This is a genomic window from Natronococcus roseus (genome assembly GCF_043677095.1).
GTDB classification, from domain to species: Archaea; Halobacteriota; Halobacteria; order Halobacteriales; family Natrialbaceae; genus Natronococcus; species Natronococcus roseus.
This window is the reverse complement of the sequence record NZ_JBHLJR010000007.1, coordinates 110,922-226,264: the sequence shown is the minus strand read 5'-3', so window position 1 is coordinate 226,264 and position 115,343 is coordinate 110,922. Positions and strand designations below refer to the sequence as shown.

92 protein-coding genes and 4 pseudogenes (2 of these 96 cut by a window edge) are annotated in these 115,343 nt (G+C 57.6%); 44 read left to right on the top strand and 52 right to left on the bottom strand.

The features are described 5' to 3' along the window. Positions 1-4,628, top strand: the 3' portion of a protein-coding gene (locus ACFEMD_RS19455) for an AAA domain-containing protein (protein ID WP_394742941.1). It extends 127 nt beyond the left edge of the window; the window shows 4,628 of its 4,755 coding nt (coding positions 128-4,755); its start codon lies beyond the left edge, outside the window; its stop codon occupies positions 4,626-4,628. Between the two features lie 91 nt (positions 4,629-4,719). Here ACFEMD_RS19455 and ACFEMD_RS19450 read toward each other — a convergent pair whose 3' ends face one another. After that, a complete protein-coding gene (locus ACFEMD_RS19450; RefSeq protein WP_394742940.1) occupies positions 4,720-5,649 on the bottom strand; it encodes a homing endonuclease associated repeat-containing protein in 930 nt (309 codons plus the stop codon). A 243-nt stretch (positions 5,650-5,892) separates the two neighbouring features. Here ACFEMD_RS19450 and ACFEMD_RS19445 point away from each other — a divergent pair, with 243 nt between their 5' ends. The 3 genes from ACFEMD_RS19445 (at position 5,893) to ACFEMD_RS19435 (ending at position 9,945) form a co-directional block, all read left to right on the top strand. Further along, complete coding sequence (locus ACFEMD_RS19445; protein WP_394742939.1) at positions 5,893-7,488, top strand: type I restriction enzyme HsdR N-terminal domain-containing protein; 1,596 nt, start codon at positions 5,893-5,895, stop codon at positions 7,486-7,488. A gap of 721 nt (positions 7,489-8,209) precedes the next feature. Continuing rightward, entirely contained in the window at positions 8,210-9,028 is an 819-nt protein-coding gene (locus ACFEMD_RS19440; RefSeq protein WP_394742938.1) for an ion transporter, read from the top strand. A gap of 302 nt (positions 9,029-9,330) precedes the next feature. After that, the gene (locus ACFEMD_RS19435; RefSeq protein ID WP_394742937.1) at positions 9,331-9,945 is read left to right on the top strand and encodes a hypothetical protein; all 615 of its coding nucleotides are present in this window, start codon (positions 9,331-9,333) and stop codon (positions 9,943-9,945) included. A 188-nt stretch (positions 9,946-10,133) separates the two neighbouring features. Here the strand turns inward: ACFEMD_RS19435 and ACFEMD_RS19430 are convergent, their stop codons facing one another. Next, on the bottom strand, positions 10,134-10,520 hold the full coding sequence (locus ACFEMD_RS19430; RefSeq protein ID WP_394742936.1) for a hypothetical protein: 387 nt from the start codon (positions 10,518-10,520) through the stop codon (positions 10,134-10,136). 925 nt (positions 10,521-11,445) lie between these two features. On the opposite strand from ACFEMD_RS19430, the gene ACFEMD_RS19425 reads away from it, so the two are divergent. Then, positions 11,446-12,546 carry a lamin tail domain-containing protein gene (locus tag ACFEMD_RS19425; protein ID WP_394742935.1) on the top strand — a complete coding sequence of 367 codons (1,101 nt, stop codon included), beginning with the start codon at positions 11,446-11,448 and terminating at the stop codon, positions 12,544-12,546. A gap of 113 nt (positions 12,547-12,659) precedes the next feature. Here the strand turns inward: ACFEMD_RS19425 and ACFEMD_RS19420 are convergent, their stop codons facing one another. Further along, the gene (locus ACFEMD_RS19420; RefSeq protein ID WP_394742934.1) at positions 12,660-13,262 is read right to left on the bottom strand and encodes a transcriptional regulator; all 603 of its coding nucleotides are present in this window, start codon (positions 13,260-13,262) and stop codon (positions 12,660-12,662) included. A 79-nt stretch (positions 13,263-13,341) separates the two neighbouring features. After that, a complete protein-coding gene (locus ACFEMD_RS19415; RefSeq protein ID WP_394742933.1) occupies positions 13,342-13,725 on the bottom strand; it encodes an HIT family protein in 384 nt (127 codons plus the stop codon). Between the two features lie 291 nt (positions 13,726-14,016). Here ACFEMD_RS19415 and ACFEMD_RS19410 point away from each other — a divergent pair, with 291 nt between their 5' ends. From ACFEMD_RS19410 to ACFEMD_RS19400, 3 genes are all read left to right on the top strand, one after another. Continuing rightward, positions 14,017-14,709, top strand: a complete 693-nt coding sequence (locus ACFEMD_RS19410; RefSeq protein ID WP_394742932.1) for a DUF6997 domain-containing protein — start codon at positions 14,017-14,019, stop codon at positions 14,707-14,709. Positions 14,710-14,849: 140 nt separating this feature from the next. After that, positions 14,850-18,380, top strand: coding sequence for an MrcB family domain-containing protein (locus ACFEMD_RS19405; protein WP_394742931.1), 3,531 nt, complete (start codon positions 14,850-14,852; stop codon positions 18,378-18,380). Then, positions 18,373-19,716 carry a hypothetical protein gene (locus tag ACFEMD_RS19400; protein WP_394742930.1) on the top strand — a complete coding sequence of 448 codons (1,344 nt, stop codon included), beginning with the start codon at positions 18,373-18,375 and terminating at the stop codon, positions 19,714-19,716. The genes ACFEMD_RS19405 and ACFEMD_RS19400 overlap by 8 nt, the downstream gene beginning before the upstream one ends. 331 nt (positions 19,717-20,047) lie before the next feature. Here ACFEMD_RS19400 and ACFEMD_RS19395 read toward each other — a convergent pair whose 3' ends face one another. Further along, positions 20,048-20,887, bottom strand: coding sequence for a hypothetical protein (locus ACFEMD_RS19395; RefSeq protein ID WP_394742929.1), 840 nt, complete (start codon positions 20,885-20,887; stop codon positions 20,048-20,050). Between the two features lie 115 nt (positions 20,888-21,002). Here ACFEMD_RS19395 and ACFEMD_RS19390 point away from each other — a divergent pair, with 115 nt between their 5' ends. Next, positions 21,003-21,641: a hypothetical protein gene (locus ACFEMD_RS19390; RefSeq protein ID WP_394742928.1), complete on the top strand. Its 639-nt coding sequence runs from the start codon at positions 21,003-21,005 to the stop codon at positions 21,639-21,641. 349 nt (positions 21,642-21,990) lie between these two features. Here the strand turns inward: ACFEMD_RS19390 and ACFEMD_RS19385 are convergent, their stop codons facing one another. Continuing rightward, positions 21,991-25,629, bottom strand: coding sequence for a UvrD-helicase domain-containing protein (locus ACFEMD_RS19385; RefSeq protein ID WP_394742927.1), 3,639 nt, complete (start codon positions 25,627-25,629; stop codon positions 21,991-21,993). After that, positions 25,622-28,795 carry a PD-(D/E)XK nuclease family protein gene (locus ACFEMD_RS19380; protein ID WP_394742926.1) on the bottom strand — a complete coding sequence of 1,058 codons (3,174 nt, stop codon included), beginning with the start codon at positions 28,793-28,795 and terminating at the stop codon, positions 25,622-25,624. Before ACFEMD_RS19380 ends, ACFEMD_RS19385 begins: the two co-directional genes overlap by 8 nt. A 180-nt stretch (positions 28,796-28,975) precedes the next feature. On the opposite strand from ACFEMD_RS19380, the gene ACFEMD_RS19375 reads away from it, so the two are divergent. Next, entirely contained in the window at positions 28,976-32,890 is a 3,915-nt protein-coding gene (locus ACFEMD_RS19375) for a UvrD-helicase domain-containing protein (RefSeq protein ID WP_394742925.1), read from the top strand. Positions 32,891-33,684: 794 nt separating this feature from the next. Further along, complete coding sequence (locus tag ACFEMD_RS19370) at positions 33,685-34,095, top strand: TRAM domain-containing protein (RefSeq protein ID WP_394742924.1); 411 nt, start codon at positions 33,685-33,687, stop codon at positions 34,093-34,095. A 380-nt stretch (positions 34,096-34,475) separates the two neighbouring features. Here the strand turns inward: ACFEMD_RS19370 and ACFEMD_RS19365 are convergent, their stop codons facing one another. Next, complete coding sequence (locus ACFEMD_RS19365) at positions 34,476-35,585, bottom strand: hypothetical protein (RefSeq protein WP_394742923.1); 1,110 nt, start codon at positions 35,583-35,585, stop codon at positions 34,476-34,478. A gap of 587 nt (positions 35,586-36,172) precedes the next feature. Continuing rightward, positions 36,173-36,685, bottom strand: a complete 513-nt coding sequence (locus ACFEMD_RS19360; protein WP_394742922.1) for a zinc ribbon domain-containing protein — start codon at positions 36,683-36,685, stop codon at positions 36,173-36,175. 255 nt (positions 36,686-36,940) lie between these two features. On the opposite strand from ACFEMD_RS19360, the gene ACFEMD_RS19355 reads away from it, so the two are divergent. Beyond that, complete coding sequence (locus tag ACFEMD_RS19355) at positions 36,941-38,077, top strand: outer membrane protein assembly factor BamB family protein (RefSeq protein WP_394742921.1); 1,137 nt, start codon at positions 36,941-36,943, stop codon at positions 38,075-38,077. A 313-nt stretch (positions 38,078-38,390) separates the two neighbouring features. Here ACFEMD_RS19355 and ACFEMD_RS19350 read toward each other — a convergent pair whose 3' ends face one another. Next, positions 38,391-38,969, bottom strand: a complete 579-nt coding sequence (locus ACFEMD_RS19350; protein WP_394742920.1) for a hypothetical protein — start codon at positions 38,967-38,969, stop codon at positions 38,391-38,393. 469 nt (positions 38,970-39,438) lie between these two features. On the opposite strand from ACFEMD_RS19350, the gene ACFEMD_RS22095 reads away from it, so the two are divergent. Beyond that, the gene (locus ACFEMD_RS22095) at positions 39,439-39,591 is read left to right on the top strand and encodes a DUF7837 family putative zinc-binding protein (protein ID WP_449560130.1); all 153 of its coding nucleotides are present in this window, start codon (positions 39,439-39,441) and stop codon (positions 39,589-39,591) included. Between the two features lie 166 nt (positions 39,592-39,757). Further along, a complete protein-coding gene (locus tag ACFEMD_RS19345) occupies positions 39,758-39,985 on the top strand; it encodes a hypothetical protein (RefSeq protein WP_394742919.1) in 228 nt (75 codons plus the stop codon). Positions 39,986-40,080: 95 nt separating this feature from the next. Here ACFEMD_RS19345 and ACFEMD_RS19340 read toward each other — a convergent pair whose 3' ends face one another. Both ACFEMD_RS19340 and ACFEMD_RS19335 read right to left on the bottom strand, forming a co-directional pair. Next, a complete protein-coding gene (locus ACFEMD_RS19340) occupies positions 40,081-41,937 on the bottom strand; it encodes a pentapeptide repeat-containing protein (RefSeq protein ID WP_394742918.1) in 1,857 nt (618 codons plus the stop codon). A 262-nt stretch (positions 41,938-42,199) separates the two neighbouring features. Next, positions 42,200-42,904 (bottom strand): hypothetical protein, encoded by a 705-nt coding sequence (locus tag ACFEMD_RS19335; RefSeq protein ID WP_394742917.1) that lies wholly within the window; start codon positions 42,902-42,904, stop codon positions 42,200-42,202. A 211-nt stretch (positions 42,905-43,115) separates the two neighbouring features. Between ACFEMD_RS19335 and ACFEMD_RS22090 the strand changes: the two genes are divergently transcribed. Next, the gene (locus ACFEMD_RS22090; RefSeq protein WP_449560129.1) at positions 43,116-43,481 is read left to right on the top strand and encodes a hypothetical protein; all 366 of its coding nucleotides are present in this window, start codon (positions 43,116-43,118) and stop codon (positions 43,479-43,481) included. 193 nt (positions 43,482-43,674) lie between these two features. On the opposite strand, the gene lrp is transcribed toward ACFEMD_RS22090, so the two are convergent. After that, positions 43,675-44,139: an HTH-type transcriptional regulator Lrp gene (gene lrp, locus ACFEMD_RS19325; protein ID WP_394742915.1), complete on the bottom strand. Its 465-nt coding sequence runs from the start codon at positions 44,137-44,139 to the stop codon at positions 43,675-43,677. A 432-nt stretch (positions 44,140-44,571) separates the two neighbouring features. On the opposite strand from lrp, the gene ACFEMD_RS19320 reads away from it, so the two are divergent. Continuing rightward, complete coding sequence (locus tag ACFEMD_RS19320; protein WP_394742914.1) at positions 44,572-45,564, top strand: bile acid:sodium symporter family protein; 993 nt, start codon at positions 44,572-44,574, stop codon at positions 45,562-45,564. 160 nt (positions 45,565-45,724) lie between these two features. After that, entirely contained in the window at positions 45,725-47,140 is a 1,416-nt protein-coding gene (locus tag ACFEMD_RS19315) for an FAD-binding oxidoreductase (protein WP_394742913.1), read from the top strand. A 1,115-nt stretch (positions 47,141-48,255) separates the two neighbouring features. Here ACFEMD_RS19315 and ACFEMD_RS19310 read toward each other — a convergent pair. The 8 genes and pseudogenes from ACFEMD_RS19310 to ACFEMD_RS19275 form a co-directional block, all read right to left on the bottom strand. Next, positions 48,256-48,776: pseudogene (locus ACFEMD_RS19310) on the bottom strand (DDE-type integrase/transposase/recombinase); the annotation flags it as partial. Positions 48,777-48,786: 10 nt separating this feature from the next. Beyond that, positions 48,787-49,422: pseudogene (locus ACFEMD_RS19305) on the bottom strand (IS6 family transposase). Positions 49,423-49,573: 151 nt separating this feature from the next. Continuing rightward, positions 49,574-50,878 carry an MFS transporter gene (locus ACFEMD_RS19300; protein ID WP_394742912.1) on the bottom strand — a complete coding sequence of 435 codons (1,305 nt, stop codon included), beginning with the start codon at positions 50,876-50,878 and terminating at the stop codon, positions 49,574-49,576. 482 nt (positions 50,879-51,360) lie between these two features. Continuing rightward, positions 51,361-52,872, bottom strand: a complete 1,512-nt coding sequence (locus ACFEMD_RS19295; protein WP_394742911.1) for a tripartite tricarboxylate transporter permease — start codon at positions 52,870-52,872, stop codon at positions 51,361-51,363. Positions 52,873-52,956: 84 nt separating this feature from the next. After that, positions 52,957-53,478 (bottom strand): tripartite tricarboxylate transporter TctB family protein, encoded by a 522-nt coding sequence (locus ACFEMD_RS19290; protein ID WP_394742910.1) that lies wholly within the window; start codon positions 53,476-53,478, stop codon positions 52,957-52,959. Positions 53,479-53,573: 95 nt separating this feature from the next. Then, positions 53,574-54,578, bottom strand: coding sequence for a Bug family tripartite tricarboxylate transporter substrate binding protein (locus tag ACFEMD_RS19285; RefSeq protein ID WP_394742909.1), 1,005 nt, complete (start codon positions 54,576-54,578; stop codon positions 53,574-53,576). 246 nt (positions 54,579-54,824) lie between these two features. Further along, positions 54,825-55,952, bottom strand: a complete 1,128-nt coding sequence (locus ACFEMD_RS19280; RefSeq protein WP_394742908.1) for a mandelate racemase/muconate lactonizing enzyme family protein — start codon at positions 55,950-55,952, stop codon at positions 54,825-54,827. Positions 55,953-56,004: 52 nt separating this feature from the next. Then, the gene (locus ACFEMD_RS19275) at positions 56,005-56,820 is read right to left on the bottom strand and encodes an SDR family oxidoreductase (protein ID WP_394742907.1); all 816 of its coding nucleotides are present in this window, start codon (positions 56,818-56,820) and stop codon (positions 56,005-56,007) included. Between the two features lie 129 nt (positions 56,821-56,949). On the opposite strand from ACFEMD_RS19275, the gene ACFEMD_RS19270 reads away from it, so the two are divergent. From ACFEMD_RS19270 to ACFEMD_RS19235, 8 genes are all read left to right on the top strand, one after another. Further along, positions 56,950-58,155, top strand: a complete 1,206-nt coding sequence (locus ACFEMD_RS19270) for an MFS transporter (RefSeq protein ID WP_394742906.1) — start codon at positions 56,950-56,952, stop codon at positions 58,153-58,155. Between the two features lie 134 nt (positions 58,156-58,289). Then, positions 58,290-59,054 carry an IclR family transcriptional regulator gene (locus ACFEMD_RS19265; protein ID WP_394742905.1) on the top strand — a complete coding sequence of 255 codons (765 nt, stop codon included), beginning with the start codon at positions 58,290-58,292 and terminating at the stop codon, positions 59,052-59,054. 42 nt (positions 59,055-59,096) lie between these two features. Beyond that, complete coding sequence (locus tag ACFEMD_RS19260) at positions 59,097-59,516, top strand: universal stress protein (RefSeq protein WP_394742904.1); 420 nt, start codon at positions 59,097-59,099, stop codon at positions 59,514-59,516. A gap of 391 nt (positions 59,517-59,907) precedes the next feature. After that, the gene (locus tag ACFEMD_RS19255) at positions 59,908-61,254 is read left to right on the top strand and encodes an MmgE/PrpD family protein (RefSeq protein ID WP_394742903.1); all 1,347 of its coding nucleotides are present in this window, start codon (positions 59,908-59,910) and stop codon (positions 61,252-61,254) included. Between the two features lie 85 nt (positions 61,255-61,339). Further along, complete coding sequence (locus tag ACFEMD_RS19250; protein ID WP_394742902.1) at positions 61,340-62,299, top strand: NAD(P)-dependent oxidoreductase; 960 nt, start codon at positions 61,340-61,342, stop codon at positions 62,297-62,299. Positions 62,300-62,304: 5 nt separating this feature from the next. Beyond that, positions 62,305-63,264 (top strand): succinylglutamate desuccinylase/aspartoacylase family protein, encoded by a 960-nt coding sequence (locus ACFEMD_RS19245; protein ID WP_394742969.1) that lies wholly within the window; start codon positions 62,305-62,307, stop codon positions 63,262-63,264. A gap of 125 nt (positions 63,265-63,389) precedes the next feature. Continuing rightward, positions 63,390-64,220: a DinB family protein gene (locus ACFEMD_RS19240; protein WP_394742901.1), complete on the top strand. Its 831-nt coding sequence runs from the start codon at positions 63,390-63,392 to the stop codon at positions 64,218-64,220. A 167-nt stretch (positions 64,221-64,387) separates the two neighbouring features. Beyond that, positions 64,388-65,488: a zinc-dependent alcohol dehydrogenase gene (locus tag ACFEMD_RS19235; RefSeq protein ID WP_394742900.1), complete on the top strand. Its 1,101-nt coding sequence runs from the start codon at positions 64,388-64,390 to the stop codon at positions 65,486-65,488. 52 nt (positions 65,489-65,540) lie between these two features. Here the strand turns inward: ACFEMD_RS19235 and ACFEMD_RS19230 are convergent, their stop codons facing one another. The 3 genes from ACFEMD_RS19230 to ACFEMD_RS19220 all read right to left on the bottom strand — a co-directional run bounded on the left by ACFEMD_RS19230 (position 65,541) and on the right by ACFEMD_RS19220 (position 69,894). Continuing rightward, positions 65,541-66,767, bottom strand: coding sequence for a tyrosine-type recombinase/integrase (locus ACFEMD_RS19230; RefSeq protein ID WP_394742899.1), 1,227 nt, complete (start codon positions 66,765-66,767; stop codon positions 65,541-65,543). Positions 66,768-68,264: 1,497 nt separating this feature from the next. Further along, on the bottom strand, positions 68,265-68,486 hold the full coding sequence (locus tag ACFEMD_RS19225; RefSeq protein WP_394742898.1) for a DUF7130 family rubredoxin-like protein: 222 nt from the start codon (positions 68,484-68,486) through the stop codon (positions 68,265-68,267). 70 nt (positions 68,487-68,556) lie between these two features. Then, on the bottom strand, positions 68,557-69,894 hold the full coding sequence (locus tag ACFEMD_RS19220) for a polysaccharide deacetylase family protein (protein WP_394742897.1): 1,338 nt from the start codon (positions 69,892-69,894) through the stop codon (positions 68,557-68,559). 191 nt (positions 69,895-70,085) lie between these two features. Between ACFEMD_RS19220 and ACFEMD_RS19215 the strand changes: the two genes are divergently transcribed. Beyond that, positions 70,086-70,958, top strand: coding sequence for an EamA family transporter (locus ACFEMD_RS19215; RefSeq protein ID WP_394742896.1), 873 nt, complete (start codon positions 70,086-70,088; stop codon positions 70,956-70,958). A 265-nt stretch (positions 70,959-71,223) separates the two neighbouring features. Here ACFEMD_RS19215 and ACFEMD_RS19210 read toward each other — a convergent pair whose 3' ends face one another. Continuing rightward, positions 71,224-72,189: a transcription initiation factor IIB gene (locus ACFEMD_RS19210; RefSeq protein ID WP_005557253.1), complete on the bottom strand. Its 966-nt coding sequence runs from the start codon at positions 72,187-72,189 to the stop codon at positions 71,224-71,226. 138 nt (positions 72,190-72,327) lie between these two features. Between ACFEMD_RS19210 and ACFEMD_RS19205 the strand changes: the two genes are divergently transcribed. From ACFEMD_RS19205 to ACFEMD_RS19195, 3 genes are all read left to right on the top strand, one after another. Beyond that, positions 72,328-73,812 carry an FGGY family carbohydrate kinase gene (locus ACFEMD_RS19205; RefSeq protein WP_394742895.1) on the top strand — a complete coding sequence of 495 codons (1,485 nt, stop codon included), beginning with the start codon at positions 72,328-72,330 and terminating at the stop codon, positions 73,810-73,812. Between the two features lie 168 nt (positions 73,813-73,980). Continuing rightward, on the top strand, positions 73,981-74,307 hold the full coding sequence (locus ACFEMD_RS19200) for a TRAM domain-containing protein (RefSeq protein ID WP_049891944.1): 327 nt from the start codon (positions 73,981-73,983) through the stop codon (positions 74,305-74,307). Between the two features lie 569 nt (positions 74,308-74,876). Beyond that, positions 74,877-76,091, top strand: a complete 1,215-nt coding sequence (locus tag ACFEMD_RS19195; RefSeq protein WP_394742894.1) for a Cdc6/Cdc18 family protein — start codon at positions 74,877-74,879, stop codon at positions 76,089-76,091. 564 nt (positions 76,092-76,655) lie between these two features. On the opposite strand, the gene ACFEMD_RS19190 is transcribed toward ACFEMD_RS19195, so the two are convergent. The 7 genes from ACFEMD_RS19190 to ACFEMD_RS19160 all read right to left on the bottom strand — a co-directional run bounded on the left by ACFEMD_RS19190 (position 76,656) and on the right by ACFEMD_RS19160 (position 82,431). Further along, a complete protein-coding gene (locus tag ACFEMD_RS19190) occupies positions 76,656-77,102 on the bottom strand; it encodes a hypothetical protein (protein WP_394742893.1) in 447 nt (148 codons plus the stop codon). Then, on the bottom strand, positions 77,099-77,974 hold the full coding sequence (locus ACFEMD_RS19185) for a ParA family protein (protein WP_394742892.1): 876 nt from the start codon (positions 77,972-77,974) through the stop codon (positions 77,099-77,101). Before ACFEMD_RS19185 ends, ACFEMD_RS19190 begins: the two co-directional genes overlap by 4 nt. A 425-nt stretch (positions 77,975-78,399) precedes the next feature. Next, the gene (locus ACFEMD_RS19180) at positions 78,400-79,023 is read right to left on the bottom strand and encodes a class I SAM-dependent methyltransferase (RefSeq protein ID WP_394742891.1); all 624 of its coding nucleotides are present in this window, start codon (positions 79,021-79,023) and stop codon (positions 78,400-78,402) included. Positions 79,024-79,128: 105 nt separating this feature from the next. Next, a complete protein-coding gene (locus ACFEMD_RS19175; RefSeq protein WP_394742890.1) occupies positions 79,129-79,557 on the bottom strand; it encodes a VOC family protein in 429 nt (142 codons plus the stop codon). Positions 79,558-79,559: 2 nt separating this feature from the next. Continuing rightward, a complete protein-coding gene (locus ACFEMD_RS19170) occupies positions 79,560-80,525 on the bottom strand; it encodes an ABC transporter substrate-binding protein (RefSeq protein ID WP_394742889.1) in 966 nt (321 codons plus the stop codon). Between the two features lie 2 nt (positions 80,526-80,527). Then, positions 80,528-81,529: an ABC transporter substrate-binding protein gene (locus tag ACFEMD_RS19165; RefSeq protein ID WP_394742888.1), complete on the bottom strand. Its 1,002-nt coding sequence runs from the start codon at positions 81,527-81,529 to the stop codon at positions 80,528-80,530. Positions 81,530-81,534: 5 nt separating this feature from the next. Then, positions 81,535-82,431, bottom strand: a complete 897-nt coding sequence (locus tag ACFEMD_RS19160) for an ABC transporter substrate-binding protein (protein ID WP_394742887.1) — start codon at positions 82,429-82,431, stop codon at positions 81,535-81,537. 90 nt (positions 82,432-82,521) lie between these two features. Here ACFEMD_RS19160 and ACFEMD_RS19155 point away from each other — a divergent pair, with 90 nt between their 5' ends. Beyond that, positions 82,522-82,863: a cupin domain-containing protein gene (locus ACFEMD_RS19155; RefSeq protein WP_394742886.1), complete on the top strand. Its 342-nt coding sequence runs from the start codon at positions 82,522-82,524 to the stop codon at positions 82,861-82,863. 82 nt (positions 82,864-82,945) lie between these two features. Here the strand turns inward: ACFEMD_RS19155 and ACFEMD_RS19150 are convergent, their stop codons facing one another. The 6 genes from ACFEMD_RS19150 to ACFEMD_RS19125 all read right to left on the bottom strand — a co-directional run bounded on the left by ACFEMD_RS19150 (position 82,946) and on the right by ACFEMD_RS19125 (position 88,477). Next, positions 82,946-83,092 (bottom strand): FmdB family zinc ribbon protein, encoded by a 147-nt coding sequence (locus ACFEMD_RS19150; RefSeq protein WP_005557277.1) that lies wholly within the window; start codon positions 83,090-83,092, stop codon positions 82,946-82,948. Positions 83,093-83,101: 9 nt separating this feature from the next. Further along, positions 83,102-85,567, bottom strand: coding sequence for a CARDB domain-containing protein (locus tag ACFEMD_RS19145; protein ID WP_394742885.1), 2,466 nt, complete (start codon positions 85,565-85,567; stop codon positions 83,102-83,104). Between the two features lie 352 nt (positions 85,568-85,919). Beyond that, complete coding sequence (locus tag ACFEMD_RS19140; protein ID WP_394742884.1) at positions 85,920-86,708, bottom strand: helix-turn-helix transcriptional regulator; 789 nt, start codon at positions 86,706-86,708, stop codon at positions 85,920-85,922. A 166-nt stretch (positions 86,709-86,874) separates the two neighbouring features. Further along, the gene (locus ACFEMD_RS19135) at positions 86,875-87,297 is read right to left on the bottom strand and encodes a hypothetical protein (RefSeq protein ID WP_394742883.1); all 423 of its coding nucleotides are present in this window, start codon (positions 87,295-87,297) and stop codon (positions 86,875-86,877) included. Positions 87,298-87,511: 214 nt separating this feature from the next. After that, positions 87,512-87,730, bottom strand: a complete 219-nt coding sequence (locus tag ACFEMD_RS19130; protein WP_394742882.1) for a hypothetical protein — start codon at positions 87,728-87,730, stop codon at positions 87,512-87,514. A gap of 75 nt (positions 87,731-87,805) precedes the next feature. Continuing rightward, positions 87,806-88,477, bottom strand: coding sequence for a helix-turn-helix domain-containing protein (locus ACFEMD_RS19125; RefSeq protein WP_394742881.1), 672 nt, complete (start codon positions 88,475-88,477; stop codon positions 87,806-87,808). A gap of 179 nt (positions 88,478-88,656) precedes the next feature. Here ACFEMD_RS19125 and ACFEMD_RS19120 point away from each other — a divergent pair. Beyond that, positions 88,657-89,247 (top strand): annotated as a pseudogene (locus tag ACFEMD_RS19120) (MFS transporter); the annotation flags it as partial. An 80-nt stretch (positions 89,248-89,327) separates the two neighbouring features. On the opposite strand, the gene ACFEMD_RS19115 reads toward ACFEMD_RS19120, so the two are convergent. The 7 genes from ACFEMD_RS19115 to ACFEMD_RS19085 all read right to left on the bottom strand — a co-directional run bounded on the left by ACFEMD_RS19115 (position 89,328) and on the right by ACFEMD_RS19085 (position 96,298). Then, positions 89,328-89,879: a nitrous oxide reductase accessory protein NosL gene (locus ACFEMD_RS19115; protein WP_394742880.1), complete on the bottom strand. Its 552-nt coding sequence runs from the start codon at positions 89,877-89,879 to the stop codon at positions 89,328-89,330. Then, the gene (locus tag ACFEMD_RS19110; RefSeq protein WP_394742879.1) at positions 89,876-90,787 is read right to left on the bottom strand and encodes an ABC transporter permease; all 912 of its coding nucleotides are present in this window, start codon (positions 90,785-90,787) and stop codon (positions 89,876-89,878) included. Before ACFEMD_RS19110 ends, ACFEMD_RS19115 begins: the two co-directional genes overlap by 4 nt. Continuing rightward, a complete protein-coding gene (locus ACFEMD_RS19105; RefSeq protein WP_394742878.1) occupies positions 90,784-91,755 on the bottom strand; it encodes an ABC transporter ATP-binding protein in 972 nt (323 codons plus the stop codon). The genes ACFEMD_RS19110 and ACFEMD_RS19105 overlap by 4 nt, the downstream gene beginning before the upstream one ends. Beyond that, complete coding sequence (gene nosD, locus ACFEMD_RS19100) at positions 91,736-93,136, bottom strand: nitrous oxide reductase family maturation protein NosD (RefSeq protein WP_394742877.1); 1,401 nt, start codon at positions 93,134-93,136, stop codon at positions 91,736-91,738. The genes ACFEMD_RS19105 and nosD overlap by 20 nt, the downstream gene beginning before the upstream one ends. Further along, positions 93,129-93,896, bottom strand: coding sequence for a hypothetical protein (locus ACFEMD_RS19095; RefSeq protein ID WP_394742876.1), 768 nt, complete (start codon positions 93,894-93,896; stop codon positions 93,129-93,131). Before ACFEMD_RS19095 ends, nosD begins: the two co-directional genes overlap by 8 nt. Before the next feature lie 36 nt (positions 93,897-93,932). Continuing rightward, a complete protein-coding gene (gene nosZ / locus ACFEMD_RS19090; RefSeq protein WP_394742875.1) occupies positions 93,933-95,789 on the bottom strand; it encodes a TAT-dependent nitrous-oxide reductase in 1,857 nt (618 codons plus the stop codon). A 278-nt stretch (positions 95,790-96,067) separates the two neighbouring features. Beyond that, the gene (locus tag ACFEMD_RS19085) at positions 96,068-96,298 is read right to left on the bottom strand and encodes a hypothetical protein (RefSeq protein ID WP_394742874.1); all 231 of its coding nucleotides are present in this window, start codon (positions 96,296-96,298) and stop codon (positions 96,068-96,070) included. 367 nt (positions 96,299-96,665) lie between these two features. On the opposite strand from ACFEMD_RS19085, the gene ACFEMD_RS19080 reads away from it, so the two are divergent. From ACFEMD_RS19080 to ACFEMD_RS19070, 3 genes are all read left to right on the top strand, one after another. After that, complete coding sequence (locus ACFEMD_RS19080) at positions 96,666-96,857, top strand: hypothetical protein (protein WP_394742873.1); 192 nt, start codon at positions 96,666-96,668, stop codon at positions 96,855-96,857. Between the two features lie 612 nt (positions 96,858-97,469). Next, positions 97,470-98,456 carry a TackOD1 domain-containing metal-binding protein gene (locus ACFEMD_RS19075; RefSeq protein WP_394742872.1) on the top strand — a complete coding sequence of 329 codons (987 nt, stop codon included), beginning with the start codon at positions 97,470-97,472 and terminating at the stop codon, positions 98,454-98,456. Positions 98,457-98,947: 491 nt separating this feature from the next. After that, on the top strand, positions 98,948-99,349 hold the full coding sequence (locus ACFEMD_RS19070; RefSeq protein WP_394742871.1) for a hypothetical protein: 402 nt from the start codon (positions 98,948-98,950) through the stop codon (positions 99,347-99,349). A gap of 156 nt (positions 99,350-99,505) precedes the next feature. Here ACFEMD_RS19070 and ACFEMD_RS19065 read toward each other — a convergent pair whose 3' ends face one another. Then, positions 99,506-100,834, bottom strand: a complete 1,329-nt coding sequence (locus ACFEMD_RS19065; protein ID WP_394742870.1) for an ATP-grasp domain-containing protein — start codon at positions 100,832-100,834, stop codon at positions 99,506-99,508. A 174-nt stretch (positions 100,835-101,008) separates the two neighbouring features. Here ACFEMD_RS19065 and ACFEMD_RS19060 point away from each other — a divergent pair, with 174 nt between their 5' ends. Beyond that, positions 101,009-101,458 carry a pyridoxamine 5'-phosphate oxidase family protein gene (locus ACFEMD_RS19060; protein ID WP_394742869.1) on the top strand — a complete coding sequence of 150 codons (450 nt, stop codon included), beginning with the start codon at positions 101,009-101,011 and terminating at the stop codon, positions 101,456-101,458. A gap of 84 nt (positions 101,459-101,542) precedes the next feature. Here ACFEMD_RS19060 and ACFEMD_RS19055 read toward each other — a convergent pair whose 3' ends face one another. Beyond that, positions 101,543-102,286, bottom strand: a complete 744-nt coding sequence (locus ACFEMD_RS19055; protein WP_394742868.1) for a Dph6-related ATP pyrophosphatase — start codon at positions 102,284-102,286, stop codon at positions 101,543-101,545. A 91-nt stretch (positions 102,287-102,377) separates the two neighbouring features. Here ACFEMD_RS19055 and ACFEMD_RS19050 point away from each other — a divergent pair, with 91 nt between their 5' ends. Continuing rightward, positions 102,378-102,770, top strand: a complete 393-nt coding sequence (locus ACFEMD_RS19050; protein WP_394742867.1) for a secondary thiamine-phosphate synthase enzyme YjbQ — start codon at positions 102,378-102,380, stop codon at positions 102,768-102,770. A 68-nt stretch (positions 102,771-102,838) separates the two neighbouring features. Beyond that, positions 102,839-103,318: an HAD family hydrolase gene (locus tag ACFEMD_RS19045; protein ID WP_394742866.1), complete on the top strand. Its 480-nt coding sequence runs from the start codon at positions 102,839-102,841 to the stop codon at positions 103,316-103,318. Between the two features lie 23 nt (positions 103,319-103,341). On the opposite strand, the gene ACFEMD_RS19040 is transcribed toward ACFEMD_RS19045, so the two are convergent. Continuing rightward, positions 103,342-103,806 carry a CPBP family intramembrane glutamic endopeptidase gene (locus tag ACFEMD_RS19040; protein WP_394742968.1) on the bottom strand — a complete coding sequence of 155 codons (465 nt, stop codon included), beginning with the start codon at positions 103,804-103,806 and terminating at the stop codon, positions 103,342-103,344. Positions 103,807-103,976: 170 nt separating this feature from the next. Between ACFEMD_RS19040 and ACFEMD_RS19035 the strand changes: the two genes are divergently transcribed. From ACFEMD_RS19035 to ACFEMD_RS19020, 4 genes and pseudogenes are all read left to right on the top strand, one after another. Next, positions 103,977-104,558, top strand: coding sequence for a hypothetical protein (locus ACFEMD_RS19035; RefSeq protein ID WP_394742865.1), 582 nt, complete (start codon positions 103,977-103,979; stop codon positions 104,556-104,558). 313 nt (positions 104,559-104,871) lie between these two features. Continuing rightward, positions 104,872-105,213 (top strand): ArsR/SmtB family transcription factor, encoded by a 342-nt coding sequence (locus ACFEMD_RS19030; RefSeq protein ID WP_394742864.1) that lies wholly within the window; start codon positions 104,872-104,874, stop codon positions 105,211-105,213. A gap of 105 nt (positions 105,214-105,318) precedes the next feature. Next, entirely contained in the window at positions 105,319-105,795 is a 477-nt protein-coding gene (locus ACFEMD_RS19025; RefSeq protein ID WP_394742863.1) for a pyridoxamine 5'-phosphate oxidase family protein, read from the top strand. Positions 105,796-105,960: 165 nt separating this feature from the next. Beyond that, positions 105,961-106,137 (top strand): annotated as a pseudogene (locus tag ACFEMD_RS19020) (universal stress protein); the annotation flags it as partial. Positions 106,138-106,211: 74 nt separating this feature from the next. Here ACFEMD_RS19020 and ACFEMD_RS19015 read toward each other — a convergent pair. The 3 genes from ACFEMD_RS19015 to ric all read right to left on the bottom strand — a co-directional run bounded on the left by ACFEMD_RS19015 (position 106,212) and on the right by ric (position 113,565). Next, positions 106,212-109,022, bottom strand: a complete 2,811-nt coding sequence (locus ACFEMD_RS19015) for a cation-translocating P-type ATPase (protein ID WP_394742862.1) — start codon at positions 109,020-109,022, stop codon at positions 106,212-106,214. A gap of 379 nt (positions 109,023-109,401) precedes the next feature. Beyond that, entirely contained in the window at positions 109,402-112,671 is a 3,270-nt protein-coding gene (locus ACFEMD_RS19010) for a nitric-oxide reductase large subunit (protein WP_394742861.1), read from the bottom strand. Between the two features lie 183 nt (positions 112,672-112,854). After that, positions 112,855-113,565, bottom strand: coding sequence for an iron-sulfur cluster repair di-iron protein (ric, locus tag ACFEMD_RS19005; RefSeq protein ID WP_394742860.1), 711 nt, complete (start codon positions 113,563-113,565; stop codon positions 112,855-112,857). Positions 113,566-113,771: 206 nt separating this feature from the next. On the opposite strand from ric, the gene ACFEMD_RS19000 reads away from it, so the two are divergent. Continuing rightward, positions 113,772-114,197, top strand: a complete 426-nt coding sequence (locus ACFEMD_RS19000) for a universal stress protein (RefSeq protein WP_394742859.1) — start codon at positions 113,772-113,774, stop codon at positions 114,195-114,197. A 54-nt stretch (positions 114,198-114,251) separates the two neighbouring features. Here the strand turns inward: ACFEMD_RS19000 and ACFEMD_RS18995 are convergent, their stop codons facing one another. After that, on the bottom strand, positions 114,252-114,401 hold the full coding sequence (locus ACFEMD_RS18995) for a hypothetical protein (protein WP_005557342.1): 150 nt from the start codon (positions 114,399-114,401) through the stop codon (positions 114,252-114,254). A gap of 291 nt (positions 114,402-114,692) precedes the next feature. On the opposite strand from ACFEMD_RS18995, the gene ACFEMD_RS18990 reads away from it, so the two are divergent. Both ACFEMD_RS18990 and ACFEMD_RS18985 read left to right on the top strand, forming a co-directional pair. Further along, complete coding sequence (locus tag ACFEMD_RS18990) at positions 114,693-115,112, top strand: VOC family protein (RefSeq protein ID WP_394742858.1); 420 nt, start codon at positions 114,693-114,695, stop codon at positions 115,110-115,112. Between the two features lie 38 nt (positions 115,113-115,150). Further along, a protein-coding gene (locus tag ACFEMD_RS18985) for a nucleoside deaminase (protein WP_394742857.1) crosses the window boundary here: on the top strand, positions 115,151-115,343 show its 5' portion. The gene runs 278 nt beyond the window's last position; the window shows 193 of its 471 coding nt (coding positions 1-193); the start codon lies at positions 115,151-115,153; its stop codon lies off the right edge, out of view.

Genomic DNA, 115,343 nt, shown 5'->3' with positions numbered 1-115,343 from the left:
ACCACGGATCCGAGGAGTTCCGGGAAGGGTTTGATCCGCTGAATATTCTGCTGTCGTCAGCTGGGAAAGAATTTGAATCGGAGGTGTACAGGCGAATTGATGCTCACACCCGAGAGACATTCAACTGCGGCCAAGGTGATGACGAGGAAAAGAGGCTCGAGAACGACCACGAGGCAGTACTGCAGCAGCTGCGAGCAGCGACCTCTGCTAAGTCTGATTGGGAGGGGAGCCCGGTACTCCTGTATCAAGTGACCTTAACCGGTGAAATTGATGGACAGGGAATCCACGGTGATGCTGACCTCATATTTATTTGGGCCACCTCTTCGGGCGCTGAAGTCCGCGTGATTGACGTCAAACGGACAAGCGAGGAGAAAGTCTATCACCAGATTCAGGCAGCGGCATATGCGGCGGTCCTTCAGCAGCTCATCAAGCAGACTGATGATCTCTCAATTAATCACATTACGATTTCAGGTGGTGTCATTACGCAGGAAACATCGGTGACACCGGTTACCCGTGAGACCCTCCCATTATTCGATATCGACCCCAGAATTGCTGATATTCATCGGCTGCTTGATTCGGAGTCGCCACTGATGACTGCGCTGCGAACTGATCAGGAGAGTGTTGAGTTTCAACTCGACGGCAAGTGCGGTACGTGCCCATACAATGAGGGATGTGTTACGGAATCGTTCGAGTACGGCGATATTCGGCTTCTTGGACTGACTGTTTCACAGCAGCAGACGCTGCGTAAGCACGGGGTGCGGACAATTGCGGATGTTGCTGCGCTGTGCAAGACCCCGAGTGAGAAGGACTGGACACCGATATCGTACAAGAGGGGGTCGTTTCAAACTGACACGTATAAGACCTTGTCTCGGACGCCCGGTGTCGGTGAATTGTTCCCGCAACTCGTGTATCGGGCAGAGGCGATGCTTGATGCACTGCAAGCGAAACCGGATGGAATCAGTGATCGTCCTCAGAACTGGTTACCGGGGAGTGGCTGTTGTTCACTGCCGGACGACGAACCCAACGACGAGGCTCCAGGTAACCACGAGTGGCAGAACGGGTCGATGGTTCGAGTCTATCTGAATGTACAATATGATCACCTTCGGGATCGTCTAATCCAGTTGAGTGCGCGTGTTGCAGCCACAGCAAGCGATAGCGCACCGCAACGTCTCTCAGTCGTTTCTAAGGATGCACCGGACAAGACTACCGCTGCAGACGAGTATGAGCAATTGCTGCTCAAACAGTTCTGTTCGGAGCTTTTTGAGGCGATTCGGACGATCTCAGATGGACTTTCGTTGGAAGGGGCGGCACAAAGCGATCCACCACTGCATTTCTACGTATACACACAAGAAGAGTACAATGCGCTTTTTGAGGCCTTTGACCGGCATCCGGATCTTGAGGAGAGTGGAGCGCTCCGGTCAGCAGTGGAAGGAACCGGGCAACTGGATGATTCGATGGTATCAACGCTTCGGTCAGAAATAGAGTCTCATATTATTTTAGAGACACCGTCACCCGGATTACTGCACGCCTATCAAGAACTCTATCCGTCAATCGATGGGGCTTACAGCAAGCCGCGAGACCGTGATTCGTGGTCGTATTCGCCACCAAATACACAAGACACGTATGATATCCGGCACGTGTTTTCGCGTCGCTTGTTCGACATCGGCGCGGCCGCTGAGTATCCCGACATCAGCGTAGATGATCTTGTACGAGAGGCAAAACGTAGTCTCCGCAAGAATGACCTCGAGGGCGAGAGTAACGACGGAATCGGGATCAAGATCAACCCAGAAGAGGCAGATCGGTTTGATGGGATCAACACACGGATGCGGCACGACGCATCAATTCCATTGGCATATCTTTGGGCAGCTGTCGGACGGATCGACGACAACTGGGAGGAAAAAGAGAGCATCGATGAGTCTGCTCTGGCAGAGTTCGAGTTGAATCAGTATCGGTACCGTGATGGCGACCCCACGGCTGAAATTGGCCCGACAGATGTCCAAACATTAGGGCGACATCTGTGCGATCTGCTGGAACACGTCGAACGCTCGCTCAGCTACAAAGATTCATTGTTGAGCAAAGAACCGTTTCCGATCGCAGAGTTGGATATTGACACGTTCGATCCACCAAAACTCGCTGACGGTGCTAAGGAATATCTCCACGAGGAATACCGTGCGAACCGGGAGGAGAAACATCAACTGTATCGGCAGTTTCCACTGCAGCGGGTACTCGCAGGTGAATCGATCCCTGTTTACGTGACTGAGGTTGTTGAGCAGAACCGGAATACACTCCATGTTACTGGGCGGCTCCGCTACGGACACGATCTACTGTTCGATAATGAGGGGGAACAGGTCAAACGTGCTTGCCGGCAGAAAGGAGCACAAGGTACGTCAAGTGGGTCTTGGATGGTCGCCAATCCGTATGACCCAGGAATGGTTGGAGCAGAAGTGACACGACCCTATGAGATCGAACGGGGCGTTAATGCGACTATCCAGCAGTTAGATACCGACAAGGATCAAATCCAATTCTCACTCCGGAATTTCTGGAATGATGGTGGTGACTTTGGACAACCGCACGCAAACTGGACGACTAATTCCAACCATGCTGATGACGACTACACAGTTCACATTGAACCAGGCAAGTGGCTCATCCTTGATCCACAGACAGATGATATTACAGCTGAACGCGCCCAACAAGCATTAGATCACGCAGATACGAACGCACTTCATCAGCGTCTTGAAGCAGTCAGGCATGGACATGTACACCAGCCCGAAACGCCTCTGTTCGTATCGGGTAATTCCTCAGAAGGTGGAGGTCCGGATGGAGTTGATGCCGTTTCAACCTGGTTGCGTCAGAACGTTGGCGAAGATACGTACCCCAGCCGGAAACAACGAGAGTTCATCACCGAGGACCGCCGGCAATTCGTCGCGCTGCAAGGACCGCCTGGGACAGGCAAAACCGCGGCAACAATGGCACCAGCGTTACTTGCACGGTTGTACGCAGGTGCCCATAACGGTGTGAGTGTAAACGGGCTAGTGACTGCGCCATCAAACACAGCAATTGACGAACTGCTCTCGGACGTCGCTGATCTTTTGGACGAAGCAATGGATGAGGGACCGTTAGCAGCTACCAATCTCGATATTGAATTGGTCCGGATCGGAGAAGAGCCAGCCGAACCGATTGGTGGCGTAACATACGCGAACTATAACAATGAGGACCATGCTCAACGAATCCGTCGGATCACTCAGCGCCTTCGATCGGAAGGAACACTACATTTGCAGGATGAAACCGGGACCGGGAAATCGGTATCCACTGATTCAGCTGAGCCCACAGTCGGAGGGGAAGGGCAATCTGAGCTATTTTCGTTTACAACGTCTGATCAGGAGAATTCGGTAGCCAACGATACAGAGAGAACGACAGCTCAGCCGCTGACGTTGGTGTTCGCGACAACGACGCGGTCGTGGCGGTTTCTCAAGGAAGTAGCTCCTGGCTCGAATCCAGACGAACGGGCCCGCGCTGAACAGCAGTTGTGGCACCTGCTGGCCGTGGATGAAGCCTCAATGCTAGAGCTGCCGAACTTTCTTTTGGCTGGGAGCGGCTTCCACGAACACGGCCAAGTCCTCGTCGGAGGAGACCATCGACAGTTGCCACCTGTTCAAAAACACGACTGGGACGAGATAAGCCGCCGAGATATCCAATCGACAGCGGCATACCTCTCGACACTAGATTATCTCCGACTCCTTCGAGGAGATAACGTACTGGAATCGGAGCAACAGTCACAGGTTATGTGTCCACGTGATCCAGATGCTGTGGAAATCGCGCTGATTCAGTTGGAGACGACGTATCGGTTCGGAGAATGGACGGCTGAATTCGTGCAGCAGTCTGTATACGAGCAAGACAGGATTCAGTACTCGTCTGGTCGAGACGGGATTGAACCTGTACAAACGGTTATGGAGGAACTCAAAGACCCCCTTATTCCTTTGTTTGATGACGGAACGACAGTTGCACTGCTTACCTACACGGGGCAGAAGCAGTACCAGCAATCGAACCCTATTGAGAGTGCACTGACGGAAGCGCTTGTTATAGCAACCGATCCTGCCACTGACGTGGGTGTTGTGACGCCACACAATGCGCAACGCGGCCGTGTTCAGTCGAAGCTGCAAGGACACGGCTATACAGTCGCTGGAGACGACTCATCAGCGGACGAGATGGAAGGAGAAGCAGTTCAGGTCGAGACAGTCAATCGATTCCAGGGCGGGGAACGCGATTTGATGGTGGTAAACGCAACTGTCTCTGACCCAAATTATATCGCTGCTGAAGATGAATTCTTGCTGACTGAAAACCGCATCAACGTCTCATTCACCCGCCATAGAGATCTACTGATCGTGCTCGCACCAGAGAGTCTCATTGGATACCTTCCCGAAGCACCGGATCTGTATGAGCAAGCATCGCTGTGGAAATCACTAGCGATAGCGTTAGGGGAAGCATCGATCGTAGACACAGATCCTGATTGGCAGGGGGAACTCGGATACGTCTTGACGGCTGCAGGGCTTGAAAGCGTCCCGAAGGCAGTTCGACGGGAACTTCGAACAACGGTCTCCGTCTACACGAATAACGGAAACGGAGGCTAGCTGCTCCCTTGGTTTAGCACAACTCTGCCAACATCTACGATCTCTTATAGAACCCCTGTGTTTGATTTGCTTTCTATACTTGTAGTTGAATCTATGGCCGGTTATCTGGACGAAGAGGAATCCCCTCCCACTTCTGGTGACAGCCATCACAACAAAGAGTGATGAGATTGTCTGGATCGTTTCTCTCTTCTGGATTGTTGATTTGATCTGCTGGAGTGATATGATGAACAGGCTGCTTCATGCCAAACTCCTCAATATGTTCCTCTTCAGTCCTACCGCAGCCAGGATTTTGACATATCCGATCGTCTCGTTCTCGAACTTGTTCCTTCTTTTCTTCGTTCCAACCACTACCGTAATCCAACGGAGTATACGTCACCTCACCCCGTGCCAGATTTGGTTTGAATCCAGCACTCTTTATCGCCTTGTTCCAACTTCCAAACCTGTTTGAATATACCTGAGAGGAGTACTTTCCATCCGAAAGCATATCTCGCTTTGTTGGGACTCGATCAATCTCTTCGTGTAGTCGCTGAACCTCAGAAAGAAGATCTGGTTTGGTCGGCTCATGAGGTGGACTTAGCCCCAGAACAGCTAGTGCATTGCTCCATTCGCCGAACGCTTTCCAATAGGTAGTAGAAGAGTATCGTCCATGGTTGTCCATCTCTTCTGTAGTTGGTACACGTCCGATTTTCTTTCGTACGATTTCTATCTCACTAAGCAAATCCTCTCTCGTGGGGTTCCGTGCCAAGTTGAGCTCAAAGCCAGCCTTTTGTAGGGCCTCATTCCAGGATTCGAAACGGTTATAACACATTCCAACATTAAATTGCTCTACATGTTCTTCAACTTCTGTTTGAGTTGGTGTACGCTCTAATTCTTCGGCTGTATCTCGAATCCACTCGAGGATATCTTCGTTCGAAATAACATTCTCTCCGTGAACTTGCTTATGATGAGACCTCATTCCCCAGTTTGATGAAAACTGATCGCCACATGTTGGACACTGGTGATCCTTATCTTTCCTAACCATATCAGTTATCGACTTCTACTGATGGTCTGTTAACAATTAATTCCTTTCGATTATTACGAATGTAGTATCGATGATCTATATGCGGGTGACAAATCCAATAATGGCGGAACTGTGATCCCCTTGGTGTATACAGACCGTCCTTAATTAACTGACATTCCGTGTAAGATAATTTTGTGTTAGCCGATCCTATCGATACAATCCTCGGATTCACCATTGGATTATATGATACATGCGATCAAAGACATGACCAAGAACATGAGTGAAGACTTAGCCAATTATATTGAGCGTTCACAAGCGACCATAGACACATTCCCCGAGATGACTGAAAGTGATGTTGAGATGAAATTCATTCAACCTCTTATTGATTTACTGGGGTGGGATCGATTCAGCGACGTCCGGACACAATACTCGGTCCGGGCCGGAACAACCCAAATCAAGGTAGACTATGCTCTTTTCATTGGTGAACAACCAGAGGTAATTATTGAAGCTAAAGCCGGTGGGCATGATTTAATAGAAGATGACCGTGAGCAGTTGCGAAGCTATATGCGGCAGACAGAAACAGATTGGGGTCTGTTGACGAACGGAAAGAAATTCCAGGTTTTGAGTCTCACCAGTTCAGCTAATACCGTGAAAGGGGCACTGTTTGAAACTACAATCAGCGAATTAGATTCTGAATGGGAGAATATGAGAATTCTATCAAAGGACATGATAGAGTCTGCCGAATCTTATGAACTTGAGAAACAACTGAATACGAGAAAGAAGGGAATCAAGAAACTCAAAGACAACAAGGATAGTGTCAAGAGGGCCATGATAGATTTATTAGTTGATAAGACAAACGATTCCTTGGCTCCGGATATTGAGCGTGAAGTAAATTCGTTCATAGACGGGTTAGCTCAAGATCTACGTAGTGATCCTACAGATGATGACTTACCAAGAAGTTCAGAAGATATTCTTGGGATACTGGGGACACATCTTCCAGGGAGGACTGAGGAGGTACGTGAAGAACGTGCAGAACATGTTCTCCAGGCATACAACTTTCTTCGAACTGAGGAGAAAGCAAAAGGCGAAAACATTAGGAACTATCTGTTGGAAGTATCATCTAATAGCCTTTCACCAGACGAAATTGATCGTTCTTGGACGAACTATCTACGTGATAATCTGTCTAGGCTCCCGCGGATTCAGGAACCAGGAGGTGGGACCAGAGGTCTTTGGAGATATGTGTCTCCTGAATTAGAACAGAAAGTGCTAGTAACTGAAGTTGATGACTGGATCAAGAATTTAGATGAGGATCCTGTGGGGAGCGGAAAAGCAGTAGAAATGCAGCAGGCTATGATTCAGCATACGTACAACTACATACAGGAACGTGGGACGGCAACAAAGGAGGAAATAGTAGAGTCACTACCTAACTATACTGCCCACTATACTAATTTCGACGGATTGTGGATGTACTGTATTCGAGATGCGTTGAACTCCTGTGATGAAATTGAATCTGGGAACAGGAAGTGGCGATATATTGGTGATGAGGAACTCCCCCCGGAATTGGATCTTGAGATCGAGAACTGGGTGGAAAATGCAGATATTTCTGGTGGAAAAATGACTAAAAGAGAACGAAAAGCAATCCTTCAATATGCATATAATTATCTACAAGAGGTCGAAGAAGCGCAGCGAGGGGATTTCAGAGAATATTTCGAAGCGAATATACCGGAGAGAACGGGCAGATACAGTAAATTCAATAATTTGTGGGCATATCTACTATCAGAGGAATTGGAATCCGCCCCTGGTGTACAAACACATACAACTGGAGACGTTAACCCAATAACATATTCCTATTCAGATTGATTATTGATGACTGTGTTTCAATATAGACTCCATATTCTTCTCAAAATTTAGCTGTTTTTGTACAACCAATCTAACTATTATTCGAAGAGTGGCAATAGCAGTATTTGAATTAAGATTTTCGAATTTTTATATCGATTCAGTAGCAGCGATAGCCTGCGCTACTAAATTAAGAAACACTCAAGAACAACTTCCCGTCATAGCTCTACCTTGTGGCCAGAACCACTTAAAGAATAAAGCGATCGTAGTCTGCCCTCGATCGTTTTCCGTCCCTGTGACCCACTCTACTGGTGGCCCCGTATAGGATATCTCAAGCGCTGGCCATAGCAACCACGTCTCGTCCAGAGACACGGCACTGTCGTATAGAGAGCACATTTGAGGCATCAGAGGAAAGCGAACTGCACCGTAGCTTAGCCGTCATGGAAGTGGGGAGTGGGGGAGAGGGGTGGAAACATCGCCACAGACGCGATCTTGGGGTAAAACGTTCTGTAGCGACATATCGATGATGGGGTGATAACCACCTAATCATGCTGCAGTCGTTTGCAGCGTCGCAGTGAACATCTTGTTGGGCCAAAGTTAACCAGCTCACCGCCGCCGCAGAATCGAATCTAGCACAGTATCACTGCAAGGCCGAACACTCACTCGAGACCTCTCACCCGACCTCGAGTCATCACACAGAATGTATGTCGATAAGTCTATCACAAATCTATTGCCAGTGATTTCTATGGGGTACCACGAAACCCGCAGTTGGGTGCATGGACTATTCAAAGTAGGTGCTGGTGGCCGAACAGGAGGCCACATTGACCACCTCATCATGGGGCTTATCGTCCTGAACGTCATTGCGGTCATGCTCGAGACCGTCGACTCACTCTACGCTTCATACGCTACCGAGTTCCTCTGGTTCGAAGCGATCTCGGTCGCGATCTTCTCAATCGAATACATCAGCCGACTCTGGGCGGCGACAGAACATCCGGACTATCAACATCCGATATGGGGTCGACTGCGATACGCAGTTTCGCCGTACATGATCATCGACCTTTTAGCCATTCTGCCGTTCTTCTTCGGAGCAATTCTTGACCTCCGATTCCTCCGAGCACTGCGCTTGCTTCGATTCCTACGGCTGTTCAAACTGGCACGCTACTCGGAGTCCATTCAGCTCTTCGTCAGAGTGCTCCAACTCAAACGGGAAGAATTGGTCATCACCTCGGTTGTAGGAACGATTATTCTGTTGATGTCCTCGAGTCTGATGTACTTCGCTGAACGCGGTGCGCAGCCAGAGGAATTCTCATCGATCCCTGCGTCACTCTGGTGGGGCGTGATCACGCTGACAACGGTCGGATACGGTGACGTCACACCAGTCACTCCAATAGGTCAGGTACTCGGAGCAGTAATCGCTGTTACCGGGATTGGACTCTTCGCACTGCCGGCATCGATTCTTGCCTCTGGGTTTATCGAGGCTGCTCGAGGGAAGATCGATCAGTGCCCGCATTGCGGCCAAGAAATCTTAGAAGAGGACCTCGAAAGTATTCTCGAGTCCGACTAAACGTCTACTCTTCTCCTCGAGGTTACAGACGGCCCGGATAGGCCGTCCAGCCCGTGCGACATAGCTGCTCTGTGGCGGACGATTTCAGTAGCAGAATTGATCCACCAGCTGCGATAGTCTACGCTACCGGATTGAGAAATATAAGAGAGTTCGCCATATTCTCTCTTTGTAACTAGAGCTACTTAGAGGCTAAATAGTACGCTCGCTGGTTAACATCAACTTCGGTGGAATATTCTTAGTGAGTGTGGGTGCCCATCGGTAATATCCGAAACCACTATAACAATTCTTTTGAAGAAATAGATATGTCTCTCCCCGAGAGGGTCCCGGGAATGGTACCCGGATCGACGATACGAAATTTGTTAGTGGGGTATGGGTACTTTTTAGGTGCACTTGCTTCGGTTGTTCTCTTCCCAGTGATACTCGGAGTTGCTGTCGGCAATAATTACTGGGGGACGGCCGAGAAACTCGCAAAGATTCCTGGAATTGATCCAAACGGAGGTGTGAAATCTGGAGGCATAGCTTTGGTATTCGGGCTCGTAATTTGGTCGGTTGTATTCGGTGCCGCCGGCGAGGACGATGACATAGACTCGCTAGATGATCTTGAATCCGAATTGGAACAAAACGATATCCATGTCTCGTATTTAGATGGTGAGGATCATGTGTTTCTTGATTACTATTCACCAACCTCTACGGAGCAGATAGATCAAGAGGAAGTTCGAATTATCGCTCTTTCATATGCTACTCTTGTTGACTCCGGGTATGAATCTGAGTACCTTCATGTGATCTTCATGGATAGCCAAGGAAACGATCTTGGTGGATATACTGTATTTCCAGACTGGGCTCAGGACTACAATAACGGAGACATTTCCGAAGAAGAGTATCTGGAGTTGGTTTTGGACATGGTCTCGTACGACTAATATGTGATACCGGTACCCAGTGGACCATTTTGGATTTCTATAGGTTCTCTGGACGGCCCACGAAGACCAATACGTTGATAAGACTGCCTTCATGTGGCAACAGCTCTCTCTCAGATGATGGAAATCCTCGAGCAAAACACCAACTCCTTCACCCAGACCTTAGGGCACCTACAGTAAGCCAGTAGGAGTCATGGGTCGCTAATATCAATCTCTACGTCGACGATAACGTCCTCGTTCATCGGATTCTCGTGACGTTCAGGGATAGTCTGAATCGAGTGTTGCCCGCTTTCTTTGACCTCGTATTCGTCTGTTCCGTCCTCATAGATGTGTTCGCGATGAACGAATCCAGTTCCATCTCCAACTGTGAACAGGACCCGATCTCCATCGCCGAGACCAGATATCGCTGCGGTAACTGTCTGACCTTCTGTGAGATCAACTGATTCCTCACGAGTTGCTTCAATGCCGTCCTCCTCTAGAACAACACCGCTATCGACATCTTCTTCGCTTTCTGCTGCACACCCTGCACAGACTGCTATTCCCCCAGCGCACAGTAACGCGCGACGTGTCGGACGCATATCATAGAACTCAAACTATAGGTACTTGACCTTTCCTACAAACCTGTTCTTAGATTCGAGATCGTCCTCAAAGAATCGGTCGGCTGCCAACTGCTAGGTGTGCTCAGTGAGTTCCGGATCCACTTGCTTGTAATCGACCAGGAATCAGGTCAGTGCAACGGCAATCAGTAGGTCGCTTCGTCGTCCTTCAAAGGTATTGTGGTACTGCTGGCGCTCACTCCTTATATCCACGAGCACCCGGATAAAGGGAACTTGAGACTCGTCATAGAGGCGCCGGTCGTATAGCGACCAACTGACCGAGCCCGGGTCCTCAAAGTCTCGCGTCTTAACCAACAAAATTCTCATTACCATCCCCGAATGTTGGTTAATAGAACCTCGAGAAAATGCTCGAGTCCGAATAGATACTTACGATTTCTTACTAAAACCATAGAGATCTTTGACTCCAATGGCTCCGTTGAAATCCTTCAGAGATGACATCGAGAAGAGCTACTCTTTCCACCGGGTTTCGCGGATCCGACTGAAAACTAGCTCCTTAGCGAATCGCAAGACCTGAAGAGGGTTTCAACAGAACCACTCCAATGTGTTTTGAGCCCGATATCGAATCATGGATTCTACGATATCAAATAGTGTTACTACATTCGGTGTATAGTGAGAGCCATCCATTGAGTTGGATACAGACGGTAGTTTTGATCTGATATTGAACTCACTGAATACCGATCTACCGATATAATTGTTGGACCATCAATAGCATCTAGCCACCCTTCGTATAAACTGAGTTCGTGCCACGTACGGTCGACAGAACTCATTCATACTTTCTATCTTATACGCATCTATATATGAGATGGTAGCTCTTATAGGAAAGTGTGGGTTGCTGAATAATGTTCATAGAATACAGATCAAACTGGAGACTGGGGTGGTGACACGAATGAGTAAAATAAAAAGTACTCTACAGTGGGTTGTTGGGATCTTTTTCTGTATCCTGGCGCTATCGATGCTGGTAAGTGGTGAGGGAATCCTCGGGTTCTTCCGCGGATTGATTGCTGCAATAATATTTGCTGGTGTTGCGATACTTGCTATTCCGACCACTCGCCAGCGAATCAGTAGAGAGAGCGGTATCGCCCTCTCAACGTGGATGATCGTCGGACTGGTGTTCGTCGGAATGATGACCGGAATGATAGTCGCTCCAGATGTCGATACTGATGAGACCGACAATATAACCGACGAGACAGCCCCTGATGTTGACGACGACGTAGCTAATGGTGGAGACGATACAGAGGCAGATGACGATGGAGATGAGGCAGAAGCAGAAACCGACGTGGAGGAAGGTAGTTCAGACTCACCACCGAGTGAAGACGATAGTTCTGACGAGGAAGTAGAGGAGAGTGACTCTAATGATCTCGGTGTGGAGGAAGATAGTGCCTATGAGTCAGAGAGCGATGAGGACACTACAGACGATGCCGCGGAGAGCGCAGAGGAAGACGATGAGGATGAAGCGGCCTTAGAGACAGCCGAAGAAGACACTACTGCGGAGGAAAACGATGCAGAGGAAGACGAGTCGGATGAGGATACCGTAACAACGGAAAATACCGAGGACGAATCCACTAGCGATGACGGAGAGACTGGGGACGAGGCAGATGAGTCACCTGTCAGTGCTGCAGCTGAGGTTCAGGGTGATATCGAAGTCACAGCTATGAACGTCCAGGGGAGCGATCCTGAGAACGAATGGATCGAGCTGACAAATGTCGGCGACAACACTGTTGATATGTCTAGCTGGACTGTGCGTGATCGATATGACCACGGTGTCGTCGATGGACGGAACTTTAGTCCAGTCACGTTCCCAGCTGGGTTCACGCTAGAACCAGATGAGAGTGTTAGGATCGTCACGGCACCTGGATCGGATACTGACGATACGATCCACTGGGGATACAATCAACAAAATTGGAACCAAGATGGTGACGTGATCATTGTCCTCGACGGTAGCGGCGATACCGTACTCGAGTATACGTACGGCAATCCATCGGATTAACAGGAATAGTTTTCATTTTCCGTAAACCGCCGTAGATCTGGATTGAAACAGATGATATCTCCAGTAAATCAGGAATCGGTGGTCAGTTATTCATATAACTTCGAAAATCCTGATCACGATATGATTTCCCACGTAATGACCGCTCCCTGCTGATGCACTGGATGGCGTAATCCATCGAAATAAGCGATGTTACTCGTCTCCACGTCAAAACCATACCAATAGCCTACATCAAGACAGAATTTCTCAGCAATCGCTTCAGGCGTCATTTCCTCATAAAACTCATCTACTGGTTCATAATAGAGACCGAGTAATCCACCGCTTTCGGTGAAGGCGCTGTTCCAGAGCTTCTGAGCATCCGTGAGTAGCGTGGAGGTAGATTGCTCAGGAAAGGGGCTAAACACCTTCGCGAAACTGTTCGGGTCGATATTTCCGTTATCGTAGCGAAATCGAAGAAGTTTCGCTTCGATCGGAACCTGGACCTCGTCAGTCTCAAGGAAGAGATCTACTCGTTGTCCTCCCTCGAGATAGGATACCTCTGTCCTAATCGAGTAGTCTGTCTCCTCCTCGAGTACTTCTCGAAGCATCTCAATCTGGTTGTCTTCCTCGAATGGACCAATACCTGGCTTCCATCGATTGTGGTTTGCCTGGGCGTCAATAGCAGGAATGGTTGTAGCGAAATCGTCTGCCAGTTGTTCCAATAGGAGTGATGAACTCATGTCTAAAACTATCTCTGCTGATTATTAAAACCGATTGAGAGCTCGATTAGATTGTTCTGACTGGCCGGATTCTCCTACTCTAATACTTTTGCTTGTCAGGAATCACCCCACGCACCCCTCCTTCCGGGTTGTCCATATCGCCCGTATATCTCGGGATGATGTGCCAGTGGAGGTGGGGAATCGTTTGGCCTGCTGCGACACCATTATTGAGGCCGATATTCGTTGCATCGGGCTCGTATTCCGCAGAGACCACCTCATGCGCCCGCTCAAGGAACTCGTAAATATGAGGGTCATCCAACTCTTCAAAACGTTCTACGTGGGTCTTCGGGATGACGAGCGAGTGGCCCTCAGCCACTGGATACTTGTCAAGGAAGCAGATATAGTCCTCACTCTCTAACAGAACGGTAGCTTCAGCATCTCCATCCACGATCTGACAAAATGGACACTCTGTAGTGTTCGCCATTGAACCCCTATCGATCACTTTACACCCACGATCCTATATCTTCTGTAGAAATACCCGTCTCCGTAGCAAACTATATTCTCGACCAGACTAATTGACTTAGTCGTGGCTGCGAATCATTGGGAACCTGCGCTACAAGAGCTCGAGGGGAACGGGGACGGTCTCTTCGGACCGAAGTCATTTCGAGACTATCTAGAGGATATCGAAGAGGATCCCAGGGACTATCGAACAGCAGCGGAGATCTCTATCGATACACTCCGCCAACTATCCTCCGAATTACGGGAGCGAGAGACGATGGTGTTTCGGCTGGGTCATGCCCCCGATGGTATTGGGACAGCCTTTGCACTAGTCCAGGTGGAAGACCAATTGGAGGATTTCTTTATCCAGGAACAGCAGTATCCCACCTCAGAGAGAGTGCGTTTGGATTTTACACAAAGAGGACAGGACGTTGGTTTGCTCAACCAACAGGCTCGAGATATGCTTGATGCATACCGGCTTCTTCCCAACTTCTCTGAGTCTTCATATGTGAATTTGGCCCTATCGACGGGACTCTTAGGGCGCTCACTTGGTTTGGATGGCAATGTTATTGGAACGGCACCAACTACGGTCGCATCTTCATTCTCCTTCGGATTCAGACCCCACTCAACTCTCACTCATGAATTCTATCACAATAATGGCCAAGTAGAGGTTGATGCCATCATCATCACTCGCAAGCAGGGAAGACGCACGATGTTAGTGATCGAGGCCAAAACAGGAAAGGCGAGAACACTCGCCAAGCACAAGCTATTCTATCCATATCTGGCGGTCAAAAACCTCGCTTCAGAGGATATTGACGAAATAATTCCGATCTATATGAGGGCGAATACGGAAGATGACAAGCTCACCTATGATATCTATGAAGGGGCGGTGAATCCAGCCAAAGGACAGCAACCTGCTATTGATGAGTTGACGGTTACGGATGACCATCACTTCTCAATACAAATCTAATAGTGAAAGAGAATTCAGGCCTTTTCGAGATAATACAGTAGTTGCTCTACCGAAGAGACCAGCACCCCACTCTCTGTCAGAAGGTCGTGTTATTTCCGAGATGTGAATTATTTTGATGGTTGAAAGACGTGGACATGAGTATGTCACTCTCTTCGGAACTAGATCTTGGCGAGACCCTTAGACAGATTCTCATTCAGTATCCTTCGCCAAGACAGATCGGGAAAGACCGCGAGTACTACAAAATCAATGACGATCGGGACCTCCACGACCTAATCAGACAAAAGAGCAAACAAGCGGTCCAGGACGTTCTCGAGCCCACTAACCGCGAGTACAACGTCAATCCGACACTCGGTCAAGGCACAATGGGCGATATCCCCTACATCCCGATCGAACGCCCTGATGAAACCACAACAACGCAAAAGGGTATCTACATCGTCTATCTGTTCGACACTGACGCTAATCGACTCTATCTAACGCTGAACCAGGGGGCAACAGAGGCTCAGCGATGCTCATACCGAGTTGGCCGAAAACCCTTCTCAAACACGATTCTCGAGCGTCATGCTGCTCGATATCGCGAACTCATTTCCCCACCCGAAGGATTCCAGCCAACGAAAGCAACGATCACGTCGACCCTCGAGTACGAGGGTACCGAAGAAGACGTCAACCGCGCTGATGCGTACAACAGCGGCGCCATTCTCACGAAAAGCTACTCACCGGAAGATCTCACCGACGAAAAGCAAGTCAAAGCGGACCTCCTCGCGCTTATCGACACCTACGAAGACCTCTTAGACCAACTGTATAGCAGCCCACAGTACGACCTCGAGGAGCGAAACGTCTGGCGTGTCTCGCCAGTGACTGACCGACACTGGGAGTTCTGGCATCGAGAGAACGTCGCCTCAATCGCAAACTCCCAATCCGGCGGTAGTCCCCCTGAACTCGAGAGCGGAGACATCATCGTTGCAGGAACGACGATCACGAAAATCGATGTCCCGTTCGGTATTGGGCGTGTCACGTCACCACGAATCTCCGTCGATGAACTCGAATCACCAGAGGATACACCAGAAACACTCGCTGATGAGCAGCTAATCGGTGTTGACTGGTATCCGTTCGGCAACAAGGGAATCGCAATGAACTGCCTCTCGAGCGAGACCAATCTCTTCGAAGATCGACCAGAAGATGGCCAAGCACAGCCAGCAATCACCCACTTGCTAGCAGAACTCGGTCACTTCCTTGGTGCGACTGTTCGTCGTCTCGTAACCACCGAGCTTGCGACCGATTTCGAGTCGGGACTTGCGCAGATCGAATCCCATCTGCAGTTCACAGATACCGCGACAACAGACACTGGTGAGTCAGTCGAAACCGAACAGAAATCACTTACAGCGACTACCGAAAACGAGGCAAGTACCGAGCAATCCACGACCCCAACCGTCTACCAAGTCCCGGTCAAGACCGGCCAAAATCCGATCCGGACAAACTTCCAACGCACTGTCCTGAACGACGTGCCTCGAGAACCGCTCGAGGAAATCACCGAGATTCCAATCGACCACGAGGAACTCCGTGTTTGGGGAAATCGAGAGGACGACCCAGCGGACGTTGGCGACTACCTCCTCTTTGCCGACAGAGATGGCCGACGAAGCGGCCAGTACACAATCCTCGCTCGAGTGGCTCATTCAACAATCCTCGAGCCAGAGGCAGCGATGGCATTCACAGACGCCATCGGCTGGGGTGAAGCGATCGACGCGACGTTCCACCACATCCTGTTTCTTGAGCCAGTCTACGAAGCCAACCTCGACCGAGAAGAGTTTTGGAAGGCACTTGGGTTCAAGGGGTGGCCAAATGACACCTACAGCGCGATCAATTTCGACCGGAATGGCTCGAATTTCCACTCTGAGTACGAGTCGATTCCAGAGTTCCTCGACCAAATCAAGGGCGACCAATTGTACCCCGAATCGACGACTGCAGCTGAGAGTAATCGCGTGACACAAAACAACGATCCCACTCCCATAACCCAAGCCGACCTCGAGAACCCCGACCATCCACTCATCGAACGAGCACGCGCCAACGATACGACAGTCTACAAATTCACCGCACCACCCGACTACTGGCTGACCGTCTTCGAGTACACGGCCCTCTCGTTCCAACCAGCGGACAAAGACCGCTGGGAACAACCCAACCCCGGCGATATCGTGCTCTTCCACTCGAGACAGGATCCAAGCTGGGACGCCCTCTCCAATTACGATAGCGCTCTCATCGGAGCCGGAATCATTCAGGACCAAACCACCAAACCCGAGAACGAAGCGTGGTGGTACGACGAACACGAAGGCGGCCCAAAGGGCAACTCCTTCCCGTACCTGCTCACCTTCAGCAGACTGTTCGCAACGGGGGACCTCGAGAAGACTGATACACACCAACAAATCACCGACAAAGACCCTGAAACGGTCGATGCCGAACTCGAGGCCCTCCTCACAAATGCACTCCCGTTCGAGCGAGCAGACACCATCTGCCGCCAGATCAGTGACACCGGCTTCCCCCGCCACCGTCTCCTCGAGTCACTGCCCACAGACAAAGGAACGGCCCTCCTCGATGCACTCACCACCACACTCGAAGAAGTCCCGGCCATCGCCCTCGACAAGAACCTCACCAGCCCCATCGACTCCAACAAAATCCTCGAGGACCTCCACTTCCAGGACGACCTAGCCAACCAAATCCTCGAGCAGATCTCCACAGCCCTCCGCTCGAACAAACACATCCTGCTTACCGGCCCACCCGGCACCGGAAAAACAGAAATAGCCGAACGCGTCTGCGACTATCTCACCGACACCCACCCCTACCTCTACACCGATTTCGAGATGACCACGGCCACCGCTGACTGGTCGACGTTCGACACCGTCGGCGGCTACATGCCCAACGAATCCAGCGACAACGACCAGAACCTCTCGTTCACGCCGGGGATCGTTCTCAACCGCCTCAAGGACCGTCAAAACAACACACAATCCAACGACCTGCTCGTGGTCGACGAACTCAACCGCGCAGACATCGACAAAGCGTTCGGCCAACTCTTCACACTCCTCTCGGGACAGTCCGTCCAACTCCCCTACACCGTCAACGACCAGGAAATCGAACTCACGACCCACGCCGACCTCGAGGGCACTGCACAACCCCACCAGTACGTCGTTCCCAACTCGTGGCGCATCTTCGCGACGATGAACGCCTACGACAAGACCTCGCTGTACGAGATGAGCTACGCGTTCATGCGCCGCTTTGCCTTCATCCGCGTCCCTGCCCCCGACCTCGAGGACCCAACCTCAGAGACCGAGGACCCTGCAGCGGATCTCGTCCACGAGTACGCCGATGTCTGGGACCTCGAGATCACCCAGCGACATGCAGGGGCAGTCGGCCGCGTCTGGCGGAAAACGAACACCGCAGTCGACGAACGAGCGATCGGTCCGGCGATCATCAAGGACGTCCTCCAGTACGTCACGCTCCACACCGATGACCTCGAGTACCACCTCACCCAGGCGGTCATCAGCTACATCTTCCCACAGCTCGAGGGCGTCCCGAAACGGAAAACCATCGTCCGAGAGCTCACTGACGTCCCGGACATTAAACCAGAGTTACTCAAAGACGCCGCCCAGGAGATGCTCCAGGTCACCCTCACCGCAAATGAATAGAGACGAACTCCTCGGCCAGCTCACCGAGGACATCCTCGCCTACGCGATGCGAGGCTCGTTCCCCCAACAGGAGCTCGCCCGCTCGCTCAAACCGGAACAGCTGGACGAGCGCTTCGAGGAGTACGAACTCCTGTTGGATCTGCATTTCATCCTGCAAGAGGATGTCGTCGAGTTCGTTCGGAACCTCTCCGGACATCTCCGCAGTATCCGCACCGAAACCCGGACGACCTCACGAACCAGACGCGGCACCGTCGACGGGCGGATCAACTGGGGCGACACCATCAAGAAGCGCTACTCCCAGTACCCTCGAGACCAGTCGATTTTCGTCTGTGACAATCGCTCCGAGGACTACGACATCCCGGAAAACATCGTCCTCAAACAACTGATCTCGATCATCCACCGCACAATCCGAGAGGCAGAGGAGTACCTCCGTGGGGACTACGACTGGGTCTCCGAGACCTGGAAGGGCAGCGACGACCTGATCGACGAACTCCAGCGCATCGTCGAGCGCAACGTCCACGTTCGCCGGATCCGCGAGCCCGATACGTACGAACCGACCGAGCGGATGCTCACGACGGCCGCCAACTCCCGCCAGGAGGTGTATCGGACGGCCGCCTCGCTGCTACGAACGCGCCAGCAATTGTTCGACGGCGACGCCGATGCGATCCGCCAACTGCTCGAGCAGACCGCGATCGCACCGGACGATACGGATTCACTGTTCGAACTGTTCGTACTCTTTCGGTTCATCGCGACGATCGAAGACCTGCGAGAGAGCACGCCACAGTTCCAGACGATCGCAACCGGCCGGCAGGAAGTGGCCCGATTCGACGGCGACCAGGAGATCGTCCTCTACCACGACAACTCCGCACGGGATCGGAGTCTCTCCTTTACTGCGGTTCCCGACGACAATGAGGACAGCCAGTCCCGTACTGACAGGGTACAGCGTGTCGCCAAGGAGGTCGCTGGCAACTACTTCAAGAAAGAGTACCAGGACCACACCGGACGGCCGGACGTGATCGTCCTCGAGATCATCTCCGAGGACGGCGATCATGAGTACCTGATCGTCGAGGTGAAGAACAGCGCCAACGAGGACACGATTCGACGAGGGATCAAGGAGACACTCGAGTATCTCGCCTTCTTGCGTCTCAACGAGGAGTACGTCTTTGGACGCGATACTGAGGAGTACTTCGGCTCTGGGTGGAACGGCCTGCTCGTGGTTCAGGATCTTCAGCGGGAGACGGCGTCGCTCGAGGAACAGGCCGATAGTGAGATCAAGATCCTGCAGGCCGCTGAACTCGAGAATCAACTAGCACAGGTACTCAAACGAAAATTGTGAGTGGCTAGTTGCTGTGAGAGGAGGGATGTTATGCACTATGTGTGAAATCAATCCGGTGGAATGAGTACCATTTTAAATATAGTATTCTACAAACCAAGCACAACTAACTGCTGAGTCGGTCCTCAAACCCTCCAGTTGCATCTCACCGAGAACCGGTCGACACGCCGTACATCTTTATCGACTCATCACAGACTCCTTCTCGTGAACCGCCTCGGGGTCAAGCCCCGAGGCACTCGGCCTGCTCCGCCTGTAGAACGAATCCGCGAACATATCGATAAACGCCTGATCATTCGCTCCCACGATCAGAAAGGAACGTAGTCCGTGAATGCGGCTACTCGTCGCAGAACATCCCTACATCAAATTCAGTTTCCCATCGCGGGCGTTCTGGCCCCGGCATCTCATCAGCATGACCTCGCAGTTCGGTCATCGTCGTCCAGGGATGGCACTGAGTCATCGCTTCAAACCGTTTGAAGAAGCTCAGATGAACCCAGCTATATTCGGTGGGCGGCTCATGAATGTCGTTTTGACGCTCTTTGATGAGATCGGTGAGTTCTCGCTCGTTGATGTCGATGCCTTCCTCTTGCGCGGCTGCCAGCAGTGATGCGATTTCCTTTTTCTTTTTCTCGGCAACTCTCTGCTCATTATCAATATGATCGAAGTCAGCGTAGTATACCGCCAGAGCAGCCTGGATGACGTCTTCTCGTGTCTCCAGACTATCACGGGTAAGGCCAGTATAGTCGCGCGGGAACACGAATGTCTTATTCACGAAGAGTGCTCTAACAACCCCGAGCTCCGGGCTCTCACCACCGCTTTCCTTCTCATAGACACCAGCGATGTAATCTGCTGCCTCACCAAGGAGGTTGATCTTAATGTCGAATTCGGGGACAACCGCGGTGTCCAAGTTGATCGTATCCCCGAGAACGATCGATTCGGCGTTCGTTGGCATGTTGAGGCAGTTAGCGAACTCTCGGAGACGTCGTCCGTACGCGCCACGGTAGCTTCCAAGAACCAGGTAGCTACTATTGGCTTGCTCGAACCGGGGGAGTTCTTCGTTCATATAGCGGACGACTTCGTGGTAGTCCCCCTGCGGTGGGGAGCTAATTCCTTCAAAAATACGGTTGACAGCCCGGTAGATGGCGTATGAATTGCGTGGAACGCGTGGTCCACTCATACTACTGTCTACAGAAGTGTTCGTCTTAAGCGTTCATGTCCGAGTTGGGAAAGATAGTATTTTCCCAACTTGCCCGCCCCGAACAGTTACGTGAATGGAGACAAAATAGACACGTATGAGTAATAGTGCGGGGGGCGCAGGAAATCCGGTCGGCGGCGAGGCAGACCCATTTGGCGGTGACGATGTCATGCCGATCGAGAAACAGCGACGGGCACACCAATTCCTCACGCAGGAAACCCGCTACCACATCATCCAAGCCGTGCTTGGGCATCCAACGTACCTGGCGACACTCGACGAGCTCGAATACCTCGTGCCCAAGAATCGCTCCACTATCCGGGAGCATCTTGACCGGCTCGCAGATAAGCAGGTGATGGCGAAGTACAAATACCGTGGAGATGAGACCGAGCGTAACGAACCACGGGAGTTCTGGGGGTTCACCAGTTACGGGATCACCCTCTTAGATGAGTACAGCTACCTCCGGTACGTCCCGGTTCTGCGTGCCCTACAGGAAAATCTCTATCTGACCGAGAAAATTGAACGACACCAGGATGCGCCGCGACCAGAACTGCCAGAAGACGTTAGTGAAGCCCTCAAAATCCCAGAAATAGACGACGAAACAGAGGCCATTGTTGATGACACGCTCGCTGCCCGAGAACGCGGTAGCGACCGGCTCTTCGATGCACCCCCCATTGAACCGGATGAAGACGTCGAGACCGAAGCCGGTGCAGATCGGCCTCTCGACGAACTCTTCTGATCTTCTGGCTGCCCGTCGTCTACGACCTGCAACGAGAGGCGGCGTCGCTCGAGGATAGGCCGAAAGCGAGATCAAGATTCTGCAGGCCGCCGAACTCGAGAGTCAGCTAGCACAGGCCCTCTTGCGCTGTGGATATCCTCATTATCCATGGATAACAGTAGTATCCATCACCTCATTTGGAAGTGGACGGAGCAGGGTCGACCTCCACTCCACTGATAACTCAGTGTGGCACATACTGATCCAACTGCTTGGGCGAACAGCTGATAATACGGATCGGAGCCCAACCTTAACCAACAAACTTGGAGAGTGTACCGGGGTTGGTTAACTGATTCCGAGTACCTGTAAAGACTTACTCGAGTGAATCCACCATCGACCGAAGCTCTGACTCGATCTCGTTCATCTGTCCACTACTCCACTCAAGGGACTCCTCAACGCCGGCGTCGGTAAACCGAAGCGATGCACGAACGTCACGCTGGGAATCGTGTTGCAACAGCGCCAGCACATACGAAAGCAACTGGGGACGATAGTGCTCGAGCAGATCCGACGACGTTGTCCTCGAGAGACTGTTCGTCTTGTAATCGATGATCCAGTAGGTTTCCGGAGTGACAAGCAGTCGGTCGATATCACCGACGATTCGATGTCCATCGAGCCGTGCGATCACCGAATACTCGTCGTGTACTTCCTCGATTGTCATCGCCCGTTCGGCAGACTCCACAAACGAGATCGCATCGTCAGCGTGAGCCACTACCGAATCAACGTCCGCTACAGTCGGCTCATCACCCGCCATTCGACTCACTCGCGCGATAAACGACTCCCAGTCGTCTCGTGGCGGTCGAAGTTCGGCGAGTCGATGAACGACGGTCCCAAACGTGGTCGGTTGCAACCCGCCCTCCCGTGATTCTGCGGAGACACGCCTTCCTCCACTCTCTTCACGCTCGTCGGCTAGCGCATTGACGAGTGTCGTTGCAGCCACTCGAGTCGCTGGCTCCTGTACAGACGGCGCCGGCATCGATATCGAGGGCATAGATCCACCCGAAGACTTGTCCTGTGTCCACTCGACGGGACGTGACGGAGATCGAACCGTGTACGTTGCATCTCCGATTCGTCCGGTTGCACTCCCGTCCCGAAACGCAGCCGTAGCCAGATCGTCGTCGAAGAGCACGGGCTGCAGCCAATCCCGCCATCGACCTGCCTCGTCGAACGCATCCGGTTCACCAAGCGCGATACCACCGTCTTCCTCGAGCTCAATATCGTGAGTCCCACACAGTAGTAACCGATCTCGAGCTCTCGTACACGCAACGTAGAGAAGCCGCTTCGCTTCGGCTCGATCCTGCGGACGCGAGACTCGCTCCGCGTACTCGTGGGCGGCAGTCGTCTCGACCGAGAATGCATCGTCCGGATTCGGACCACCGACGGCAGGCAACGGTGGAACAGCCTCAGAACCGTCGACCAAACGCACGTACCCGTGATCGTCGATACTCCGGCCAAATGTAAGCGACGTCCCGAGGTCCGGAACAGTAACGATGGGGAACTCGAGTCCTTTCGCGGCGTGAATCGTCATGAGCCGAACCCCTTCCGTATCACCCGGAACGTCAGCCTCTCCCTCTCGTGGGTTGACCTCTGCCTGTTGATCGATTCGATGGAGCAACCCTGCGGCCGTATGAACACCGTTTTCGCTCCAGGATCGAATCTGGTCGCGGAATTTTTCGACGTTCGCGACCGCCTGCTTCCCTCGTTCATCAGCACTGACGCTGGCGAGATAGCCAGTGTCGTCGATAATACGTGAGAGAACGCGGTTCCAGGGAAGCGTTCCCGATTCAGTCGGTGTCGCACAGCCGCTGAGCGTTCGCCACGTAGTCAGGAGGTCGTAGGCGTCAGCGAGCTGTGGATCTTCCGTCGTAGCAAGCCCATCCCACACCGACTCCGCGTCAGCGATTTCCGTGGCGAGTCGATCGTCTGTGAATCCAAAGAGCGGTGACCGAAGCACGCCGTAGAGGGAGACGTCGTCGGTTGGATCACCGAGTACTCGAAGGAGATTCGTCAACGCCTGCACTTCCGGAGTATCGTAGAATCCGGAGCCACCGACGGTCGTATACGGAATCCCGACGTCCTCGAGAGCGCGCTGGTATCGATCGAGATGCGTTCGCCGGCGGAGGAGAATAGCGACGTCAGCAGGCTGTGCCGGTCGGTGATCGTTCGAGTCCGGATCCTGGATGAGCGGTGGATCCGCAAAGAGATGGGTAAGTCGGGCAGCAAGCGCCTGTGCTTCAGCTTCGATCGTATGCTCGAGGGCACCCTCTGCAACGGGGTGATCATCGCCCAAGAGCGAGGCTGCCGTCTCGTCGTCGTCAGGGACGAGCAGGTACTCGACGTCACCGTCGAGACTAGCGACGTCCTCGAGTCGATCTCGTTCCGCAGTAAGCTCCTGCGGCGATGCCTCGAACGGAGCATGGTCGTCACCTTCGGCCCGAAACACAGACGCAAAGAGTTCGTTCAGGAACGTCAGTGGTCCCTCGAGCGTTCGGAAGTTGCCCGACAGTTCGAGTTCGGTCGGGCTTTTGGCGTCGCTTTCAGGAACCGTATCGAGACCGAGTGCTGCGTTCGCCGACTGCAACGCACCACGAGCGTCGCTGAAGGTCGTCACGTCGGCACCACGGAAGGCGTAGATACTCTGCTTCTCGTCACCCACGAGGAAGGCGTTGGTTGCCGTCCCGTCGTTGAGGCCGGTAAGCAGCTTCACAAGCAGCCACTGTCGTGGATCGGTATCCTGGAACTCGTCGACCATCACGGCTGCAAACTTGGCTTGCAACCGCTCTCTAACGTCGTCGTCATTCTGGAGGAACGAAATCGCCGTCTCGATCAGATCCGGGAAATCGAGTGCATCTCGACGGTCCTTCTCGTCGTCGTAGCGCTCCAGTACGTCCTCGAAGACTCGGAGCAGTGCCAGCGCATAATATGCACTATTTCGCTCGAGTTGGCCGGGCGTCGTTTCGACGGCGTCCTCGTATGGTTCGACTGCGTCGATTAGCGTATTGAGCGTCGCTTTCAGATCCTCGTAAAGATCGGTGTGCTCCCCCCACTCGTCACTGCTCCCGACGATGTAGCCCGAGCTGCTGTAGAGACCACCGTTTTTCTTTTCACAGACCTCGTACAGTTCGGGGATCGCGTTCTGGCACGCTCGAGGATCGCTGTCGGCGGAGTGGCGAGGGAAGCGCTCGGCTACAGCGGTAAGCGTCTCGAGTGCCTGTAACCCGTCGGCATCTTCGACTGCATGGTCCGCAGGAAGTCGCCCCTGAAGGTCTCGAAGGTCCTCCAGAACACCGCCATCGTACAGCGTTTCACGAGCCTGATCGGCATCCAAGTCACAGACGTCCCAGAGGAGATCGACGTAGTCATCGGTGTCTGCATCCTTCCAGTGTTCGAGAACCGTTTCACTTTGCGGCCGGTCATCGAGCAACCCGGTGAGAATCTCGACGAGCTGGCCGCGCCCCCAGAGCTGCGCGAGTAACCGCACATCCTCGTCGGTTTGATTCTGATCGAGGAACTCCGTGACAACCTCGCGCTGGAGTACCGCCGCACCGTCCTCCTCGAGGACGTCAAAGCCGAGCGGGACGGGTGCTTCGACGGCATACTCACGCAGTAGCCGCGTACAGAACGCGTGGATCGTATGGACGTACCCGTCCTCGAGTTCGTCGAGCACGTTGCGCCATCGATGGTACTCCTCGGGTGACTCGACAGCCCCAAGCCGGTCGTACAGTTCCGCACGAACTCTCTCGGTCAACTCGGCGGCGGCTTTCCGGGTGAAAGTTATCGTAACGATATTCTCGGGCGTCAGCTCCGGATTCTCCGCCAGGAGCTTCACGTACCGTTCGGTCAGGGTCGTCGTCTTCCCGGTGCCGGCGCCGGCAGTGGTCGCGACGTTTCGATCGAGGAGAAGCGCATCCTCCTGCTCGCTGGTCAGCGTGATCTCCTCACCCTCGTCAGTCATCGGCCATCACCTCCTCGAGGTCGACATCATCCTGTGCCCGCAACGGGACGTATGCACGTTCATCCGCTCGAGCTGTCTCGAGATGCTCGCGTTTCCGGTGGTGGCGAACGTCACAGGACCGGCGATACTCACAGTACTTGCAGCTCGCATCACGTGAGGACAACAGCGTCGTGTGGAACCGCCCGTTCGCGATCGCATCGTCGAGCTGTCCAAGCCACGCTGGAACAACCGTCTCGAGGAACTGACGGAGTTCAGTTTGGGAATCGAACTTCGATTCGATCCCGCGCGGAACGTGGATGTAGTTTGGCGGACGTACCTGATAGTACGTCGCTGCCAGATCAGCGTTCGCGAGTCTGTCGCCGTCGACGATATGATCGGCAGCGAGCAGGTAAATCGGGAGCTGGAACTTCGTCCCGCCCGTAGTTTTCGTCATGGCCGGTGTACGTCCAGTCTTGTAATCGTACAGCGTGAGCTTCGATCGATCCTTCGAGTTAGCTACGTCGAGGCGATCGATATAGCCACGAATCGAGACTGTCGATCCATCCCCGCAGTCAACGTCGAACGGCCCACTGTCCGAGTCTGGAAGACCGCTACCGAACGGCGCTTCGAACAACGATGGGCGGTCGTCAGTACTTCGCGAGAGTTCTTCCTCGAGAAACGCCACGAACAAGCCGCGTTCGGGCGCATCGTGTGGAACATCCGTAGTGGTGTATGGGTTCGACTCTTCATCGCCGAGACCGGCGAACAGCTTGGCTGCCCACCGTTCGTAGAACAAACCATCGTATGCGAAGTCTGCGTCAGCGAGTTCCTCGAGGGCGACATCGAGGAGGTGCTGTTCGAGCTCATCTCGATCGTACTCGGCAAGATCGATCTCATCGCTCGAAGACTGGAGATCCACGTAGAATCGCTCGAGTACGTCATGCACGTACGATCCTGTTTCCAGTGGGGTCGGCGTCACCTCGACGTCGTCCGGATCTTCAATGTCGAGAACGTTCTCAGCGTAGAATTTGAACCCACACTCGGCATACCGCTCGAGACGGCTGGCACTGTACGGTTCCCGTTCCGACGATGGATAGACCTTGTTTACGGTCTCGGCATCGAGAACGCCATCATATGGCGTGAGTTCTGTACTGGCCCGTCGGTCGGCACAGACCAGACCCCGATCGGTTCGCTTTGTCTGTGAAGGGGAGAGATCGCCGTGGTTGCCGGCGTGATCAACAGCCACTCGTTTGTCCGAGCAATCGGCGATGTGTCGCTGGAGATCCTCGCGGGATCCCACTCGATCATCAACACCTTCCACAGGAACGATACCTGTGACCCGTTGCAGTTCATCCAGTATGGGTGAGCGAACGACAGCAGAATCGTCGTTACCCGTCTTCGGTGTCGTTAGCGTCGCTTCCGCAACGTTTGCAAGCAGCGTCGCGAAGAGATATCGCCCTCGAAGGCGCTCGTCGCCAGTATCGAATCGAGGATGGGCGTCCGTCATCTCCTCGAAAAACGCCGGTCGCTCTGGCGTCGTCGGGAAATGCTCCGTCGTCAGTCCGACGATGAACACCTTATCGAAAGAGCGCATTCGAGCATCCAGCATCCCCATCACTTCGACTCGGCCATCCGAACTCGTCTGTGGAGCACGAACAGGCACGCCATCGAACGCGCGAGTGAACAGCGCTAACGCCGAGAGCCGACCCGAGGTGGCTGTCATCGTTTCGAACGAGTCGAGGATCTCCTCAGTGAGATCGTACGCTCGCTGCTCGAGTTCCTGATCGGTGCCACCGGCGTAGGTCTCGAGCGCATCGTCGATCCCGAGTTGCTCATCGAGGATCCCCCGAAGCGTCTCGATAGCTGTATCGAGATCTCCGGTTCGAAGGGTCTCGAGTTGCTCGAGGAGTTCATTGATACGCACCGTTATCTCGTCATCGAGGGTCTCGAGAAGCGGATGAAGAGACGCAGTATCCCGGCGACGCGCTGTCGCTGTAACGGTTGCTACCTGCTCGGGGGAGATGTGATCAACGAGTGGGTTTGCCAGCAGCGACGTAAGATCCTCAGCTCGCGGATTCGGTTCAGCAAGGGCTAGAAGATCATGAACTACGTTTCCGGTGTACGTTCGATCTAGCTGGGCTGTCGCCGTCGTAACGTATGGGATCTCAAACGTCTCGAACGTATCAGAGAGATATTTAGCGTAGGATCGAAGACCGGGGACGATAACGGCGAGATCGTCTGGATCGCGTCCAGTGGTCAATTCGTTTCGAAGTTCGCGAGCAACATACCGCACCTCACGTTCGGGTGTCGGAAGCTCCCGCCACTGTAGGGCCTCTGTGTTGGGCACCGGATCGGGATCTGGCTGATACAACGCACTCGTAATGGCGGTTAGATCCGTTGTGGGCTCGGTTTCGTGTCGCTCAAAGTCCAGCGTCCGATACAGTTCGAGTGCATCAGTTGCGATGTTGTCGACACCGCCCTTCCCGGCTTGGTGAAGGGGTAATATTGCGATTGCATCGAACGAATCGACGATTCGCTGGAGAAGTGCTCGCTCGAGCGGCCGGAATTCGTAGTAGCCAGAGAGGATGACGACATCGATTCCTGGAGTCAGTTCTGATAACGGGACATCGGCTGTCGCTACGGTTTCAAAGATTTCGCCTCGAGTCAGTATCCACTCCTCGAGGAGTTCGTCCTGGAGTGAGCGATACTGGCGATAGACATCGACTGTGGCTGTCGCGATGCGTTCCTCGAGTTCCGATCCGTTGAACTCCGTCTCGAGTGCAGATGCAGTCACAACGCCAGCGTCGTCAAATAGCGAAAAGCGACTGCTAAATGAATCTGCAAGTGACGCCGAGGCCGATTCACAGGCAAGTATGCTCTCTTCGTTTGTAGTTGCCCTGTCGAGTGCGTATTCGGTAAGTCGTCGATCGAGCTGTCCGGGTGGGCGATCGACTGGTCCCTCGAGTTTCTCGTACCACTCCCGCACAATGCTATCGAGTGTCTCGGTACGGAGTTGGAGTGGTTTGTACCCTTCAGCCCACTTATCCGCAACGTGGCCCCGTCTCGCGTCGTTCCGCGTGAGATAGAGAACACTCCCAATAGAGTCCTCAGCGATCCGTTCAGCGGTCTGAAACGCTTGTATTTCTAGATGGTGATGCTGAGATCCAGAGAAAAGCATCCTATTCATTGGATATCTACTCTGATATTTGGGGCAGTACTTCACTTTTGCTGATAGTAGATTCAACTCTCTACTTGAGCAGCGATAGTTGATTTCGAATCCAGTTCCTTCACTCCGCCAAAAAGGCTATCTATAGTTAGTAATTTTATATTTCATAATGAACATTAGTCGAAAGAGGTGGGTTGGGTCATGACAGCCCGTTCCAAAGTTGAGTACAAAACGTATGAAGAGGTTGAAAGCTGGATCGAAGAGAGTCCAACAGGACCTTTCTCAGGGATTCTTCCGGGACCACTCTACCGGCTTCTGTTCGGCACGCAGCCACCTGATCCAGACTTAATCAATACCCGCCGTCAGCAGGTACACCAGAGATATCGAAAACTGGTTTCAAAATATCGGTCACTCTGTAATAGGCTCTCGATTCCAGCGGACGCAGAGTCAATCAGCTCTTCGAATAAAGGTCTCATCCTAGCGTTCGAGGACCCACTGGTAAGACCCAAGTCTACGACAAAAAAGACAGATCTAGAAGAGCAGCAACTTACGCTGGAAATTACGGCTGATCGAGCTGAAACACTTCACAACGATATCGAATCATTGCTGAAGGGAACTGATCGACGGTATCTGCGTGTAGACGAACAGCAACAGCTCGAGATCGCTGTTCAGATGCTCAAAGCATACGCTCGAGCGGTTCGCACTGAACGAAATCGGATACGAGCAATACAATTCACTCAACAAATCGATCAATGGCAAGCACAGTTAGCAGACCTCGAGGATCGAATGGAGCCCTATCTCACCTACAAGCGAGAAACTATTGATGACGAACTCAAGACAGCTCTCAAGCGATTTCTGCAGAAGATTGCGACTGCGGAAGAGAGCTTCGGTACGGGGCAGCTATCCGACGACAACCGTTCGGAACTTGAGAGGATCAAACGCCGTGCTAACGATCTGTCTTCGCACTTGGAAGGCTATCGAAGCGAGTATCTCAGTCGCTTATTTGAACAGACAACAGCGGACATCGAGGGCAAAATCATACGTGTTCAGCGTGACCTCGGCCCCACGAAACACGAGGGGAAGCCGCTCAAACAGAAATCGGCAATCCAACAGGAAATTGCAGCAACCGAGGAGGAGATAGCTGGACTACGAGATCAGCCGTTCGCGGATCATCTCGACCACTCTGGAAATCAGACGCTCGATTCGCTCCAGGAACAAATAGACAATATCGAGGCGTATCTCGAGGCCAAAACCTCGTTCGACAACTGTATCGTTCCGGTAGAAAGGAGAGTCACCTCGCTAAAGAACCACGCAGCACCGTATCTCGAATATGACCAGTATCTAACTCGAGTGGATCGTATAGAGATGGAACAGAAAATTACGAGAGCAACCACAGCACTCGAAACATGTCAGAAGGAAGTCGCTCTTGAACAGTTAGGCACCCCAGATAGAGAGCGGTTCGGTGAAGCAACAGAGGTGGTAGCTGCAGTCAAGTCGTGTCTGGACAGCTACAACGGGGCGTTCGTCAAGCGTGAGCGTACGCAGTACGAGGACCTACTCACCGGGATTGGATCGGGCGAGTTAGACCTTACTACCGAGCAACAGCGGGCTGTTGTTCGAAACGGTACCTACAACCAAGTTATAGCCGCTGCCGGTACCGGAAAGACGCTCACTCTTACGACCCGCGTTGCATACCTTATCGAAAGTCAAGGCGTAGCGCCCGAGCGGATCTTGGTCATCGCGTTCACAAGGGAGGCTCGTAACGAGATGGAAGAACGGCTAGCGAGACACTTCGGTATCACCGAGGTCAGAGTTGAGACGGTTCATGCGTTTGGAAACAGTATCATTCAATCTGCAACCGACGGGGCTGCCGATCCGATCGATCCGAACCAAATCCGCAACTTTGTCGACCGATTTATCAATACCGACGGGACTGAGGTTAATAACCAGTTCCAGTCTCACTACTACGATTTCTTGGTCCATTTCGACGACGTCTACCTTACTGAATCGGATTTCGAAACTAAGGAAGCGTACGTTCAGGCTCGTGCGGAACAACGGTATCAGACCCTTCGGGACGAGGAAGTCAAATCACGAGCCGAGAAACAGATCGCTGATTTCCTGTTCACGCACCAGATCGAGTATCGCTACGAAGACATCGCAACCTGGGCTGAGACGGACGATGAGAAAGGCTCCTACGAGCCGGATTTCTACCTCCCGAAATACGAGATCTACATCGAACACCATGGCATTGACTCAGCGGGGGAGGTCGCTCCGTGGTTCACACGTTCGACAGAGCAGTACCACGAAAAAATTCGATGGGCACGTACACAGTTCGAAGCGGGCGAGCCTACGCTTGTCGAGACGTACGATTTCGAGCACAGTGCCGACATGCTCGACCGAACGCTTCGATCTCGGCTAAAGCATCACGGTGTCGAGTTCGATCAAATGAATCTCGAGGAGCTCATCGACTCAGCGTTCGACTACAATCAGCGCGAGGGATGGATCAAAGGCAAGTTTGTTGATTTCATCCAGAACGCAAAGCGGTTCGACGTCAAGCCGGATGCGATCGAGGACCAGCTAAATCAGAACAATCCACGACAGTACCATTTCGGACGCTGTGGAATTATTCTCCTGCAGCAGTATCAGCGATTCCTCATCGAGAACGAGCTCATCGACTACAGTGATATGATCAACCAAGCACTCGATATGGTACAGGAAAATCAATCACAGTATCGATCGCAGTACGACCATGTCCTTGTCGACGAGTTCCAAGACATCGGAAAAGGCAAACTCGATCTCATCAAAGAGTTTGTCGGGGCAAACGCGGCACGCCTCTTTGCTGTCGGTGACGACTGGCAGAGTATCTACTCCTTCCAGGGAGCAGTGGTCGAGTACTTCCTCAATTTCGACGAGAACTTTGGAACGCCGACGCGAACGACTCTCACGGAGAACTTTCGCTCCCCAACTCAGGTAATCGAGGCAGGGAACACGCTAATCGAAGCTAACGACGGTCAAATCGAGAAAACGGTCAACGCGACGATCGCACATGAAACAACACCGCTTGTGCATACGCTCCAAGGGTATGCGTTCTACGACTATGTGCACCGCGTCAGCCGGTATACTGTAGGGCTCATCAATGAATACCTCAATCGAGGGGCAGATCCAGAGGATATTATGGTCCTTTGTCGGTTCGATGGCGCAGTACCGTATCTGGACGAGATCAAAAGCGAACTGCGAGAATATGAAATTCCATACGAAGGAAAGTCGGATACCTACCACGGCTCGGGCGGAAAGAACAGTGGAGTCGCGGTGTATTCTGTCTATCAATCCAAAGGGAGGGAAGCAGAACACGTCATTTTGGTTCATACCGCAGAAGGACAGTTTGGATTTCCGCCAGCAGGCCGAAAGAACGAGCTTCTCGAACCGGTCAAACCTGTCGAGGGGAACACAGTAGCGGAAGAGCGACGAGCGTTTTATGTAGCAATCACCCGCTCACAGCGGACGCTCGATATACTAACCCGAAAGGGGAAAGAATCGCGCTTCCTCGAAGAGATCGAAGACTTCACCGAAGAACTCGATCGTTCTGATTCTATCGAACCGCTTGATGATGTCGGTTCGGAGATGTCAATAACTGCGAAGGTGAATCACTTGTTCGATGACGTCCATCCCAAAAAGCACCAAGATGGATATTTGGTCGACCAGTATGGCGGGTCTGCACGGTTCGTCTCGTGGGAAAACAACAATCCACCAACCTTAGAATATAAAGAGTGGTATCGTTTCGACGGGGTGAGGGTGGACCAATTTGAAGACCGAAAGGAGCTAGTTGTCACCCGTAAAAGCTCGATTGCGAATATTGATGACCCGGCTCCGGCATTCGAGTTCCCAACTACGGATGACCAACAAAAGCAGTCATCGACACGTTCTGCGAAAAGAGTACCAATCGATTCGCAGTTAAACCAGAACTGTTGTGAGAAGGCAAGTTCGTTCGCACCCAAGTTAGACTCAGACCAAAAACAGGAGTCGTTATCCTCGGGATGGCATCCGCACCACTATTGGCATCTGGTAGCAACAGCAGATCTAGGCTGGCAGTCTTCAATAGAACCCTCTGAACAGTGAGTGCCGGGAGACGAGAGATATGATTCAAGAAGAAATCACCCAGTAGTGGTTCCGCTTTGGCAGAAGCCTCTGACTTCGCACACCAGCGGTAGTCTACGCTACCGAGTTGAGAATCACGAGAGAACGACTTCCCGTCATAGCTCTACCTTGTGGCCAGAACTACTTAAAGGAATAAAGCGATCATAGTATACCCTTGATCGTTTTCCATCCCCGTAACTCACTCTGCTGGTAGTCCTGTATATGATATCTCGAGTGCTGGCCATAGTAATCACATGACGTCCAGAGACACGGTACTATCATAGAGAGACCGCTTGGAGCAACAGAGGAAAGCGAACTGCACCGTCTCTTAGCCGTTATGGAAGTGGGGGAGAGGGTGGAAACATCGCCACAGACGCGATCGTGGGGTAAAACGCTCTGTAGCGACATACCGATGATAGGGTGATAACCACCTAACCATGCTGCAGTCGTTTGCAGCGTCGAAGTGAACATCTTGTCGAGCCGAAGTTAACCAACTCACCGACGCCGCAGAATCTATCCCAGCACAGAACCACCGCAACGCCGAACACTTACTCGAGGTCGGGTGGGAGACCTCGAGTTGTGCGTTCTCGATGAGAGGGCATTTGTCGTCGGATCCGACAGTGGTTTTTGAATCCTGGCTAACAGTCCGTACGATTCATGGGACACCCAATTGTTGTTGGCTAGTTCAGCACTTCAGGCCAGTTGGAGCTCTCCACTGCTTCATCCGCCGGACTGAAGGTGCTGCCTGTCTCTCTATTAGAGAAGACCCAGTACTAATGGAGATTTCTGAAAAGCTACTGTGTGTATTTAGTGCCGAGATCGAAGAGCAAGGCGACTCATACGTAATTGAAGTCCCGAAACGCGAGCTCGGTGATGGTGATGTGGAATTAGACAAAGTGTACCGAACAGTCCTCTCTCAAACCCACTCATCGGCTACAGATTCAGACAACCGATCAGAGCAAAACCAGGAGTCACCTAAACCCACCCATCCTGAGCCGCCGGCCACGGAAGGTGAAACACGGACCCTCGAAATCGAGGACATCGGGGAACAGGGCGACGGCATTGCTCGTGTCGAACGTGGATACGTGATCATCGTTCCCGATACGAAGCAGGGAGATCGTGTCAAGGTCGAAGTCACCGACGTTCGTGAGAACGTCGCCTTCGCGAAAGTTCTTGAGCAATCGTAAAAGACGCACTCAAGGAAGTAACCTCGATCTCACCAGCTCAGTGCGTCAACTCGATGGCGGAATCGCGACACTTTGAGACCAGACACAGATCGGTACGGAAGCGGGCAGAAGGTTCTGTTCCTCGCCATCGAGAGCGGGCTTACGCTCGAGCAGCCGGTTCAGAACGACAAGACAGCGTCCGAATCAGGCCGAACTGTCGCGTTCGTCCAGGCCACCGGTACGTCGCTGTATCTGCGCTCCGAGACAACCCCACTACAACATCTGCTCTCGAAGAGTGATCATGCGCGAATATCGTCGAGGTTGCTCTAGGTCTCGTTGAACTGACGTTGGCCGTCTTGGTTGCTGGTACTAACGTGGGCATAGATCGCTGCTCGTTGATTTCATTCGTCGGTTGGCGTCTCCTCGAAGGTTGCTGACGCGTGGACACGCACGCCGTCGATGACGATATCGTGGTCAACGTCTTCTTCACCGATGAGATGCTCTCTCACTTCGTCTTCGGATGGTGCAGACTCCTCATCCGGGTACACTCCTGAGAACCGGACGTCCATTGCACCCATCTCGTCGTCTTCGACGGAGAAATCGAGTGTGTTGACGAGGCTCTCGACCGTATCGAAAACAGGGTTGTCATCGACTTCGGGGTCAGTTTCTGGCTCTTCGTCATGCTCGTCCGATTCAACCTCGTCGTCGGTGTCAAGCGCCTCTGAGAAGTCGTCGGTCCCCAGAACGCCGAATCCCATCTTTGAGTCTCCAGTCGTCTCGAAGAGCCACTGGCCGTCGTCCGAATCGACTGCTCGATCGACCTCTTCGAGATTCCGGTCCAGCGCCTCGCCGACAATAGCCTCAGTCTCGTACTCGTCATCCTCACCGGGCATCATGCCGACGACGAGCGTGTCTTCAGAAACTGCGTATGCCATGTCCTCGGCAAAGCCACTGGTCCCAACGTACACGGTGAATCCGTCTCGGGTCTCAGCCTCTTCAAAGTCGTCCGCGTACTGCTCAGCGAACACATCGGGGTCGTACGTGCCATTGAACACGAGAACGTCTTCGACCCACGTCATCGTCTCCGTCTCTATCCCCTCTGCAGTTTGGCCTTCCTCTGGGAGAACGTCTCCGCTGAACGGGTAGAACAGAATCCCAAAGATAGCAAATGGGCTGATGAGAGCTCCGTAGAACGGGAGGCCGAGGATTGGGACTTGCTCGACGAGTTCTTCAGTCTCTTCGTCATCGGTTCTTTCGTCCTCATCTTCCGGCGCGTCGTCCGTCTCATCGAGCGCTGCCCAGTCAAGATGCGTGAAGAACACACCCGAGTTGTCCTCGTTCCGACTGTCCTGTGGCACCCAGTCGCTGTACGCTGGGATATCGTACGAAGGGAACGATTCCCCATCTTCGCCCCCGTTTCCTCCCCCAATACCGTCGTCAGTGCTACAGCCTGCGAGTGCAGCAATTCCAGCAGCGGCCAGACTTACAGACACGAACTGTCGGCGTTTCATTCACTCCATTGTACGAGACAGACACTTAAGAGCTTAGTGAAGTGTTTCTGAACTATCGGTCAGGATATAATTCATATGATATAGCGTCACTCACTGCAAATACTGCAATTATTAGCTTAGTATTCCTATTTCCCATATAATAGAAAATCTATGCAGCGGCGATAGAGCAGTTTGAGTGAAATATAGTAATCCCCAGAAATTTCTGCTCACGGCTGCTGATGGACCGGTGAAGATCGGCAGATAGCGGCTGAGTACAATGGATCACACTGCAAAGACTTCCAGATTCTACTATATCTTCGACAGGAGTGATCTGCTACCACAAGAGCAACGTCGTCGTTCTCATTGGTGTAATAGAAATTCAAGAGTTCGGTGCTGAGTCAAACAATAGCCTGGCTCTCAAAGCAACTGAAGAGATTGAGTCACGTCTCGAGGATCTGTAGAGAACGGTCCGTTAATACCCTCTTTTGAATGCTGCAGCGTAATCGCGACTTCAGGAATGATACGGTTTTATCTAAGATTCATTTATAGTCCCAACTGCACATCAACTGTATTCTTGGAAAGTGAGACAAAAATCGAGGCTCAGTTAGTTAGAGAGTCCGGTATCCACTTATCCCTGCTACGAGAACCGCAACTCCGCCTAGCAAGGTTACGTAGACGCCAAATGCCGAAATGCTAGAGAGCGCAAAGAGTGGAATGACCGTTATGAGGGCCCCGCCGACGATCGTTCCGTAGATCACCTTCTCTTTCCACTCTTGTGTGTAGACTAAAGCAAGAACACCAATTCCAATAAGTAACGTAAGAATCCCATCACCATCAATTCCTAAAACACTCTGTCCAAGGATAGATGCCCAAGGGAGAAACGAGCCGACAATCGCAACGCCTGCACCACCCATTGCGACTTTCGGCTCAGTTTCTTGGTCGAGCAAATCATCGAAGGTTGCTAAAAAGTCGTTCTGACTCTGTGCCTTGCTTTGTGCTGCACCACATTCTCCACAGTAGTCCTTTGATGGATCCAACTCAGTTCCACAGTCCGTACAATAAGCAGTATCTGAACCTACAGGTTCCTGTCCTTCCCCGGAAGCAGTTGACTCAGCAGCCATAGCTATCTATCTATGGTAATATCACATTATACTTTTGTTATTACAGTCTCTAAAGTATGTATTGTAGTCCAACTTCTGGTTATAATAAGTTATGAGAAACCAATGACACAACCATATTGAAATCGAAACAGGGCACAGAGGCTACTGAATTCATGTAGGTGAAGGGGACCACTACGCAGTTCGATAAACAAATTATTTGATAATAGGATCAAATTGGCCACTCCTATTTTATGGCAGACGGAACAAACACTCACTATGAACTGTAACCGGAGAGAATGTATTGCCTCAACTGCAGGTGTTATCGGGATTGCTGGATGTTCAGACGACTCAGACACGGATTCCTCATCAGATGAGATCGAACAAGCCGGAGATGAAACTCAAGAGACCCACTCGGATGATAATGAGGCTGAAACTCATCTAACACAAGAGTGGGCGTTTGAGACGGGTGGTAGCACGAATACGTCGGCTATTGGGAGCGAGCTAGTCTACACTAGCAGCGGCCACCAATCGAATACGCTCTACGCATTGAATGTAGAGAATGGCGCAGAGGAATGGTCATACAGAACAGAGCAGGGATTTGATGCAGGGCCCACCCTTGACGATGAAGTACTCTACATTGGAAGCAACGAAGGGTATCTCTATGCGTTTGATGCGAAGTCAGGAGAAGAAGAGTGGCGATTTGAGATCAATGGACAGACACGGGCTTCACCAGTAGCTAAAGATGGAACGGTCTACGCAACCGAAAATTCTGGCGAAATCTATCTGATAGATGCTGAAACAGGAGTTGAGCAAGATCGTATTGAGGGTTCCAACCGTGCTGGACAAATCAACTCGCTAATGTCTATCGATACTGAAGAACTCCTCATTGCGGGCATGCGGAATGGAGTCCGAGCATATGATTTGGACACTACTAATGAGCGCTGGCTGGTTGAAACCGAATTAGATGCATATCCGTCTCTAACAGCAGCAAATGGCGTCCTGTTCGCTGCAGGGATGGATCGACATATCTACGCTATCGATACAGATTCGGGAAGCATAGAGTGGGAAGTTGATTCTGGGCAGTCTATTGAGCATAATCCTCTAGTTTCAGATGGCCTCGTCTATGCTGGGAATCACGAGGGGTATCTATTTGCATTTGATCAGGAAACGGGAGAAGAAGAATGGCGATTTGATGCAGGAAATCTAATCTCAACTAGTCCTGCTCTTCTTGACGAGTATCTTTGTGTCTTTTCTAACCAGACTACTGTCTATGTATTGGACCCAGAGAGTGGTGCTCGAGAGGGAGAATTTGATCTTGGCAGTAATGCGAGTTCAAGACCTGTATCCACAGATGAACGATTGTACGTCGGAACAGACGATGGATTCCTTTTCTCCCTCACAGATGACTCCTAATCCATTTTTGGAGTGGATACGAAACATCTCGAGTAGATCCTCGATATATATAAAGGAAGACCGCAATTTTCGATGGCTCTTTTGACAGCACCAGGAGTGCCTAGAAATCGATCGTAATCACTGATCAACTGGTAGATCCATTCGAAATTGAGATGCTACTCGTCTGGCTCTGTTGAAACCCTCTTCACGTCTTGCGATTCGCTAAGGAACTAGTTTTCAGTCGGATCCGCGAAACCCGGTGGAAAGAGTAACTCTTCTCAATGTCATCTCTGAAGGATTTCAACGGAGCCACTCGTCTCTATAGCAGCGAGATTTAGAGTGTTTCGCTCCCAAATACTCTTTCATTGAAGTAGACGATTCCAGCTGCCACAAGCCCAACAGGGATCGCCATTACAATCAATGGGAGAAGGACGTCGCCGAGGTTGAAGAAATTGCCCGTAGTGTCGCCTTCTGCACCCCCACCTCCACTCGGTGCGATAATCATTGTAATGAGAACGCCAGTGGCCATCATCGCAAAATAGCCCCCAACGCCACTAGCGAAAGAACTGACGATTGCTTCGTACGTATCCCTCACTTGTCGAGAAAACTGCAGTCCGATGAAAACACTCAGAATCGGGCCACTGAGTGCCATGACCGCAAAAACAGCAATCATGAAGATCCCTCCAGCCATCGCTGCACCAGCATCACCACCACCAGCGAAAAATCGTGCTCCGAGGCCGCCTGTCAGTCCGAAACCTACCCCAACGATCGCTAACAGTCCGATATTATATTTGATGTAGGTGAGATTTCCTTCATCGGTGACAATTTCCGATGCTGGTCGTTTGTTCTCTTTCTGGTCGGTTATTTCGTCTGAGAGAGCACCTGCTGTTGCCTCCCCCTCCTTTTCAGACATGCGTTACCGTTTCTGCTGCTCCACTATAATGTTTGGTGACAGTATGTGGCATGTGATAATATGTATAAAAGATCGAACCTCGTAAGTATCGAGATCGCCACTCATACACTGACCTACCAATCTCACGGGGAAATCCCTACGTGTCTCGCAAGTCTAACTAACAGTGCCCCTTTTGACATCCTGGTGTTGGTTAACCGAAAACGCTCTTACGCAAAGCCATGAAAACCACAGAGACCGAATCAATCGATGGCGAACGTTAGCTAACGAGGTCCTCGACGTAACAGTACCCCACACACCATCTCGCTCGTTGACAGCCCCGCCGCCAGATCTCGGGTTTCAGTTTCACTGTGGTTGGCCCGCCTATATACAAATCCGGATACGATACTGAAAATAGGGGGAGCGGACACACCACCACCCTGTTACAAGTCACACGCGCTCCCTCCTTTCCACACACCGCCTCTACCAACCCATGTCCACGGCGAACCCTCCATCTCTCGGTACATGCCCGTTCTGCCAAGCCGAGATCACGACGGCCAACGTGATCGTTGAATATGAAACAGAGACAGGACCAGCAGTATACGCCGAGTGCCCCGAATGCCGGGACGTCGCAAACCCGGAGTGACTCCCTCCCCATGCTATTTGAACGTGTAGACCGGTTGCTGCCCTGGACAAAGCAGCCAGAAATCGTGTACGAATGTCGCAACTGCGGAACCTCCGTGAGTGAGGACACTGAAGCCTGTCCTACCTGCGGAGCAGACGCAATCGCCATGTACCGGATATCCTGATCCATGACAGAGGATTATGATCAGGTCCTGGAGGTTGTCGCGGAGAACCCAGGTGCCACTCTCGAGGAAATCTTGGACCTCGCACGTGACCGCGGTATCACCAGCACCAGTATCCCAGACCTCGTCTCGACGGCGGTCAGCAATGACGATCTTCTCGAGTTTGACGACCGGCACTGGGTGATGCGAACAGGTAAGTACCAGTTCCACCAGTACGACCACCCAGAAACGTAACTCGAAAGTCAACTGTGCTCCGACGGCAGAGCCATCCTCACTAGGCCCAAAAAGAAATCGCCGGTAATCGCCAAGCCGGAACAGCACTCGGCAGTCTACGTATCGAGGCGGAAGATTCCAACAATAGCCGGAAGACAGTCGAATTGCAACGTGTTCTCTTCCTCCTGATGATTATACCGTGCAATCTGTACCATCAGGCACCGCAAGATGGCATTCCGAAACTCGATATGCGTCGCCACAGAAACGTCCGACTCGAGTGCATCGGTACTACCGGGAACGGCCACAAGATGGTCGAATTGTTCGAATTTGGACTCTAGGTGGCTGAATTCGATTTGAAAGTCTTTCTCGACGATAGTGTACGCTGCGATCAGTGACGTTTCCTCAAGCAATTCGTCTGGTTTCTCGGCGTCGCCATCTATTGCGAACCCAACGACATATACAGTGGGCGTCTCATCAGCATCAACTTCGACTGCGGCTGTTCGAGCAAGCTTGAGACTGTGATGGAACAGTCCATACCAAGCCTCGTGATCAAGATTTTTGAGAGCGGTTACGAGCGCTTTCGTGCGAGGGACGTTCGGTTCGATGAGCCGTGCTGCCTGTGCAGGAACGGCAATATCTCCCGAGAGAGCATCAAGCGGGACCGTCGCCCTAGCGTTGTTGAGTTCTTCGGGCCGGGCCACGATCAGGGGACCCTCTGTTCCCTCTATTGAACGAGAGAAATCCGCGGCATCGAGATCGGGTTCGACCGCGAATCGTGCATCATCGAAGGTCGGGCGAACGAGAAATTCTGTTTCATCGAACGAGACCTCAGACAAAAACTGGCATCCAGTGAAGTCTGGGTCGCCGGCGAACGAAGCGAGGTCAAAGCGGGCTGTTCCGCCGAACTCCGTCTGTTTGAATACCGCTTGTGCGTCGAACCGAACGCTTCGAAAATCCGCATGGCCGGCGAGTTCGGCACCGAACTGGAAGTGATCGAGCGTAGCTTCCCTAGAATCGAGATCGCCGTCGATCATCGAGCCGTGGAAAAACAGCTGGGATCTTGAGCAGACGTTTCGAACGATGACATTGCTCTCGAACGTAGCATCCCGAAGATGAGTCAAATTTTCGAATCGAGCTCCCTCGAAGTCGACGGTTTCCTCGAACGTGCCGTACGTGAACCAGACCTCGTCCTCGAATGTACTGTCCGTGAACGAGAGCGAGTCCTCGAAGTTGGCAAACGAAAACGAGGTGTAGCCTTCGAAGGCACTCTGATCAAATGAAGCGTTCGTACCGTGGTGGCGGAAATCCTCGAAATCCACCTCGTTCCCGAACGTTGCCTGGGATGCGTTCAGTGAGCCGGTGACGACTGCGTGACTGCAGGAGACGTCACCGTTAACTTCGATCCCGGATAGCGTAAGGTCTCCGTCGAACGATGCCCCAGTGAGTCGAAACTCGCCACTGACGGTACTGTCGGCGAACGACGCCTCGTCCGTGACTGCAATCATCGCAAAATCAGTAAGCGGTGGCCATTCAGTTCGCTCACATGAGAGGTCACCGCCGAACTCCGATCTGGCAAATCTGACGTTGGCACTGAACGATGCGTCGTCGAGTACCGCCGGTCCGTCTACCGAGAAGTCTCTCGCGTCGATGAATCCGGCGTCGAGCGCGTTAGCGACCAGGCCACTATTGAACTGAGCGTGAGAGAGCAGCGTCTGTCGGCCAATCTTCGCGCCCGCCAGATCAACTACACATTCGAACCGTGCGCCACGAGCGTCAAGCGCGCCTGTAATAGCGATATTCCCGAGGAGAAGCGGTACTTTGACCGTCGCATTCGAGAGATTGAGGTCGCCCTCGATAGTTGCCCCCCGAAGGTCGATCGGTTCGCCATTGGGAGTCTCGAGGACTGTTCCCGAGAGATTTACTGATTCGAGACGACCACCTGCAAATGTCGTTTCCTGATCCGGTCCGGACACTGCTTCGAGAAACGCATCAGTGATCGTACTAGATGGATACTCGCCCTCTGTAGTATGGAACAAGCAGCGATCGTCGTCGCTGGAGACGGGCTGATGTGGACAGTGATCGGGTTCCGTAACGGGAAGTGGTCCAACGGCTGCCGGCGCTGTCTCACTCAGTGATCGATACTGGTACGAACAGTGGGATTCTCGAGTCATGGTTAAATCATCGTGGAAATGGCTGTCGGTCGAACGAGCGATACAGCTGAGTCGGCAGACCGGATTAGTGCATGTTCGAGAGCGATTCGGTTTCGGAGAACGTCCACCACGCGATCTGATCGATTTCGATCATTGAGTACGTCGAATGGGTTGCCAGCCAGCGACACGAGTCGATCAGTTCGAGTTTCGAGGATGAGTCCACGTCGAACTCGGAATGTTCGGTCTCGAGTTCAGTGATGAATTTCTCTACCTGGACGTCTGGCTTGACGGTGTCGGCCCCAGCAATCATCCGTAAATACTGGAACGTAGCGGGGCCAATTCCGTGGACATCTCCAACCGGATCAGACTGGTACTGCTTCGGGTCAGCGTTCGCTGCCCACGTCTGAAGCAGGTCTAGATCATCTGCGTCTGGCTCTGCCTTCTCGAGTAATGCAGCAGCGACGTCGTGGACGATATTTGGATGGCCGATTGTGAAACTCTCGGCGAACTCAGAATCGTGTTCCAACTCGGTGAGATCGGCCAGCGACTGTACCTTACCCGAATTGACAAACTGGTCACGAAACGATTCAACGTTGGGTTTGACGATGTTTTCGTAATTGAGTCCGGTTGCAGATCCGGCTGCATCGGCGATTATTATTTTCGGGTCTGGGCCGGTCCAGCGATCGAAGTTTTGGAACTTGGCGGCGTGTTCTTGATACTTCGAGGCGTCGTCGGCGTAGTTGTCGAGGACTCGTTGTACTGTCTCGTCGATGGCAGTAGGGTCCGTCATTGAAACACCTCGTCGCCCGGACTAACAGGTGACGAATATCTATTGAATGTAGAAGATGATAAATATAATTTCCAACATATGGTTGTTAGTTTCTGAATGGTAATTAGTCTCTAGGAGGGGAGATGGAATTAGCACGATTTAACAGCGTATGCTACTGGACCGAGTTCGATATTCAATCGGCTCAACGCCGCGACAATCACGTAGTCTTCGAATGCTGTCGTCTGCATCACCCAGCGGTATACGAGAGTCTAAGCAATCGAGTCGCCTGATCGACGTCGGCATCCGAATCGATAGCGAAGCTCGTCCAACCGCCGCCGGCGAAGCGGTGGTCGTTTGTCTCGCCGGTCGTGATGAGGTGATCCGCGACGCGCTTTGGGAAGTTGATATCGACGACGCGAGTGCCATGTGTGTGACCGATTTCGCGCCCGTCGACGGTGAATTCGACCGTTCCAAGGCGGTGGGGCCGACGGTCACACCGGGCCACGAGGAAACGGCTTCAACAAGCCGGACGCCGGCGCCGTTCGTCTCGCTGGGCGGTACTGATGTCATGATGAATCTATGCAATGCGAGGAGATAAGGCTTCTATTAGTGGATCAACCGCAAAGCTCCTCAAGCAATTCGCTCTCCATTCGCGAAAACGCCCTCTTTAGTACATTATCAGTGGCCTCACGGGCACTGAATATGATATCAACTACAGTCCTCGGTTGCAAGGGCCAGGCAGTAATCGATCCTAAGTCTCACTGTGTCCTGATGGCCGCCGGCCCTCTACCTCAGTCGTCAGCTGCGGTCTCGAGCTCAAACTGCTCGTTCTCGGCAACACTATTCAGAACGATACTCGTGTTCGACTGCTTGATATCAGGATCTGTCACCAGGGCCTTGATCTGATCGTTCATGTCATCGGTGTCTTTGAATTTCCCGAGTGCGATGATGTCGTAGTCACCGGTCACTTCGTAGACAGACATCATCTGGTCGTGGTCGCGCAGCGTCTCCGTAATTTCACCGAGTGCATCGCCTTCGACTTTGAGCTGCATTACTGCTGTTACGTCGTACCCGGCAGCATCGTAGTCGATGATCGGCGTGTATCCTCGGATGACACCTTCCTCCTCGAGGTCAGAGAGATGGTTTGAGACCGTCGTCACAGACACATCGAGATCCTCAGCAAGACTCCGCAGGCTGGCGCGTCCATCTCCAAGTAGCTTATTGACTAACTCCGTATCCAGATTCTCGTAGGTCATTAGATAATACAGTGATACTAGATACTAAAATTTTACGAATGTCCATATCATTCCTTAGAAAGATCCGTCTATGGTCAGCAACAGTGGAACTTGGTTATGAGGGTTGCAGACAAACGATTTCAGTCTATAGTGGTTGCATAGCAATGACTGTCCTTTGGAACCGTCTCTTCTCTTTCAACCACATGGAGGTTAGCATAGTTGATGCCGAAGCAGTAAGGTTCAATTCATATTTTGCCGACCCAATGCAATCGGGACACCCCACTGCTTCTATCCGCCGAACGAAAGACGCTGCTACCATCTATCCATTATGCAAGTGATGTGCTCGCTGTGTGTTACGAGTGGTGCGGGTAATCGTCTCGAAGGAGTGTCTCTGTGGCAGAAAATCGCAGCTTCGACAATTATAAATGATCCTCCTTGTGCTATACGAGTAGGATGTCATCGCTTGACACAATGAAGCGGATCAGCCGGTTTGTGAGTAAATATTTCGTCTTATGGGTCGTGATCGCGGTCGTCATTTCCTTCCTCAGTCCAGAGAGCTTTGTGTGGATTGGTGACTACGTTTCACTCTTACTTGGGGTCGTGATGCTGGGAATGGGGCTGACGCTTACGACAAAGGATTTCAAGCGCATTCTCGAGCGGCCACGAGACGTTCTCTTGGGGGCAGCAGCACAGTGGCTGATCATGCCAACTGCAGCGTATACGCTTGTTGTCGTACTCTCACTACCAGCAGAGATCGGGATCGGACTGATCCTTCTCGGGGCAGCACCAGGTGGGACGGCATCGAACGTCTATACCTATCTCGGAAAGGGCGACGTCGCCCTCTCGGTAACAATAACGTCCGTGACGACGCTCGCAGCACCGCTCGTAATGCCAGCCTGGGTAATCTTGTTCGCTGGGGAGCAGATCCAAGTGACGTTTGCAGAAATGTTCCAGGAGATCGTTCTGATCGTCGTCATTCCTGTCGTTCTCGGGTTCACACTACGACGGGTTCTCGACCGACGCGCACCAACTGCAGCGAAGGCAGGATTAACGATATTCCCCGCAGTGAGTGTGATAGCTATCGTTGCGATCGTTGCAGCAGTTGTCGGTGCCAACGTTGAAAATATCCTCACTGCCAGTGCTGTTGTCCTGGTGGCAGTGCTTCTCCACAATATGATCGGTCTTTCTGCGGGCTACGGAACGGGGTACGTGTTCGGAATGGCGGACGATCGGTCACGTGCTTGCTCGTTCGAGGTTGGGATGCAAAATAGTGCACTGGCTGTTGCCATCGCTGCTGCCTTTTTCTCCCCTCTAGCTTCACTAGTACCTGCCCTTGCGGTTGTCCTCCATCAACTCACTGGCCCTGTGCTGGCGACCTACTTTGCAAGCCAAGATGACGAACCCATTGATGAATCAGCAGAGCCAACTCAGTCGATTAGCGACTAATATCACCACTCCCTGAATACTGACCTACCTTCTCGACAGGTCAGTCGATAAGACGCCACCAGCCTTCGCTCGTACAGTGGATTGCATAATTGGCGAGTAGATCGAGACTGAGAGTTCTGAAATCCATATGTTTAATTGACTTTCCACCAATTGCCAATCCATGTCAATCGAGCTCGAAGGTCTCTCTTCGGTACTGAATTCAGATCAAATCTCATTCACGGAGGCGGACCGACACGAACGGTCTGCAGACTGGGGAACCAGTGAAGAAGACGCTGTGTATCCGGATGTCGTCGTTTGGCCAGAGAGCACCGCAGACGTGGCCGCCGTCCTCTCTTGGGCCAACGAGAAGAAGATTTCAGTCACCCCATACGCAGCAGGAACGAGCCTCGAGGGCAATGCCGTCCCACTGGAAAAGGGCATTAGCCTGGATCTGACCCGGATGAACGAGATCCACGAAATTCGGCCCGACGATCTTCAGATCGATGTTGGGCCGGGAATTTACGGCGATGAAATCAACGAAGCAGTCGGCAAACACGGCCTCATTTTGCCGTCGCTCCCTTCGTCAGGAAAAATTTCGACGATCGGGGGGATGCTTGCCAACGACGCATCAGGCATGAAGACCGTAAAGTACGGCGAAGTTGCAGATTGGGTTCTCGAGGTGGAAGCTGTTCTGCCATCGGGTGAAGTGATAACTGCAGGGAGTAAGGCGGAAAAGACATCAGCCGGGTATAATTTGCTGGACTTGCTTGTAGGGAGTGAAGGGACACTCGCGGTCATCACTCGAGTAACGCTGAAATTGGCAGGCCGTCCGGAACAGATCTGGGGTGGGCGTGCAACGTTTGCCGATCTCGGCGATGCTGCCGATGCTATCTTCGATACTATTCGATCAGGTGTCGACGTTGCCAAGATCGAACTGATCGATTCGATTAGTGCAGAGATCGCAAATGCAAGTTTAGATACTGGGTTGCCGAATTCGCCGATAGTCTTCCTCGAATTCCATGCGAACCATGATATCGAGTCCGAAGTAGAGTTCTGTCAGACGATCTTCGAAGCGCATGGTGTTACCGAGTTCGAGGTTGCTGAGAGTGGTACGGAAATGGAGAATCTTTGGGAGGCACGACGCGAACTCGCGGATGTCGTCGAACCGTTTGACTCGAATCTTTCCTTCCTCACGCCTGGTGACGTGACTGTGCCGATCAGCAAGTACCCTGAGATAGTACGGTACGTAAAAGATCTAGGGGACGAACACGACTTCATGATCCCTTGCTTTGGCCACGCAGGAGATGGCAATCTCCATTATTTTGTGATGGTAGATACTGACGACCCGGAGATGGTCGAACAAGGAGAACAGATTTCAAAACAAATCATCGAACGGGCAATCGAAATGGGCGGGACTGCAACCGGCGAACATGGTGTTGGGGTCGGTAAGCAAGAATATCTTGCAGTTGAACATGGAGAAGCCGCAGTCGACACGATGCGGTCGATTAAGCAGGTGTTCGATCCCAATGGTATACTCAACCCCGGAAAGATTCTACCAGAGCAGAAAGAGTCCAGCCAACCGGAACGCAATACATAGCATGATTGATTTAGAAGGTCGTCACCTTCAGATCGCACATTAGCGTCCGGCCTTCGCGGAACACACCCCGGACTGGGCCCAAAAGCTCCTCAAACAGATTGGCGAATCGTAACTCCCGTCGAGGCGGAAAACGCAGACGCTTGACCACATCGTTTTGGTCAATTGGCGCCCTCGAGCTGTCGGCGACTGTCCGGCAGCATTGACGCCTACGATTTTAGTCCATCACCGTTATTGACAGGGTGTCTACTACCGCACAACCGAAATACACAACACCGCCATCTTAACCAACAAAGAACTACTATTCTTCTCAGCTGTTGGTTAACAGAAGCTCGAGAACGATGCCGAAGCCTGGGGGGTGACCTACCCTGGACAGCCCGGGTGTATCAATTGATTCGGAGAGCGGCTTCCAGACACGAACGGAAATCGCCGCAAAATAATCCGATCTAAGCTCGAGTCAGCAGCAAACGACGCTGATCGGTACGCCGGTCCCGGTCAATCCGAAGCGAGTGACGACCACGAGCGGTTCTCCGGATTGTTCGAGGATGGGATTCATCACGGCTGGCTTCCGTTTGGTCTAACCTTCGACGGGGATGGTGAAACCCTCGGGCGTCACACGGAGGTAGTATCGAGGCTGGCTGTTAGCTGGTGCTGTGTCTGGATCCCTGTATAGAATCGCTGCACGATCTCGGACTGGTGCTTCGGACACGCCACCGGGAGGATGACCCCGTCCTGGACTTGGACCAATGGATGCGACGAATTGTATGGGGCGAGACGGCAACTGGGACATGACACACCACCAGCCGGTCGATGATGCAGGAGATCAGCCGTGTCCGTGGACGTCAATCCACAGATCGAAGAGAACTGCTCGAGGTGCTCATCGCAGCTGAGGACAGGGATCGTAAGCTGATCCAAGAGGAGAAACGACACCTCTTGCTGTCCACCAGACTGGACGGCAGACTGGCACGCGTCACATCCGATCGCCGATAACGACTGCTGGCCATCTGGTGATGCCATCGTGTATCCGCAGGACGCCACACTGGTAAGTTATGGGGAGTTACGTCTATAAGCAACTCCGGTAGAAACGGCACTGTCTCGTTTAGCACCACCGTCGGCTCCTATCCACTAAGTGGCTGATTTGGCCACTGTATGTTATAATAGTGTGCGAATGGTTCAAGAAAGTTTTCTGGGATTGGTCCGACTGCCCAGCCACGGGTTGTGGAAGCGGTAACCCGTATCTTCAATTTGTGAAACCTATTTTTCGATGGGGTTTCGGTAATATAGCTGGTTACCCATCTAATCCTAACCGAGAGAGAGCAGTCAGATAGCCGTAACCATTGACGAGAAATACAGCCTCGGAGAGATCGTGTTTCTCAATAAGTCGATGCAGGAACGCAGCGACTGGACCGGTACCTTATTGTCCGAACACTGCGACGTCAAGTACTAGCCGCAACTCGAGATCTATTGCATCGTGTACCCAAGACCACATCCCATTGATCTTGACAAAGTCTCATCAATGGCGGCCCGTGACGGCTTCGTCATCGGCGGGTCTAGAACAGTGTCAGCCAACCGATGTACCCAGCCAGATTGCTTGATGAGAACACTATATGCCGACCAATCGAAGAGTCTCTTGTGTCTCTCCATCGTGTTCAGATAAGCTGATTCCACGCAAAGGCGAACGATCTGAGCCACTCATTAGTCGTTTCCGCGTTTGCGTTGCTAAAACAGTTTGAGAACGAGGATATTCGTCGCTTTACCTCTCGAAAGACACGTTTGACGCTGTTCCGATTTCCGTGGCGTTCGTATCTGAAATGGAGACCGTGTCGTTGGCACGCGTAGTTCAGTGCTTTGTCGCCGTCAACGAGAAACACGGCGTCGTCGACGTCGTGTTTCTCACGCAATTCCGCGATAAACGAACTGGCGGTTACTTTGGTTCTCGTCGTTTCAAGCCCTGTGTGGAGTTATTCATCCGATGAGGGATCGACCGCTGCGTACAGCCAGTACTGCTCGTCGTTGAGTTGGCTCACGATCTCATCAACCGCGACGTGATCCGGGCACTGACCAGACTCTGGCTGTAGATCGGCTTTGTGGACCCAGTTATGCACCGTCGAGCGAGCTCGGTCAACACCGAACAACTCGATAATTCGAACAGTATTCGAAAGCGAAAGACCAACAAGATGGAGCTGAATACTGAGCTTCATCAACAGACGCGGTGTTGCCTCTCGCTCCACAAAATCCAAGTCGAGCTGGCCGGTACTAGAACTGAGGCGTGCGTTTTCGGGCATAGAACAATTTGAAAACGTCACGCCTCGCTCCTTCAACCTTATTTGAACACCACCCTCACTTTTCACCCTTAACGAAATAGCACCACACTATAACTAGTGCCGTTTGAGCAAAAATTCTAACACATACTATAGGTAGTAGTGTGTGCGATAATTAATTTCTCTGTTTATATATCCGGGGGCTGTATAGTAGGAGGATAACTGCAAGCCCGAGCAAAGTTCCGACTGCTAAAAGGGCAAAACTTGATTGAATGCCGATGATATCGCTCAGGTATCCAATGATTGTCGGAAATATCGAACTTGTTATAAGTGCGACAGTGTACACATAGCCGAATGTTCGTCCTTCGTATTCCGGCCGTGAGACATCGCTGATGAGGGCATCGCGCACTGGGTTGAGGCCGTATAGACTACCACCGAGGACGATAAATACGAACGCAAGGATAATTGGTGATAAGGTGAAAACAGCCAATGTCACAAAACAAATTGTTGAAACAGCCAAGAGCAGGACGATCACAGTCCGAGAATCGAACCAATCGGTGAGAATACCGGTTACGAGCTGTGAAACCATCGCACTGAGTAAGAGAAGTGCGAAGTAGAAATTTGCAGTTGATTCAGTCTGAAACGTAACCCCGGCTATTGAGAAGGTGATGCCATACACGTCCGCAACGAACGCCGGCGCAAACGCCAACAACCCGTTTCCAGCGAACAGGATTGCAAAAAAGAAGATGAGCAATATCGCGACTGGAAACAAAAATTCACGTGAATCTGTTCGTAAAAGTTCTCTTACGATACCACCACTCGGATTAGTTTTGTTGCTCAACGGCGGCTGGGTATCGAACTGGGAGTTGTGGAGATATATGAACAGCCAGATAGCATACCCATATCCAAACAGAGCAATATATAGGAGGATTAATTCCCAAGAGGTAAACAATATAAAAACACCAACGAAAAGTGGAGCGAGGGCATCACCAATCTTAGATGCACTGCCCCACATTCCGAGGACTTTTCCCTTGTTTTCCGGCGAGATATTGGCAGTGATCAACGGATAGCCAACCGGGTGGATTCCACTGTATCCGATCCCGGCAACAACCATTGCCAATGCCATGAGCTGAAATGGACCGGTAAATACGTCACCAAGCAATTCAATTGGCGGGAGTTCTGCACCAAGTATCGGCGAGAGCGAGAAAATCACGTACCCGGTAGCCATTGTACCAATCGAGATGCTAGCAATGTAGTGTCGATTAACACGGTCTGCAAGGATACCAAACGGTGCTTGGAAGAGACCACCGACAAACATGAAAATACTCACGAGCAGACCGAGCTGCCAGAGCAGTGCATCAATGTCAATTGCGAGAATAGGTATCAGTGGTGGGACAAGACGGTAAAAAACGTGCTGAGCAGCATGTACAGACGATATGACTGTTGCGAAGAACAATTCTCGGCGTCTCAGTCCAAACATTGTCTTTCGGAAGCGTCCGCGATTAGTAACTCAGTCTATCGGTTATAGATATTAAATTCATCGGAATCGACACGCCCGCGCGTTAACTCCGAAATGAAAATACTGCCACATATTTTTATTGTATATTATAAATGGAGAGATAATTGCCGGTGCGTAAACTATCCTCACTGAATTTATTCTGATCGTTTTTGTGTTATCCCGCTTACTCGGCCGTTGCTCGCCGCTGTGCGAACGCACGTGTAAGAAAAAAGATCGCAACGAGGACAATGATCAGCGCTACCGTTGTGTTTTCGTTCATAAAGATAGTCGCCGTTCCGGCCAGAAGCAAGAACACTCCAGTAAACGTGTTCACTGCGATCTGGTTTTCCATATCGTTATTCATCTTTTACGTTTTCTACTGAGACGGTATTAGATTTTCCGAAAGTCGTCTGGGAGACTCACTCAGATCAGTTCGATAACAATTCAGTCGAGAGCGTTGAGAGTTAGTTGAGTAGATTTGTTCGAGACCCAATAACGCCTCGACTGATATTGTACAGCGGCCGGCTCACGAAGGTCAGCACGAGCGCGATCCAGAGTGCGATTGCAAGGCCGCTGCCAAAGAAATATGTCGGGTCGTTACCACTGACCAACATACTGCGGAGGAAAGCACCTTCGATAATCGGACCAAGAATGACTCCTAGGATCAGCGGAATGAGCGAGTAGTCGTTCTCGCGCATCACAAATCCAATGATCCCAAAGAGGAACATTAGCCAGATGTCGAAGACACTGCTACGCATTGCATATGCCCCAATAACAGTCAATACCAGTATCGCTGGCACAATAACGTTCGCGGGCATTGTGACGACCCGAACGAGATACTTCGAGACGGCGAATGCGAATATAAGCAAGACAATGTTCGCAATGAACAGCGAGAGGATGATAATATTAGCCTCAAGTGCGAAGTCCTGCATGAACTCTGGCCCGGGTCGTACACCGTGGAGGAGGAGTGCAGCGAGCATAACTGCAGTCGTCCCACTCCCAGGGATACCAAGAGCGAGCGTGGGAACGAGCGATCCAGCCGTGACTGCACTGTTAGAACCTTCTGAGGCGATGACACCCTCAGGATTACCCTCACCAAACTGTTCAGGCTTTTCGGACATTGACTTCGCTGTCCCCCAGCTGACGAAGTTGGCTACGGAAGTTCCGGCACCCGGCATTGACCCGATACTGAGGCCGATGATCATCGCTCGTGCGAGGTCAATAGGCTTGGAGATTACGTATTTGAACCCCTCAATAATCTGCCCGTACGAGGTGTCAAGTTCCGTATCTTCGCTTATCGCTTTCTTGTTAATAAGATAGAATAGTTCGGAAATAGCGAACAATCCAACGACGACCGGAACGAATGGAACTTCATCATACAGCTCGAAGAACCCGAAATCGAGTCGTCGCTGCCCAGTCGTCGGATCAACAGGCATCGCGGCAATCAATAGCCCCGCGAAGCCGGAGACTAACCCTTTTCTGAAGTTATCTCCAATCGCTACAGCAACGGCTGCGAGCCCGAATAATCCGAGGACAAACACCTCGCGATTCGTGAACATGAAAGCGAAGTCGCCAATTGGGCCCAAGAGTAGGAGGACAATGAAGGCGGCAAAGAATCCACCAATAACACTGGCCAAGATCGATATTCCAAGAGCTTTTGATGCCTGTCCTTTTTGAGACATTGGATAAGCGTCAAGCACCGTCGCTGTTGCGCCAGCTGTACCTGGTGTATTGATTAGAACGGCCGGAATCGCGCCACCATAACTTGCTCCAATATAGATGGCTGCTAGGAACACCAGTGCGATTTCGGCTGTCATTCCAAGCGTGAATGGCAACGCGATCGCGACCGTATTTGTTCCGGTAAATCCGGGGATCGACCCGGCCAACATTCCGAACATTACACCGATACAAATAAATGCGATGTTCTCGACCGTTAACAGCACACCCAGTGCTTCCGGAATGTGCTCTATCGCCATTGTGACTCACCGCCGATCTTGATAGGATGGTTTTCTTGTTGTTGCATTATTGATTTAATTAGTGATCCGTATGGGTTTCTGATCTCATATTAACATTCCTTCTGGTGGATTCATCCCCATAATAGCTATAAACAATACGTATACTCCCACTAGAGTCGCAACGGTACCCCCAACAACCACTTTCGGATCCCGAAGACCACCGATCAACATGATTGCAACCATCCCCAGGAAGGAGGAAACAAAGAATCCGAGCACGTTGATCATCGATATATACGCGGCACCAACGATGACGAAGCCAATTGAACGTTTCCACTCCGAATACGACTTTTTGATACTCTCAATGAACTCGTCATCCGCGCTGTGATTGTAGAGGTATTTGATTTCGTCAATGTAGACCGATCCGATGAAAACCACTATCAGCGCGACAATGAAGTATGGGTAGTATAGATTCTCAGTACCGATCCGCCCGTAGGTGTTCTCCACGTAGAGCAACGCCAGAAGCAGTGCTGCGGTCGGAAAGGCCAGTCGGACAAGTGCAACGAACGCTGTCGCTGGTGCAGACTCTTCTCCAACCGCTTCGTCCTCATCTGATTGAGTTGTCGCCATATTTTTTCATCACCATGGTGTTTGAGCGTTCGAATCCAGTACACGGAACTGACTAGGAAACGTGAATCTAATGGTGCGATCAGAGCTCCAGATCATTACTGCACGTATTCGTCGAATAGGGGTGCAAATTCGCTGTACGTTTCATATGCATTTTCCAGAATTTCATCCGTCTCATCTGGACCGTTGTGGAAGATCTTTCCTTCTTCGCCGATCTCTTCTAGATCTTCGATGTACTCATCATTCTGCGTGGCGGCTTCAAGCGCATCAACAACTGTATCGAACCGGTCCGGATACTCATCAGCAGCGTCTGCGGATACGAAATAGAACTGGATTCCGTTGGACGGATCGTAGTCGATGTCCGTACCAAGCGCATCATTGACTGGCGGAGCGTCGTCCGTAAGGTCCGGTTCGGGGTTCTCTTCGGCATAAATCGTGAGGCACAGAGTCTCGTCATTGACGTCCGCGCTATTGTAGACGGATCGAGCGGCAACATCAATTTCCTCCTGAAGAAGGGCTGTCTCAGTCGGACCACCGCCGTCGTACGGAACAATCTGGAATTCAGCATTAGTCTCTTCCATTAGCTGAATGATTGAGAGCACATTTCGATTAGTCGGTCCGGAAGACCCGACAGTAAGTTCACCAGGATTATCTTCCCCATACTCAACGAGTTCTTCGATCGTCGTGAATCGATCTTCGTCTTCCCGGACACGAATGACTGCTGCCTCTTCTGAAACCGTGCCGACTGGTTGGATATCATCCAATGTGAATTCCAGCTCATCACCCTCGTATTCATCAATCGCGACTGCAGCAGGTGTCGCCGGCGAGAGCGTCCCACCGATCGAGTGCAGTTCGGGTTCTTGAGCGACGGTATTTGCAGCGACACGGGTCCCGGCACCGTCGCGGTACTCGATATCGAAATTGGTGTCAAGTTCCTCCTCCAGGTATGGCTGGATCTCCCTCATATTGGTGTCCACACCGCCTCCTTCGGAATACGCGTTAACGAAGGTCATTGTCGAGGGGGGGTAGTCTCCAGCACCGTTGTCTCCTAAACACCCTGCGAGCAACGAAGATCCGATTACGCTACCAGTTGCAACTTTCATGAAGTCTCGGCGTCCCTGTGGCTTCATAACTCAATACATGGTTAGAAGAACAGGCATTTATAATTAACTATTTATAGAATCCCAGATGTATACCACTTAAATATTGACATCAAATATAAAACATTTTATTGTCTTATACGTGCGAATATCGGTTGCACAACAAACCAGCTCCCATAATCGCACAACAATAGCCAGTGCAGTTTCAGTTAATCCGACGAAAGAAACAGGAATAAAAGGTGGCAGCCGTTAGTCGACGCGGTACTCCTCGAAGGTGTCTTCGTCGATAGTTACGCCGAGGCCCGGTTCACTCGGTGGGTCGATTCGTCCACCATCCTGCACGTAAATCGCGTCCTGATTTTCAACGTATGGGCCGGCAATGTAGCGTCCAGGATCGTCGACATCGTCGTCGAGAACTGCAAACTCAATAAGTTCACACTGGCGGCTCGCCGCCGCAACGTGAAGGCTCGCGGCGTAATTGATTGCCGGTCCAAGCGCGTGGGGGACCATTTCTTTGTTGAACGCTTCGACGAGCGAGGCAACACGTGTCGCACCGGTGATTCCACCAACATAGTCGAGTGACGGCTGATAGATGTCAAGGGCGTTGGCTTTCAGGTGGTCAAGAGCGGGATAGTGGGGAGTGTGCGTCTGATATCCCGAGATGGGGACTTCGACGGACTTGTTTAGCTCCGCCTGCCCTTGAATGTCTGTATGTGCTATGGGTTCTTCGAACCACTCAATCTCGTATTCGCTCCCGGTCTCTGCAACGGCGCGTGCATCCGTAACGTTGTAGGATGTGTTCGCATCGATTGCCAGTCCGAAATCATCCGGGATCTCATCCATGATCGTCTTGATTCGGTTTCGATCCTCCTCAACTCCGAACCCAGCACCGATCTTCATCGCTTTGAACCCTTTGTCCGAGAGCCACTCAGCGTATTCGGTCAGTTCGTCCGCTGTCTTATCAGCAGGGAACGTTGCGTACGCGTTGACTTCACTGGTCTGGCCGCCGAGCAACTGGTAGACGGGAAGACCGGCGTTCTTGCCGGCAATATCCCACAGTGCCTCGTCGATCGCACTTAATGCCCCGTAGGCACCGGCGCGTTTGACGTGCAGATAGAGTTCGTGCCAGATTGCCTTGATGTCACGGGGATCTTTCCCAATGACATGCCGGCCCATTGCTTCGATAGACTCCGCGAGGAAGTGGTTGTTTTCCTCCGATCGGTAAAACGATTCACCTAAACCGGTGATTCCCTCGTCGGTGTGAATTCTCACAACGACGGAGCTAATCTCGAGTTCCCGTGCGCCGACCTGCGCAGGAAGCGACGCAGCGTCGACAGCACTACCAAGTACGGCTGTCTCAATATCGGTGACTTCCATAGTGCATGTGGATACTGAACAGTGCCCGTAATATAAATATCGGTTTGGGATGCTACAGCACGAACCGGCTCCAGCCGCCATCGACGCTCAGAATCTCACCGGTCACGTAACTCGCGCGCGGGGAGGCGAGATATGCGACAGCGTCCGCAAACTCTTCAGGATCACCAGGTCGGTCAAGCGAGACTTCCTCGACGCGACTCTGTAGTGCCTCTTCCTCGGAAATTTCCCGGTGGTCGGCCCGTCGCTTGATTTTGTACTCGATCCGATCTGTCATCACAAACCGAGGTGTAATCGCGTTCGCTCGTACTTCGGGACCGTACTCGCGTGAAATTGTCTTTACTAACCCATAGAGGCCAAGGCGGTATACGTTCGAGATCGCATGATTTTTTGGAGACTCACGAGCAGACGCGCTGGTGACGACAAGGAGCGAACCAATGTTGCTCTTCTTAAGATAGGGTAACGCCGCTTGCGCCATCCAGCGGTTGCTCGAGATCACCCCCTCGTGTGACTCTTCCCACTGCTCTTCGGTCGCCTCGTCGAAGGTTACGGCTGGTGGACCGCCATGATTGTTCACTTGGATATCCAGCGAACCGAACGTCTCGACTGTCGTTTCGACGAAGTCCTCGATATCATCCCGTTCAGTGATATCACACACCGCTGGCAAAATTCGATTCGAATTGACATTAGTTTCGTCGGCTAGTTGTTCTGCCGCAGACTCGACCCGGTCACTCGACCGCGAGCAGATTGCAACATTCGCTCCCTCCTCGAGGAGACGACGTGCAGATGCGTATCCGAGTCCGCTACTCGATGCTGCGATGATTGCTGTCCTGTCGGTTAGCTCGAGGTTCATCAGCAGGTGCGGATACATACTGCTAGAGTATACTTCTGGCGGTGGCGGTTCGATGTTGCGTCTTCAATATCAAAATGGCCAGATCTGATAACGGAGGATGTGTCCGGATCCACAACCATCATTACAATATCTGGTAGATATCACGCAATGGAAAAGAGACTCTCGGCAGTAGTGGACACTGCTCGGGTCTACAACGTCGTGGTAATCGTCTCGCTGCTCTGGTTCATGGTCCAGTTTCTTCGGTTTGTCTTTCCGCCGCTGTTCGAGACTTTTCAAGAGACGTATGGTGTTTCGAACACGGAAACCGGTATGTTGTTTACAGCACTGATGATCGGATACGCATGCATGCAGTTTCCAGCCGGCGTTCTTGGCGACCGGATTGGCGAGCCACGTGTCATTATCGGCGGGTCAGTGGTCTTTTCCGGTGCAGCGGCACTCGTCGCGACAGGCCAATCGTTTCTCTTGATACTCGCTGGTGCCGTATTGATCGGTCTCGGAACGGGCCCTCACAAGACCGTCGCAATTCCGTTGCTCTCGAAGCGATATAAAGAACGGACCGGACTTGCGCTAGGATTCATGGATACGGTCGGCCAGTTTGGCGGAATGTTAGCACCGTTAGCCGTTGTCGCGCTGATGAGCTTCTTTGTGTGGCAAAACGTCTTCGTACTCGGGGCAGTCGTCTCATTGGTATTAGGGTGGTTGTTTTACGTGACTGTACGACGGGATTCTGAACTTCGAACCAGCGGCGTTATAACCGACGAGGAATCGTCAACCGACTCAAACGAGTCAATCTTCAAGACTTTTCGAACGGTGTTTAGAAATCGTCGACTACTCATTTTCGTGGCGGTAGCAATGGCGTTCACCTTCTCATGGAATGCACTGTCTGCGTTTTTCCCACTATTCCTGACCTCAGAGAAGGGGGTATCGAGCGGTGTCGCCAGTATACTCTATAGCATACTCTTTATTGCGAGCATTAGTCAGACTGCGACCGGCGACATCAGCGATCGACGGGACAGCATCTCCGTCGCGTTCACACTATTTGTGCTGATGTTCGTGGCAATTCTCTCTCTGATCATCGTTGACTCCCTTCTCACGCTGGTGGCGATAACGGTACTTGCAGGGATCGGATTCCACGGGTTTCGCCCTGTCCGCGACTCCTATCTGATGGACGTCATTCCCGAAAACGTCGGCGGCAGTGCATTTGGGATGATCAGGACGGGTATGACCGGTGTCGGGGCACTCTCCCCAGCAATCGTTGGGTACATCTCCGATGATGCAGGGTTTGTGGCAGCGTTTCTCTCAATTGCCGGGATTATCCTAATCGGCGCTGTATTACTCATATTCCTTCGGTAGTTCGGATTCACCGACATTGCGTGTCAGTCATAAAGCTCGCTTTTTGTCGATTCAATTTCCAACTCAATAGTATTCGATCCAATGTGACCGCAAACAGAATAACCTTCAAGAGTGTCCAGCCACTACAGTTCGTTATGAACGAACGAACGCCGTCGCGGGAGATTAGAACTATTACAAATATGTTTCAGATAGTGGACGTCCTCATGAAGCAGGACGGTGCTCAAGTAACCGAAATCGCTACAGAACTCGATCTCGCGAAGAGCACGGTCCACCAACAGTTGTCGACGCTATACAACAATGGATACGTAATCAAAGAAAACGGGGAGTACCACGTCGGTTTGAAGTTCCTGACCATCGGTGAGTACGCGAGACAGCGACGTGAGTGGAGCGGCCTGGCCAAACAGATGGTCGAGCAGCTCGCGGAGACCACTAACGAGCGCGCACAGTTTTTTATCGAGGAACATGGGCGGGCAATCTACCTCTATACCGCTGCTGGGGAGCGAGCCGTACAGGCAAATCGACAGAGTGGCGAACTTCGCTATCTCCACTCTAGTGCAGGCGGAAAAGCAATTCTCTCCCGAATGGACCGGGAGCGTATCGAGAAGATTATCGACCGGTGGGGACTTCCTCAGGAGACCGATCAGACAATTACAGATACCGATGAACTGTTTGACGAACTGGAGGCAACTCGCGAGCGCGGCTATAGCATCAACAAACAAGAGTCAATATCTGGACTCTGGGCGATCGCTGTCCCGGTCGTCGCAAACGGAGAAGTGGTCGGGGCATTCAGCGTCTCCGGCCCCCGCCACCGGATGGAGAAAGACTGGTTTCAGGAGGAACTCCCGAACACTCTCCTTGGAACGGCGAACGAACTCGAAATCAAGATTGAGTACTCTTGAATGGCAGTAGGTTTTTTAGGGACGGATGAGATATAATTGCTGATGACGATTGTTACCGCTGTAGAAGACACAGAACGCGACCGTCGAGTGATTGCGGAAGGAGCAGCTCTCGCAGGCGCGTTTGGTGATGAACTGCACGTCATTCACGTACTGGATCGAGACGACCTTGAGGAGGGAGCGGCGGCAGACGAACCTGATTCGCGTCCTACTCTCGAGGTTGCTCGGGATATCGCGGCAGACATCGCGTCGTTAGAAACAAAGGAGTTTACACCCGTCGGTCGGATTGGCTCGCCAGCAGGAGAGATCCAGAACTACACTGAGGAGACCAAAGCACGATATCTTGTCGTCGGCGGTCGGAAACGCTCTCCGATTGGCAAGGCGGTTTTTGGGAGTATTACCCAGTCACTATTGTTGAACGTTGAGTCGACAGTCGTAACCGTCCGCACCGAAAGCACCTCATGAATCGTTCGTAACGAACGAACGAACACACGCTTTCAACTATCGTGCAGGGATTATCCACTGTTAACGTGTAGTGCTACCTCAGAACACAATTCCTATACAGAAGTACTCTTGTAAACCAATCCAAGCGCATCTAGATTATAGAATAGAATATAAGACAGATGTGGTTATAATTACAATAGTACTAATGTAAAGAGGTAGGTTCCTAATCACTGCCCCTCAACAAAAGCAAGTGTTGTTCGTTATAGACGAACGTGCCAATGCAAAGATCAGGAAGGCTGAATGGGTGGCTCTCGGCAGCACCCATTCTAAATTCGGGCACTCGGTTCAGCGACCATCCTGGTGGTAATCTTACCGCAATATCTAAGTCCCCACCATGCAAATCATACTAAATATGGGAGAAACCCAAGAGCTAGCTGAATACGTAGAGACGATTACGTATGACGATATTCCGTCGGAAGCGACTGAGCACGCAAAGACCGCAATTCGAGATTATATTGGCGTCGCACTATACGGCTCCCACCACGAGGTTGGCGACACGATCTACAACTACATTGATACACAGTACGGAGACGGTGACGCGACGGTGTTTCACCGCGACGCGAAGTCTGCGCCTGCTGCAGCACTTGCAAATGGCGCGTTCGGTCACGCCATCGACTACGATGATACGTTTGAGTCTATTGTTATTCACCCGACATCCCCCGTATTCGCTGCAGCGCTAGCGGCGGCAGAGGAAGTTAACGCTTCGACGACAAAGTTGCTGACCGGATACGTCGCTGGCTGTGAAGTCGCGTATCGAGTCGGCCACAGTACGTATCCGGAGCATTACCAGAACGGCTGGCACAGCACGGGAACGGCCGGTTCGTTTGGAGCCGCCGGCGCCGCTGCATCGATACAGAATCTCGATGCGGAGGAGGTTTCGACCGCATTTGGGATCGTTGCCTCCCTCTCTTCGGCACTGAAGAAGAATTTCGGGACGATGACAAAGCCTCTCCATGCTGGTCACGCGGCAGAGATGGGCGTCCGTGCGGTGTTGCTCGCACAGAACGGATTCACCGCCGATTCGGAAATTTTCGAGGGAGACATCGGCTACAATCGCGTGATGACAATCGACGACAGCTACGACCCCGAAGAGATCACTGAAGATCTCTTCGAGGAATGGGGTGTCCTCGATATCGGCTTCAAACCGTATCCCTCTGGTGTCATCACCCATGCTGCAATGGACGCGATGCGCAACCTCACTCGAGAACACGGCCTCGAGCCTGAAAGCGTCGAGTCCGTCGTTGTCACGCTTGAAGAGGCTGCCTCAGAGATGCTCCATCACAAACAGCCTAACGACGCACTGCAGGCGAAGTTCTCCATCGAATTCTGTCTGGCCTCGATCCTCCGAGAGGGTCGAGCCGGAATTCACGAATTCACTGACGAATATGTTCAGCAACCCGAAACGCAGGAGACGATCCAGAAGGTCTCCCGCGCATTCGAGTCGAACCTATTCGGCGACGAGTTTGCAGGATATGGCGCAGTCGTTCGGGTGACAAAGACCGACGGAACGGAACTCCGCGAGGAGATCCGATACGCACCAGGTAGCCCGAACAACCCAATCGAAGAACAGCGTCTCGACCGGAAGTTCTACGAGTGTGCTGAATCCCGTCTCTCGGAATCAGATGCAGAAGCACTGGACACCGCGATTCAGAACCTCGAGGACACGGAACTCGATAAATTCGTCAGCTACATCGAATAATTCCCGGTTCGGCGGACGGAATCGGTTCAAGCGGATCGGGCGATTCGACCAAAACATTAATTCTTGTACTCGATGATTAGGGTATATGAACGTCGTAACATTTCGATCAGTTGATCGTGTTATCGATGAATTTGGGGATCTTTCAGTACAGCGAGAACCGAAGCAACGATATTCGCCGTCCGAACTGAAAGAGCGAGTCGGGGGCGCTGATGGACTCTTCGTCCACTCTGAGAACGACTACACGGAAGAGTTGTTCAACACCACACCAAACCTCCGGGCCATCGGTAAGGCCGGATCAGGAATCGACAACATTAATATCGATGCTGCGGCCGAACACGACATCGCAGTTCTCCACACGCCAGGAATGAACGGCGTCGCCGTCGCGGAGTTCACGGTAGGTGCGATCGTGAGTCTTGCGCGGCGATTCCACGCCGCTGAAAACCACCTCCTTGACGGCGGCTGGCGCTCGGAAGCTTGGTGGGGAACCGAACTGCGCGGCAAGACGGTCGGTATTGTCGGACTTGGGGCCGCCGGATACGAGACAGCGCGGCGGCTCAAACCGTTTGACGTTGACTTCCTCGTCGCGGATCCGTATGTCTCTCAAGAGCGCATTAATAACATTAACGGAACGCGGGTGTCGCTCGAGGAATTACTTTCCAACGCCGATATCGTTAGTCTTCACGTTCGCTTGACTGAGGAGACGGAGGGCATGATCGACGATGAAGCGTTCGAACTACTCGACGATAACGTATTGCTGGTGAACACCTCGCGGGGCACCGTAATCGATCGGGTAGCTCTCCAAAACGCTCTTGAGACCGACGCCATTGGTGGCGCTGTACTAGACGTCTTCCACGAAGAGCCGCCAGATCCGGACTCCTCGATCCTGAACCATGAGAATGTGGTTGCGACACCACATCTCGCGGGGGCGACTGTCCAAACGCGTGAACGGATGCTTGCGACAACTGCTCGAAATGTCCGCCGAGTGCTCGAAGGCCAATCAGTTGATGAGGAATACCTCGCGAACCCAGAGGTTCTCAAGGAGTAGTGTCACTGATGGAAACAATAGGGACCGCGAAGGCAAATCCGGGCGAAATCGATGTGGGAACGCTCTGCGTTGGAGAAGCTCGAGACGGGAGCCCCGTTGAGCTCCCAGTCGCCGTGATTAACGGTATAGAAAGTGGGAAAACATTGTATATTCAGGCGGCGAGTGACGGTGACGAACTCAACGGTGTTGGAGTAGTCCACCAGCTTGTCCCGCAACTCGATCCCAGCAAACTCTCGGGCGAAATAATGATCGTTGGGATCGTTAACTACTATGGCTTTCAGGTGGCCGAACACCGGAATCCAATTGACGATACTAAGATCAATAGAGCATATAGAGGTAACGAAGCCGGAACCTCGAGCGAACGCATCGCTCACGCTACCTACGACATCGCTTCTAACGCAGATCTCATTCTTGACCTCCACCAAGCATCGACAAGCAAGATGGTCCACGAAACGCGCGTCCGCTGTGGCTCGAAACATCGGCTCCATGATCAGTGTCTTAAACTTGCAAGGGCTTTCGGATGCGGGCATATCATGGACAAGAAGGGGCCCCGTGGCCAGTTAGCACGAGTCGCACCGAACGACGGGATTCCAACAATTGATCCCGAACTCGGTGGTGCAGTAGGCTGGGATAAAGAGAGCATTCGGGTGGGTGTCGAGGGTGTCTTCAATGTTCTTCAAACATATGACTTTCTCACAGGTCAGCCGGAAACGAAACCACAGGTGCGAGCGAACGACATGCGCTACTATACTGCACCTGCGGGCGGCCTCGTTCAATTCGAGAAGGAACTTGGACAGCGAGTCTCTCGCAGGGAAACGCTGTTTACCGTCACAGACTTGTTTGGTGCTCCAAAAGAAGAGGTCGTCGCGGACGAAAGCGGTATTTTCTGGCGGTGCCGGCGTCTTCCACAAGTCGCAAGTGGTGAATACGTCTGTTCAGTAGGGACGAATATCGACGAACACTGATATTCATCTCACCGTTTCACCGTCTCCTCTAAATCGGAGTTACTTGATGTAAGCCGAGTAGCTGCAGCGTGACGTGTCAAATCATCTCAAATAGGTTTACTTACTGTGAAACGTTTTGTCACCGTATGGCTGTGACCGAGTCTGAAATCCACCTCTACTGGGCAACTGGCTGTACCAGCTGTCTCCGTGTCAAAGAGTTTCTCGAACGCAACGACGTATCGTTCGTGTCCCACAACGTCGTTCAGGGGGACAATACGACCTCCGACCCCGCCGACGAAGCCGCTATCGGAGTACGGGGCGTCGATCCAGAAATCATCGACGAAATGGCTGAACTCGGACTCCCGGAACATGTGCCAGTCGTTAGACGCGGTGATGAGTGGGCTGACGGTAAGGACCTCGAGAAGATTGCAGATCTCGTTGGCATCGAGTATGATGCCGAACCATTGCCGGTTGAGGAACTCCGTCGTCGACTCGATATCCTATTGGACACTACTCACCAGTATCTCGAACAACTACCCGAGAGCGAGCTCAAGACCCACATTCCGAACCGACCACGTAGTTACGCTGATCTCGTCCAGCATATTTTTTCACTCACCGATGTTTTCCTTATGCACGAGGCGGGTGTCTCGATGGACAGCGTTCCCCGAATGGAGCACTGTTGGGATCACTACTCGAAAGTCGCTCTGTCGACGTACGGTCAGTCTGTACAGGGTCGGCTGGACGATTGGTTCGAAGATCCGGGCCAGACGTGTGACTGGAGCGAGACAGCGGACGTATTCTGGGGTGAACCGACAAAGCACAAATTCCTTGAGCGGACTACTTGGCATGCCGGCCAGCATGTTCGTCAACTCGAATGGATCCTCGAAAACGAGCTCAAGATTGATATTGACGAGCCGTTGGATCCAGATCTTTGGGAGGGACTACCAATGCCGGAACAGGTCTGGAACACCGATTGAGAGGGAGCTGATCGGTTCGAGAGACCGACATAGAAACGGACGACATATTGTTATAGTAGCACACGAAGTTCTCAATCGGTCGGTATTCGATCTCCAACATTTTCCACAACTAGCTGCTAACCCCATTCATGCTAACTCATTTATAAGAGGACAGAATAAAAGGGAATATGCGAGCAGTTGTCTGTTCGGAGTTCGGCGAATCACGTGTTGAGAACGTCCCGATGCCGTCAGTCAACACGGGAGAGGTACTTGTCAAGGTACAACGTGTCCAATTGAGCGTTACTGAATGTAACCTCTATCACGGCAAAGAGATTTCTCACTACGAAACGATACGCAATCGCCTCAACGACGGTCCTAGCCGATTGTTTGGCCATGAGTTCTGTGCTGAGGTTGTTGAGACTGCTAACGACGTAACTGAATTCGATGTCGGCGATCGAGTCTATGCAGCTGGTAAGATCCCCTGTGGGAACTGTGGGTACTGTCAGTCAGGCCGTGAGCTATACTGCTTGAACAAGGAGTACATCGGCTACGACATTCCTGGTACACTTTCGGAATATGCGGCACTTCCTGCTGAACCGTTATCACGGGTGCCGGACGGAGTCAGCGATGCGGAGGCCGCCGCTATGCAACCGCTTGCCAGCACTGTTCTTTGCCTTCGCGAGGCTGGAATTACACAGGGCGATATCGTCGCTGTCGTCGGTACTGGAGTAATGGGGTTCCAAAGTGCCCAGCTTGCGTTGCTTCAGGGGGCAGACGAGGTCATCGTAACCGATATCGACACACGGAAGCTTGATATCGCTGAACGTCACGGCTTGACTACCCTCGATGCGACAACAACTGACCCGGTTGAGTCAATTCGAAATCGCACTGGCCACACTGGCGCGGACGTCGTAATCGAAGCGGTCGGCGGTGATCAGGACCGAGGTACTGATGGCAGGACCCCACTCGCTCAGGCAGTAGAGATGGTTGCACGTGGAGGATCCATCGTACAGATCGGCTATCTCATAGGAGACCTTACGATTACGCCACGGATCCTTCGTTCGAAGAGCGTCGACTGGATCAACCCTGTCACTGGTGCAACCGACCTCGGACCGAACCGTACGACCGGCACCTTCGCCGCACGATTAGTTGAACAAGGCCGTGTATCTATTAAAGAATATATTACCGACGAGCTTTCCGGTCTCGACTCGTTTGATCAGGCAGTTGAAATGACATTAAACAAAAAAGAATACGATGCGCTTGGACCTACCCAGATTGTTCTCACCTGACAACCTCTCTTTCCGCATGATCGGCCATATTAAAATGCAATCTCAAACGGAATCACAAACCTACCTCAAATACGTCTGCTAATCGCTCGTGCATGAATTCACGCCGGTACTTCCGGCGCTCCGCTTCCGAAAGGTAATTTTCCAGCACAACGCTCGCGTCGGAGCTCCCCTGGTCGCCCGCGATCACGTCGAGATTCTCGAGTAACTGTTTCTGGGCGTCCATGTACGTCGTATACCAGAACCGCCGGCCCATCTTCGAGGTCGGCGTCTCGCCACGAACAGTGACATCGGCACGGTTTGCAAGCCGCTGAAACCGTGATTGGACCGTTTCGCCAACGATATGTCCGCTCGAAGATGCCGTCGAAGGGAACAGATACCCGTTCCATTCGTCGTCTCGAGCACGGAGTGCGTCAATGTGATCCGACAGTTGCTCACGACCATAGACTAGCGCAACCGTCCCCGGACCGTTCTTTCGCTCCTCAAAGTAGATATGTGGATCTTCGCCCTCGAGGACCAGCTGAGAAACATGTAACGACGCGACCTCGTTCCGTCGAAGGCCCCACGCGCACAGTGCGAGTACGAGCAGTTCCTCCTCAGAACTCCCGGCAGCTCCGTATAGTCGCCGGACGTCCTCGCTCGAGAGTGGCTGATTGTCTTTCTCTTCACGGTTCCAGTTGTACTCTTCACTAATTCTCGAAGCCGGGTTGAAAGCGGCAATCGCCCGACGCTCGAGGTGACTATAGAACTGATTGACGTCGCTCAGATACCGTTGCTTCGAGGCGTCAGTCCCGAGATCAGCGTCGAGCTCGTCGAACACCGCAAGAACACGTCGAATTTCGGCAGCCCGTTCGGCATCGTCGACGACATGGTCCACGAGGTTGGCCTGGCCGTGGAGTCCATCGTAGAGTTGCGCATAGGTCGCAAGCCGGGACCGCTTCGTTGCAACCGTGGTGTCGGCAAGCCCTTGTCGGCGCTCGAGCGTTCGGATGAACGACTCGAGTTCCTCAGTAGTGGTTTCATCATCGATACCCCACGGATAGACCTCCTCAGACTCCTCAACGTAACCCACGAACTCGAGAAACTCCGAGAGAGTCATCTCCTGGTGCTCTCGGAGCGTGTAAGTGAGCCCGCCGTAGCCGACGTCGAGGAGGTCCTGATAAGTGGGTTTCTCCTCGAGATCGTGGCCAGCGCGCTGCAGCTCGAATTCGATTTCGGCGTTCCAGAACTCGCGGAGTTCCTCAAGCGATTTGTGCGACCACTGGATCTGCTCGTTACTCACGCGAAATTGCCTCGAGTAGCCCGTTTTCTTCGGATCATGGTGATTCTAAGAGTATCATTTTCGTACGGTTCGCTACTCATGACACTCACTAAAAACTATCGTGTATTTAGTTGTCGCAACCTGGACAACCAAGATACACAGTGTAGACCATGACGGACTGTCTATTTCTATAAATCACATAGTGCCATATCAATCTGGAAGCGTGCTCTCGGAGATCCAATTTTGTCGGAGCGGACAGATAATACGTTCTAACTGCTGAACGGAGGAAATACAGACGGCTCGAGCGAGAGCCTCGCTGCTAAATGCGTTCGTAGGGGCTCATGCACCGTCAGCAATCTCTCGAGCCTACATCGATGGACCCAGGCGAGCGAGCCTACCATCGTAACTGTATTCGAGCAACGTCCCGAGAGGAACTTGTCACTGGGCGAGAATCATATTGAGGCCATTGTTTCGGTTCGGTGCTCGACACCACTTCGGGAGCTGTCACTTTCGAGTACTACTCTTAGTGCATATATTTACAGTCGAACGAGCTCGAGTCTCCACAGCCTGCGAAGCTGATTTCGAAGTCAGCGTCGTTCGGAGCCCGGACTGCGTCACGATCTCCGAAACCGGAAGTTGACCCGACACCGAGCGTGCTGACGGACGCTGCAGTCGGAGCCCGTATGGTTGGGTTATAGCGTACACGGCTCGAGTCGAGCAAAGTCGAAAGTGTAGCAGATCCAGCCTCTGAAAAGCTACACGAGGAACACAGCGTCGAACCACCGTGTTTCTCGGCGGTGATGGCAAGCCGCCGAGCTATCGCCGATCGCAACGCGGCTTCGATTTTGGCTGCAGATACCGCAGATAGATGAGTGTGGGTGAATGTAGCTTTTATATACAATATGCTGATTCAATCAGTTTAGAATACTATCACCGAATGAGTCTGAGAACAGCAGATCGGTATCCCAAATCGTTTCACGTTCGTACGGGAGACGCATTTGAGCACAGTACGAGCCGTGACGGTTGCGTGCACAACAGGTGAAGCCTCACCGTTCGTCACAGAGTACCGTCGTCATCCTAGGAATCATGCTACACACATCATACGAGGAGGGATTTCGGATGTTGTTCTAACAGAGACACCTCATCTCGACGCAGAGGAACCCCCTCGGGACTGGAAACGGAGCACGTTGAGGGAGATATCTCTGCAACCCACTACGGGTAGGAGCAGTAGTCGGTTACCACGGCCAGTAGCCGCTCACTCCGGGCAACCACGAGCCTAAACGTCTCAATCCAACAGCGCGGTGCCGTGTGAATCCTTGCTCTTCAGACCGAGCGGAGATCAAGGGGGCGAAGGTCCCGTACAGCCGCTCGACTACGAAGGTACGCGAGCACGCCAGAAGGTCGCCGTCGGAACAAACAGCGAGGGTTAGTCGTCCGTTACGACGGACTGCAACGCACGGTCAATCCTCAGTGTCGGGATACTCGCTCCGCAGATAGTGAAATCCTGCGGTTGCGATTCTAATCCTCCTCCCAGTAGTATAGTTCCTCCTTCGGACTTCCACACTCGGGACACGCGTCCGGAAGACTCCCGCTAAATCGTCCCATCTCGCCACACTTCCGACACCGCCACATACTGTGACCTCGGTTCTCGGGTTCTCGCGGTTCGCCGATCGGAATCTCCGTCTCCTCCTTGTTCCGAAGTTCGCTGTCGGCGAACGGGGAATCTTGGTCGGGGCTCATTGCAAACGTCGGTACGGCCCGAGTCATGTTAAAGCGTACCACTAGTGATATTTACCCGAAGGGTCTTCAATCAGTGACCGTTGCGTCGCATCGTCCAGAGGTCGTCGAAGTCGATAACCTCGAGCGCGTCGCCCTTGCTATCGATGTGTTCGAGCAGCGTTTCGTACTCGTCGGCGTCGATCGTATTGTCCAAGTCGAACGCGTGGAAGTTCAGGATCGTACACTGACGGTGCCGTGCGGCGAGATCGATACACCGCATCACGACGTCGAGGTCGTGACCGATCGTTCGCGGGAGGACGAGCGGATCGAAGCCGTGGACGCCGGTGAGATTGACGTCGCCGGCCTGGTTGAACCCGCCGGCGTAGTAGTACTCCGAGACGACGTCCAGAACCGTCTGATCGAAGCTGTTGTGCGGATAGACGAGATAGTGCCCGCCCTGGAATTCGTTTTGGACCGCCCAGTTCTTGTCTCGTCGAAGGCTGTCCCGAAGCGACTCCTCGTCCATCTGTGCGAGGTGGGTGTGAGTCCCGTGAGCGACGATCTGGTCGCCGGCCTCCTGGCGCTCGCGGAGCTGTTCGGCAGTCATGATCCCATCGCGCTGTCCCCTCGTCCACTGGCGAACCGCGGCCTGCACCGCGTTGACGCCGTACTCGTCGTGAAGCGGACTCGCCACGTCGTAGTAGTCGTCGAAGCCGTCGTCCCAGCAGAGCACGACGTACCCCTTCTCGGGTTTGTCGTGGATGCGGAGATCGTCGACCCACACCTCCGCCTCGTCGGTGTTGTAGACGATAATCTGGATTTCGTCGACGACGTCGCGCTCGAGCGGGGTCGTGCTCTCCTCGAAGACGCCGGGGTTCATCCGAAACCAGCCGATATCCGGCGTTCGGTAGGTGACGCTCCGAAGCTGGTGGTGGGCGTACCCCCCGTAGATGTCGATGAGGCGAATGTCGACCGCTACGTTTCCTGGGGTGGACGTTCGAACGGCGAGTGAGAACTCCCGGTCGGTCAGGTCGGCCGTCTCGATACTCCGTTCGACGATAACGTTCTCGCCGTCCTCGGCGGTGAGTTTGAGGCTCTGGGAGCCGTCGAAGGCGACGTCCTCGTCGGCCTCCGCGGACCCCTGAACCGTCTCCCAGACGTCGAGATCTTCGAAGTCGTCGAACGCCTCCCCGGGTTGGCCGAACTCCTCGCGGCTATTATACTCCGTCTCGACCGTCAGCGCCGGCGGTTCGTAGCTGTTCGTCTCGCCCTGACCGGTCGTGTCGGACGTCGATTCGTTGGATGACCCGCTGCCGTTTTCTTCGGACGTTTCCGATCTGAATCGGTCCGTACACCCGGCGAGCCCCGCGAACGTCGCCGACCCCGACAGTGCGAGAAACCGTCGACGCGTGTTGTTGTCTTCCGTCATCGGTAGTCTATAGGAGACACAGTAATAAAAATATTACAGTCATAAAATAGAACTTGTTAGCGAGGAGGTATCAGACGGAAGGTAGTAAACCACGCACCGACAGAGGGACTAGGCACCGACAGGGAGACAGAATCAAAACTATCGGTGACCAATCGAACGACTGATACCACGGGCATTCCTCCGTCTGAACGATGGACGCCGGACTCGGGTTTGCGATCGTCGCCGCTTTCGTTTGGGGATTTTACATTTACGTGTTGAAGCGTTCGTTCTCGGGATATCCGCCCGCCGCGCTGACGGTCCTCATCAACACCTTCGCTATCGCGTGGTATCTTCCGGTCTCGCTCACGCGAACCGATCGCTCCGCAGTGGCGTTCGGCGGGTTCGGCCTTCTCGAGGTCGGCGTGGTCGTCCTGACGATCGTGTCGACCGCCGCCGCGTTCGTCCTCTTTCTGCGAGCGATCGCACAGGGAGACGTCTCGTACGTGACACCTATCAACAAGATCGTCCCGATGTTCGTCCTTCCGCTCGAGATCCTGTTTCTCGGGCAGCTGCTGACACCGTTGCAGGTCACGGGAGTCGTCGTCGCGACCCTCGCAGTGTACGTGGCGAACTACGATCCCGGCGGATTCTTCCGGCCGTTCGTCAAGGCTGCGCGATCGCGGCCTGCACAGCTCGCGCTAGTGAGCGCGATGTGTTACGCGGTCAGTGATCTCGGAAAGCGCGTTTCGTTGCAGGAACTCGCTATCCCGGAGACGCTCTGGGTCCCGCTGTTGCTATCCGGAGTTGCTGTCGTTCTCCTTCCGAGTGCGATCCGAAACCCACCGACCGAGATCCGAGCGGATCTCCCCAAGCTAGCTGTCGGAGGAGCGATGGTCGCACTCGGAGAGCATCTCACGACGCTGGCGTTCGCCCTGTTGCCGGCGAGCATCGCCTCGCCCGTGATCAACACGCAGGCGATTATCGCCGTCGTTCTCGGCGGGATCCTCCTCGGAGAGCGCTACTTCCGGATTCGACTCGTCGCGGCCGTACTGGCAGTTATCGGCGTCACGCTCATCGCGGTTTGAGTCCCCTGCTACCCCGATGTTCCGGGAATTCCTGCCGTCGTCGATCGCTCTGCAGAGAGATCGTTCTGCAGAGCAGGCCAACAATTCTCCCGCGTGCGCGGGAAAGATCGACCGAAGTATCGAAGCGGTCTCAAGGGGGATCGAGGAAGATTCGAGACTCGAGGGACTCGACGAACGACGAGATGCTGGGCTCTCGAGTTTGCTCAAATATTGACAGAGAGAGCTGAGGTCGCCGAGTCATTCGGCGACGTGATGGTCGTCGTCCTTAGTCGTGAATGCCCATCGCGCTGATCTGTTCCTGATACCGGTTCCGGATCGTGACCTCGGTTACCTGGGCGACGTCGGCGACCTCCCGCTGAGTTTTCTTCTCGTTACAGAGGAGCGCACTCGCGTAGATCGCAGCCGCAGCGTACCCGGTCGGCGACTTGCCCGACAGCATTCCCTGTTCGGCCGTCGTGTTGATGATCTCGTTGGCCTTGAGCTGGACCTCCTCGGGAAGGTCGAGCTCCGAGCAAAACCGCGGGACGTACTTCTTCGGATCGACGGGCTCCATCTCGAGGCCGAGCTCCTGGGAGATGTAGCGGTACGTTCGGCCGATCTCCATGCGATCGACCCGCGAGACGGCCGCGACCTCGTCCAGCGAGCGCGGAATGCCCTCCATTCGACAGGCGGCGTACAGGGTACTCGTGGCGACGCCCTCGATCGATCGACCCCGGATGAGGTCCTCGTCGAGCGCGCGCCGGTAGAGGACGCTGGCTACCTCCCGAACCGAACGGGGGACGCCCAGCGCGGATGCCATTCGGTCGGTTTCGGAGAGGGCGAACTGCAGGTTCCGTTCGCCGGCGTCCTTCGTTCGGATGCGCTCCTGCCACTTCCGGAGCCGGCTCATCTGGTTTCGCTTCTCCGAGGACAGCGACCGACCGTAGGCGTCCTTGTTCTTCCAGTCGATCGTCGTGGTCAACCCCTTGTCGTGCATCGTCTGGGTCGTCGGCGCCCCGACCCGGGACTTGCTGTCCCGTTCCGACTGGTTGAACGCCCGCCACTCGGGTCCGTGGTCGATGCCGCCCTCCTCGAGAATGAGCCCGCAGTCCTCACAGCTGACCTCACTTCCGTCCGAACTCCGGACGAGTGCCGTCGAATCGCACTCCGGACACGCCCGAACGCCCTCCTGCTCAGTCGTGTTATTCTTCGTCTGCTCGTCACGTTGTTTCTGACGGGTCGGGCGTTTCATCAGTCGAGTAGAGAGAGTGACCCGAGAAGGTTAAACGCTGGGAGTGATCGTAGCGAAACGATCTGAAAAGAAGTCCGAAAAATTAAGCGGTTTTGCTCATCGTACGCCTTGATAAGACACGCGTCCGTCGCCGTTCGCATGAAAGCACTCGTCGGGATAGACGCCGGAACGTCCGCTATCACGGCTGTCGCGTACGATACAAGCGGATCAGCTCTCGCGACCGCGACGGAAACGCAGTCCGTCGACCGTCCGGACACCGGTCAGGCCGAACTTGATATGGGGACAGTCTGGGACCGCACCAAGGAAGCAATCGCGCGAGTGGCCGCGAGGCTAGACGAACACGTCGAGATCGCCGGCGTCGGCATTACGGGCCAAGGTGACGGCTGCTGGCTGATCGATACGAACGGAAGGCCCGTTCGGAACGCCGTCCTGTGGTCGGACAGTCGGGCGGCACCGGTCCTCGAGGACTGGACGGCGAACGGAACGATGGACGCGCTGGTCGAGACGTGTGGCTCACCCGTGTATCCGGGAATGTGCCTGCCGATCTTGACGTGGCTCGCCGAGCACGAGCCGAAAACGCTCGAGCGGGCGACGACCGCGTTCTCGTGTAAGGACTGGCTCAGCTACAACCTGACCGGAACTCGAGCGACCGATTATACCGAGGCGACGGTGCCGTTTCTCGATCGCGAAACGGGTGAGTTCGAGCCGGCGGTGTTCGAGCGCGCTGGTATTCCGGAGCAAAGTGGCCTCATCCCGGACGTTCGTACCGGGACGGACGTAATCGGGACGGTAACGAGCGACGCCGCCTCGGAGACAGGACTCCCCGAAGGGACGCCGGTAGTGGCCGGAACGATCGACGTCGTCGCTTCGGCGGTCGGCGCCGGTGCGGTCGCGCCGGGCGACGGGGCAGTTTCGCTCGGGACGTCACTGTTTGCCCAGACGATCACCGAGGGTCCGGGAGCCGACGATCGTGGGATCGGGATGGCGTTCGGAATCAACGATCGCTGGACGACGGCGATCGGCTCGAACGCGGGGACGCCGAGCCTCGAGTGGGTGTGCGAGGAGTTGCTCGAGAAGAAGGGAATCGAGACTCTCGAACCGATCGCCGCGTCGACGGCGGCAGGGTCGGGGGGAGTACTGTTTCTCCCCTATCTCAGCACGACCGGGGAGCGGGGGCCCTTCACCGATCCGAACGCTCGAGCCGGATTCGTCGGACTGACGCCGGAACACACTCGGGCGCACGTCGTCCGCAGTGTCTACGAGGGGCTCAGTCTGGCGGTCCGGGATTGTATCGAGCATCTTCCCGCGGCGCCGACTCGAGTGTATCTCACCGGCGGAGGGAGCCGATCGGCGTTCTGGTGTGACCTCCTCGCGGACTGTCTCGGGATCGAGTTACTCGTTCCGAAGGCGGAGTACCCCGCGGCGAAGGGTGCGGCGACGCTGCTCGCGGTCGGACTCGGGATCGAACCGTCTCTCGAGCAGGCCGGTTCCCGACTCGGAGAAACGGAACGGCGTTACGATCCAGACGGCGACATCGCGGAAACGTACGACGAACTGTACGAACACTACCGTCGAACGCGCCACGACATGCAGCCGGTCTGGGAACGACAGGCCAAGTTGTGACGCAGCTACGATAGCGAGTAATAGGCAACGAGGTCAGCGGGATAAGCAATCAGGTCGGCGACAGGAGATCCGAATGCGGCCGACTTCGTCGCTTCGAGTCCGACTTCGGTCGGAATTCGAAAACGGACGAGCGGCACGCTTTTGAGAGACGGCAGCGACGATGGCGATGTGGGACGATATCAGCCGGGACGACACGATTCGTTCATCAAGTGCGACGCACCTCGATGCGGAGCGAGCAACGCCCCGGAAGGATCCGCGGAGTACGACGCCGAATGTTGGCGATGCGGGGAGCCCCTCGGCGGAAAACCCGAACCTGGCGACGAGGTGACCGTCGACATCGTCGACGAGAAAGCCGATGGAACTCTCGTCTGTAAGACCGAGGATGGGTTCGTGCTCTTTCTCGAGGCGGATATCGCGGCGATCGAGGCGACGGTCCGGGTCACGAGCGTTGACGAGACCTACGGCGAGGCGGAACTCGTCGAAGCGAACCCGTAACTGAACTGTCCGATACCGAGAGACGGGATTATTGGTGGGAGAGGCAGTGGAAAGAGCTGTTGCAAACGACGGATCGGGTAGGGAGTTTCAGAGAGAGGACGTCGAAAGAGGGGAAGGGAATCGCTGGATCGCACACACACACCACGTTTCCGGTGAAACGGCTCGAGAGGGAGGGGAGTGAGAACGAGTTTGGCGGTAACTGTCGGAAGTTTCTAGTTTGGAGATCTAGATCTTTTGGTTCATCTTTCTAGTGGTTTTATTAGATAGTAGTGCATACAGTCCATTGGCTGAATCACATTCTGAAAAGGGTGATAATGATCACCCAAGTAATCGTACTCTCGAGTCGAACTCGCTGCCTCTCACGTCTAGATTGATGTGTGAAGTCTAGTCGCGCATCGGGTCCTATCTTCCGATGACTGGCTCTCGACTCCTCGTCAACCCCCGTTTCCCCTCCACCCCACCCACCCTCGGAGCCCATTTCACCGGAAACGTGGTGTGTGTGTGCGGCCGGCCGATCCCACTCGTCGAAACCCTCAAGTTGATTCACCGGAAACACGGTGTCTGAATCAATGCCCGAGTCCGATGACCTGTTCGTCCGGGAGGATCCGATCTTCGTCAACAAGGAACTCCTCGAGATCAGTCACCTCCCGGACGAGGGTCGTATCGTCGGTCGGGACGAGGAGATCAGCCATCTCGCTAACGCGGTCAATCCGGCGATCTTCGGCCAGAGTCCGAGCAACGTCCTCATCTACGGAAAGACCGGGACCGGAAAATCCCTCTGTGCGAAGTATATCTCCAGACGACTCGTCGAAACCGCGAAGGAAGAAGACATCAACGCAGTCTTCGCGTACGTCGACTGCGCACAGGATACCACCGAGACCCAGGCCGTCCAGACGATCGCGAGCTCGGTCAACACCGAGAAGACGGACATCTACATTCCGGATAAGGGGATCAGCACGGCGACGTACTACAAACGACTCTGGCGTCTACTCAACGAGGAGTACGACGTTGCGCTCATCATCCTCGACGAGATCGACAAACTCGAGGACGACGCGATCCTGATGCAGCTCTCCCGAGCGGGCGAGGCGGGAAAGGTCAGAAACTGCAAGATCGGCGTTATGGGGATCAGCAACAAAATCAAGTACAAGGATCGGATGGACGAGCGGGTCAAATCGAGCCTCTGCGAACGGGAGTTCGTCTTCCCGCCGTACAACGCGAGTCAGCTCAACAAGATCATGACCGCCAGAAGCGATGCGTTCCGAAAGGGCGTGCTGGAGGACGCGGTAATTCCACGGGCCGCCGCGCTGGCGGCCCGCGAGCACGGCGACGCGCGCAAGGCGATCGACATCCTCCGGTACGCCGGCGAGATCGCCCAGACTCGGGGCACGGAGACCGTTCGCGAGGAGTTCGTCGTTCAGGCTCGGGAACGCGCGGAGGTCGACCGATTCCGCGAACTTATCCGCGGCTCGACCCCTCACTCCCGGTACGTCCTGCAGGCGTTGACGGTGCTCTCGCTCGACCAACAGCGGGAGGACGAAGGCGTCGAGAACAGCGGGTTCAGAACCACGCGCATCTACGACGTCTACGAACAGATCTGCCGACAGGAGGGAACCGAGGCGCTCTCGCTTCGCCGCGTCCGTGACCTCCTGAAGGAACACGCCTTCCTCGACATCCTCGAGCAGACCCGCCACAGCGGGGGGAGCGCGGAGGGCAGTTACACCGAACACACGCTCCTCGAGGATCCCAAAGTGGTCAAAAACGTCCTCGAGGACACCGTTGAGTAGTTCCCGAACGACCGTTCCGATCGATCGTGATGGAACCATCCGTTTGTGGAAAGAAAACGGCTTGATTCACCGGAAATATGGTGTGCTCCTCCACCGGAAATTCGGTGTGTCTTCGTCCGTCGTACAAGTCCGATTCGACCGACCGCACTTCTGCTGATTCTCGGTTCTGAGATCTCCGGCTACAGCGCACTTATCTCCGATCTAACCACCCCGTCCAGCTTTCCACCGGAAAGATGGTGTCCCCGTCGACGACAACGTTCGCCCGTCGACACACCGGGGTTCCGGTGAAAGTCCGCCCAACCGGCGGTTTCTGGTACCTTCGATAACTGGCCTTCGCGCAGGTCCATTTCACCGGAAACGAGGTGTGTCTGACTAGTGTTATGAGATTGACTGGTTCTCGGTAGTGAAACCCCGTGGTGACGGTCCATAGCGAGAGCGAGGCGATTCTCCGAACGGTTCAATATGCATATCGCGATATACGATATACTGGTTCTCGGCTTGGATCACTGCTCCGACTGCTACTCCAGCGAACTTCGAGCCGGTTTCGGTTCGAGAGGTGAGCGGTCACTCGAAGTCGTAACCCCAGTCGCGGAGTACGTCGGCGACCTCGTCGATGCGGGTCATTCCGACGAGAAGGGCGGCCTCTCGGAGGTCGGCCTTCTTGACGGACTCGCCGAGCTCCCCCTCGAGAGTTCGGCGAGTCTCGCGCTGGTGGTCGAGCGTCGACTCCTGAAGGTGTAGCTGGACCGTCTTCGGTCGGTCGTCGGAGATGCTATCGCGTCTGTAGATCCACGGCAATCTACCCGACGAGCCACCACCCGACTCACTGGCGCTCGAGTCGCCTTCTGTTGATTCTGGGCTCTGAAGATCGGTATCCGACCCACCCGCCGACTGGGCGGATGATCGTTCGGCGCCGGATCCGGTACTGGCTGGCTCGCTCTCTTCGTCGTCGCTCTCGTCCTCGCTGCCGAACGGATCGTCGCTGCTCGCGCCGCTTTTGAATCCGCTCATGCCGTCGGCACCTCCTCGAGTGCGCCCGGTTCCGGCGGGTTCGGTGCGTCGATCCCGGCCTGATCCTCGAGGTAGCGAGCGAGGCGATCGAACTGCGCCAGCGTCTCGAGTTCGTAGTCGCGACGGCGATCACGGTGTTCGCGAACGAACTCGAACGCGGAGCACTGCTCCTTCCAACAGCCCTCCATCAGGGAGGTTCGGTCGGGGAGCACCTCCGGAGTGGGGAACTCGATCTCCTCGATCAGCGCCGTCTGGTCGTTCGTCCGCTTGAATCCGTTCGGAACAGCCGCCAGGACGCCGACCTCGATACCCATCTGGTCGGCGAAGTTGCTCGCGAGTTCCTCGAGGCCATCGACGGAGGCTCGTCCCTTCGCGCTCGGCTCGACCGGGAGCACGAGGTTTCGGGTCGCGTAGATCGCATTATAGAGGTGATCGGACTCGGTCGCCGGCGGATCACAGATCAACACGTCGTACTCCTCGGCGACGCCGCCCTCTCGAAGTACTCGCTGGAGCTGTGCGTAGATATTGTACGCGTCGCCGAGCTCCTCGGCTTTCCGTTTCTCGCGCGCGAGGTGGTTCGACAGATCCGAGAGCATGTTATGCTCGGGGACGATGTCGACGCCCTCCGCCGATCGGATCAGTCCGTCGAACGACCCCTTTCCGCTGTCGACGAGGTGACGAACGAGGTTGTCGACGTCCTGATCCGCGCGCTCCTCGTCGACGCCGAGCAGTCGACTGAGGTCGCCGTCTTGGGGGTCGAGCGGAACGACGAGCACGTCCAGTCCCGCTCGAGCGTGCGCGACGGCGAGGTTCGCCGCCAGCGACGATTTCCCGACACCCCCCGCCTCGGAGTAAACCGTATACGAGAGCATACTTCCTGGAAGTCACCGCTCAGATATGAAAGTACGTCAGACAACTAATCTACGACTGACAGGTAAGTCACACACCTTTGGTGAATATATACAAATCTAATCTAAGACCACAATCTAAGATATTTAGAAACTGTTCCGGAAGTAGGGGAAGAGGTTAGATCCCACTATACGTCTTCGAGTGCGACGATATCCACGGATCGACGCTGTCGAACGTCGCTTCGATTTCGATCTTGCCCCCGTAGCTCACCTATAGCGTAATCCTAAGACAAGAACCTAAGATGATTCTCTAAGGCACTCGTCTATGAATGTATTCTATGGATCTAAGATATCTGTCTTCGATAGCGGACTACGGAAAGGATGTCTTCGTAGGTAGTTTCCCGGCGGGATCTCCTGCGGCGATATCGGCGGCCCGAGGTGATGGTTCGCTACGACGTCTCGTCCGCTTCGGTGAGATTCGGATACGACTGGGTCCCGCCGCTCGAGTTTCGCGCGATCAGCGTTACAACCGCAGCGGTTCCGTCGGTGACGGTTCGCACGCGCTCCTCGTAGTGAAGGATCGTCAGGTCGAGACACGCGCGGAGCAGGTCGTTCGAACGGTACCGGTGGCGCTTGCTCGAGGGTCCGATCTCGACGTCGTCGGTCGAGCGCAGGTGATGTTCGTAGACCAGGACTCCGCCCGGCGCGAGCGCCTCCTTCAGATCGGGGAGGAACTCGAGCGCGGCGAAGAAGCTCACGGTGATCACGTCGTAGGCGTCGGGTTCGGGATCGAACTCCTCGAGATCCGCACGGATCCAGTCGACGTCGACGCCCCGCTCCGCGGCTCGCTCCTCCGCCCGTTCGAGGGCTTCGTCGGAGACGTCGACCGCGTCGACGTCGTACCCCCGTTCGGCGAGGTAGAGCGCGTTGCGACCGGTCCCGGTCGCGACGTCGAGTGCGCGGCCGTCCGGCAGCGTCTCGACCCGGGACTCGAGTTCGGGGATCGGCTGCTCGGGTAGCTCGAACCCTGGGTCGTCGTACTTCTCGTTCCAGCGACTGCGGTCGTCGGTCATACGGATCCAGTCGAAACCGACCGTCTTGGAGGTCTCGGTCTCAGTCGGTACCGGCACCGCTTCGGAGGTCCGGTTCCGGTTGATATCCACGACCCCGACCGACGCCTACGTCACGTCGTCGTGCGTGAGCAGGTCCCGTTCGCGTCCGTCCGCCGGGGGATCGTAGGTGATCACCTCGAGCAGGTTGCCGTCCGGATCGAGGAAGTAGAATCCCTCGAACTCGTCCCAGTCGTAGGGGCCCTGGTTGGGAAACTGTCCGTCGAGTTCGGCGACGAACTCCTCGTACCTTCCCCGGTCGGTCTCGAACGCGAGGTGTGCCTTGTCGAGGGGATGCTCGAGAGCAGCGGGGTCCCAGCCGTCGGCCCGTCCCGTCTCGGCGAGCGTCACGACGGTGTCGCCGACCGCGAACATGGCGTGCTCGCCGTCGAACTCTTCCGGCGGCCGCCGGACCGACAGCCCGAGCTCGTCGCGGTAGAACGGGTACGTCGCCTCGAGGTCATCGACGTCGACGTTGATGTGATCGACGGCTCGCATCGTTACCGCCTCACCCGTTGGGCGTACTCCCGAACGACCGGCGTCTCGGTATCGAGGTAGTCGTTCGTCCACGCGGCGTCGGGATCGATCTCGCCCTCGAGGAGGTCGGTCTCGGCGAGCGCGCTCGCGAGGCGTCGCCAGCGTGCCCCGTCGTGGTTCCCCCAGCCGGCGTCCTCGACGTGGGGGCTGAACTGGAGATCTCTGGCGGCCGTCTCGAACTTCTCGCGCTCGATCCAGCGGCGTCGCTCGAGGGTCGCGTTCCGCGCAACCAAGGCGTCGATCGCGGCGTCGGGATCGGCCGTCGCCTCGGCCCAGCCGCGGGCGGTCGCCCGGAGGAACGCGCTCACGGTCTCGGATTCCTCGTGGGCGAAGGCGGGGTTCGTGACCAGCGTCATCCCGTAGACGGGGAGATGGTTCCCGATCGGCAGCTCGTCGGCGACCCGGTCGTGTTCGTCCTCGAGTTCGAGTCCGTTGGTGACGACGCCGACGGCCGCGTCGACGCTGCCGTCGAGCACCTGGTGCTGGACGCGGTGGTGGGTGTGGGGATCGACCTCGAGCAGGTCGACCTCCCCGCGGATGCCGACGTCCTCGAGGAGCTGGGCGGTCAGAATCCTGGTTTTCGTCGCGGACGGCGCGACGGTACGTCCGGCCAACTGTTCGGGTGCCTCGAGGGGTTCGCCGAAGACGTCTCGGAGCGTGTAGATCGCCGCCGGCGTCTTCGCGGTCACCGCCGCGACGGCGAGCGGATCGTGTCCCTGGCTCTGTACCGAGAGGACGGCGCTGGCGCCGGCGAGGGCGATATCGGCCTCCCCCTTGGCCGCCTGCTCGGCGGCGAACGGCGAGCCGTGGCCCTCGAGGAAGGCGATGTCGACACCCTCCTCCTCGTAGAACCCGCGCTCGCGGGCGAGGAAGTACGGCGCCTGGAACCCGTTCGGTTCCCAGTTGAGCTGGAAGGTGAGCGACTCCATTCTCACTCCCCCAGCCGAAACATGTCGTCGGGTACGTGATCGACGCCGAGCGCGTCGGCGCCCGCGACCTCGAGCAGGTGGTCGAACAGCCGATCCATCCCGTCGATCGTCTCCGCGTCCCAGTCAGCGACGACCATGTCCCGCCAGCCGTCCCGGACGGCCCGGACGATCTCGGGATCGTCCTCGTACATCAGGCGCTCGCCGATGTCCGCCCAGAGCTCGTCGTCGCTCGTCAGTCGGTCGACGGCGTCCCGGTAGGCACCTTTGAATCCACGTACTGCATCGGGGTTCTCCGAAAGGTACTGTTCGCTGGTCAGGAACGTAGAGATCGGGAGCTTCCGATCGGTCTCGGAGAGATCCTGGACGAGCTCGGCCATCGGCAACACCTCACGATAGGGCCCCGTTTCGGTGATCTCGGGGACGATCGGCCAGAACTGGAGGATCCCCTCGACCTCGCCGTCCCGGAGCATCCGCGTGAGCTCGACCTTCGAGCCCGCCTCGACGGGCGTCGCCTCCTCGTCGGGATCGAACCCGTGGCGCTCCCGGCACGCGGCCCGCACGAGGATCCAGTTCTTGTCGAGGCGGCGAACGACGCCGATCCGACGCCCCCGGAGGTCGGTCAGGTCCTCGATCGGCGAGTCCTCGGGGGTGACGAGCCCGCCGACGGTCCGTCCGTACGGATGGATCGCCACGATCGGCGCCCCGTCGGCGCGCTCGCGGGCCGTCGAGATGTAGTCGATGTCGATCAGGTCGGCGTCGCCCTCTTGCAGTTTGGCCTCGACGGTCTCGACGCCGCCCTCGAGGGAATCCGAAACGAGCTGTACGTCGAGGTGAAAGCCGTGCTCGTGATCGAGCCCGAGCCGTTTGATCGTGTACAGCATGTACCGCGGACTCCCGTTGTGCTCGAAGCGGGCCCGCAGGACTGGTCGATCGCCCGGCTCGTCGTGGTAGGTGTCGAGTTCGGCCTGCTGGCTCTCGATGTCGACGGTAGTTGATTCTGCCATCTCGATCACCCCAGCGAGGCGACGATGGCGTCGATCTCGGCCTCGTCGTCGATCAGTTCGCGCTCTTTCATCCACTCGAGCTGTGCGCCGAGATCGTCCCGGTCGGCGAGCTCCGGCACCTCGTAGCGCGGCACCGTCACCCGCTCTCGAAGGGCGTCCATGTCGACGTCCTCGAAGAGGTCGGGCGCGACGCGGGCATCCTTCTCGAGCATCTCGAGGTACTCCTCGCGGAACGCTGCCGGATCCTCGTTGATATCGCGAACGGCCCGGCCGTAGGCCGCGACGTACGCCTCGAGCAGGTCGGAATCGATGTCGTCGCCGCCGACGATCCCCATGTGGTTCTCGAACTCGAGGACGGGCTCGAACCCCAGCTGCTCGGCCAGCGTGGACTGGGGATCCAGCAGCGTGACGGCGTCGACCTCGCCGTCCCGCAGCGCCCGCAGTCGATCGGTCGGCATCCCGTAGTGGACGAGGTGGACGTCCTCGGGGGCGACGTGTTCCTCGAGGGCCCGCATCGCGGTGTACTCCTGGCCGGTGCGGCGGTTGACGGCGACGTCGACCCCGGCCAGATCGGTCGGCGACTCGATCGCGGTCTCCGGTCGGGTGAACACGGTGTAGGGCTGGTCGGCGAAGGTGCCGTTCGCGACGACCTCGCCGTCGCCCATCCCCCACGTTCGCTTCAGGCTCTCCCACTTGCAGACCGGGTAGAGGTCGACCTCGTAGTCGCCGGTTAGCGTCTCCTCGGCGGGGATGTACTTGATCTCGACGGACCCGCGGTCGCGCTCGATCAGGTCGACGTCGAGTCCCTCGGCCTCGAAGTACCCCCGTTCGACCGCCACCCGCTGTGGCAACACGAACGAGAACGGGAGGTGGAACAGTTTGAGCGTGTTATTGTCTGCCATGCAGTCACAATGATCACGAATTCACTGATAAACCTTTCTCGTCAACTTTTATAAGGAGCATTGTGGATGTATGTCGTGGGTCGTGATATCATGGACAAGGTGAACACCGGCGACGCGGGTTTCGAGGAGGTCGACGACGGCGTCTACCTCGCGGACCTCGCGACGGGACGAGAAGCGAGCGTGAAGTACTGGCGCATCGATCCGGGAGCGGCCCTCCCGGTTCACGAACACGACAACGAACAGATCGGCTACATGCTCGAGGGGACGCTGGTCGCGATAGCCGACGGCGAGGAGGTGCGGCTCGAGCCCGGGGACTGCTATCACTTTCGGAGCCGGGAACGTCACGGTGCCGAGAACCGATCACCCGACCCCGCTGTCGGAATCGGCGTCCTCGCTCCGCCGCGGGAACGGCCCGACTGGGGTAATGGCTGACCGCGTCCGACGGCCACCGGACCGTCACCGCCGTCCTCGAAACCCGGTCCGAGTCGGAACCCGCGCCGAAACGTCCGGTCGCTCACCACTCGTACCGAGCGATCTCGTTCGACTCACATCGGGGACACTCGGTCGTCTCCGTCGAGAACGTCGTCCCGCACCTGCGACACTCGTACAGGACGACGTCGTCGCCGTCGAGCAGCTCCCGAAGTGACTCGAGTACGTTCATTCTGCGCGTTTACGCCGACGAGTCTTCGGGCAGGTCGTCCTCAGGTCCCGCGCCGTCTCCGATCCCCGACCCGGTCTCTTCGCCGTCGACGGATGCGTCGTCACCACCTTCCTCCTCGGTTCCCGCGCCGTCGCCCAGGGGATCGTCCGTTTCGCTCGGCGGTCCCTCGTCGGGCTCCTCGGGCTCGTCGCCGTCGGGAGCGGGGTCCTCACTGCCCTCCTCGGGCGGATCGTCCTCGTCGGTCGGTGGGTCATCGTCGTCCTCGTCGATCGGTGGATCCTCGAGCGGGTCCTCCTCGGTCGGCGGCTCCTCGGACAGCTCGTCTTCGTCCTCGAGGGGATCCTCGTCCGTTTCGTCGGCGGGAGGCTCCTCGTCCTCTTCGACCCCGGATACCAGTACGGTTCGTTCGTCGACGTCGTCCTCGCTCTCGACCCGGATCGCGAGCTCCCGATCGTCCTCTGCAGGCTCGGTCTCGTACTCGAAGTCGTCCTCGCTCTCGACCCGGATCGCGAGCTCCCGATCGTCCTCTGCAGGCTCGGTCTCGTACTCGAAGTCGACCGTCTCCACCTCGCCGCCGGAAAGCGTCACCGACTCGGTGTCCTCGAGCGCGTCGTCGACGAAAAACTCGAGTTCCTGGGTCGCTTCCTCGTCACCGGTGTTCTCGACCTCGACGACCACCGCGAGGGTCTCTCCAGCCTCGAGCGGTTCGTCGGCCTCGACGACCTCGACCGCGAACTCCGCGGGCGCGGCGTCGTCGCTCACCTCGACGGTCGCTCTCGCCTCGTCGTCGTCGGTCCGAGCTGCGACCTCGGGATCGCCGAGGTCGTCGTCGCTCGTCTCGTAGGCGAACTCGACGGTCTCCTCGCTCTCGGCATCGACTTCCACCGATTCGGTCTCGATCTCCTCCCCGTCGATCTCCAGGACGACGTCCTCGGTGACCGTCTCGTCGCCGAGGTTCCGGAGCCCGACGGTCACGTCGAGCTCCTCGCCGACGGTGACCGCGTCGTCGACGTCGAACGCCGCGATCTCGAGCGCTTCCGGTTCCTCGAACTCCGCCTCATCCTCGAGTTCGTCGGGTTCCTCCGGGCGGTCCTCGGGCTCCTCGAGCTCCTCCGGATCGTCGAACCCCTCCTCGGCCGACTCGCTCGCTCGCTGCTCGAGTTCGTCCTCGTCGTCGGTCTCGGTCTCGACGGCGTGTTCTACTGTCTCCCCCGCGGTGTGGGCCGCGATCGCTTGCAGTTCCTCGTCGGAGACGGGCCGATCGCGGACGAGTTCGCCGACCGTCCGATCCGTTACCAGGGCGGCCGACCTGAGCTGTTCCGGCGTGGCGTCGGCCGCGCGCGAGACGACGCCGCTCGAGGTGCCGAAGGCCATCGACTGGACCTGCCGTACGTCGACCTCCTGGATCTGTACCGCGCCCTGTGCGGCCCCCTGGGCGGCGTACTGGACCTGCCGCACGTCGACGGTCTGACGCTGGACGACGCCGCTGGCGGCTCCCTGAGTCGTCCCCGCTGCGGCGTACTGGAGCTGTTCGACGGTCACTTCCTGATGCTGGACGATACCCGTGAGACAACCCCACGCGGCACCACCGGTCAGGTACTGGACCTGCTCGACGTTGACTTCCTGGTACTGGACGGCTGCCGAGATCCCGCCCTGCGCGACGCCGGAGGCGACGGCCTGAACCTGTCGAACAGTCACCCGCTGGTGCTGGACGACACCAGTGAGACAACCCTGTACGGTGCCGTCGGCGACGTACTGAATCTGCTCGACGGTAACCTCCTGGTACTGGACGATCGAACGGACGCAGCCTCGCGCGGCGCCGAACGCGGCTACCTGTACCTGCCGGACGGTTACGCGCTGTCGCTGAACGACCGCGCCGCCACAGACGCCCCTCGTTACGTACTGGAGCTGTTCGACGGTCACCGACTGGTACTGAGAGAGCCCGCCCGCTACGGCGCCAGTTACGGCCGGTCTGATCGCCTCGACGGGCGTCGCGGTCCGGGGCTGAGCCGAGCCGCGAGCCGTCGAAAGCGTCGTTAGCAGCGCTCCGTCCCCGTCGTCCGCCTCGAGCGGTTCCGACGGGAGCAACGCGCCCTCCGCCGCGCCGGCCGTCGCCGCCCGAATCGCGTCGGGACTGGCTTCCGGATACCGGGCCGCCGCCTCGAGCGCGCTCTCCTCGAGTGCGGCCTCCTGTTCCGGGCTCGCTTCGACACCTTCCGCTCGTGCGGTTTCGATCCCCTCCGCGACGCCGTCCTCGATCGCCGCGACGACGTCGTCGGGAACCCCCTCGCCTTCGTCCTCGTCGTCGAACTGTGCGAGCGCGGACGGGACCTGCGTGGCTGCGGCCGCCCCGGCACCCAGCCGGAGTAGCGTCCGTCTCCCTACCGTCGGAGTCCGGCCGTCCGCGGGTTTCGTTCGATCGTCCGGGAACCCCTTTCGGCACGGCTCGCGTTCCACGTGCTCGGTATCTTTCATCGTGCTCGCTCCCGATGCGTGCTCTCGAGCGGGCGTCCCGCAGCATCGCTCCGTCGGCCGCCACCTTCCGGCGAGGGGCCTGCCACTCGCTCCGCTCGAGGACCGCCGGCCGGCGACCGACCGACACGACTCCCGTGTGGACGTCGTCCCGGGTCGCTCCCGTTCGACTCCGCTCCGCATCGATGGCCATCCGCCTGGTCTGTGTGCTCCCTTCGCTGGCAAACCATGCTACTTGCTATCTCTCAACACGAAAAAGTTGTATTCGGTGTTCCGCGAACACCCCTCGATCGAAGAGCGGGGGGTGTTCCTCGCGCCCTTCGATCGGTCGCTCAAAGAGCGGTCGGCGCTCGGTTCAGGGTATCAAGGGGTCGGCTCGCGTTCGGTAGCGGTCGTAGGTCCGCTCGGCCCACTCGCGAACTGCCTCGGCGTCGGTCTCGACGAGAGCCCGGGGGACGCCGTCGTCGTTTTCGACGCCGAGCTGGACGCCGTCCTCGAAGAGGCCGAGGTAGAACTCGACCCCGCGGTCCGCGACGTACAGTTCGCAGTTACGGGACTCGAGCATCTCGTCGATCAGTCGCTCGTACTCCGGCTGGCTCCGAACCGTCGCCGCGATCTCGCGACCGTAGATCAGTTCGTGGCTGCTCCCGTCGTCGACGACGCGGTCGCGGGCCACCGTCATCGCCGGCAGCCCGACGGCCGGAAGCAGACACCGGAACCGATCGGCGCGCTCCATCGCCTCGATGTGGCGGTTCACGGGCGCATACGGATCGCTCGAGTTCGCGGCGACGACCGTCGCGTCCTCGAGCGCCCGGAGATCGAACTCGAGTTCGTCGTCGGGAAACCACCGCACGAACGGCCGTAGCCGTTCGACGACGTCGACCAGCGACAGCGCGGGAAGCACGTCCTCGACCACGAGCTCGCCGAGGGGAGTGATCTCGCAGGTCCGTCCTGCTACCGCAACCAGGTCCCGCTCCTCGAGCGCGGCAACGTTTCGCCGGACCGTCACGCGAGAGGCGTCGAACCGTTCTCGCAACTCCCGCTTTCGGAGTCGTCGCTCGTCGTACAGCGTCTCGAGCAGCTGGATTCGAACGGACGACTGCGTCAGAAAGCACATTCCGTCGACCCCCGCCGTAGTGGACATGTGTGGACTCACCCCGACACTGATAGCTTTGCCGGGAACACAGTTGACTCTAGTCAACACGATCCGAACCGAATCGGCTGAAAAATTGTTCTATCGGCGACGAGGGGACGCAAACGCTCGCGACACGGGAGTAAGTGGTAGACCAGGTGAGTCGTACGGTGGCGCCTCACCCGCGGTGTGCGATCCCGATGTTGAGCGCGGAACTCGAACAGGAGAGCCCCACGATTCGCCCGGTGAACCAGAGGGTGCCGCGCTGGCCCGCCGACACGAACAGCGTCTCGCTCGAGGGCAACAGCCGCGGATCCCGCACGTAGCGCTCCGTCGAGACGTTACCGGTGACCTCGAGAGTCACTTCGCCGCTGCTGCCCTCGCAGGCGCGAACGGTCATCGCACCGGTCGACCAGTCCTCGGGCGTGAGGTCCTCGTCGCCACAGCCTCGAGTCTCCACCCGGCCGCCGTCCCGTTGTGCCGTTGCCGTTGCGGAACCGGTCGCCGATACCCCCGTCAGCGCGCTCAGCGCCGCGAGTACCGTTCGCCGCCGCGGCGCGGTCCTCGAATCGCCGTCCGTAGCCGAATCCGCCGTGTACATGGCTGGAAACCACCGAAGAGTCGTACTGTCGGCGTCGTCATCAAACTAACACGTGTTCGTCGAACACCCCTCGTCGATCGAACGATCCCCGTTCGCCGAGTCGTGCTTCCCGCGTCGTTCACCGTCGCACTCGCTCGAGAGCCGCCCCGGTCTCGCCGCTGGAGGGGTGCGGTCCCGCCGAAACGGGCTACCGTCGCGGGTCCGAAGCGACCGCTCAGTCGTCGAAGCCGGTTTCCGTCGAATCGACGATCTCGAACGACGTTTCGCCGCACTCACACCCGGTTCGCTGTCCGATCGGCCGGACGGTTCCGTCGGTTCGCTGCTCGGAGGCGTAGGCTTTCCCGCAGGTGGTACAGATCGCTGCGACTTTCCGCGTCGTCTCCGCGTCGGCGTCCGAATCAGTCCCCGTGTTGCGGCTGGAACGATCGCTCATTTATCGATCCAAGACGGTCCTCGTCGAAACCGACTCTGCATTGAAATCGAGAGTAGTTATATAGGGGTAGGGACTTCATCTCGCATTCGACATCTCACTTGGAGTCGAGACGGTGAGAGTGTTCCCGACGAGGTTGTCCGTCGCCCGACGCAGTCGCTGGGAGACCGAGTTCGTCGAGATGCCGAGCTCCGCGGCCAGCTCTTCGATCTGGGTCTCGCGGGGAACCTCGAAGTAGCCCATCTCCTGGGCGGTCGTGAGCACCTCCCGCTGTTCCGGCGTGAGGTCGTATCGCCGTTCCTTCGGTTCGATGCCCCGGTACAGACGCTGGAGTTCGAACGCGCGATCCCGCCCGCGGAAGTGTGCCTCGAACTCCTCGAGGACGCTCTCGTCGACGAACTTGAGCTTGAGGTACCAGCGTCCGTCCTTCGCTTCGGTCTCCTGTATGATGCCGTGTTGGTCGACGATCTCGTCGATCAGCTGCTGGAGGTGTTCGCTCCAGTGAACGTTGAAGTAGCCGATGCCGTCGGCGACGTTGAGGGTTTGGACCTCCTCGATATCGGGATCGGCCTCGAGGGCGCGCTCTACGGCTTCGAGGTCGTCGCTCGTTACCCACAGGAACGGCATCACCCACTCGCGGCTGTGGGTTGCGAGGCGTTCGATCTCGACGGTCGCGTCGGGAACGGCCTCGAAAGTGTGTTCCAGTGCGAAGGCGTCGGCGGAAATTGTGAACTCGGCGACGACGCTCATACACGTCCCCTTCCGCTCGAGACACTGAAAACCCGCACCTGCCACTGCAACAACGCCGTTTCGAGCTTCCGACCGCCATTGTGGCGTAACTACCGTATGATTTATTTCATAAATAGAGCAACGGACACACTGTCGATCGACGACGGACGTACGACCGTTGGCAACGGTCCGCAAACGTTGACACGTTCGTCCGCTTCGCCAACGGGATGGTGTACGCCTTCTTCATCCTCGTGATCATCCAGCTACTCGAGATCGGACTGACGCTCTCCCTTTCCGTCGTCGGGACGATCGACCTCTCGCCCGCGGCCTTCTTCGGCCTCCTCTTGAGCACTGAGATGCTGGTCGCGCTGCTGACGATGGCGCCGGCGGCGAAGTTCGCCGAGTACGTCGGGCTCAAACCGGTCGTCGGGCTGGGCTTTTTCGTCTACGCGATCTTCCCGGTACTGCTGATCTTCGGTCCCCAGTACGTCGGCGGAATCGACGAAACGTGGCTTTTGATCGCGCTGTTTGCCTTCTCGGGGCTGCGCTTTGCCGGCCTGCCCGCTCACAAGGCGCTCGTGGTCGGGCCCGCCGAGAAGGGCGCAGGCGGCCGCGTAACGGGATCGTACTACCTGATCCGCGGTGCAATCGTGATTCCCAGCGGCGCGCTAGGTGGATTCCTCTGGCAGTTCGTCGATCCCGAACTCTCCTTTACGATCGCCACCGTCATCGGCATGATCGGTGTCGTCTACTTCGCGCTCTTCGGCCAGGAGTTCGAGGCCTATCGGTAGCCGTGCTCCGCGTTCGCGCGGTTTCGAAGAACCCGAGCCCGCGCCCTCGACGGGTCTCGCTCGAGACTCGGGGGTGGATTTCACTCGATGGCTCCCAGTTCCTCCCACGCGCTGACCTCGCCGCCGTGCTCGTCGGCGAACGCCGACGCCTCTCCCCGATCGGAGAACGGTAGAAACTCCTCGCCCATCGCCCCCTCGACCGCGCTGTCGACGACGTAGACCGGCTCGGTCGCGTCGGCGAACGCCGACGCCCCGGCGTGGGTCGAAATGCGCTGCGTACCCTCACGCTCCTCGAGGCGGTAGTCGACGCTCGAGTAATCGGTGGCGAAGGCCGCGCGGAGCTCGTCGCCCCGAACTTCGCGTTCCTCGTGGACGGCGACGAGTTCGCGGAGGCTGTCGAACGTTGCGGGACCCTCGTCTTCGTCGGCGTAGAGGAGTTGCCTGGCGGGGCCGGCGTGATCCGCGATCACCATTCCGCAGGCGTCACACGTCGCCCCGTCGTCGAGGGCGATCGGCTCGGCCGACTCCTCCGTGGCCGTGTCGTCGCCCCCGAGACAGCCGGCCAGACCGATCGTCGCTGCCGTCGCGATCGTTCCGGCGCCGACGAGGACGCGGCGTCGCGGACAGCTCATAGCCGTCGCCCCCGTATCGCGAGCGCCGCGAGGACGGTCGGAACGACGATCCAGGCGACGAGCGCGCCCAGGAGCACCCCCGTCGAGAGGCCGGACTCGGCGAGCACCGTGGCGAAGCCGGCGTCGCCGGCCGCACCCAGCGTCCCGAGGACGAGCGCGCGGAAGATCCCCGTCGGGTTCGCGAGCAACATCGCGGAGACGGCGGCCCCCGAGAGATCGAACGCCGCGACGATCCCGAGCCCGAGCAGGTCGTGGAGGAGGACGAACCAGGCCCAGATCAGCAGGGCGATCCCGAGCGCGTGGGTTTTCTCTCGAGCGAGCGCGGAGACGAGGACTCCGATCGCCAGGAAGGCAAGCCCAAGGCCGACGGTCGCGAGCAGGAACGTCGCGTAGGCGTCGAAGCCGGCGAGGCCGAACTCCCACAGCAGGAAGCCGCCGGCGACCCCGAACCCGATGATCGTCGCGCTCGCGAGGACGACCGCCCGCCCGAGGAGCGTTCCGACGACGATCCAGGCGCGCTCGACCGGCAGGGCGAACAGCGTCTGAAGCCAGCCGCTCTCCTCGCGCCCGACGACGGCGTCGTAGCCGAACGCGAGCGCGACCAGCGGAACGAGGTAGACCGCGAGCACGGCGAGGCTCGCGACGGTCCGCTCGAACCCCTCGGGGCTGACGCTCGAGCCGCTGAACGTCGTCAGCCCGAGCGCGAACGCGGCGAAGACCGCGGTGAGCGCGATCGCCCACCGCCCCCGTACCGCGAGTCGGTACTCGGTTTCGGCGACGACCCGTAGCTGTCGGTGCCAGACGCCCGACTCGCTCGCTCGCCCGAACTCGGCGTCCGCCACCGTCCCGTAGCCGCCGTCGGCTCTCGGGCGCGGCTCATCCGTCGCGGTCCGCTGGCGGTCGGTCATCGCGCGCTCGCCTCCGTTCCACCGGCGACCTCGCCGTCGACAGCCGTCTCGCTCGATCCGCTCTCGGTTCCCGCCAGCGCCTCGTGGAACGCCGCCTCGAGCCCGGGTTCGCGGACCTCGAAGCGGTCGACCAGATCGGCCTCGAGCGCTCCCGAGAGCTCGAGGGCGGCCTCGCGGTCGCAGGCGACCGCGATCTCCCCTCCGGAGTCGGCCACCTCGCCGTACCCCTGGACCGTCTCGAGGACCCGCGACCGATCCCGCTCGCTCGCGGGCCGGACGGCGACGGTGACGCGCCCGTCGCCCGCCGCCTGCAGCTCGTCGACGGTGCCGACCGCGCGGAGCTGGCCGTCCTCGAGGACGGCGACGGCGTCACAGAGCCGCTCGACTTCGCTCAGGACGTGCGAGGAGAGTACGACCGTCGCGTCGGTCTCGCGGTCGATCCGTTCGACGATCCTATGGAACGTCGCGACGCCGCGGGGGTCGAGCCCCGCGGTCGGCTCGTCGAGGACGAGGACGGGTGGCTCGGCCAGCAGGGTCGACGCGAGCCCGAGTCGTCGTCCCATCCCGTTGGAGTACCCCTCCACGGCCCGGTCGGCCGCGTCGGCCAGACCGACCGTCTCGAGGGCGTCGTCGATGCGCTCCTTGCGGCCATCGATGCCGCGGATTCGGGCGTGAACCGAGAGCACCTCGTAGCCCGTCATCGACGGCGGGAAGCCGGCGTGTTCGGGGAGGAAGGCGACGCGCTCGCGGACGCGGTGGCCGGCCCGCTCGACGTCGACCCCGGCGACCTCGATCCGCCCCGAGTCCGGTCTGTCGTGGCCGACCAGCAGCTCGAAGAGGGTCGTCTTTCCCGCGCCGTTCGTCCCGAGGACGCCGAACGTCGACCCGGACGGGATCTCGAATGTCGGCCCGTCCAGGGCGACGACGTCGCCGTAGCGTTTGTGAACGTCAGTGATCGTGATTTGCATAGTACTCCCTCCAGTCGTCGTGCGGCGGTTCGGCGAGCGGCCGGTGGTCGACCACCCCGGGCGATTCGATGACGGGGAACGAGCTCTCGGCCATCCGGACCGCGTCGAACGCCGGACTCTCGGCGAAGACGGCGGCCTGGGGCCGCTCGCGGACGAGGTTCTCGACGGTCCCCGCCGGCTGGTGGCGGGTTTCGCCGGTGCCGTCGCCGTCGAGGTCGACCGTTCGGGCGTCGGACCAGTAGTTGCCCCGCTCGGAGTCGTTCCAGGTGATCTGGACGGTCGTCGGCGCGTACGCCGACTGGTCGTTCGCGACGAAGCTGTTGCCGACGACCAGTTCGTCGGAGCTGCCCGCGGTGAACTGGACGCCGACCTCGTTCTCGAGGACGAGATTGTCGACGATCTCGTTGCCGTGAGCGTTGTAGACGTAGAACCCGTTCCGGTTGGCGACGACGGCGTTGTCGCGGATCTCGGTACGGTCGACGTCCTTGACGAGGATCCCCTGGCCGCTCGGGCCGTCGTTGTTCACCGCGACGTTGTTGACGACGGTGAGGTTCTCCGAGACCATGATCGCGAACCCGACATCGTTGTCGAAGGCGACGTTGCCCGCGAGGCGGTTGTCGTCGGAGTACATGTAGTGGACGCCGTAGCGAAGCTCCCACATCGCGTTCTCGGTGGCCACGACGCCGTCGGACCACGAGAAGTAGATCCCGTCCCGGACGGTCGTGATCTCGTTGGCCCGGAGCTCGGCGCCGTCGGCCCGGTCGAGGTGGATCCCGTTACCCCGCTCGGACTCGGAGACGTCCTCGCGGCCGGCGATCGTCGCGTCCGCGACGATGACGTCCTCGGCCTCGCCGATCCAGACGCCGTAGGTGACGTCCGTGATCCGAACGTCCTCGAGGGTCGAGCCCGACCCGTTGACGAGGACGCCCGCGTCCTCGTTACCCCGATCGTGGCCCGACTCGCGGATCCACAGCTCCTCGAGGGTCACGTTCTCGGCCGCGACGTGGACGACGGTGTCCTCGCCGCTGCCGTCGATCAGCGCTCCCTCACCCGCGGCCTCGAGCGTGAGTCCTTCCGTCTCGATCGTCACGCGCTCCTCGAAGACCCCCTCGAGGACGACGGTGTCGCCAGGCTCGGCGGCGTCGACGGCGTCCTGGACGGAGTCGAACTCCTCGCCGTCGACGGTCGCGACGCCGGACTCGCCGGGCGCCTCCGCGTCGCGGGGGTCCGAGACGTCGGGCGTCCAGCCCTCGACGGTCGCCTCGCGGTCGTCGGAGCCGTCCGTCGCCGCGACGGCGGCCGCCGCCAGCGAGACGACGAGCACCGCGACGGCGACGACGACGAACCACGTTTCGCGGTCGGCCACGACGCGGTCAGTCATCGCGGGTCACCTCGCGTTCGCCGTCGGCCGCGGCGGTCGGCTGGGGTCGATCGTTCCGGTCGCGTCGGCTTCGGATCCACGCTCGAGCCCGCTCGAACCGGTCCGCGCCGATCGTCGGCACGTCGCCGACGGTCGCCGTCGAGTCCCGGAACGCGTGGGCCGCGACCAGCAGCGCGATCGCGATCAGGGTGAGGTAGCCGCCGGGACCGAACCAGGCGAGGCCGCTGATGTTGGCGATCTCGTAGGTACCCAGCAGCGGCGGCGTGAACCCGTCGATGCCGCGCATCGGCGCGTCGGGATCGAGCGAGTGGCCGGCCTGGTGGAGCCGGTACTGGATGAGCGCGAACATCGCGACGAACACCGCTATCGTTCCAGCGAGCTGGCAGGTCAGCCCGAGCTTCAGCTTGCGGACCGTCGGCGCGAGCGCGACGAACACACCCGCTGCAGCAACGGCAACGAACGCCAGCGGGCCGACCGACCATTCGGGAACCGCGATCGCGTTCGGATTGACGTCGTAGTTGGGATCGAGGTAGACGGGATCCGGGTAGTAGAACCCGACGTACCGGTTGAGCCCCTGCGTTTCGGCGACGTCGCCCTCGAGGCGCGGGTAGGCGTACAGCTCGACGAACAGTCCGTCGGGGTACTGGGGTGCCTCGAGCGTGATCCGCCACATCGGGAGCGCGATCGCGACGAGCAACAGCGCCGCCGCTGCGAGCGGGAGCGCGCGACGAAGTTCGGTCAGTCGGGTGAGTCTGGACATGGGTGGCGGATGTGGGGTTGGGTGGGATGGACGTGGTCAGTCGGCCGGTTCGACCAGCAGCCGCGAGCGCATCTCGAGGTGGAGCGCACTACAGAAGTACGCACAGTACATCCAGTAGACGCCCGGCTCGTCGGCCGTAAACGTCACCTCGCGGGTTTCTTGGGGAGCGAGCTTGACGTTGACGTCGTGCTGGGGGATCGCCAGCGAGTGGATGATGTCCTCCTCGCTCTCGATGTTGGTCGACCTGATGGTGACCTCGTCGCCCTCCTGGACGGTGATGTCCTCGAAGCCGAAGTGGTTGCGCTGGTTGTACATCTCGACGTGAACCTGGTCGCCGTCGCGGTCGATGAAGTTCTCGTCGTCGTCGGCCGAGATGAACTCCAGCTCGAGGTCGTCGGGGTCGTACACCGAGGCGGGATCGAGCCGGTCGGCCCGGACGATCGAGGCGTCGTGGGGTTCCGGGTAGGTTGGGGTGTCCTTGACCAGCTCCATCCCGGCGTCGTCGTCGCCGATGTAGAACAGCTGGTCGTTCTCGGGGAACACTGGTCCCACCGGAAGGAACCGATCCTTCGAGAGCTTGTTGAGCACGATCAGCCAGTCGCCCTGCGGATCGCCGGTGTAGGATTCAGCGGCGATCAGGTGGCCGGGGCTGTAGTGGACGTCGTGTTTCTCGATAACGGGATCCTCGGAGCCCATCTCGGCGTCGACGGCGGCTTCGATGTCCCACTTGACGACCTGGGAGTCGACGAACAGCGTCGTGTAGGCGTGGCCGCGACCGTCGTAGGCGGTGTGCAGCGGACCGTTCCCGACGTTGACCCGCCCGACGATGGCGTCGTTGGGGTCGTCGACCTCGTTCAGCCGATCGATCTCGATGACCGTGCACGTCGGGTCGAGCTTGCCGGAGGCGATCGCGTACCGTCCGTCCGGGGTGACGCTTACCCCGTGGGGGTTCGTCGGGACGTCGATGTACCGGACCAGGGGCTCGTCGCCGTCGTTGAGGGGGCTGTCCTCGGTACCGTCGACGACCGGGACGCCGTTGATCTCCTCGTACTCGCCGGCGTCGACCGCGTCCTCGATGCGGGGGATGTTGAAGGCGACCACGTAGTCGGTGTCGGCCGCCGTCATCTCCCGTTCGGTGACGCCCTCCTCGCTGTTGTAGCTGGTCGTGAAGAACCACTCGCCGTCCTTGCCCGAGTCGCCGTTGTCGAGGTTACAGTCCACGCGAACGTCCCACTCGTGGTCGAACGGGTCCGGTGACATCGCCGAGAGCGTCGACCCGTACTCGCTCGGATCGTCGAGATCCCGGCCGTCGTTCGGAATCGGGACGCGGAGTTCGCCGACGCCGAAGACGTACCGGCTGTCGGGCAACAGCATACACGCGCCGTGGGTCCCCTGGTGGTTCGGCAGGTCGATGATTGCATCTGTCTCGAAGTACTCGAGGTCGATTCGGGCCATCCGGCCGTTGGCCTTGTCGTTGACGAACAGCCACTCGCCGTCGTACTCGTTGTCGGTCTGGCTGATTCGTGGGTGGTGGGTATCGCCCCACGTGTAGCCGCCGGACTCCTGGAGCATCTCGTGGGTTTCGTCGTCGAACCCGTACCCTCGAGCGCTCTCGACGTTGAACACGGGGATGCGCATGAGCTGGCGCATCGAGGGAACCCCGTAGACGCGGATGTCGCCGGAGTGGCCGCCCGAGAGGAACGCGTAGTAGTCGTCGTGTTCGCCCGGCGGGACCTCCGTGTCGACGTCGGCCGCCGAGACCTGCTCGTCGTCGCTGAGCAGTCCGGTACAGCCCGCGAGCGATCCCATCATGCCGGTGGCTGCGCCCGCGATCATGAAGTCACGCCGCGGAATTCGCGCGAAGAGCGGATCTCTGTCGTCTACCGCGGTCATGCTAGTCGGTTCCTCGGGGGCTGTCGGATCGGACGCGTATGATTTTGTCATCGTCTTGGGGCTGTCGCGGTGGAAGTTCCTGCACCTGTACAGGTCACACTCCGTCGGACACGACGTTATGACTGTTTCAGATTCCCGTCACTTGGGAATATAGGGGGGAACCGGTTCGGCCGAAAGAACACGTATACTGGTGGTGTAGTTCCTCTACCGCTCACACCTATTCTCCGAAGATTATGGTAAGAAGTATTATGAAAATGGCATAGCACCACTCACGGTCGTCAGCGGTAGCGGATGCCCGCTCGAGCGAGCGCCGTGCGATCGGCGTCCGAACCGTTCGAACCCGCTCGTTTCGCGTTCATCTCCGACCGTTCCGGCGGATCGCGGCATCGGTCGCCCGGGTCTCGAGAGATTGGCTCCCTGTCGACACTCGTCCGGGTCCGCTCGCCGGTCGGCTTCTCGAAGACCCGCTCGGTGCGATCGGTTCCAATGAGCCCGTCCTCGAGAGGCACGGCGGCGTTTCACCGCCGAGTGGGCGGTTACCGGGAGCACACGGGTACTCGGAGTGTTCGATGACTCGTCCTCGAGCCGTTTCGCCGGTGACGTGTTGTGGATCGATTCCCGTCAGCGCATCGTGCCCCCCGTCGGGACTGAGCGTCCGATCCGTGTAGTAGTCGCCGCCGAGCAAGACTGCCGTCGACGGTGTCACTCGCGTGATACGCCCCACAGCAGGAGCTCCCTCCGCTCGCGAGCAGGTGCCGAGGTACCATCCGTCGGACTCGGCGGTTTTCGGGGTACGCTTCCGCGCGAACCCGTGGCTGGCACGCGCTCGGACCGGCCAGGGACAAACACTAAGCCACAGCTACCGAATGGTGGCGGATGGTAACCGTGCTCAAAACGCTGGGTTCCACTCAGGTTGTCACGGGTGTCCTGCTCGCCGCTGCCGCCGCAGCTTCGCTCGTACTGCTCGATGTCCTCCCGACCACCGTTCTCTGGGTCTCGCTGCTCGCCGCGCTGTTCATGATCATCGTGGAGTTCTCCCTGCTGGTTCGTACGAAACTCGCGGCTTGAACGCCCCGTCGCGAAACACGATTCGACGGTTCTGGAGAATGCCTTCAGATATGGTATTTCACGAGCGACACCGGATACGCGACGCGAACCCGGTGTCCCCTTCCCTCTGGCGGGGCGAGTACGAGGAGCGAACGCAGGTTCGACGATGGATCTCACGGAACGCAGTCCTTCCGACCGACTGTCCGTCCGGAGCAGGTGCTCCACCGCATTTCGTAGCGGCTACCGAGCACGTCGAAGTCGTTTCCTGACGGAGACGAGTGTGGTCTTCGCCGCAGTTCGCTTCTCGAAGCGGCGCCGCCACAGGTGTCCGTCATCGCTCCCTCGCTCGAGATTGGGGCTTTCGCACGGCAACCCAACCGGTCGGATAGCGATCTTCCCCGTCTCGTCGTTCCTCCGGTGACAGAAACGGCTCGCTTCTCACCGGCAAAGCGGCTATTACAGAGGTTCGAGGAGAAAGCCCACGACTTCAGTCGTGGGAGGAAGTCAGTCGGTACGAGTATCGAACCCGCACCCACTCGATTCCAGTTGCGAACAACGGACATTCACCGAGAAACTAGTAGCCACTCAAGCGGAAATTATACGGTAATTGTCCTCCCAGTTCGAACCGGGATTATGGTTTCACCAGGGGAGCTTCGACTGATCGATACGCTGCTCGAGGACGACGCCTTCGAGCCCGACATCTCCGACGACGGGTCGGTGAACTACTCGGCCGCCGCCGACCTGCTCGACGAGATCGACGACGATCCGACCGTCGTCCTCGAGCGGTTCGCCACTCGAGGGGTACTGGCCGACGAGTTCGTCTCGAAGGTGTACGTCTGCCCCGAGTGTACGACCGAGGGGTTACAGTACACGACCGTCTGTCCGGCCTGCGGGGATCCACAGGCCATCGAGACGACCGTGCTCGAGCACGTCTGTGGCTACGCGGGTCCCGAATCGGAGTTCGAGTCCGAGGCCGGCTACCGCTGTCCCGACTGCGAGCAGGACCTCGAGTCCGTCGACATCGAGAAGAAACTCCGCTACAGCTGCCAGGAGTGTACCGAGTCGTTCGACGTGCCGGACGACCGACTTCGGTGCCGGGAGTGCTCGTCGATGTTCCCCCCGCTGGAAACGATCGAACGGGTCCTGTACCGGTACACGCTCACTCCCGAGGGCGAGACGTGGCTCGCCCGTCAGAAGGCGGCCCGTCGGACGGCCGCGGAGGCGTTAGAGGAGCGTCGCTTCGAGACCGAGATCGACACCACCGTCGACGACGGCGGGTCCCGACGCGTTCACGTCCTCGCCGAGGACGGACTGATGGGCGAACGACGGATCGTTAGCGTTCACGAGACGCCCGACGCCGAGAGCGTCGACGAGTTCCACGCGTTCGCGGAATCGGTCGGCGCACACCCGGTCGTCGTGACGACCTCGGGCACCGTCGAGACCGACGTCGCGAAGCGAGCGGAGGGCTCGGAGCTGACGGTGCTGACGTTCGACGAGGACGGGGAGAGTACGCTCGAGTCCGAGTACGACACGACCGAGAGCGTCGGTGCCTATCGACCCGGGCTGTTCGAACGCCTCACCGCCGCGCTCGAGGTTCCCGGCCGAAACGGTCGTCAGTGAGGGCAGCCAACACGAGCGTTTTCGGAGCGTCGAAAGGGACGTCGGGCGGTCCCTTCGAGTAGCCGTTTCGGTCCCGAGCGCCCGTCTCCGCGGCGGTAGCTTCGACTCCGGCGACCACGGCCCTGCGTCACGCCTCGCAGCCGTTATCGCCATCTCAAGGATACGGACCCGAGTCGGTTCGTTACCTTCGTAATCGTCACCGGGATCGTCGGGCAGGCCGAACCGAACAGCGACTGACTCCGGCCGCCCGAAACCGTCTACAGAACCGCCGATTTCCCCTCTCTCGATCTTCCTACCAGCCACGTTACAGTACGACTGTTAGAACTACCACACGGGGGTTGCTTTTCTGATAGTCCGTAACCTGAAAGGAACGGCACAGGTTTATAAGCGTGGCTCGCTAGGATATGGATAGTTACTCGAGGTGTGTCGGGAACGATTTCCGGCCCGCTGCGCCAACAGCGGACCTCGTGTCCTCCGGGATCTCAGAGAACATGAATACGAAAACGAGAGACGGTAATAAACGTACCGCCGGTAGCGCCCCCACCCGAGACGTCGCGCTGATCGACGAGCAGACGATCCGCCGGCTCGAGGACGCCGATACCGAACGATCGGGGTGTCGGTTCGCCGCCGTCGCCCGCTCGCTCGAGGAGGTTTCGATTCCGAACGTACGATTCGACCTTCCGGTGACTCGTGTCGCCTACGTCGACGAGAACGGCCGGTACGGGATCGAGCGGGAACTCTTCGGCCACCGCGAGGACTGGCAGGGAGTTCCGCGAACGATCGTCGTTTCGGAGGACAGCTACGACGTCGTCCGGGAGCTTCCAGACAGTCACCGCGACCGGTACCGTCCGATTCTGGACGTGTACGAGCGCGTCCTCGAGAGCGAGCGATAGCGACGGAGGTCCGCGAACCGACGACACCGTTTCGACGCTTTTCGGTGCCCTCGAAACGGCTACGCCAGCGTCCCGTCGAACCACTCCGCTGCCGCGTCTGCGACGACCTTCGTAACGGCGACGCTGCGTTTCGGCGAACGCCCGAAACGGAACCCCTCACTCCTCGAGCGACTCGTCGATCCGGCCGCCGTACCTGCTGGCGACGTCGATTCGGAACTCGGCGAGCACGTCGCGACCGAGCAGGATCGGATACTGTTCTCCGGCTCGGTCCTCGACGATCGCGTCGACGGTTCGTTCGGTTCCGGCGACGCCGACGACGACGTCGACGACGGGTCGCCGACGACGGCCGTTCTCGACGGAGTCGGTCGTTCCGACCTGGATCGGACCGGCGCCGATCGCGGCCGCGAGCTGCAGATCGATCCGAGTTCGCGCGTTGACCGGTTCGGCCCGGCCAGCCACCGACTTCGTGTCGGTCGTGCCGCTGACGACGACGCGTTCGGTGAGCCCGACGACCGGTGCGTCGTTCCCGATCGGCTCGCCCTCGCTCGGGACACACGACGGAACCGAATCGTCGAGCGTCGCCCGCAACCGCTCGACTAGCTCGTCGTCGACCGACCCTCCGACGCGCTCGACCGCGACTTTCGCGATGACGGGCGCCGGACTCCGCCCCGTCGCGCGGAACAGTCCCCTGAATCCGGCGGTCGGGTTGACCTCGAGAACGTACCAGCCGTCCTCGCCCTCGATGAGGTCCACGCCGGCGCAGTCCAGTCCGACCGCGGACGCCGCGGTCGTCGCGGTGTCTTCGACGGTGGCGGGTAGCGCGTCGGTCGCGTCCTCGACGGACCCGCCGCGTGCGACGTTCGTCCGCCACTCCTCCTCGTCGGCGTAGCGGTACATCGCGCCGACGACGGTTCCGTCGACGACGTAGACGCGGAGATCCCGCGTTCGCTCGCGGTCCGCGCGAACGAGTTCCTGCAGGAACGCACGCCGCGTCCCGACGGTTCCGGTGAGCAGGTCGTTCTGGCGGACCTTCCACGCGCCGCCGCCGTGGGTTCCGACGATCGTCTTGTAGACGAACTCCTCGCCGAACGTCGGGCCGACCCGCCCAACGGTCGTCGTCCCCATCGCCAGCGCCGTCTCCGGAATCGGCACACCCGCTGCGACCATCGTCGCGGCGGCGGCGATCTTGTGGGAGGCGAGCGCCGCGGCGTCGGGATCGTTCACCATCGGCCGGAAGCGAGCGATCGCGTTCGCGATCCCGACGGCTTCGACGGGCTGGGTCGCCGTCGACAGCAGCAGGCGGTTGATCACTACGTCCACGTCCGGCTCGAGAACGAACGTACCGTCCGTAAATCGCAGGAGGACGTTGTTTTCGCGGAGCCAGACGGGATCGTGGCCGAGCTCCTCGACGGCGTTGCAGATCGCCTTCGACTCCTTGCTATCGTGAAAACTCAAAACGCCGACTCGAACCGAATTGTCGACCATGCACCGCTCTACGGCGTGCGAATCGGTAAAACCGTAGCCCGAAAGCCGACTCGAGTGGGCGGGTGCAGGTGAGTGTCCGTCCTCGAGCCGAGGTGACCGTTTCGGTCATCCCAGTGTGAATGTCCCGTTTCCGCACAGCAAGGTACTTTCCCCTCTCCCGTCCTCCGTACCGGCATGCAAGGGCTTCGCTGGCTTCAGCTGAACGCCGACGAGATGAGCGAGTTCCTCGGCCGAGGCGGGGTCGGGGTTATCTCCTTCGCGACGGGCGCGGACGACCCTCCGGTCTCGATTCCCGTTTCCTACGGGTACAACCCTGACGAGGGAGCGCTCTACTACCGACTCTCGATGCCGAAGGACGGCCGGAAGGCCGAGCTCGTCGACCGATCCGTCTCGTTCGTCACGCATCGGAACACCGACGATGGCTGGCGGAGCGTCGTCGCCAGCGGCGAACTCGAGGACATCTCCGACGATCCGTTCGAACCGGGTGCGATCCACGGGATGTGGGCCGTCGAGATCCCGCTCGTCGACGTCTTCGAACGACCGCCGAAGGAGGTTCGGTTTCGCTTTTTCCGCCTCGAGCCCGAGACGATGACGGGTCGAAAGGAGGTCCGAACCGACTCCTGATACCTGCGAGTCGAGCGCGTGTCGGTCGCCGAACCGGGCCGGATCCGACCGAGCGGAACGAATCTTCCCACGATCCGGACACCGTCACTCGAGTCGGGCGTCGGTAATCCGCAGTCGGCCCCACTCCCCGTTCCACTCTCGTTCGAACTCGAGTGCAATGGAGCGCGTCATATGCGGACCGTCGATCACGATCGTCTCGAACTCCCCATCCTTGCCCAGGTGGTGGGTTCCGTGCTCGCGACGGAGGACCTCCAGATCGGCCAGGGCGTCCCGGTCCAGCCGCCGACCGAGCCAGTCCGCGTCGAACCCGGGAGCCGAAACTTCTACGATCACGATCTCGAGGCCGCCGTCGATCATCGCCGTCGCGAGGTCGCGCGGCTCCGCTCGCCACAGCGGCGCGAGAAAGTCACAGTCGAGCCCCGCACACAGAGATCGCAGCCGTTCGGCCTGGAACTCGCTTCCGACGACGCCGGCGACGACCCCGGCGAGCCCGCCCTCGAACTCGTCGTCGAGACGCTCGAGGGCGACCTCCAGCGGCTCGAGGTTCTCGACGCCGTCCGTTCCGGACGATCGCCCGGTCGCTCGCAGGTCGGGCGATTCGATATCGGTCGCGGGGAGCCCCGCGTCGACTGCAGGAATACCGAGACTCTCCGCAGCCAGCCGTGCGACCGACGTCGCCGGGGCGTGGTACGCGTGGGCCCCCTCCGGGGGGCGAACGACGACGAGCCGGCGAACGTCGCGGCCTCCCTCCAGCGCTCGGTACAGCGCCCACGAGGAATCCTTGCCGCCGGAGAACAGCGCGACCCAGCCGCCGTCCGATGCGACCATACGGGTTCCTTCGTCGCCACCGAACAAATACACGGTGCGTGCGACCGCTCGCGGCGGCAGGACTATCACGGAATCGGTCGTGGGGTCGTCCATGCAGATCGACGTTCGGACGAACGAGCGGGTCGACATCGTCGACGTCACCGCCGACGTCACCGATGCAGTCCCGACCGATCTCGAGGACGGGCTCTGTACCGCGTACGTCCCGCACACGACGGCCGGCGTGATCGTCAACGAACGCGAAGACAGACTCCTCTCGGACATCGAGGACGCCCTCGAGCGCCTCGTCCCGCGCGGTGAGGGGTACGCCCACGACGCGATCGACGACAACGCGGACGCACACCTGCGAGCGACGCTGCTCGGCGAGAGCGTCACGGTTCCTGTCGTCGACGGCGAGCTCGCGCTCGGGACCTGGCAGGCGATCCTGTTCGTCGACTGCGACGGGCCTCGCTCGCGTCGGCTCCGGGTGACGACCGTTTCGGCGTAGCGCGTCTCGCCCCGTACCCGGTAGAACCCAGCTGAAACCTTCATCCGTCCGCTCGAGGTGGGGGAGCCATGAACGCGGAGCGACTCAAACGACTCCTCGAGTTCTTCGTCATCGGTATCGTCTTCGGCGTTACCGAGGACGTTCTCGCGGTCGTCATCGCGACGGATGCGGCAGTGACCCTCGAGGTGATCGGCGTCGTCGTCCTGATCGCGATTCCGTTCGCGATCCTGTCGGAGCTCGTCGTCGACCACCCGAAATTTCTGCACTTCGATCGGCTGGCGGTTCGGTTTCGACGGGCGATCGTCTCGAACGAGTCCACCTCGAGGGCGGTCCCGCCGCGAATCCACCGGGACGGCCAGGGTGACCATCTCCTCTCGCCCGACCACCATCACCACCGGTGCGATCTCTGCGGAGCGAACGTTCCGACGGGCGAACTCCTCCGGGAACACGTCGAGAAGCGACACCCGTCGGCGGACGTCGACTGGTGGATCGTCGCCGAGCCGGGAGGTCGCGAGCCCCGGTTCGATCGACCGGAGTCGGGCGACTGACGAGGCTCTCGCCGAGCCCGCCGTCAGCTCGATCGCTCGAGGACTCCCGCGGTCGGCTTCGGAACGCCCCACCCGCGGAGCGATTCGGGTCCCCAGACGACCACGAGACAGACCGCGACGAGCGCCGTTCCGAGGTGGACGACGGGATACATCTCGCTCGCGAATCCCATCGTCTCGCCGGTCAGATTGCCGACGAAGTGGAGACCGATTACCGCGAGGACGCTTCGCCGAGTGTTGTTGTACACCCACGTCCCGATGATCGCGGTGAGGACGATACTCGGGAGCCACCACCACAGCTCCGGCTGGAACGTCGTCTCGTCGTAGTAACCCACCATGTAGACCAGCGGCACGTGCCACGCCGCCCAGACGACCCCGAGGATCAGACTCGCCACGAGCGCGCTCCAGCGTGCCTGCAGCTGATCGAACCAGTAGCCGCGCAGCCCGATCTCTTCGACTGCGGGAAAGACGAGCGCGACGGCCAGTAGCAGGGCGAGGGATCCCGGCTCGAGGAGTCGCCGCGGCTCGACGACCTCGAGCGGGGACCTGTCGCGGCTCGCGGCTGCCGCGAGCCGTTCTCGAGAGCGGACAGATACGCCGTCGTGTCAGTGCAGTCGTCGTGCAAAACGGTTTACGTCGCTCGCCGTAGCCAGCCCACCCGATGCGAACCGCTCTCTTGACCGATCCGATCGGTGTCCCACGACGGAACCGAACCCCATCCCAACGGCTCCCGACCCGCTTCGAGGAGCGTCTCTCGTTCGCCGATCCGTTTTCAGGGAACCGGTTCGGGTGCGGACGTCGGACGCTGCTGGGGATCCTCGCTGCTGTCGGCGGAACGGCCGCTCTCGGAGGGTGTACCGAGCCGGCAGCCGTTTACGATGCGTGGGGCGGCGTCGAGGAGATCGTCCTCGAGAGCGACGTCGACGGATGGCGGGGCCTCGAGCCCGGCGCTATTGCCGGCGAGCGGAATCCGACGCTCGTCCTCTACGAGGGCCGGGAGTACGGGATCACCGTCAGAAACGGTAACGGCGAACCGCACGCCCTCGTACTCCGGGACGGTGACGGAGCGATCACCGAGCGACAGCTGACGGAGTCGATCGAAACGCGAGGGGAGACACGAACGCTTCGGGTTCGGGCGGACTTGGGACTCGCCGAATACGCCTGCGGGGCTCACCCCGACCCGATGGCTGGCAGGATCGAGGTTCGTACGGAGAACGATACCGACGTCGACCACGACGAATAGCTAGATCTCGACTCGCCTCCCTGCTGGCAGCGCGGACCGCAGCGCTCGTCGAGGGGCGCTCGAAGCGGCTGTGGTCCGATTTTCCAGTCGGGACGTAAATTACGCAGGTACATATGTGATCATAACGGGGAATTCTCCCTCGAGAGACCGTGACTGCGGCCAACTGGAGGAGGGATCGAACGACTGGAATCGAGAGCCAAGCGAGTTCGAGTGGTACCCGTCTCGAGAACGGCTCCCAGTCCCGATATTATCACGTCGTGGGAACTCTTGCGGGAGACTTTACGCTCTCCGCCCGTCGTCGCACCAACTACCTATGAGTGAGTGTCCGATCCTCGACGAGAACGGGATCGTGTACCGGACCTGCGAGGCGGACGAGGTCCTTCGCGTGCTCGCCAGCGCGCGTCGTCGCGAGATCGTCTCAGAGCTGGAGGCGTCCGACGAGAACTGGATTACGGTCGACGAACTGGCTCGAGCCATCTCCGCGACGGGCGACGACGGGTGGGAGGGAGAACTGCACCACGTCCATCTACCGATGCTCCGAGATATCGGTCTCGTCGACTACGACCGCCACGGGAGAACGGTTCGCTACTACCGTTGTGACCTCGTCTCGAGCGTTCTCGAGGCGGTCGATGCGAAGGTCCCGTCGGCTCGGTAGCGATCGAGCCCCACTGTCAGTCGGGGACGCGTATCCCATAGCCGATACTCACCGGGCGAGGACCGTGGGTGGATTTTTTCGTGGTACTCCGCGTACTAGTCGCCCATGTCAGTCGACGAACTGCGGGAGTACGGGTTAGTCGAAATGGACGACAGCGAGATTCGAAACTTCCTCTCGACCCGGAAGACGGGCGTTCTCGGGCTTCCCGACGAGGGTGCACCCTACCTCCTTCCGCTGTCGTTCGGCTACGACGGCGACTCTCGCCTGTACTTTACGTACCTCCTCGGTTCGAACAGCCGAAAGGAGGCGCTAACCGAACGGGCCGCGAACGCGAGCTTTCTCGCGTTCTCGGTCGACACGGCGTACAACTGGGAGAGCGTCCTCCTGTCGGGGCGGATCTCCACCGTCTCGGAATCCTCGTGGGACGAACTCGAGGAGGTCCTGGCCGACGCGTGGCGGCCGAGCCTCCTCGAGTCGGCGTCGCTCTCCGGGGAGGTCGCCGTCTACGAGTTCCGGATCGACGAGCGGACGGGGATCAAACACCAGGGGCTCCCGCCCGCCTTCGAGCCGGCGGACGAGTAGCGATCGGCGGCTCCCGCGCTTTCCGTCTCGAGCCGACGAGCGCCGACCGATTCGCTCCCCGGCGCTCGAGCGGACGTCGTCCGGCCGATCGCGGTCCGCGAGCTTCTCCGATTAGCGTGTCCGGTGTTACTTATCTGAACCCTTTCGGTGTGGTGTCCAACGCCGATGTACGACATAATTCTCGTACCCACCGACGGAAGCGAGTCAACGGACCGAGCGGTGGAGCACGCGCTCACGATCGCGGATCGATACGGCGCGGATATCCACGCCCTGTCCTGCGTCGAGACCCACCGGTACGGCGAGCTCGGGCTGAGCAGCCTCGATGTCCTCGTGACGGTGCTTGCCCTCGAGCGCTGACTGGGACGCTGCGACTCCGCCGTGGCGGGAAACACGGCGTCGACGGCCATACGATCCGCTCAGTACCGATCGAAGTACCGGTCCTGAAGCTTCACGAACGTGGCCATCAACAGCGCGAAGACAGCCGCTGCGACCCCGATCTGGGCCCAGTGGACGAGCGCGAGCGGTTCGACGTCGAACAGGAGCTGCCCGGTCGGCGTGTAGAGCACGAGCAGCTGCAGCGCCATCGCGACGCCGACGGCGAGCACGAGCCACCGGTTCGAGCCGATTTCGAGACCGTACCGGAACCGGATCGCCTGGATGCGAACGATCTCGAAGACGACGAAACCGGTAAACACCATCGTCTGGGCGAGCTCGCGGCCGACGTCGTCGCCGGGACTCCAGCCCACCAGCGCTCCGGTGACGTCGTACCCCGGGATCAGCTCGCCGTAGAAGTTCAGCGTGAACAGCGGGAGCAAACAGACCGTCATGAACAGCGCGATACCGACGATCGAGGTCACGATCCGATCCGTGATGACGCCCTCGTCCGGCGGTCGCGGCTCCCGCTCCATGATGTCGTCGGCTGCCGGGTCGACGCCCATCGTCAGCGCGGGAATGCCGTCGGTGACGACGTTGATCCAGAGCACCTGGATCGGCGTAATCACGAGGCCAAGACCCGCCAGCGTCCCCGTAAAGATCATCGTCACCTCGCCGCCGTTGCCCGAAAGCAGGTAGTTGACGAACTTGCGGACGTTGTCGAAGATGCGTCGCCCGCCCCGCACCGCATCACGGATCGTCGCGAAGTTGTCGTCCAGCAGGACGATGTCGGAGGCCTGCTCGGTCACGTCGGTGCCGCGGATCCCCATGGCGACGCCGACGTCGGCGTTTTTGACCGCGGGCGCGTCATTGACCCCGTCGCCGGTCATCGCCACTGTGTGTCCCTTCGCCTGCAGCGTCTGCAGGATCCGGGTCTTGTGCTCCGGTGATGTGCGCGCGAAGATGTCGACGTCTTCGACGACGGCCGCAAGCTCCTCGTCGCTCATCTCCTCGAGTTCGGGGCCCGTGATCACCGTCGCCGAGCGAAGCCCGATCTCCTCGCCGACCGCCCGCGCGGTGACGGCGTTGTCGCCGGTGATCATGACGATGCCGATGCCGGCGTCGAGACAGCCCGCGAGCGCGTCCGGGACCTCGGGGCGGGGTGGGTCGAGCATCCCCTGCAGACCCAGAAAGACCATCCCTCGCTCGAGGTCCTCGTCGGGATTCTCGGCCTGCGCGTCGGGAACGTCCGGTCGGTAGGCAAAGCCCATTACCCGCAACGCGTCCTCGCCGAACGATTCTGTCTGTGCCTCGAGCTCTCGACGACGCTCGTCGGTCAGCTCGACGACTTCTCCGCCGACGAGTTCGCGGTTACAGCGCTCGAGGACGGTTTCGGGAGCGCCTTTCGTGTACGCGGTGATGCCGCCGTCGGGCGTCTCGTGAACGGTCGTCATCCGCTTTCGCGCGGAGGTAAAGTCGATCTCGCCGATCCGGGGATACTCCGCCTCGAGCTCCTCGTGGTCGAACCCGGCTTTCTGTGCGGCGACGAACAGCGCGATCTCAGTTGGGTCGCCGAGATACGTCCGATCACCCTCGCTGCGCTGATCGTCGGTCGCGGCTCCACCGTCGTCGTCCCGTTCGCGAGTTCCGACGTCGACGTTGTTACACAGCATGCCACAGCGCAACACCTCGGCCACGCGGTCCTCGTCGACGGGATCGCCATCCCGGCGGAACTCGCCGTCGGTGCCGTAGCCGGTGCCGGTTACCTCGTAGGTTTCGCGGTTGGTAACGATCCGCTGGACGGTCATCTCCTCCTCGGTGAGCGTCCCCGTCTTGTCCGTACAGATAACGTCGACCGAGCCCAGCGCCTCGACGATCGGCAGTCGGCGAACGAGGGCGTTCTGCTCGGCCATCCGTCGAGCCCCGAGCGCCAGCGAGAGGGTGACGACCGCGGGCAGCCCCTCGGGCACCGCCGAGACCGCGATCCCGACCGCCGTCAGAAACACCTGTAGCGGCGCCGTATCGCCGACGACGAGTTCGGTAACTGCGATGATCGAGACGATCCCGACGACGCCGACCGCGATGAGCTTTCCCAGCCGATCCATCTCTGCCTGGAACGGCGTGTCGCGGTCCTCGGCCTCCTCGAGCGCGGTCGCGATCTGCCCGATCTCGGACTCCGGACCGGTCTCGACGACGACGGCGGTCCCGGAGCCCCGCTGGACGACGGTGTCCTTGTAGAGGAGGTTCTCGCGTTCGGCCAGCGAGGTGTCCGCGGCGACCTCGCCGACCGCCTTCGAGACGCCGACGCTCTCGCCCGTCAGCGCGCCCTCGTCGACGCGCAGGTTGGACTCCTCGACGAGTCGGGCGTCCGCGGGGACGATGTCGCCGGCCCCGACGAAGACCACGTCGCCGGGAACGAGGGTCCTCGCGTCGACCTCCCGCTTCTCGCCGCCGCGTCTGACCAGTGCGGACGTCGTCGACAGCTCCTCGAGCGCCCGGATGCTCTGCTCGGCCCGGTAGTCCTGGAGGAAGCCGAAGAGCGTGATGAAGACGACGATACCCGCGATGACGCCGGCGTCGATCAGATGGCCGACGCCCGCCATCACGATCGCGGCGACGATCAACACCCAGATCAGCGCCGAGGTGTACTGCTCGAGCAAGATTCGGATCGGAGAGACGCCCGCCCCCGCTTCGATCTCGTTCGGTCCCTCGCGCTCGAGGCGCCGGCGCGCTTCCGCCGGCTCCAGTCCGCGCCGCGACGTCTCCAGGGCCTCGAGGACATCCTCGAGCGGTCGAGCGTACCAGTCGGCTTGCGGTTCGGGGTCGGATCGTTCGCGTTGCGCTGATCGTGACACGTGTGATTGGTTGCCGTCGAAGACACCGCGTTCGGTCGATACTCTCGGTCGCTCGAGCACGAGTCTCGACCGGGTGGTACGCCTCGGTCGGGGCGCCGGAACGCTCACGACGCTGTCGCGAGGGAGGCCGTCGGCGGAGCCGTACGACGACGTCGCCCTTAAATCCCTCCGGGAACAGTCACCCGGTGCTACAGGTGCGACTGCGGACCGGTCGTCTCGTGACGTTCTGGCTCACCGTTGGACGATTCAGTTGTCGCGGACGGCGATACGGCTGGTAGTCGAAACGGCCGGTCTCGATGCGGTCGGTACGAGCAGCCACGCTCGCGGAACGTGTGAGCGATCGGTTCGGTCCGTGTCGAAAACGGGACGGCGGGGACGGTTAGCCTGTCGTGCGGTGCTCGCGCCGCGCGGCGAGGAGGTGTCGGACCGCACCGACGGTGAAGGCCAGGGCGCCAAGGATCATCGGCGTGTCGCCGAGCGTGCGGGCCCACAGCAGCGTCTGGACGCGATCCTGTTCGTAGAACTCGAGGCTGCGGGCTGCGGCGTAGCCGTCCTGGTAGGACGTCTGGAGCTGCAGGAAGCCAAGCGGCAGCAGCGACGCGATGGTCATCACCGCCAGCCCGGCGTTCGTCAGCCAGAACGCCCCGCGGAACCAGGCGGGTTCCCACGCCGCCTCGGGGGTGACGACCCGCATGACGTAGGTGCCGAGTCCGAGCGCGAGCAGGCCGAACGCGCCGAAGGTGGCCGCGTGGCCGTGGGCGACGGTCAGGTAGGTGCCGTGCTCGTAGTAGTTGATCACCGGGAGGTTGATGAAGAAGCCGAGCACCCCGCCGCCGACGAAGTTCCAGACGCTCGAGCCGACGATGAAGAGCAGCGGTAGCGTGTAGGGGAACGACTCACCCTGGGCTTTCAGCGCGCTGTACTCGCCGAAGCTCTGGTAGAGGATAAACAGGAGCGGGACGAACTCGAGCGTCGAGAACGTCGTCCCGATCGGCACCCAGATATCGGGGAGACCGACCCACCAGTAGTGGTGAGAGACGCCGACGATCCCCGCCCCCATGATGGCGAACACCTCGAAGAGGATCGCCTTCTCGGCGTCACCCTTGTCCAGAAGCTCCATCGAGACCAGCGCGACCGAGACGACGGCCGTGACGAAGAACTCGAAGACGCCCTCGACCCACATGTGGACGACCCACCACCGCCAGAACTCCGTGACGGCGATGTTGGTCTCGGGCGTGTAGAGCATGCTCGCGGCGAACAGCAGCGCGATCGAGCCGCCCGCGTAGGTCATGAAGTGACCGAGGCCGGTCGGAGGTTCGTCCATCCGGCGGACGCTTCGCAACACGAGCCCCGTCCAGCTGACGAAGCCGACGAGCAACAACACCTTCCAGAGTCGGCCGACCTCGAGGTACTCCAGTCCCTCGGAGCCGAGCCACCACCAGAGCTCGCCCTCGTCGGGCGAGGCGAACGCCCCCTGCGAGCTGAGCCAGACGCCCGCGAACGCGCCGACGGTCGTCGCGACGAGGACGCCGAGCAGCCCGGCCGTAGCCGCGGCCTGCAGGGGCGGATCGCCGTCGGCGAACAGCCCGGGGAGGAAGAGCCCGCCCGCGAGCCACAGCGCCGTGATCCAGAGGATCGCGAGGTTGATGTGCCAGGTGCGACCGACCGAGAACGGCAACAGGGTGACGATGTCGATCCCCAGCGCGTCGCCGATGCCGTAGAAGCCGGTGCGCTCGACGTAGTAGTGAGCCAGTAGCGCGCCGACGAGCGTCTGGGCGACGAACAGCGCGCCGGCGACGGGGACGTACCACGCCGCGGCGTACTGGGTCGGCGTGATCGACACCGAATCCGGCGAGGGGATGTCGACGACCTCGGTCGCCGGCTCGGCGAAGTCGAAGGCGTGGTAGGCCCAGGCGCCCGCGCCGCCGCCGGCGATGAGCAGGACGAGGCTGATCGCACTCCAGACCAGTACCTGCCCGGTCGGTCGGTTCCCGGTGCCCGGGACGTAGGGCCAGTCGTTCGTGTAGGAGTGATCGGAGCCGGGTCGGTCGGTGTGGGCCATCCACGCCGTCCAGCACGCGAAGTCGGCGATCCGTTCGGCCTCGTCGGCCGAGTTGACGAACTCCGTCGGGACGCCCCGATCGGGGTCGCCCTCGTAGTAGCGCTCGACGTACTCCTCGCGGATGCGGCGGTGGGCGTAGGCCTCCGCGGCCGAGTAGCTCGCGAACGGCCCCTCGGGCGCGTCGGTGTCGAACTCCTGCTCGGCCTGCTCTATGACGCCCGCCCGCTCGTCGGCCTCGAGCTCCTCGACGGCGTCGACGCCCCGCTCGTGGGCGTAGTACTCGCGGACGTACTCGGCTTTCAGCTCCAGGGCGTCCGCGGTCAGATCGACCCCGAAGTACGAACCGTTGCCCAGGATCGAGCCGTGGCTCATCAGACCGTTGGCCTGGAACGCCTTCTTCCCCAGCCGTATTTGGTCGGCCGTAACGATCGCCTCCCCGTCGGGGTCGCGGATCTCCTCGGGGATCGGCGGCGCCTTCTCCCGGGAGACCCACGCCCCGATACTCATCGCGACGAGGTTCGCGACGAACAGCGCTATCAGCGCCTTCGATCCCGCCGACCTCGAGCGAAGCGACGCGAGGTCGATCCCGCCGGCGTCGGTAGTCGCTAGCGACCCCGAGAGCAGCTCGAGGAGTCGCCACCCGAGGACGCCGTCGCCGAACCCGTCACCGCTCGCTCCCACCGAGGCTAACATCGACAACAGCCTGGTCAGCGCCTGTCCATCTCCGAAATCGTCCGACAGGAGCGTCGTCGCTGCCAGCGCCGCCGCGGTCGCCACCGATGTGGGTCCCGCGGACGTGTCCGAGTCGATACCAGTAGAGCCCGGCGTGAGGGTCGGGCCCGACGGAGCCGCGGGTTCGGCACCCGTGTCCCGGGTGTCTCCAGCTGTCTGCCCCGACCCGGTCCCCGGCTGCTCGAGATCCGTCGGGAACGCCTCGAGCCCCTGCTCGAGCGCCCGGGCGACCTCGACGGCGTCTCGGTTCAGGACGTCCTCGAGGATCCGGTCCGGCGACCGATCCGTCTCGAGATCCAGCGTTTCACAGAACGTCCCGTACGCGTCCGAGGACGCGTCGGCGACGGTGGCTGCGGGGTCGGCCCGTCCTGTCTGCGAGTCCGAATCCGGTGTGGATCCGTCCGCGTCGGCGAGGCGCTCGAGCAGCTCCTCGGGGCCGAGGTCGGCCTCGGGCGCGACCCGATCGCGGATCGCCGCCAGCGTCTCGTCGTCGAGCCGCGTCGCGTCGAGTCGGTACCGACGCAGGAACGCCTCGAGCGCCCGATCGAGGGTCGCGTCTCGGTCCGTCTCCGCCCGTTCGCGCAGTTCCTCGGCGGAGCGACCGACGACGCGGCTGCACGCCTCGTCGGCGACGCGCTCGAGAACGCGATCGCGAAACGGCTCGTCGGAGTCGGACCGATCGCGGCGTTCGTCCACAGCCCGGTCGACGGCGGCAGCGGCTCGCCCGCTGACGGCTCGGCGAGCCTGCGCTGAGACGGTGGCGACGGCTTCCGTGCCGTCCTCGAGGCGGTCGGCCACCGACTCCAGTCGATCTATACCCCTTGTCCCGGTCAGTAGCGCGTTCGCGAGTTCCATGTGCTATGTGACCATCTACCTGTGTCGTCGTGTTCGAGCCAGTTGTATATTTGTGCGGCTGTCAGTCGCTGATCCCGGCCGAAAGCGACCCCCGGGTTCGGGCTTGCGCTCCGTCCGAGCACTGTCGGTGGGCCGGGCGTGCCCAGCGAACCGCGATCCCGGGGATCGGGACACCACTCCGTCTCAGCGTCCCTCGAGCGCCCGTTCGGCTTTCGGGAACAGCACGTTGTTCTCCGCGTGGACGTGTCGGTGCATGTCCGCTTCGAGGAGCTGCAGGCGATCGAGGGCGTTTCGGTAGCTCGTGCAGGCGTCCGACGGGACCGCGTAGTCGTCGCTCAGCGTCCGTATCTCTTCGAGACGAGCGGCCGCCGCGTCGTGTTCCGCCTCGAGGTGGTCGATCGCCTCGCGGATCTGGCCTTCCTCCGCGGCGGTCAGCGGCGCGTCGTTCTCCAGCTTCGGGAGTTCGGGGAAGACGTTCTCCTCCTCGTCGGCGATATGATGGGTGACCTCCTCTTGCAACTCGAGAAACGCCGCCTCGATCGCCTCGAGTTCGGGATGGGCGTCGCCGTGGACGCGGGCGACCTTGCGGACGGTCCGCTCGAGGGATGGGAGTTCGGCGCGCAGGTAGTCGTGGTGGGTTTCGACGACGTCGTCGACGAGTTCCGTGATCGACGCCTCGGCCGGAGCGAGTTCGTCGGTCGAATCGGTCGTCGCCAGTCGCTCGAGGACGGCCTCGACCTCGAGACCGTTCTCCTCGCAGGCCCGTCGCAGCGGGGTGTCGCCGCCACAGCAGTAGTCGATGCCGAGCGATTCGAAGACGGCTGCGAACTCCGGGTGGTCGCCGACGAGCCGCCCGAGCGAGGCTTCGGAGTCGATCGTTGTGGTCGTGGTCATAGTAGTGAAAACCGTTCGTCCGCGCTGTACGTAGTCCGTCCATCCGCTCGTCGAAGCAGTTTCTCCCGAATACGTTCGCATGGGCTACGATCTGTCGTGAGCCTGGATCGTTCGCGGCCGTTCGACCGGTATCGTTGTTCGGGCCGAATCCCAGCAACTGGGGCTAACGACCCTTTCTTATACCGATAGCCGACGTACTGTCGCGTATGACCGAACGCATCCTCCTCGCGTACGACGGCTCGGAGCCGTCCGAACAGGCACTCGAGTACGCCCTCGAGACGTTCCCGGACGCCGAGATCACCGCGCTGTACGTCGTTCCGGCACCCAGAGGCTACTGGGCGTCGTTCGAGGAACCGGAAGACAGGGTTCCAAACGCCGAAAAAGCCAAAGAGCGGGGACGAACGTTCCTCGACGAGGCCAGCGAGACGGCGTCGGCACACGACCGCGAGATCGAGACCGAGATGATCATTGGCGAACCGAACCACGTCATCGTCGGCCAGGCGGTCGACGGCGAGTACGACTCCATCGTCATCGGCAGCCACGGTCGAGAGGGCGTCTCCCGCGTTCTACTCGGCAGTGTGGCCGAGACCGTCGTCCGTCGCTCGCCGACGCCGGTCGTCGTCGTTCGCTAACCGGTCGCGAACGTAACGGCGGCCGATCTCGAGTCCCGGGCGCTGGAGGAGAGCTTACAGCGTTCGAAACGAGGTCCCGCCGCAGGAACAGCCGCGACGCGATCCGATGGGACGGATCTCCCCGTCCTCCGAGAGCCGGGCGGCGACCGCCTTCCCACAGTTCTCACAGACCGCGGCCGTCTTCGATCGAGTATCCGTCGTCATTACCGGTTCCGATGGCCTTGATTGTGTTAAGCCGACCGAGAAGGCGACCGTAGTGACGAGGCTGCCGTTACAGCAGTAACAACAGCACCCCTCCAATTCGCGATCGAGCCGTTCTCCGGACGGGACACTATTCCGGTACGCGTCGGCAGCGCTACCGACGTAACGCCGGCCGGATCGGCTGCTCGAGCACACGGGTGAGTCTCGACCGCCGAGAGCCATCCTTTGGATCGAGTGAGGACGTGACGATCCGTCCGCCAGTAACTTAATTTGGAAGCTCGAACAGTAGTACCGATGGAACCCGAATCGTTCTTCCACGTCGCGATCAAGGTCGAGGAGCCGGAGCCCGCCGCGGAGTTCTACCGCGAGCATCTGGACGCAGAGATCCTCGAGCGTCGCCGGGCCGCGGAGTCGGACGACCAGTTCGCCGTCGACGCGGTCGTTCTCGGCATCGCCGACAAGCGCGTCTACCTCTTCGATCGGGCGCCCTACGAGGCCGCGGGGCTCGTCGAGGAGCAGCCGCTCGGCTTCCTCCACTTCGGCTACGTCGTCGAGGACGGCATCGAGGAGACGTTCGCCCGACTGGCCGACGACGGCGTCGAAATCGTCATGGAGCCCGCGGTCTACGGCGACAAGCGGATCGCCTTCTTCGTCGCGCCCGACGACGTACGGATCGAACTCATCGAGTACCTCGAGGACGACTCGAGCGAGTAGGCCGATCCCTTTTGCCGTCGCCGCGCGAACGCGACTCCATGGATGCCGACGACTTCGACCACGATGCCCACATGCACGACGCGCTCGAGCTCGCCCGCGAGGCCGCCACTCGAGGGGATCGACCGTTCGGCAGCGTCCTCGTCCGCGACGACAAAGTCGTCATGTCCGAGTCGAACCGCGTAGTGACCGAGAACGACGTTCGCCGCCACCCCGAGCTCCACCTCGCCTACC

Coding starts and splice junctions, on each gene's coding strand:
- ACFEMD_RS19450 (WP_394742940.1), bottom strand. CDS start 5,649: ATGGTTAGGAAAGATAAGGATCACCAGTGTCCAACATGTGGCGATCAG.
- ACFEMD_RS19445 (WP_394742939.1), top strand. CDS start 5,893: ATGACCAAGAACATGAGTGAAGACTTAGCCAATTATATTGAGCGTTCA.
- ACFEMD_RS19440 (WP_394742938.1), top strand. CDS start 8,210: ATGGGGTACCACGAAACCCGCAGTTGGGTGCATGGACTATTCAAAGTA.
- ACFEMD_RS19435 (WP_394742937.1), top strand. CDS start 9,331: ATGTCTCTCCCCGAGAGGGTCCCGGGAATGGTACCCGGATCGACGATA.
- ACFEMD_RS19430 (WP_394742936.1), bottom strand. CDS start 10,520: ATGCGTCCGACACGTCGCGCGTTACTGTGCGCTGGGGGAATAGCAGTC.
- ACFEMD_RS19425 (WP_394742935.1), top strand. CDS start 11,446: ATGAGTAAAATAAAAAGTACTCTACAGTGGGTTGTTGGGATCTTTTTC.
- ACFEMD_RS19420 (WP_394742934.1), bottom strand. CDS start 13,262: ATGAGTTCATCACTCCTATTGGAACAACTGGCAGACGATTTCGCTACA.
- ACFEMD_RS19415 (WP_394742933.1), bottom strand. CDS start 13,725: ATGGCGAACACTACAGAGTGTCCATTTTGTCAGATCGTGGATGGAGAT.
- ACFEMD_RS19410 (WP_394742932.1), top strand. CDS start 14,017: ATGGTGTTTCGGCTGGGTCATGCCCCCGATGGTATTGGGACAGCCTTT.
- ACFEMD_RS19405 (WP_394742931.1), top strand. CDS start 14,850: ATGTCACTCTCTTCGGAACTAGATCTTGGCGAGACCCTTAGACAGATT.
- ACFEMD_RS19400 (WP_394742930.1), top strand. CDS start 18,373: ATGAATAGAGACGAACTCCTCGGCCAGCTCACCGAGGACATCCTCGCC.
- ACFEMD_RS19395 (WP_394742929.1), bottom strand. CDS start 20,887: ATGAGTGGACCACGCGTTCCACGCAATTCATACGCCATCTACCGGGCT.
- ACFEMD_RS19390 (WP_394742928.1), top strand. CDS start 21,003: ATGAGTAATAGTGCGGGGGGCGCAGGAAATCCGGTCGGCGGCGAGGCA.
- ACFEMD_RS19385 (WP_394742927.1), bottom strand. CDS start 25,629: ATGACTGACGAGGGTGAGGAGATCACGCTGACCAGCGAGCAGGAGGAT.
- ACFEMD_RS19380 (WP_394742926.1), bottom strand. CDS start 28,795: ATGAATAGGATGCTTTTCTCTGGATCTCAGCATCACCATCTAGAAATA.
- ACFEMD_RS19375 (WP_394742925.1), top strand. CDS start 28,976: ATGACAGCCCGTTCCAAAGTTGAGTACAAAACGTATGAAGAGGTTGAA.
- ACFEMD_RS19370 (WP_394742924.1), top strand. CDS start 33,685: ATGGAGATTTCTGAAAAGCTACTGTGTGTATTTAGTGCCGAGATCGAA.
- ACFEMD_RS19365 (WP_394742923.1), bottom strand. CDS start 35,585: ATGAAACGCCGACAGTTCGTGTCTGTAAGTCTGGCCGCTGCTGGAATT.
- ACFEMD_RS19360 (WP_394742922.1), bottom strand. CDS start 36,685: ATGGCTGCTGAGTCAACTGCTTCCGGGGAAGGACAGGAACCTGTAGGT.
- ACFEMD_RS19355 (WP_394742921.1), top strand. CDS start 36,941: ATGAACTGTAACCGGAGAGAATGTATTGCCTCAACTGCAGGTGTTATC.
- ACFEMD_RS19350 (WP_394742920.1), bottom strand. CDS start 38,969: ATGTCTGAAAAGGAGGGGGAGGCAACAGCAGGTGCTCTCTCAGACGAA.
- ACFEMD_RS22095 (WP_449560130.1), top strand. CDS start 39,439: ATGTCCACGGCGAACCCTCCATCTCTCGGTACATGCCCGTTCTGCCAA.
- ACFEMD_RS19345 (WP_394742919.1), top strand. CDS start 39,758: ATGACAGAGGATTATGATCAGGTCCTGGAGGTTGTCGCGGAGAACCCA.
- ACFEMD_RS19335 (WP_394742917.1), bottom strand. CDS start 42,904: ATGACGGACCCTACTGCCATCGACGAGACAGTACAACGAGTCCTCGAC.
- ACFEMD_RS22090 (WP_449560129.1), top strand. CDS start 43,116: ATGCTGTCGTCTGCATCACCCAGCGGTATACGAGAGTCTAAGCAATCG.
- lrp (WP_394742915.1), bottom strand. CDS start 44,139: ATGACCTACGAGAATCTGGATACGGAGTTAGTCAATAAGCTACTTGGA.
- ACFEMD_RS19320 (WP_394742914.1), top strand. CDS start 44,572: ATGTCATCGCTTGACACAATGAAGCGGATCAGCCGGTTTGTGAGTAAA.
- ACFEMD_RS19315 (WP_394742913.1), top strand. CDS start 45,725: ATGTCAATCGAGCTCGAAGGTCTCTCTTCGGTACTGAATTCAGATCAA.
- ACFEMD_RS19300 (WP_394742912.1), bottom strand. CDS start 50,878: ATGTTTGGACTGAGACGCCGAGAATTGTTCTTCGCAACAGTCATATCG.
- ACFEMD_RS19295 (WP_394742911.1), bottom strand. CDS start 52,872: ATGGCGATAGAGCACATTCCGGAAGCACTGGGTGTGCTGTTAACGGTC.
- ACFEMD_RS19290 (WP_394742910.1), bottom strand. CDS start 53,478: ATGGCGACAACTCAATCAGATGAGGACGAAGCGGTTGGAGAAGAGTCT.
- ACFEMD_RS19285 (WP_394742909.1), bottom strand. CDS start 54,578: ATGAAAGTTGCAACTGGTAGCGTAATCGGATCTTCGTTGCTCGCAGGG.
- ACFEMD_RS19280 (WP_394742908.1), bottom strand. CDS start 55,952: ATGGAAGTCACCGATATTGAGACAGCCGTACTTGGTAGTGCTGTCGAC.
- ACFEMD_RS19275 (WP_394742907.1), bottom strand. CDS start 56,820: ATGTATCCGCACCTGCTGATGAACCTCGAGCTAACCGACAGGACAGCA.
- ACFEMD_RS19270 (WP_394742906.1), top strand. CDS start 56,950: ATGGAAAAGAGACTCTCGGCAGTAGTGGACACTGCTCGGGTCTACAAC.
- ACFEMD_RS19265 (WP_394742905.1), top strand. CDS start 58,290: ATGAACGAACGAACGCCGTCGCGGGAGATTAGAACTATTACAAATATG.
- ACFEMD_RS19260 (WP_394742904.1), top strand. CDS start 59,097: ATGACGATTGTTACCGCTGTAGAAGACACAGAACGCGACCGTCGAGTG.
- ACFEMD_RS19255 (WP_394742903.1), top strand. CDS start 59,908: ATGGGAGAAACCCAAGAGCTAGCTGAATACGTAGAGACGATTACGTAT.
- ACFEMD_RS19250 (WP_394742902.1), top strand. CDS start 61,340: ATGAACGTCGTAACATTTCGATCAGTTGATCGTGTTATCGATGAATTT.
- ACFEMD_RS19240 (WP_394742901.1), top strand. CDS start 63,390: ATGGCTGTGACCGAGTCTGAAATCCACCTCTACTGGGCAACTGGCTGT.
- ACFEMD_RS19235 (WP_394742900.1), top strand. CDS start 64,388: ATGCGAGCAGTTGTCTGTTCGGAGTTCGGCGAATCACGTGTTGAGAAC.
- ACFEMD_RS19225 (WP_394742898.1), bottom strand. CDS start 68,486: ATGAGCCCCGACCAAGATTCCCCGTTCGCCGACAGCGAACTTCGGAAC.
- ACFEMD_RS19220 (WP_394742897.1), bottom strand. CDS start 69,894: ATGACGGAAGACAACAACACGCGTCGACGGTTTCTCGCACTGTCGGGG.
- ACFEMD_RS19215 (WP_394742896.1), top strand. CDS start 70,086: ATGGACGCCGGACTCGGGTTTGCGATCGTCGCCGCTTTCGTTTGGGGA.
- ACFEMD_RS19210 (WP_005557253.1), bottom strand. CDS start 72,189: ATGAAACGCCCGACCCGTCAGAAACAACGTGACGAGCAGACGAAGAAT.
- ACFEMD_RS19205 (WP_394742895.1), top strand. CDS start 72,328: ATGAAAGCACTCGTCGGGATAGACGCCGGAACGTCCGCTATCACGGCT.
- ACFEMD_RS19195 (WP_394742894.1), top strand. CDS start 74,877: ATGCCCGAGTCCGATGACCTGTTCGTCCGGGAGGATCCGATCTTCGTC.
- ACFEMD_RS19190 (WP_394742893.1), bottom strand. CDS start 77,102: ATGAGCGGATTCAAAAGCGGCGCGAGCAGCGACGATCCGTTCGGCAGC.
- ACFEMD_RS19185 (WP_394742892.1), bottom strand. CDS start 77,974: ATGCTCTCGTATACGGTTTACTCCGAGGCGGGGGGTGTCGGGAAATCG.
- ACFEMD_RS19180 (WP_394742891.1), bottom strand. CDS start 79,023: ATGACCGACGACCGCAGTCGCTGGAACGAGAAGTACGACGACCCAGGG.
- ACFEMD_RS19175 (WP_394742890.1), bottom strand. CDS start 79,557: ATGCGAGCCGTCGATCACATCAACGTCGACGTCGATGACCTCGAGGCG.
- ACFEMD_RS19170 (WP_394742889.1), bottom strand. CDS start 80,525: ATGGAGTCGCTCACCTTCCAGCTCAACTGGGAACCGAACGGGTTCCAG.
- ACFEMD_RS19165 (WP_394742888.1), bottom strand. CDS start 81,529: ATGGCAGAATCAACTACCGTCGACATCGAGAGCCAGCAGGCCGAACTC.
- ACFEMD_RS19160 (WP_394742887.1), bottom strand. CDS start 82,431: ATGGCAGACAATAACACGCTCAAACTGTTCCACCTCCCGTTCTCGTTC.
- ACFEMD_RS19155 (WP_394742886.1), top strand. CDS start 82,522: ATGGACAAGGTGAACACCGGCGACGCGGGTTTCGAGGAGGTCGACGAC.
- ACFEMD_RS19150 (WP_005557277.1), bottom strand. CDS start 83,092: ATGAACGTACTCGAGTCACTTCGGGAGCTGCTCGACGGCGACGACGTC.
- ACFEMD_RS19145 (WP_394742885.1), bottom strand. CDS start 85,567: ATGAAAGATACCGAGCACGTGGAACGCGAGCCGTGCCGAAAGGGGTTC.
- ACFEMD_RS19140 (WP_394742884.1), bottom strand. CDS start 86,708: ATGTCCACTACGGCGGGGGTCGACGGAATGTGCTTTCTGACGCAGTCG.
- ACFEMD_RS19135 (WP_394742883.1), bottom strand. CDS start 87,297: ATGTACACGGCGGATTCGGCTACGGACGGCGATTCGAGGACCGCGCCG.
- ACFEMD_RS19130 (WP_394742882.1), bottom strand. CDS start 87,730: ATGAGCGATCGTTCCAGCCGCAACACGGGGACTGATTCGGACGCCGAC.
- ACFEMD_RS19125 (WP_394742881.1), bottom strand. CDS start 88,477: ATGAGCGTCGTCGCCGAGTTCACAATTTCCGCCGACGCCTTCGCACTG.
- ACFEMD_RS19115 (WP_394742880.1), bottom strand. CDS start 89,879: ATGAGCTGTCCGCGACGCCGCGTCCTCGTCGGCGCCGGAACGATCGCG.
- ACFEMD_RS19110 (WP_394742879.1), bottom strand. CDS start 90,787: ATGACCGACCGCCAGCGGACCGCGACGGATGAGCCGCGCCCGAGAGCC.
- ACFEMD_RS19105 (WP_394742878.1), bottom strand. CDS start 91,755: ATGCAAATCACGATCACTGACGTTCACAAACGCTACGGCGACGTCGTC.
- nosD (WP_394742877.1), bottom strand. CDS start 93,136: ATGACTGACCGCGTCGTGGCCGACCGCGAAACGTGGTTCGTCGTCGTC.
- ACFEMD_RS19095 (WP_394742876.1), bottom strand. CDS start 93,896: ATGTCCAGACTCACCCGACTGACCGAACTTCGTCGCGCGCTCCCGCTC.
- nosZ (WP_394742875.1), bottom strand. CDS start 95,789: ATGACCGCGGTAGACGACAGAGATCCGCTCTTCGCGCGAATTCCGCGG.
- ACFEMD_RS19080 (WP_394742873.1), top strand. CDS start 96,666: ATGGTAACCGTGCTCAAAACGCTGGGTTCCACTCAGGTTGTCACGGGT.
- ACFEMD_RS19075 (WP_394742872.1), top strand. CDS start 97,470: ATGGTTTCACCAGGGGAGCTTCGACTGATCGATACGCTGCTCGAGGAC.
- ACFEMD_RS19070 (WP_394742871.1), top strand. CDS start 98,948: ATGAATACGAAAACGAGAGACGGTAATAAACGTACCGCCGGTAGCGCC.
- ACFEMD_RS19065 (WP_394742870.1), bottom strand. CDS start 100,834: ATGGTCGACAATTCGGTTCGAGTCGGCGTTTTGAGTTTTCACGATAGC.
- ACFEMD_RS19060 (WP_394742869.1), top strand. CDS start 101,009: ATGCAAGGGCTTCGCTGGCTTCAGCTGAACGCCGACGAGATGAGCGAG.
- ACFEMD_RS19055 (WP_394742868.1), bottom strand. CDS start 102,286: ATGGTCGCATCGGACGGCGGCTGGGTCGCGCTGTTCTCCGGCGGCAAG.
- ACFEMD_RS19050 (WP_394742867.1), top strand. CDS start 102,378: ATGCAGATCGACGTTCGGACGAACGAGCGGGTCGACATCGTCGACGTC.
- ACFEMD_RS19045 (WP_394742866.1), top strand. CDS start 102,839: ATGAACGCGGAGCGACTCAAACGACTCCTCGAGTTCTTCGTCATCGGT.
- ACFEMD_RS19035 (WP_394742865.1), top strand. CDS start 103,977: ATGCGAACCGCTCTCTTGACCGATCCGATCGGTGTCCCACGACGGAAC.
- ACFEMD_RS19030 (WP_394742864.1), top strand. CDS start 104,872: ATGAGTGAGTGTCCGATCCTCGACGAGAACGGGATCGTGTACCGGACC.
- ACFEMD_RS19025 (WP_394742863.1), top strand. CDS start 105,319: ATGTCAGTCGACGAACTGCGGGAGTACGGGTTAGTCGAAATGGACGAC.
- ACFEMD_RS19010 (WP_394742861.1), bottom strand. CDS start 112,671: ATGGAACTCGCGAACGCGCTACTGACCGGGACAAGGGGTATAGATCGA.
- ric (WP_394742860.1), bottom strand. CDS start 113,565: ATGACCACGACCACAACGATCGACTCCGAAGCCTCGCTCGGGCGGCTC.
- ACFEMD_RS19000 (WP_394742859.1), top strand. CDS start 113,772: ATGACCGAACGCATCCTCCTCGCGTACGACGGCTCGGAGCCGTCCGAA.
- ACFEMD_RS18995 (WP_005557342.1), bottom strand. CDS start 114,401: ATGACGACGGATACTCGATCGAAGACGGCCGCGGTCTGTGAGAACTGT.
- ACFEMD_RS18990 (WP_394742858.1), top strand. CDS start 114,693: ATGGAACCCGAATCGTTCTTCCACGTCGCGATCAAGGTCGAGGAGCCG.